The 115,343-nt window shown below is 43.6% G+C and carries 109 protein-coding genes and 2 pseudogenes (2 of these 111 cut by a window edge); 34 read left to right on the top strand and 77 right to left on the bottom strand.

Annotated features, from left to right (window positions below):
• From AC1RRX_RS09825 to AC1RRX_RS09850, 6 genes are all read left to right on the top strand, one after another.
• On the top strand, positions 1–2,509 hold the 3' end of the coding sequence (locus AC1RRX_RS09825) for a non-ribosomal peptide synthase/polyketide synthase (RefSeq protein WP_144464275.1). It extends 13,616 nt beyond the left edge of the window; only the last 2,509 of its 16,125 coding nucleotides appear in the window; its start codon lies off the left edge, out of view; the stop codon is at positions 2,507–2,509.
• Between the two features lie 83 nt (positions 2,510–2,592).
• Entirely contained in the window at positions 2,593–10,452 is a 7,860-nt protein-coding gene (bamC, locus tag AC1RRX_RS09830) for a bacillomycin D non-ribosomal peptide synthetase BamC (RefSeq protein WP_144464277.1), read from the top strand.
• A 173-nt stretch (positions 10,453–10,625) separates the two neighbouring features.
• Complete coding sequence (locus AC1RRX_RS09835) at positions 10,626–12,161, top strand: glycoside hydrolase family 43 protein (RefSeq protein WP_144464279.1); 1,536 nt, start codon at positions 10,626–10,628, stop codon at positions 12,159–12,161.
• 51 nt (positions 12,162–12,212) lie between these two features.
• Positions 12,213–13,484 (top strand): glucuronoarabinoxylan endo-1,4-beta-xylanase XynC, encoded by a 1,272-nt coding sequence (gene xynC / locus AC1RRX_RS09840; RefSeq protein ID WP_007410144.1) that lies wholly within the window; start codon positions 12,213–12,215, stop codon positions 13,482–13,484.
• A 143-nt stretch (positions 13,485–13,627) separates the two neighbouring features.
• On the top strand, positions 13,628–14,335 hold the full coding sequence (locus AC1RRX_RS09845) for a response regulator transcription factor (RefSeq protein WP_144464281.1): 708 nt from the start codon (positions 13,628–13,630) through the stop codon (positions 14,333–14,335).
• A 2-nt stretch (positions 14,336–14,337) separates the two neighbouring features.
• Complete coding sequence (locus AC1RRX_RS09850) at positions 14,338–15,738, top strand: sensor histidine kinase (RefSeq protein WP_031379071.1); 1,401 nt, start codon at positions 14,338–14,340, stop codon at positions 15,736–15,738.
• Between the two features lie 50 nt (positions 15,739–15,788).
• Here AC1RRX_RS09850 and AC1RRX_RS09855 read toward each other — a convergent pair whose 3' ends face one another.
• Complete coding sequence (locus AC1RRX_RS09855; RefSeq protein WP_007410147.1) at positions 15,789–16,100, bottom strand: magnetosome magnetite crystal formation protein family; 312 nt, start codon at positions 16,098–16,100, stop codon at positions 15,789–15,791.
• 462 nt (positions 16,101–16,562) lie between these two features.
• Between AC1RRX_RS09855 and AC1RRX_RS09860 the strand changes: the two genes are divergently transcribed.
• A complete protein-coding gene (locus AC1RRX_RS09860; RefSeq protein WP_144464283.1) occupies positions 16,563–18,062 on the top strand; it encodes a cellulase family glycosylhydrolase in 1,500 nt (499 codons plus the stop codon).
• 259 nt (positions 18,063–18,321) lie between these two features.
• Positions 18,322–19,458, top strand: a complete 1,137-nt coding sequence (locus AC1RRX_RS09865; protein WP_039063171.1) for an alpha/beta hydrolase — start codon at positions 18,322–18,324, stop codon at positions 19,456–19,458.
• Between the two features lie 830 nt (positions 19,459–20,288).
• Here the strand turns inward: AC1RRX_RS09865 and AC1RRX_RS09870 are convergent.
• The 14 genes from AC1RRX_RS09870 to AC1RRX_RS09935 form a co-directional block, all read right to left on the bottom strand.
• Positions 20,289–20,498, bottom strand: coding sequence for a bacteriocin-like WGxF protein (locus tag AC1RRX_RS09870; RefSeq protein WP_108724943.1), 210 nt, complete (start codon positions 20,496–20,498; stop codon positions 20,289–20,291).
• Positions 20,499–20,511: 13 nt separating this feature from the next.
• Positions 20,512–21,132, bottom strand: a complete 621-nt coding sequence (locus AC1RRX_RS09875) for an ATP-binding cassette domain-containing protein (protein ID WP_106080051.1) — start codon at positions 21,130–21,132, stop codon at positions 20,512–20,514.
• Entirely contained in the window at positions 21,129–23,279 is a 2,151-nt protein-coding gene (locus AC1RRX_RS09880) for a DUF1430 domain-containing protein (protein WP_144464285.1), read from the bottom strand. Before AC1RRX_RS09880 ends, AC1RRX_RS09875 begins: the two co-directional genes overlap by 4 nt.
• Positions 23,276–24,913, bottom strand: coding sequence for a YndJ family protein (locus tag AC1RRX_RS09885; protein ID WP_144464287.1), 1,638 nt, complete (start codon positions 24,911–24,913; stop codon positions 23,276–23,278). Before AC1RRX_RS09885 ends, AC1RRX_RS09880 begins: the two co-directional genes overlap by 4 nt.
• Complete coding sequence (locus tag AC1RRX_RS09890; protein WP_144464289.1) at positions 24,907–25,515, bottom strand: DUF4166 domain-containing protein; 609 nt, start codon at positions 25,513–25,515, stop codon at positions 24,907–24,909. Before AC1RRX_RS09890 ends, AC1RRX_RS09885 begins: the two co-directional genes overlap by 7 nt.
• Positions 25,512–26,327: a hypothetical protein gene (locus tag AC1RRX_RS09895; protein WP_144464291.1), complete on the bottom strand. Its 816-nt coding sequence runs from the start codon at positions 26,325–26,327 to the stop codon at positions 25,512–25,514. Before AC1RRX_RS09895 ends, AC1RRX_RS09890 begins: the two co-directional genes overlap by 4 nt.
• A 118-nt stretch (positions 26,328–26,445) precedes the next feature.
• Entirely contained in the window at positions 26,446–27,717 is a 1,272-nt protein-coding gene (locus tag AC1RRX_RS09900) for an MFS transporter (protein WP_032871580.1), read from the bottom strand.
• A gap of 71 nt (positions 27,718–27,788) precedes the next feature.
• Entirely contained in the window at positions 27,789–28,790 is a 1,002-nt protein-coding gene (locus tag AC1RRX_RS09905; RefSeq protein WP_020955884.1) for a substrate-binding domain-containing protein, read from the bottom strand.
• Positions 28,791–28,873: 83 nt separating this feature from the next.
• A complete protein-coding gene (locus tag AC1RRX_RS09910) occupies positions 28,874–29,710 on the bottom strand; it encodes an SDR family oxidoreductase (protein ID WP_017417885.1) in 837 nt (278 codons plus the stop codon).
• On the bottom strand, positions 29,707–30,783 hold the full coding sequence (uxuA, locus tag AC1RRX_RS09915) for a mannonate dehydratase (RefSeq protein ID WP_007410159.1): 1,077 nt from the start codon (positions 30,781–30,783) through the stop codon (positions 29,707–29,709). Before uxuA ends, AC1RRX_RS09910 begins: the two co-directional genes overlap by 4 nt.
• Position 30,784: 1 nt before the next feature.
• Positions 30,785–31,420, bottom strand: a complete 636-nt coding sequence (locus tag AC1RRX_RS09920; RefSeq protein ID WP_032865994.1) for a bifunctional 2-keto-4-hydroxyglutarate aldolase/2-keto-3-deoxy-6-phosphogluconate aldolase — start codon at positions 31,418–31,420, stop codon at positions 30,785–30,787.
• A gap of 13 nt (positions 31,421–31,433) precedes the next feature.
• Positions 31,434–32,453, bottom strand: a complete 1,020-nt coding sequence (locus AC1RRX_RS09925; RefSeq protein ID WP_144464293.1) for a zinc-binding alcohol dehydrogenase family protein — start codon at positions 32,451–32,453, stop codon at positions 31,434–31,436.
• A 29-nt stretch (positions 32,454–32,482) separates the two neighbouring features.
• A complete protein-coding gene (locus AC1RRX_RS09930; protein ID WP_032871576.1) occupies positions 32,483–33,439 on the bottom strand; it encodes a sugar kinase in 957 nt (318 codons plus the stop codon).
• Between the two features lie 199 nt (positions 33,440–33,638).
• On the bottom strand, positions 33,639–35,057 hold the full coding sequence (locus tag AC1RRX_RS09935; RefSeq protein WP_007410311.1) for an alanine/glycine:cation symporter family protein: 1,419 nt from the start codon (positions 35,055–35,057) through the stop codon (positions 33,639–33,641).
• A gap of 377 nt (positions 35,058–35,434) precedes the next feature.
• Here AC1RRX_RS09935 and AC1RRX_RS09940 point away from each other — a divergent pair, with 377 nt between their 5' ends.
• On the top strand, positions 35,435–35,788 hold the full coding sequence (locus AC1RRX_RS09940) for a hypothetical protein (protein WP_003153956.1): 354 nt from the start codon (positions 35,435–35,437) through the stop codon (positions 35,786–35,788).
• A gap of 24 nt (positions 35,789–35,812) precedes the next feature.
• Complete coding sequence (locus AC1RRX_RS09945; protein ID WP_013352436.1) at positions 35,813–35,938, top strand: hypothetical protein; 126 nt, start codon at positions 35,813–35,815, stop codon at positions 35,936–35,938.
• Positions 35,939–35,990: 52 nt separating this feature from the next.
• On the opposite strand, the gene parC is transcribed toward AC1RRX_RS09945, so the two are convergent.
• From parC to AC1RRX_RS09960, 3 genes are all read right to left on the bottom strand, one after another.
• A complete protein-coding gene (gene parC, locus AC1RRX_RS09950; protein ID WP_012117653.1) occupies positions 35,991–38,414 on the bottom strand; it encodes a DNA topoisomerase IV subunit A in 2,424 nt (807 codons plus the stop codon).
• A gap of 2 nt (positions 38,415–38,416) precedes the next feature.
• Entirely contained in the window at positions 38,417–40,384 is a 1,968-nt protein-coding gene (parE, locus tag AC1RRX_RS09955; protein WP_007611767.1) for a DNA topoisomerase IV subunit B, read from the bottom strand.
• A gap of 423 nt (positions 40,385–40,807) precedes the next feature.
• Positions 40,808–41,215, bottom strand: a complete 408-nt coding sequence (locus AC1RRX_RS09960; RefSeq protein ID WP_007410316.1) for a CoA-binding protein — start codon at positions 41,213–41,215, stop codon at positions 40,808–40,810.
• Between the two features lie 151 nt (positions 41,216–41,366).
• Between AC1RRX_RS09960 and plsY the strand changes: the two genes are divergently transcribed.
• Positions 41,367–41,948: a glycerol-3-phosphate 1-O-acyltransferase PlsY gene (gene plsY, locus AC1RRX_RS09965; protein WP_007410317.1), complete on the top strand. Its 582-nt coding sequence runs from the start codon at positions 41,367–41,369 to the stop codon at positions 41,946–41,948.
• 88 nt (positions 41,949–42,036) lie between these two features.
• A complete protein-coding gene (locus tag AC1RRX_RS09970; RefSeq protein ID WP_007410318.1) occupies positions 42,037–42,324 on the top strand; it encodes a HesB/YadR/YfhF family protein in 288 nt (95 codons plus the stop codon).
• Between the two features lie 33 nt (positions 42,325–42,357).
• Here the strand turns inward: AC1RRX_RS09970 and AC1RRX_RS09975 are convergent, their stop codons facing one another.
• The 7 genes from AC1RRX_RS09975 to acnA form a co-directional block, all read right to left on the bottom strand.
• Positions 42,358–42,657: a hypothetical protein gene (locus AC1RRX_RS09975; protein WP_007410319.1), complete on the bottom strand. Its 300-nt coding sequence runs from the start codon at positions 42,655–42,657 to the stop codon at positions 42,358–42,360.
• A gap of 15 nt (positions 42,658–42,672) precedes the next feature.
• Complete coding sequence (locus tag AC1RRX_RS09980) at positions 42,673–43,089, bottom strand: YbgC/FadM family acyl-CoA thioesterase (RefSeq protein WP_003153973.1); 417 nt, start codon at positions 43,087–43,089, stop codon at positions 42,673–42,675.
• An 86-nt stretch (positions 43,090–43,175) separates the two neighbouring features.
• Entirely contained in the window at positions 43,176–43,418 is a 243-nt protein-coding gene (tlp, locus tag AC1RRX_RS09985) for a small acid-soluble spore protein Tlp (protein ID WP_003153975.1), read from the bottom strand.
• Between the two features lie 24 nt (positions 43,419–43,442).
• The gene (locus AC1RRX_RS09990) at positions 43,443–43,589 is read right to left on the bottom strand and encodes an acid-soluble spore protein N (RefSeq protein ID WP_003153977.1); all 147 of its coding nucleotides are present in this window, start codon (positions 43,587–43,589) and stop codon (positions 43,443–43,445) included.
• Positions 43,590–43,652: 63 nt separating this feature from the next.
• The gene (locus tag AC1RRX_RS09995) at positions 43,653–43,778 is read right to left on the bottom strand and encodes an FbpB family small basic protein (RefSeq protein ID WP_012117651.1); all 126 of its coding nucleotides are present in this window, start codon (positions 43,776–43,778) and stop codon (positions 43,653–43,655) included.
• Between the two features lie 78 nt (positions 43,779–43,856).
• Positions 43,857–44,366 carry a TlpA family protein disulfide reductase gene (locus AC1RRX_RS10000; protein WP_060674238.1) on the bottom strand — a complete coding sequence of 170 codons (510 nt, stop codon included), beginning with the start codon at positions 44,364–44,366 and terminating at the stop codon, positions 43,857–43,859.
• Between the two features lie 61 nt (positions 44,367–44,427).
• On the bottom strand, positions 44,428–47,154 hold the full coding sequence (gene acnA / locus AC1RRX_RS10005; protein WP_017417878.1) for an aconitate hydratase AcnA: 2,727 nt from the start codon (positions 47,152–47,154) through the stop codon (positions 44,428–44,430).
• A 231-nt stretch (positions 47,155–47,385) separates the two neighbouring features.
• Here acnA and sspO point away from each other — a divergent pair, with 231 nt between their 5' ends.
• The 4 genes from sspO (at position 47,386) to AC1RRX_RS10025 (ending at position 48,836) form a co-directional block, all read left to right on the top strand.
• Positions 47,386–47,532, top strand: a complete 147-nt coding sequence (gene sspO / locus AC1RRX_RS10010; protein WP_003153982.1) for a small acid-soluble spore protein SspO — start codon at positions 47,386–47,388, stop codon at positions 47,530–47,532.
• 29 nt (positions 47,533–47,561) lie between these two features.
• Positions 47,562–47,708, top strand: coding sequence for a small acid-soluble spore protein P (locus AC1RRX_RS10015; RefSeq protein WP_003153984.1), 147 nt, complete (start codon positions 47,562–47,564; stop codon positions 47,706–47,708).
• Positions 47,709–47,801: 93 nt separating this feature from the next.
• Positions 47,802–48,173 carry an Hsp20/alpha crystallin family protein gene (locus AC1RRX_RS10020; protein WP_015239929.1) on the top strand — a complete coding sequence of 124 codons (372 nt, stop codon included), beginning with the start codon at positions 47,802–47,804 and terminating at the stop codon, positions 48,171–48,173.
• Between the two features lie 234 nt (positions 48,174–48,407).
• Positions 48,408–48,836: a DUF2621 domain-containing protein gene (locus AC1RRX_RS10025; RefSeq protein WP_007410325.1), complete on the top strand. Its 429-nt coding sequence runs from the start codon at positions 48,408–48,410 to the stop codon at positions 48,834–48,836.
• 27 nt (positions 48,837–48,863) lie between these two features.
• Here the strand turns inward: AC1RRX_RS10025 and AC1RRX_RS10030 are convergent, their stop codons facing one another.
• From AC1RRX_RS10030 to AC1RRX_RS10040, 3 genes are all read right to left on the bottom strand, one after another.
• Positions 48,864–49,355 (bottom strand): CcdC family protein, encoded by a 492-nt coding sequence (locus AC1RRX_RS10030; RefSeq protein WP_007611735.1) that lies wholly within the window; start codon positions 49,353–49,355, stop codon positions 48,864–48,866.
• Between the two features lie 79 nt (positions 49,356–49,434).
• Positions 49,435–49,797, bottom strand: coding sequence for a response regulator (locus AC1RRX_RS10035; RefSeq protein WP_033574804.1), 363 nt, complete (start codon positions 49,795–49,797; stop codon positions 49,435–49,437).
• A gap of 84 nt (positions 49,798–49,881) precedes the next feature.
• Positions 49,882–50,589, bottom strand: coding sequence for a cytochrome c biogenesis protein CcdA (locus tag AC1RRX_RS10040; protein WP_088056486.1), 708 nt, complete (start codon positions 50,587–50,589; stop codon positions 49,882–49,884).
• A gap of 201 nt (positions 50,590–50,790) precedes the next feature.
• Between AC1RRX_RS10040 and AC1RRX_RS10045 the strand changes: the two genes are divergently transcribed.
• The gene (locus AC1RRX_RS10045; protein WP_012117647.1) at positions 50,791–50,964 is read left to right on the top strand and encodes an aspartyl-phosphate phosphatase Spo0E family protein; all 174 of its coding nucleotides are present in this window, start codon (positions 50,791–50,793) and stop codon (positions 50,962–50,964) included.
• Between the two features lie 73 nt (positions 50,965–51,037).
• Here AC1RRX_RS10045 and AC1RRX_RS10050 read toward each other — a convergent pair whose 3' ends face one another.
• From AC1RRX_RS10050 to yneA, 6 genes are all read right to left on the bottom strand, one after another.
• Complete coding sequence (locus AC1RRX_RS10050; RefSeq protein ID WP_003153994.1) at positions 51,038–51,256, bottom strand: YneF family protein; 219 nt, start codon at positions 51,254–51,256, stop codon at positions 51,038–51,040.
• 85 nt (positions 51,257–51,341) lie between these two features.
• Entirely contained in the window at positions 51,342–51,788 is a 447-nt protein-coding gene (gene sirA, locus AC1RRX_RS10055) for a sporulation inhibitor of replication protein SirA (protein ID WP_003153995.1), read from the bottom strand.
• Positions 51,789–51,939: 151 nt separating this feature from the next.
• Complete coding sequence (gene tkt, locus AC1RRX_RS10060; protein ID WP_020955878.1) at positions 51,940–53,943, bottom strand: transketolase; 2,004 nt, start codon at positions 53,941–53,943, stop codon at positions 51,940–51,942.
• Between the two features lie 166 nt (positions 53,944–54,109).
• Positions 54,110–54,343, bottom strand: a complete 234-nt coding sequence (locus AC1RRX_RS10065; RefSeq protein ID WP_003153997.1) for a DUF896 domain-containing protein — start codon at positions 54,341–54,343, stop codon at positions 54,110–54,112.
• A gap of 68 nt (positions 54,344–54,411) precedes the next feature.
• Positions 54,412–55,062, bottom strand: a complete 651-nt coding sequence (locus tag AC1RRX_RS10070) for a YneB family resolvase-like protein (protein ID WP_003153998.1) — start codon at positions 55,060–55,062, stop codon at positions 54,412–54,414.
• 15 nt (positions 55,063–55,077) lie between these two features.
• Positions 55,078–55,389 carry a cell division suppressor protein YneA gene (gene yneA, locus AC1RRX_RS10075; protein ID WP_003154001.1) on the bottom strand — a complete coding sequence of 104 codons (312 nt, stop codon included), beginning with the start codon at positions 55,387–55,389 and terminating at the stop codon, positions 55,078–55,080.
• A 156-nt stretch (positions 55,390–55,545) separates the two neighbouring features.
• On the opposite strand from yneA, the gene lexA reads away from it, so the two are divergent.
• Positions 55,546–56,166, top strand: a complete 621-nt coding sequence (lexA, locus tag AC1RRX_RS10080) for a transcriptional repressor LexA (protein ID WP_003154004.1) — start codon at positions 55,546–55,548, stop codon at positions 56,164–56,166.
• Positions 56,167–56,504: 338 nt separating this feature from the next.
• Here lexA and AC1RRX_RS10085 read toward each other — a convergent pair whose 3' ends face one another.
• Positions 56,505–56,933 (bottom strand): hypothetical protein, encoded by a 429-nt coding sequence (locus AC1RRX_RS10085; protein ID WP_003154006.1) that lies wholly within the window; start codon positions 56,931–56,933, stop codon positions 56,505–56,507.
• Between the two features lie 153 nt (positions 56,934–57,086).
• Between AC1RRX_RS10085 and AC1RRX_RS10090 the strand changes: the two genes are divergently transcribed.
• On the top strand, positions 57,087–57,536 hold the full coding sequence (locus AC1RRX_RS10090) for a YndM family protein (protein WP_003154009.1): 450 nt from the start codon (positions 57,087–57,089) through the stop codon (positions 57,534–57,536).
• Positions 57,537–57,563: 27 nt separating this feature from the next.
• Here AC1RRX_RS10090 and AC1RRX_RS10095 read toward each other — a convergent pair whose 3' ends face one another.
• From AC1RRX_RS10095 to AC1RRX_RS10110, 4 genes are all read right to left on the bottom strand, one after another.
• On the bottom strand, positions 57,564–58,394 hold the full coding sequence (locus AC1RRX_RS10095; protein WP_007410333.1) for a prohibitin family protein: 831 nt from the start codon (positions 58,392–58,394) through the stop codon (positions 57,564–57,566).
• Positions 58,381–58,530 (bottom strand): DUF8570 family protein, encoded by a 150-nt coding sequence (locus AC1RRX_RS10100; protein WP_007410334.1) that lies wholly within the window; start codon positions 58,528–58,530, stop codon positions 58,381–58,383. The genes AC1RRX_RS10095 and AC1RRX_RS10100 overlap by 14 nt, the downstream gene beginning before the upstream one ends.
• A gap of 108 nt (positions 58,531–58,638) precedes the next feature.
• Complete coding sequence (locus tag AC1RRX_RS10105) at positions 58,639–59,460, bottom strand: poly-gamma-glutamate hydrolase family protein (protein WP_144464297.1); 822 nt, start codon at positions 59,458–59,460, stop codon at positions 58,639–58,641.
• 406 nt (positions 59,461–59,866) lie between these two features.
• A complete protein-coding gene (locus AC1RRX_RS10110) occupies positions 59,867–60,301 on the bottom strand; it encodes a dUTP diphosphatase (RefSeq protein ID WP_003154017.1) in 435 nt (144 codons plus the stop codon).
• A gap of 378 nt (positions 60,302–60,679) precedes the next feature.
• Between AC1RRX_RS10110 and AC1RRX_RS10115 the strand changes: the two genes are divergently transcribed.
• The 3 genes from AC1RRX_RS10115 (at position 60,680) to AC1RRX_RS10125 (ending at position 64,249) form a co-directional block, all read left to right on the top strand.
• The gene (locus AC1RRX_RS10115; RefSeq protein WP_144464299.1) at positions 60,680–63,097 is read left to right on the top strand and encodes a peptidase G2 autoproteolytic cleavage domain-containing protein; all 2,418 of its coding nucleotides are present in this window, start codon (positions 60,680–60,682) and stop codon (positions 63,095–63,097) included.
• A 168-nt stretch (positions 63,098–63,265) separates the two neighbouring features.
• Positions 63,266–63,427, top strand: a complete 162-nt coding sequence (locus AC1RRX_RS10120; protein WP_020955874.1) for a hypothetical protein — start codon at positions 63,266–63,268, stop codon at positions 63,425–63,427.
• Between the two features lie 285 nt (positions 63,428–63,712).
• Positions 63,713–64,249, top strand: a complete 537-nt coding sequence (locus AC1RRX_RS10125) for a hypothetical protein (RefSeq protein WP_007410338.1) — start codon at positions 63,713–63,715, stop codon at positions 64,247–64,249.
• Positions 64,250–64,595: 346 nt separating this feature from the next.
• On the opposite strand, the gene AC1RRX_RS10130 is transcribed toward AC1RRX_RS10125, so the two are convergent.
• Positions 64,596–65,138 (bottom strand): GNAT family N-acetyltransferase, encoded by a 543-nt coding sequence (locus AC1RRX_RS10130; RefSeq protein WP_007410340.1) that lies wholly within the window; start codon positions 65,136–65,138, stop codon positions 64,596–64,598.
• Positions 65,139–65,279: 141 nt separating this feature from the next.
• On the opposite strand from AC1RRX_RS10130, the gene AC1RRX_RS10135 reads away from it, so the two are divergent.
• Positions 65,280–65,378, top strand: coding sequence for a YjcZ family sporulation protein (locus AC1RRX_RS10135; protein WP_003154022.1), 99 nt, complete (start codon positions 65,280–65,282; stop codon positions 65,376–65,378).
• Between the two features lie 164 nt (positions 65,379–65,542).
• Here AC1RRX_RS10135 and AC1RRX_RS10140 read toward each other — a convergent pair whose 3' ends face one another.
• The 9 genes and pseudogenes from AC1RRX_RS10140 to AC1RRX_RS10180 all read right to left on the bottom strand — a co-directional run bounded on the left by AC1RRX_RS10140 (position 65,543) and on the right by AC1RRX_RS10180 (position 72,733).
• A complete protein-coding gene (locus tag AC1RRX_RS10140) occupies positions 65,543–66,163 on the bottom strand; it encodes a lytic polysaccharide monooxygenase auxiliary activity family 9 protein (protein ID WP_003154023.1) in 621 nt (206 codons plus the stop codon).
• A gap of 207 nt (positions 66,164–66,370) precedes the next feature.
• Positions 66,371–67,444 (bottom strand): LLM class flavin-dependent oxidoreductase, encoded by a 1,074-nt coding sequence (locus tag AC1RRX_RS10145; RefSeq protein ID WP_012117638.1) that lies wholly within the window; start codon positions 67,442–67,444, stop codon positions 66,371–66,373.
• Positions 67,445–67,652: 208 nt separating this feature from the next.
• Complete coding sequence (locus tag AC1RRX_RS10150) at positions 67,653–68,273, bottom strand: DUF3885 domain-containing protein (protein WP_020955870.1); 621 nt, start codon at positions 68,271–68,273, stop codon at positions 67,653–67,655.
• Between the two features lie 559 nt (positions 68,274–68,832).
• On the bottom strand, positions 68,833–69,312 hold the full coding sequence (locus tag AC1RRX_RS10155; RefSeq protein WP_007410343.1) for a DUF4944 domain-containing protein: 480 nt from the start codon (positions 69,310–69,312) through the stop codon (positions 68,833–68,835).
• Positions 69,313–69,906: 594 nt separating this feature from the next.
• Positions 69,907–70,146, bottom strand: a pseudogene (locus AC1RRX_RS10160) (hypothetical protein).
• Positions 70,147–70,419: 273 nt separating this feature from the next.
• Entirely contained in the window at positions 70,420–70,962 is a 543-nt protein-coding gene (locus AC1RRX_RS10165) for a GNAT family N-acetyltransferase (protein WP_007410345.1), read from the bottom strand.
• A 232-nt stretch (positions 70,963–71,194) separates the two neighbouring features.
• Positions 71,195–71,956, bottom strand: coding sequence for an N-acetyltransferase (locus tag AC1RRX_RS10170; protein ID WP_144464301.1), 762 nt, complete (start codon positions 71,954–71,956; stop codon positions 71,195–71,197).
• Positions 71,957–71,991: 35 nt separating this feature from the next.
• Positions 71,992–72,408, bottom strand: coding sequence for a UPF0715 family protein (locus AC1RRX_RS10175; protein WP_144464303.1), 417 nt, complete (start codon positions 72,406–72,408; stop codon positions 71,992–71,994).
• Between the two features lie 181 nt (positions 72,409–72,589).
• Complete coding sequence (locus AC1RRX_RS10180) at positions 72,590–72,733, bottom strand: hypothetical protein (RefSeq protein WP_007611678.1); 144 nt, start codon at positions 72,731–72,733, stop codon at positions 72,590–72,592.
• 295 nt (positions 72,734–73,028) lie between these two features.
• Here AC1RRX_RS10180 and adhP point away from each other — a divergent pair, with 295 nt between their 5' ends.
• Positions 73,029–74,045 carry an alcohol dehydrogenase AdhP gene (gene adhP, locus AC1RRX_RS10185; protein WP_020955863.1) on the top strand — a complete coding sequence of 339 codons (1,017 nt, stop codon included), beginning with the start codon at positions 73,029–73,031 and terminating at the stop codon, positions 74,043–74,045.
• 150 nt (positions 74,046–74,195) lie between these two features.
• Here adhP and AC1RRX_RS10190 read toward each other — a convergent pair.
• Positions 74,196–74,450: pseudogene (locus AC1RRX_RS10190) on the bottom strand (DinB family protein); the annotation flags it as partial.
• A gap of 414 nt (positions 74,451–74,864) precedes the next feature.
• Entirely contained in the window at positions 74,865–75,050 is a 186-nt protein-coding gene (locus tag AC1RRX_RS10195; RefSeq protein WP_108724953.1) for a hypothetical protein, read from the bottom strand.
• 812 nt (positions 75,051–75,862) lie between these two features.
• On the opposite strand from AC1RRX_RS10195, the gene AC1RRX_RS10200 reads away from it, so the two are divergent.
• Positions 75,863–75,961 (top strand): YjcZ family sporulation protein, encoded by a 99-nt coding sequence (locus tag AC1RRX_RS10200; protein WP_003154037.1) that lies wholly within the window; start codon positions 75,863–75,865, stop codon positions 75,959–75,961.
• Here the strand turns inward: AC1RRX_RS10200 and AC1RRX_RS10205 are convergent.
• From AC1RRX_RS10205 to xylA, 4 genes are all read right to left on the bottom strand, one after another.
• Positions 75,933–76,409, bottom strand: coding sequence for a hypothetical protein (locus AC1RRX_RS10205; RefSeq protein WP_041482441.1), 477 nt, complete (start codon positions 76,407–76,409; stop codon positions 75,933–75,935). The two genes, AC1RRX_RS10200 and AC1RRX_RS10205, sit on opposite strands and share 29 nt — an antisense overlap.
• Positions 76,410–76,743: 334 nt before the next feature.
• Positions 76,744–79,341 carry a phosphoenolpyruvate synthase gene (ppsA, locus tag AC1RRX_RS10210; RefSeq protein ID WP_144464305.1) on the bottom strand — a complete coding sequence of 866 codons (2,598 nt, stop codon included), beginning with the start codon at positions 79,339–79,341 and terminating at the stop codon, positions 76,744–76,746.
• Between the two features lie 173 nt (positions 79,342–79,514).
• Positions 79,515–81,014 carry a xylulokinase gene (gene xylB, locus AC1RRX_RS10215; RefSeq protein WP_144464307.1) on the bottom strand — a complete coding sequence of 500 codons (1,500 nt, stop codon included), beginning with the start codon at positions 81,012–81,014 and terminating at the stop codon, positions 79,515–79,517.
• 135 nt (positions 81,015–81,149) lie between these two features.
• A complete protein-coding gene (xylA, locus tag AC1RRX_RS10220) occupies positions 81,150–82,487 on the bottom strand; it encodes a xylose isomerase (RefSeq protein WP_144464309.1) in 1,338 nt (445 codons plus the stop codon).
• Between the two features lie 263 nt (positions 82,488–82,750).
• Here xylA and xylR point away from each other — a divergent pair, with 263 nt between their 5' ends.
• Positions 82,751–83,905 (top strand): transcriptional repressor XylR, encoded by a 1,155-nt coding sequence (gene xylR / locus AC1RRX_RS10225; RefSeq protein WP_025284775.1) that lies wholly within the window; start codon positions 82,751–82,753, stop codon positions 83,903–83,905.
• Positions 83,906–84,048: 143 nt separating this feature from the next.
• On the opposite strand, the gene xynB is transcribed toward xylR, so the two are convergent.
• A complete protein-coding gene (gene xynB / locus AC1RRX_RS10230) occupies positions 84,049–85,650 on the bottom strand; it encodes a xylan 1,4-beta-xylosidase (protein WP_144464311.1) in 1,602 nt (533 codons plus the stop codon).
• Positions 85,651–85,692: 42 nt separating this feature from the next.
• Complete coding sequence (locus tag AC1RRX_RS10235) at positions 85,693–87,084, bottom strand: MFS transporter (RefSeq protein WP_007410362.1); 1,392 nt, start codon at positions 87,082–87,084, stop codon at positions 85,693–85,695.
• 565 nt (positions 87,085–87,649) lie between these two features.
• On the opposite strand from AC1RRX_RS10235, the gene AC1RRX_RS10240 reads away from it, so the two are divergent.
• Positions 87,650–88,744 carry an L-dopachrome tautomerase-related protein gene (locus AC1RRX_RS10240; protein ID WP_046702328.1) on the top strand — a complete coding sequence of 365 codons (1,095 nt, stop codon included), beginning with the start codon at positions 87,650–87,652 and terminating at the stop codon, positions 88,742–88,744.
• A 214-nt stretch (positions 88,745–88,958) separates the two neighbouring features.
• On the opposite strand, the gene glnA is transcribed toward AC1RRX_RS10240, so the two are convergent.
• From glnA to spoVK, 5 genes are all read right to left on the bottom strand, one after another.
• Complete coding sequence (glnA, locus tag AC1RRX_RS10245) at positions 88,959–90,293, bottom strand: type I glutamate--ammonia ligase (RefSeq protein WP_007410365.1); 1,335 nt, start codon at positions 90,291–90,293, stop codon at positions 88,959–88,961.
• Positions 90,294–90,350: 57 nt separating this feature from the next.
• On the bottom strand, positions 90,351–90,755 hold the full coding sequence (locus tag AC1RRX_RS10250; protein ID WP_007410366.1) for a MerR family transcriptional regulator: 405 nt from the start codon (positions 90,753–90,755) through the stop codon (positions 90,351–90,353).
• Positions 90,756–90,864: 109 nt separating this feature from the next.
• Positions 90,865–92,130 (bottom strand): methionine gamma-lyase family protein, encoded by a 1,266-nt coding sequence (locus AC1RRX_RS10255; protein ID WP_047935741.1) that lies wholly within the window; start codon positions 92,128–92,130, stop codon positions 90,865–90,867.
• 16 nt (positions 92,131–92,146) lie between these two features.
• Positions 92,147–93,409, bottom strand: a complete 1,263-nt coding sequence (gene hflX, locus AC1RRX_RS10260) for a GTPase HflX (RefSeq protein WP_144464313.1) — start codon at positions 93,407–93,409, stop codon at positions 92,147–92,149.
• Positions 93,410–93,538: 129 nt separating this feature from the next.
• Positions 93,539–94,507 (bottom strand): stage V sporulation protein K, encoded by a 969-nt coding sequence (spoVK, locus tag AC1RRX_RS10265; protein ID WP_007611621.1) that lies wholly within the window; start codon positions 94,505–94,507, stop codon positions 93,539–93,541.
• Positions 94,508–94,813: 306 nt separating this feature from the next.
• Here spoVK and AC1RRX_RS10270 point away from each other — a divergent pair, with 306 nt between their 5' ends.
• The gene (locus AC1RRX_RS10270; RefSeq protein WP_053104415.1) at positions 94,814–95,572 is read left to right on the top strand and encodes an N-acetylmuramoyl-L-alanine amidase; all 759 of its coding nucleotides are present in this window, start codon (positions 94,814–94,816) and stop codon (positions 95,570–95,572) included.
• A gap of 48 nt (positions 95,573–95,620) precedes the next feature.
• Here the strand turns inward: AC1RRX_RS10270 and AC1RRX_RS10275 are convergent, their stop codons facing one another.
• The 9 genes from AC1RRX_RS10275 to AC1RRX_RS10315 form a co-directional block, all read right to left on the bottom strand.
• Entirely contained in the window at positions 95,621–96,241 is a 621-nt protein-coding gene (locus tag AC1RRX_RS10275; protein WP_012117609.1) for a hypothetical protein, read from the bottom strand.
• Positions 96,242–96,289: 48 nt separating this feature from the next.
• Positions 96,290–97,279: a class 1b ribonucleoside-diphosphate reductase subunit beta gene (gene nrdF, locus AC1RRX_RS10280; protein WP_007410372.1), complete on the bottom strand. Its 990-nt coding sequence runs from the start codon at positions 97,277–97,279 to the stop codon at positions 96,290–96,292.
• 17 nt (positions 97,280–97,296) lie between these two features.
• Positions 97,297–99,399: a class 1b ribonucleoside-diphosphate reductase subunit alpha gene (gene nrdE / locus AC1RRX_RS10285; RefSeq protein ID WP_007410373.1), complete on the bottom strand. Its 2,103-nt coding sequence runs from the start codon at positions 99,397–99,399 to the stop codon at positions 97,297–97,299.
• Positions 99,359–99,751 carry a class Ib ribonucleoside-diphosphate reductase assembly flavoprotein NrdI gene (gene nrdI / locus AC1RRX_RS10290; protein WP_003154061.1) on the bottom strand — a complete coding sequence of 131 codons (393 nt, stop codon included), beginning with the start codon at positions 99,749–99,751 and terminating at the stop codon, positions 99,359–99,361. Before nrdI ends, nrdE begins: the two co-directional genes overlap by 41 nt.
• Positions 99,752–100,010: 259 nt before the next feature.
• Positions 100,011–100,226, bottom strand: a complete 216-nt coding sequence (locus AC1RRX_RS10295; RefSeq protein WP_003154062.1) for a hypothetical protein — start codon at positions 100,224–100,226, stop codon at positions 100,011–100,013.
• 82 nt (positions 100,227–100,308) lie between these two features.
• Complete coding sequence (locus AC1RRX_RS10300; protein WP_007410374.1) at positions 100,309–100,584, bottom strand: YmzC family protein; 276 nt, start codon at positions 100,582–100,584, stop codon at positions 100,309–100,311.
• A gap of 96 nt (positions 100,585–100,680) precedes the next feature.
• Positions 100,681–100,902, bottom strand: a complete 222-nt coding sequence (hfq, locus tag AC1RRX_RS10305) for an RNA chaperone Hfq (RefSeq protein WP_003154064.1) — start codon at positions 100,900–100,902, stop codon at positions 100,681–100,683.
• A gap of 39 nt (positions 100,903–100,941) precedes the next feature.
• Positions 100,942–101,886 (bottom strand): tRNA (adenosine(37)-N6)-dimethylallyltransferase MiaA, encoded by a 945-nt coding sequence (gene miaA / locus AC1RRX_RS10310; protein WP_007410375.1) that lies wholly within the window; start codon positions 101,884–101,886, stop codon positions 100,942–100,944.
• A gap of 97 nt (positions 101,887–101,983) precedes the next feature.
• Positions 101,984–102,388 carry a YmaF family protein gene (locus tag AC1RRX_RS10315; RefSeq protein ID WP_014417831.1) on the bottom strand — a complete coding sequence of 135 codons (405 nt, stop codon included), beginning with the start codon at positions 102,386–102,388 and terminating at the stop codon, positions 101,984–101,986.
• A gap of 100 nt (positions 102,389–102,488) precedes the next feature.
• On the opposite strand from AC1RRX_RS10315, the gene ymaG reads away from it, so the two are divergent.
• From ymaG to erbB, 3 genes are all read left to right on the top strand, one after another.
• Complete coding sequence (gene ymaG, locus AC1RRX_RS10320) at positions 102,489–102,800, top strand: inner spore coat protein YmaG (protein WP_144464315.1); 312 nt, start codon at positions 102,489–102,491, stop codon at positions 102,798–102,800.
• A 137-nt stretch (positions 102,801–102,937) separates the two neighbouring features.
• The gene (gene erbA / locus AC1RRX_RS10325; protein ID WP_144464317.1) at positions 102,938–103,252 is read left to right on the top strand and encodes an SMR family multidrug efflux transporter EbrA; all 315 of its coding nucleotides are present in this window, start codon (positions 102,938–102,940) and stop codon (positions 103,250–103,252) included.
• Positions 103,253–103,269: 17 nt separating this feature from the next.
• Complete coding sequence (gene erbB / locus AC1RRX_RS10330) at positions 103,270–103,623, top strand: SMR family multidrug efflux transporter EbrB (protein ID WP_007410379.1); 354 nt, start codon at positions 103,270–103,272, stop codon at positions 103,621–103,623.
• 13 nt (positions 103,624–103,636) lie between these two features.
• Here erbB and AC1RRX_RS10335 read toward each other — a convergent pair whose 3' ends face one another.
• From AC1RRX_RS10335 to AC1RRX_RS10345, 3 genes are all read right to left on the bottom strand, one after another.
• Complete coding sequence (locus AC1RRX_RS10335) at positions 103,637–104,089, bottom strand: OsmC family protein (protein ID WP_014305039.1); 453 nt, start codon at positions 104,087–104,089, stop codon at positions 103,637–103,639.
• 59 nt (positions 104,090–104,148) lie between these two features.
• A complete protein-coding gene (locus AC1RRX_RS10340; protein WP_007410381.1) occupies positions 104,149–104,856 on the bottom strand; it encodes a poly-gamma-glutamate hydrolase family protein in 708 nt (235 codons plus the stop codon).
• Positions 104,857–105,111: 255 nt separating this feature from the next.
• Positions 105,112–105,345: a hypothetical protein gene (locus AC1RRX_RS10345; protein WP_015239897.1), complete on the bottom strand. Its 234-nt coding sequence runs from the start codon at positions 105,343–105,345 to the stop codon at positions 105,112–105,114.
• 178 nt (positions 105,346–105,523) lie between these two features.
• On the opposite strand from AC1RRX_RS10345, the gene aprX reads away from it, so the two are divergent.
• Together aprX and ymzB are read left to right on the top strand one after the other, a co-directional pair.
• The gene (aprX, locus tag AC1RRX_RS10350) at positions 105,524–106,852 is read left to right on the top strand and encodes a serine protease AprX (protein ID WP_007410382.1); all 1,329 of its coding nucleotides are present in this window, start codon (positions 105,524–105,526) and stop codon (positions 106,850–106,852) included.
• Between the two features lie 192 nt (positions 106,853–107,044).
• Positions 107,045–107,407 carry a protein YmzB gene (ymzB, locus tag AC1RRX_RS10355; protein ID WP_007410383.1) on the top strand — a complete coding sequence of 121 codons (363 nt, stop codon included), beginning with the start codon at positions 107,045–107,047 and terminating at the stop codon, positions 107,405–107,407.
• 33 nt (positions 107,408–107,440) lie between these two features.
• Here the strand turns inward: ymzB and AC1RRX_RS10360 are convergent, their stop codons facing one another.
• Both AC1RRX_RS10360 and nucB read right to left on the bottom strand, forming a co-directional pair.
• Positions 107,441–108,196 (bottom strand): YoaK family protein, encoded by a 756-nt coding sequence (locus tag AC1RRX_RS10360; RefSeq protein ID WP_003154084.1) that lies wholly within the window; start codon positions 108,194–108,196, stop codon positions 107,441–107,443.
• A gap of 59 nt (positions 108,197–108,255) precedes the next feature.
• Positions 108,256–108,690, bottom strand: a complete 435-nt coding sequence (gene nucB / locus AC1RRX_RS10365; protein WP_015417516.1) for a sporulation-specific Dnase NucB — start codon at positions 108,688–108,690, stop codon at positions 108,256–108,258.
• A 288-nt stretch (positions 108,691–108,978) separates the two neighbouring features.
• Here nucB and AC1RRX_RS10370 point away from each other — a divergent pair, with 288 nt between their 5' ends.
• The gene (locus AC1RRX_RS10370; protein ID WP_007409852.1) at positions 108,979–110,190 is read left to right on the top strand and encodes a cytochrome P450 family protein; all 1,212 of its coding nucleotides are present in this window, start codon (positions 108,979–108,981) and stop codon (positions 110,188–110,190) included.
• A gap of 137 nt (positions 110,191–110,327) precedes the next feature.
• Here AC1RRX_RS10370 and AC1RRX_RS10375 read toward each other — a convergent pair whose 3' ends face one another.
• Positions 110,328–115,343, bottom strand: the 3' portion of a protein-coding gene (locus tag AC1RRX_RS10375; RefSeq protein ID WP_144464319.1) for a beta-ketoacyl synthase N-terminal-like domain-containing protein. 2,442 nt of this gene lie beyond the right edge of the window; 5,016 of the gene's 7,458 nt are visible here — the last part of the coding sequence; its start codon lies beyond the right edge, outside the window; the stop codon is at positions 110,328–110,330.

The raw sequence follows: 115,343 nt of genomic DNA on the forward strand, positions 1-115,343 counted from the left end.
ACATGCACTGTATATCGTCCCTAAAGCATCAGTATCAGACGGTTATGCCTTGTCAAACTATTATCGCACCCACCGCATTGACGTAACAGACGGAACACCGTCACATTTGCAATTGCTTATCGCTGCAGACAGCCTTCATGGGGTAACGATCCGGCACATGCTTATTGGAGGAGAGGCGCTCCCGCAGGCGACGGTGGCGCAATTGCTTGAATTGTTTGCTTCGAACGGGTCATCAATGCCGCTCATAACCAATGTATACGGTCCGACGGAAACCTGCGTGGATGCATCGGTCTTTCACATCGTACCGGAGACATTGGCATCCGCTGACGACGGCGGTTACGTGCCGATCGGCAAACCGCTGGGCAACAACCGTGTGTATATTGTTGATTCCCATGATCGGATGCTGCCTATAGGTGTAAAGGGTGAGCTGTGCATCGCCGGAGACGGAGTAGGACGAGGGTATCTGAACTTGCCTGAATTAACGGGCGAAAAGTTTGTGGCCGATCCGTTTGTAATCGGAGAGCGGATGTATAAAACAGGCGACCTTGCCCGTTACCTGCCGGATGGAAACATTGAATATGCCGGAAGAAAGGATCACCAGGTCAAAATTCGCGGTTACCGGATCGAACTTGGCGAGGTGGAAGCCGCTCTTCTCAACATCGAGCATGTACAAGAAGCGGTGATCCTGGCCAGAGAAAATGCAGAGGGGCAAAGCGATTTGTATGCCTATTTTACAGGGGAGAAGTCACTGCCGATCAATCAGCTTAAAGAAAAACTCTCCGATCAAATACCAGGCTATATGGTTCCTTCATACTTGATGCAACTGGAGCAAATGCCGTTAACCTCCAATGGAAAAGTGAATCGCACCGCGTTACCGCTGCCTGAAGCAGGCTTGCAGACCGGAATTGACTATGTTGCTCCAAGGACAAGACCGGAAGAGCAGCTGGTTCACATCTGGAAAGAAGTATTGAAGGTAGAACAAGTCGGCGTGAAAGATAACTTTTTCGATCTAGGCGGGCATTCGTTACGGGGGATGACGCTCGTTACCAGGATCCATAAGCAATTCGACAAAAGCATTTCATTGAGAGAAGTGTTTCAATACCCGACGATTGAAGAAATGGCGAGGGTCATTGCAGGCGCGGAAACCAGCGGTCCGGATGAAATCCCTGTTGCAGAAGCCAAAGATGTTTATCCTGTATCTTCTGTGCAAAAGATGGTTTACCTGTCTACACAAATTGAAGGCGGAGAACTAAGTTACAACATGCCGGGGATTTTGACATTGGAAGGCAGGATCGACATGAATCGTTTACAATCTGCGTTCCAAAGTCTGATCCAGCGCCATGAATCGCTACAAACCGGATTTGAAATGGTCCGCGGAGAGCTGGTGCAGGTGATCAAGCCGCAGGCGGATTTCTCTATAGAAAGGTACAAAGCAGCTGATGAAGAGGTCGAGGAGCTGTTCCGCAATTTCGTGCGGCCTTTCGATCTCAGCCAGGCTCCATTGCTTCGGGCCGGACTCATCGAATTAGAACAGGACAGACATGTTTTCATGTTTGACATGCATCATATCGTTTCAGACGGCGCTTCTATGAATATTTTTGTTGAAGAACTGATTCAATTGTATGACGGCAAAGAATTAACCCCGCTTCGGATTCAATACAAAGATTACACTGTATGGCAGCAGCAGGCGGAGCAGAGGGAACGCATCAAAAGGCAGGAGAACTATTGGCTGAACGTATTTCATGAGGAACTCCCGCCATTTGAGCTGCCGAAAGATTTTGCCAGACCGCGAATTCGAAGCTTTGAAGGCAAGCGATACAATTTCGCCCTCGATGAGACTGTGATCCAGGGGATAAAACAGATGGAAGAATTGACCGGATCGACCGCTTACATGATCTTGCTGTCAGCCTATAACATACTGCTGGCCAAATACAGCGGTCAGGAAGATATCGTCGTCGGTACGCCTATTGCGGGAAGAATGCATGAAGATTTACAGCATATTATCGGGATGTTTGTGAATACGCTGGCCATCCGTACGGCCCCGGCTGGAGAAAAAACCTTTATGGACTATGTAACGGAAACAAAAGAAACGATGCTGAAAGCTTATGAAAATCAAGAATATCCTTTTGAAGAATTAGTTGAGAAACTGGGAGTGAAACGGGACTTAAGCCGTAATCCGTTATTCGATACGATGTTTGTTCTGCAAAATACGGAACAAACGGATATCGAATTGGACTCTCTCGCGGTCAGACCATATGAACAAACAAATACGGCGGCCAAATTTGATTTGCAGCTGACCTTCGTGATGAATCCGCACGAGATTCAAGGAAGCTTTGAGTACTGCACGAAGCTGTTTAAACAGAAAACCATTGCTACGCTGAGCAAAGATTATGCCATGATTCTGTCGGCGATCATAAAAGACCCATCGATTCCTTTAAAAGAAATTCAATTAAGTGAGAAAGTAAATAAAAGTGAACACTTTGCAAACGAAATCGAATTGAATTTCTAAAAACGGCCGGTACCGGCTGTCCCCGGCATGATGTTTTTACGGGGACAGCGGTCAGCCGGCTAAAACTTACTGGAGGGATATTAATGTCAGAATTTAAGCAACAGGAGTTGTTCTGGAGCAGCATGTTCGATGCGGAAGATCGTCCCAGTGCAATCCCTTCGTTTCAAATGTCGGACTCAGCAATAGAGCATGATGCGTCGAGTGCACCCAACCGTATTCACAGTTCATTGAGCCCCGATGTATCCCTGCGCATCATGAAGATGACGAATAAATCGCCAATGGCCGTTTATATGGTTCTCCTGGTTGGAATCGAGTGTCTTTTGTACAAATATACGGGGGAAGAGGGCGTTATTGTAGGTGTACCGACCTTTGAAGACGAAACCGATGAAGACCTTCGTTTAGACCAAGTCATGTTAATCAAACAAAACATAAATGCGGACAGCACGTTTAAATCCATTTTTAATGAATTCAAGCATACGCTGAACGGAGCCATCTTACATCAGCACGTTCCTTTCGATAAAATGGCCGGTCCATTAAATCTGAACTACGATTCAAATCATTTGCCAATGATCCACACGATTGTATCACTAGATCAGCTTCACCCCATTCGTTTTAGAGAAACGGCTGCTTCTGATACGTTATTTCAGTTTTCCATAGAAAATGATTCGATTCATTTAAAGTTAACTTATAATGAACAAGCTTATGATCGCCAGTATATGATGCAAGTGATCGAACATGTAAACCGGATTTTTTCGATTTTGTTATTCCAACCCGACCTTATGATCCGCCAGCTTAATATTCTGTCAGACTCAGAGACAAATCAACTCATCGCCTATAATCAAACGGCTGCAGAGTATCCAAGAGAAAAAACGATTCATCAATTTTTGGAGGAACAAGCGGAACGTACCCCTGATCAAACGGCTGTTGTCTACGAGGATAGCCGTCTGACGTACCGTGAATTGAATGAAAGGGCGAATCAACTCGCTCGGACACTGCAATCTGAGGGCGTACAGCCGGATCAGCCGGTCGGGATTATGGCCGAACGCGCCCTGGATATGATTGTAGGGATCTTCGGGATCTTGAAAGCCGGCGGGGCGTATGTACCGATTGACCCGGGCTATCCCGAGGAACGGGTTCGATACATATTGGAGGATTCGGATACGAAGTTGTTACTCGTGCAGAATCAATCGCAAGAGAGAGTACCTTTTACGGGAAAAGTGCTGGATATGAAAGATCCGCAAAACTTTTGTGAAGACGGGTCGAATGTAGAGCCGGCTGCTGGTCCGGATCATCTGGCCTATGTTATTTATACATCGGGTTCAACGGGCAAGCCGAAAGGGGTTATGGTTGAGCATCGGTCGGTCATCAATCGGCTGGTGTGGATGCAGGAAAAATACCCTCTCGATGAGCGGGATGCGATTCTGCAAAAAACTGCGATCACCTTTGATGTATCAGTGTGGGAACTGTTCTGGTGGACGATATCAGGTTCCAGATTGGTTCTGTTGCCAAACGGAGGAGAAAAGAATCCCGAGCTGATTTTAGATACAATTGCACAAAAAGGTGTCAGCACAATGCATTTTGTACCGGCGATGCTGCATGCCTTCCTGGAATCCATGGATCAGAAGCCAAGCGGGATGTTGAAACAAAAATTAGCGTCATTAAGACATGTGTTTGCAAGCGGTGAGGCTTTGAAGCCTGTACATGTCGCAGGCTTTAAACACATCATCACATCGGTGAGCCAGGCTCAAATCATCAACTTGTACGGACCGACTGAGGCAACAATTGATGTATCATACTTTGATTGCCAGACGGAAGAAACATATGCATCGATTCCGATAGGCAAACCGATTTCCAACATTCAATTGTATATATTACATGCTGATTTGGAACATATGCAGCCGATCGGTGTGGCGGGAGAACTGTGCATTGCGGGCGATGGGCTTGCAAGGGGCTACTTGAATCGTCCCGAACTGACGGCCGAGAAGTTTGTAAACCATCCGATTGCATCAGGAGAACGGATATACCGGACGGGAGACTTGGCAAGATGGCTGCCTGACGGCAATATCGAGTATTTGGGCCGGATTGATCACCAGGTGAAAATCCGCGGTTACCGCATTGAAATCGGCGAAGTCGAAGGCGCTTTTTTTCAGCTGCCGGCGATCAAAGAAGCCATCGTTATCGCCCGGGAAATCGAGGGGGAAACATCCTTGTGCGCCTATTATACCGCACAACATGCTTTAACTGCAGGCGAGCTCCGTGAAGAGCTGTCCCGCCAGCTTCCATCCTATATGATACCTGCGTATTTCGTTCAGCTGGAAGAGATGCCGCTTACTTTCAACGGGAAAATAGACCGTAAATCCCTTCCTTCTCCAAGAGAGAATCTTACAGGCATGAACTATGAAGCTCCTCGAACAGAACTGGAAAAAATACTGGCCGCGGTGTGGGAGTCGGTCTTAGGCTTAGAACGGGTCGGAATCTCAGATCATTTTTTCGAATTGGGGGGCGATTCCATTAAGTCGATTCAAGTGTCCTCAAGATTATACCAAGCCGGGTATAAGTTTGAAATCAAACACTTGTTTAAATACCCAACGATCTCTGAGCTTGTTCCATACGTAGAGCCGGTAACCCGAATCGCAGAACAAGGGGAAATTAAAGGCCGGGCGCTGCTGACACCGATTCAGCATTGGTTTTTTGACCAGAAATACCCGGAATTACACCATTACAATCAAGCGGTTATGCTTTATTGGAAAGAGGGACTGGATGAATCAAAGCTTCGGGACGTCATGAAGAAGATCACAGAGCATCACGATGCTTTGCGCATGGTCTATGTTCCGACAGAAGATGGATATGAAGCCCGAAATCGCGGGATCGATGAAGGTGATCTGTTCAGCCTTGAAGTGATCTCACTACGCGAAGAAAAAAATGTGTCCCAGACGATAGAAACCATTTCCAATGAGATTCAGCAATCCATTCATTTAGCCGAAGGACCGCTCATGAAACTGGGATTGTTCCGGTGTCAAGAGGGAGATCATTTGCTGATTGCGGTTCATCATCTGGTCATCGACGGCGTATCGTGGAGGATTTTACTTGAGGATATAGCAGCAGCTTATGAGCAGCTTCAAAACGGCGAAGCGATCCGGCTTCCGAAGAAAACGGACTCTTACCTGTTATGGGCTGAACAGTTGAATCGTTATGCAGAAAGTCAGGAATTCGAAGCGGAAAATCAATACTGGTTCAGACAGAAACATAATCCGCAACTTACATTGCCAAAGGACAATGAACAGGAGACCGGTCTGGCCAAAGACAAGGAAACGGTCATCGTTCAATGGACCGTTGAGGAAACCGAACGTTTATTAAAAAACGCTCACCGGGCTTATTCGACCGATATGAACGATTTATTACTGACCGGTCTGGGAACTGCTATTCATCGTTGGACCGGATATGAAGACATTCTCATTGATCTTGAAGGACACGGCAGAGAGTCTATCATTCCGGATCTCGATATTTCGCGTACGGTGGGATGGTTCACAAGTCTATATCCGGTTTCGCTTCAAATCAAAGCTGATCAGGATATCCCGCAGCGGATTAAAACAGTGAAAGAAAATTTGCGTCAGATCCCCCAAAAAGGAATAGGTTACGGCCTGATCAAATATTTGTCCGATCACCCGAAGGCACATGAATGGACCGGACATCCGGAAATACGTTTCAATTATTTGGGTCAATTTGATCAAGATGTCCGGAACGGCAGGATGGAGATATCCCCTTACTCAAGCGGGAAAACAGCCAGTGACAATCGTCCCATGACCTATACACTTGATATCAACGGCATGATTTCAGACGGCCGATTGTCGCTGGCCATCAGCTATTGCGGTAAACAATATCAAAGAGAAACAATGGAAGCCTGTGCCGATCTCTTAAAAAGCAGCCTGCAGCAAGTCATCGCACATTGTGATGCTCAAGATCAAATTCACCTGACGCCAAGCGATATTTCGTTAAAAGGTATAACGATCGGTGAATTAGATCAATTTGTGCAGCAAACGAGTCATCTCGGTGACATTGAAAATATATACCCATTAACCCCGATGCAGAAAGGAATGTTGTTCCACAGCTTGATCGATTCGGCTTCCGAAGCTTACTTTGAACAAGCCGCTTTTGATCTGAAAGGTTTCTTGGATATCGATGCATTCAGGATGAGTTTGGCGCATCTGGCCGAAAAATATGACATTCTTCGGACTCTTTTTTATACAGAATGGAAAGATCAGCCTTTGCAGATTGTATTCCGGCAAAAGCCGATTGAAACGGCCGTTGAAGATATTCGCAGCATGAACAGTCATCAGCGCAGCGAGTTTATTGCCGATTTTGCAAGAAGAGATAAGGCGCGGGGATTCAATCTCACCCGGGATGCTTTAATGCGCGTATCGATCCTGCGGACAGAAGAAGACCAAGCGCGATTGATATGGAGCTTTCATCATATTTTAATGGATGGCTGGTGTTTGCCTCTTGTTACGAAAGAAGTGTTTGAAACCTATTATGCGATACTCGAGCAAAGGCAGCCGAAGCGGGGAGCCGTCACTCCATACAGCCGATATATCGAATGGCTGGATCAACAAGATCACAAGCAGGCGTCAGCCTATTGGCGTAACTATTTAGAAGGTTATGAAGGGCAGACTGTTTTGTTACAAGAACAAACTTCCGACCGGGCGAAAGGATACGAAAAAGGTGAGCATGAGTTTCGTTTAGGAAAGCGGCTCACAGACGAAATCAAACGGGCCGCAAGCCGCCAGCAAGTCACCGTCAATACATGGATACAAACCGCATGGGGCTTATTGCTGCAAAGATACAACGGGAGTCAGGATGTCGTCTTCGGCACTGTCGTATCCGGCAGACCGGCAGAAATTCCGGGAATTGAAACCATGGTCGGTTTATTTATCAATACCATTCCCGTACGTATTCATACGCAGCCTGAAATGACAGCTGCACAAGTATTGAAAATGAACCAGGAGCGGGCACTGGCTTCTCAAAAATATGATACATTTCCGTTGTATGACATTCAGGCTCAAACTGAGCAAAAGCAGCAGTTGATCAATCATATTATGGTATTTGAAAATTACCCGGTTGAAAAACAAATAGAACATATGAAGCAGGATGACAACGCATTAGACATTCTCGATTTTCATATGGAAGAACATACTCATTACGATTTTACTTTTATAGTGATGCCGGATGGAGAAATTGACATTCGTTTTGTATACAATCGCGATGTTTATGACCAAGCAAGTGTCGAACGGATGCAGACGCATTTCATACAAATCATGAAGCAAATGGCGGACGATCAGGAAATTCGCGTTCAAGACCTCGATATCGTAACAGCGGATGAGCGATCGCTCCTGATAGACAAGTTCAACGATACGGCGGCTGAGTATCCAAAGGAAAAGACGATTCATCAATTGTTTGAAGAACAAGCGGAGCGAACGCCGGAGCAAGCGGCGATTGTTTTTGAAGATAAGAAGCTGACGTATCGGGTAGTAAATGAACGCGCCAATCAGCTGGCCCGAACCTTGGTTGCCAAAGGACTTCAGGCCGAGGAGCTTGTCGGCATTATGGCGGAACGTTCACCGGAGATGGTGATAGGCATCCTTGCTATTTTGAAAGCCGGGGGCGTTTACGTACCGATCGATCCGGATTATCCGAAAGAACGCATCCATTATATGCTTGAGGATTCTAACGTCTCTATCTTATTATTGCAGCATCATCTTCTGGAAGGTACCGATTATCAAAGTCATACTGTCTTCCTTGACGATCCATCATCATACGGCGCCGAAACATCTAATCTCAATCTGAACGTGATGCCAAATCAATTAGCCTACGTTATTTATACATCAGGAACAACGGGGAATCCGAAAGGCACGCTCATTGAACATAAAAACGTGGTTCGTCTGTTATTTAACAACAAAAATGTTTTTGATTTTAACGCATCGGACACATGGACTTTGTTTCATTCCTTCTGCTTTGATTTTTCAGTATGGGAAATGTACGGAGCGCTGCTGTATGGGGGCAAATTAGTGATTGTTCCGAAACAAATAGCAAAAAACCCGGAAAGGTATTTGCAATTGTTAAAATCGGAAGCTGTGACCATTTTAAATCAAACGCCAAGTTATTTCTACCAACTGATGCAGGAGGAGAGAGCAGATCCCGAATCCAATTTAAACATCCGAAAAATCATATTTGGCGGAGAGGCGTTAAATCCATCCTTCTTGAAAGACTGGAAGCTTAAATATCCTTTAACCCAATTAATCAATATGTACGGCATCACCGAAACCACCGTTCATGTCACATATAAAGAAATCACGGAACGGGAAATCGACGAGGGCAGAAGCAACATCGGACAACCTATTCCTACTCTGCAAGCGTATATTTTGGACGAATATCAGCGTATTCAGGTAATGGGCATACCGGGCGAACTCTATGTGGCAGGAGAGGGACTGGCCAGAGGATATTTGAACCGCCCGGAATTAACGGCTGAGAAATTTGTTGAACACCCGTTTGCCGCAGGCGAAAAAATGTACAAAACGGGAGATGTCGCCCGGTGGCTGCCTGACGGCAATATCGAGTATTTGGGAAGAATTGATCATCAGGTGAAAATACGGGGCTACCGGATTGAAATTGGCGAGGTCGAAGCGGCTTTATTGCAATCGGAATCTGTCAAAGAAGCGGTCGTCATCGCAATTGAAGAAGAGGGCTCAAAGCAGCTGTGCGCCTACTTGTCAGGAGACGATTCATTAAATACGGCGCAGCTGAAGCATCATTTACTGAACAAACTGCCCGCTTATATGATACCGGCTTACTTTGTACAAATGGAGAAGATGCCGATAACCGCAAATGGAAAAATCGATCGAAAAGCTTTGCCGGCCCCTGAGGGAAATAGGCTCACCGGAACCGAATACGAAGCGCCTAGAACGTTAATTGAAAAGCAGCTGGCCGAGATTTGGAAGAACATTTTAGCTCTCAGTGACCCGGGAATTAAAGATAACTTCTTTGATGTTGGCGGCCATTCGCTCAAAGTATTGCAAGTTATTCATCAAATCAACGACCGTATGGGAATCAAAATGCATTATCAAGCCGTATACGATTTTCCTACCATCGAAACAATGGCACGCGCCATTCAAGCGGCAGTTTTCGAGTCCAAGACGGATAACGTATTCGTCAAGATGAATCAGAGCGGTTCAATCCCTGTGTTCTGTTTCCCGCCTTTAATCGGATACGGGCTGGTCTATAATGAAATGGCGAAAAGACTTGACGGCCGCTGCACCGTCTATGCCGCTGATTTCCTAGAAGAGCCGTCTTACGAGCAAGAGATCGTTGACCGGTATGCAGAAAGCATGATAGGCATTCAGGAACAAGGGCCCTTTGTTTTACTTGGTTACTCCTCGGGGTCGAATTTGGCTTTTGAGGTTACCAAAGCCTTAGAGAAGCGCGGACGCATCGTATCGGACATTATGATGCTTGATTCTAAAAGAGCCGTTTCGGTGAATTATTTTTCGGAAGAGGAAACCGAAGAGATCATTCATCGGAATCTGGATATCATTCCGGATTATTATAGAGAATTATTAACCATTCCTTCGATTAAGGATAAAATCAGAAGCTATCTCACATATCACAATAAACTGATCAATTCCGGCGCGGTGAACGCCAACATTCATCATTTTCTATGCGGCGAGTTGACCGATAGAGGATGGAAGCAATCAACCGCACAGCATTACCTTGAGTACAAATTAAAAGGAGACCATGTGACGATCTTTGACCCTCACAATATCGAAGAAAATACGGATACAATTCGATCTATTATTAAAAGGATTGAAGAGCGGCATCATCACGGACTTGTTCTTGAAGAACAACTGTCAATGGGATCGTTTGCTGGCGACACGAAGTTTGACAAAATGTAAGTGATTCAGGGCAAAATGCCGCTGACTGCAACCGGCGGCATTTTTCATAAAAGAGGGTCAGATATTTGCAACGTTTTCACTCTAAAAATCATTCATTTTACGCATTCTTCATGACCTGTTGTTATCATATTTTTTAAAAACCTAATATGCGGAAACAGGAGGATGTTAAGCAGATGAAAAAGTGCAGCGTATGTTTATTGATTCTTGCTTTATTATTGAGCTGTTTACCTGGGGAATATGCGAATGCGGTAATCACTCCAATTGCAAAACATGTTGGGAATTCAAATCCGCTTATAGACCATCATTTGGGCGCAGATCCGTTTGCGCTGACCTATAATGGAAGAGTCTACATCTATATGTCAAGCGATGACTATGAATATAATAGCGACGGCACGATTAAGGATAATTCATTTGCCAATTTGAATAAAATATCCGTCATATCTTCAGCGGATATGGTGAACTGGACAGATCACGGAACGATTCCCGCAGCGGGTGCCAATGGGGCGAATGGCGGCCGGGGGATTGCCAAATGGGCAGGAGCATCATGGGCCCCGTCAGCCGCGGTGAAAAAGATCAATGGTAAGGATAAATTTTTCCTTTATTTCGCAAACGGCGGCGGAGGTATCGGGGTTCTCACCGCAGACAGCCCGACCGGCCCATGGACAGATCCGATCGGAAAAGCGCTGGTAACGCCAAATACGCCAGGAATGTCCGGTGTTGTATGGCTTTTTGATCCTGCAGTATTCGTAGATGATGACGGTACCGGTTACCTATATGCCGGCGGAGGCGTTCCGGGCGGTTCAAATCCAACGCAGGGGCAATGGGCCAATCCTAAAACAGCAAGAGTCATGAAATTAGGTCCTGATATGACCAGTGTTGCCGGAAGTGCGTCTACGATTGATGCGCCTTTTATGTTTGAAGATTCGGGAATGCATAAGTATAACGGAAAATATTACTATTCCTATTGTATCAATTTTGGGGGCGCGCACCCGGCCGATAAACCTCCAGGTGAGATCGGCTATATGACCAGCTCAAGTCCTATGGATTCTTTTTCGTATAGAGGGCACTTTCTGAAAAATCCAGGAGCATTTTTCGGAGGCGGCGGGAACAATCATCATGCTGTTTTCAATTTTAAAAACGAGTGGTATGTGGTGTATCATACTCAAACTGTCAGCTCCGCTCTTTACGGGGCCGGCAAAGGTTACCGTTCTCCCCATATTAATAAGCTTGTGCATAATCCAGATGGCTCCCTGCAAGAGGTAGCGGCAAATTTTGCAGGTGTCAAACAGCTATCGAATTTGAATCCATATCACCGGGTAGAAGCGGAAACGTTTGCCTGGAACGGACGGATTTTGACAGAGGCATCCTCAGCACCCGGCGGCCCGGTCAATAATCAACATGTCACAAACATTCATAACGGAGACTGGATTGCTGTTGGAAATGCAGATTTCGGGTCAGGCGGTGCCAGGACGTTTAAAGCAAATGTAGCGTCCGCTCTTGGCGGGAAAATAGAAGTGCGGCTAGATACTGCAAACGGTAAGCTTGTCGGAACCTTGAATGTCCCTTCCACAGGCGGAACGCAATCTTGGAGAGAAATAGAAACTGCGGTAAGCGGCGCATCCGGTGTTCACAACGTATTCTTTGTATTTACCGGAACTGGTACAGGAAACTTGTTTAATTTCGATTACTGGCAGTTTACACAAAGATAAGCAAAGGTACGTTTTCTAAGTCCATAAAAGACATATGAAAGAGAGGAAAAAATGATGTCGAGCGTAAAAAAATCAATTTGTGTATTATTGGTATGTTTCACAATGATGTCCGTCATGCTCTTAGGACCGGGAGTTACTGAAGTTTCAGCAGCAAGTGATGCAACAGTTAATATATCTGCAGATAGACAAGTGATTCGCGGTTTTGGAGGAATGAACCACCCAGCTTGGATTGGAGATTTGACTGCGGCTCAACGGGAGACCGCTTTTGGCAATGGACAGAATCAGTTAGGTTTTTCGGTCTTAAGAATTCATGTAGATGAAAATAGAAATAATTGGTACAAGGAAGTGGAGACTGCAAAGAGTGCGATCAAACATGGAGCAATCGTTTTTGCTTCCCCTTGGAATCCGCCAAACGATATGGTTGAGACTTTCAATCATAATGGTGACACAACAGCTAAGCGGCTGAGATACGATAAGTACGCCGCATACGCGCAGCATCTTAACGATTTCGTTAATTTCATGAAGAGTAATGGTGTGAATCTGTATGCGATTTCTATGCAAAACGAGCCTGATTACGCTCACGAATGGACATGGTGGACGCCCCAAGAAATCCTGCGTTTCATGAGAGAGAATGCCGGTTCCATTAATGCCCGCGTGATTGCGCCGGAATCATTTCAATACCTGAAAAATATATCGGACCCCATTTTGAACGATCCGCAGGCGCTTAGGAATATGGATATCCTCGGAACCCACCTGTACGGCACTCAGGTCAGTCAGTTTCCTTATCCTCTTTTCAAACAAAAAGGAGGAGGGAAAGAGCTATGGATGACGGAAGTATACTATCCGAATAGTGACAACAATTCAGCGGATCGCTGGCCTGAGGCTTTAGGTGTTTCAGAGCATATTCATCATTCAATGGTAGAGGGAGATTTTCAAGCTTATGTGTGGTGGTACATCCGCAGATCATACGGCCCTATGAAAGAAGATGGGATGATCAGCAAACGCGGATACAATATGGCTCATTTCTCAAAATTTGTGCGCCCAGGCTATGTAAGGATTGATGCAACGAAAAATCCTGAACCGAATGTTTACGTGTCAGCCTATAAAGGAGACAATAAAGTCGTGATTGTTGCCATTAATAAAAATAACACAGGGGTCAACCAAAACTTCGTGTTGCAGAATGGAACTGCTTCGCAAGTATCCAGATGGATCACGAGCAGCAGCAGCAATCTTCAACCTGGAACGGATCTCAAAGTAACGGACAATCATTTTTGGGCCCATCTTCCGGCTCAAAGCGTGACAACATTTGTTGTAAAGCGTTAAAGGCATAAGCATCGCAATAAGCCAATTTTCTTACTCAAAAAAGAAAATTGGCTTATTTTCTGTGGGAGAGAAGTGTTGATTTTTTTAACGATACACAGACATTGGGTATAATAATGACAATGACTTCAAGGAGTGATCAATATATGTCACGGCTTCACAGCAAAGTATTAATCATAGACGACGAAAAAGAAATTTTGGAACTGATCAAAACCGTATTAATAAGAGAAGGCATTGATCGCGTAGTGACAGCTTCGACTGCCCGTGACGGATTGGCTCAATTTCATCAAGAAAATCCCGATCTGGTGATATTGGATATCATGCTGCCAGACGGTGAAGGCTATGATATCTGCAAGCAAATAAGAGACATTTCACACGTTCCTATTATCTTTTTGTCTGCAAAGGGGGAGGAAACGGATAAAATTGTAGGACTTGCCATCGGCGGGGACGACTACATTACAAAACCCTTCAGCCCTAAGGAAGTTGCATACCGGGTCAAAGCGCAGCTGAGAAGATCATCTTACTTACAGCCTTCTCAAACCGGAACCGTAATAAAAAAAGGGCCATTTGAATTAAACCAACAACAAGCCGAGCTCACCAAAAATGGAGCGGCTATTGAGTTAACACCTAAAGAACTTATGCTTATGACCTATTTTCTGCAGCATCCCAATCGGGTGATCAGTAAAGAAACACTCTATCAAGCTGTATGGGGAGAAGATTTCTTCGGTTCTGACAACACGGTGATGGTTCATATACGCAGGCTCCGTGAGAAATTAGAAAACACCCCATCAAAACCAGACTTTCTCGTCACTGTGAAAGGGTTAGGCTACAAATTTGTTGTAAAGGATGCGTAAGGATGAATTGGCGATTAACAGGCAGATACATGGTATCTGTCATCATAGTGACCATCATTACAGTCTTCATTAATTTATTTATTTTTATGTTTTGGCTCGTTTTCCAGGCGAACAGCCAACATGACGAAGAAAGTACACCGGAAACTTTCACAAGATCATTCCGACAATATGTCACGTTATCGAACAATGGTATCACGGTAAACAAAGAGGGCCAAAAAGCTTTAAAAGAGCAGAATGCATGGATTCAAATATTAGATGAAAACGGACAGGATGTTTATCATGATAGAGAACCTAAAGGACTGAAGAAAAAATATACGCCTATTGAAATTGTAAATTTACATAAATATAAGGATGAACAATTATTATCAACCATTTACGCCGGCGGAAAAAAAGTAAACGGCAAGGAGTACAGTTACTTTATAGGGTTTAAAAATCCCTCTCTCGGAAAATTTGTCCTCTCATATGATACCAAGGAATTTGTGACGAAGTTCAATGCAGGGACCATCATATTATTATCAATAGATGCATTGATCGCGTTAGTCATTGGCTATCTATTCAGCCGGCAGCTCACAAAACCGCTCGGCCGTGTCATTCAAGGAATCCAGCGGTTAGCTAATGGAGATTATACGATCAACATGAAACCCAAAGGCATTTATAAAGATGTCTTCTATAATGTCAATCATTTATCGGAACAACTATCTTCAAGCAAAAAAGAAAAAGATAAATTAGAGCAAATGCGTGAAGAGTGGATCAGTCATATTTCTCATGACATTAAAACACCATTAGCATCTATTCAAGGCTATGCAGAAATCATCAAAGATCCAAATTACCATCTCACAGCCGAACAGGTCAGAGAGTACGCCCAGATCATTGAGAGTAAATCCCTCTATATGAAAGATGTGATGGAAGATTTAAATTTAACGACAAGGCTGAAAAACAACGATGTGATGTTACATACAGAACGGGTAAACCTTGTATCGCTGCTGCGGGAAACGTTAATTGATATGTTAAACGATTCTAGATATGCGGATAAGTCCATTGAACTCCAAACGAACGTGGAAAAGCTGATGCTGAACCTTGATGCGATATTGATTAGGAGAGCGGTCACGAATCTCATTTTAAATGCCCTCGTTCACAATGATCCTGATGTGAAGATCGTTGTACAGCTTGAACAAAAAGAACGGACTCATGTGACAATTAAGGACAACGGCAAAGGGATAGAAGAAGAGGAGCTGGAAAAAGTGTTTGATCGCTATTACAGGGGCACAAATACAGGAACGACGCATGCAGGCTCTGGTCTTGGAATGGCCATAGCAAAGGATATTATCCAAAAGCACGGAGGGGACATCACCATTCACAGCACCGCGGGAGAAGGGACAACGATAGATATACAATTATCATAATGGCTATACAAAAAAACGGTTCTGTTGATTAATAACAGAACCGTTTTTTCCTATTGTTCCGAAAACACTTTGATTCCTTTGACAATGTTCCAAATGAAAAAATAGATCGCCACAAGGAATGTAACAGCATACGTCGCAAGCAGGAAAGGCCCGGCGTGCCTGATGTCATTCATACCAAGTAAACCTGAAGCGATGATGCCAATCCCAAAAATCAAATAAGGAATCAGATGCGTCCACAAAGATTTTTTCGCATGATATTTCACATCGTCCTGGCCTAAGAAATAGACGATAATCGGAAACAGAAACGGCGCAAAAAATATACTGAAGTAACATAATGAAGACAACATTTTATTTTCTCTCAAACCTTTTCACCTCTATGATTTATTGAAGGGGGAATTCTTCTGGCTGAATCCCTCACTGAAGTACAATCTTATTGTACAACTCCAACCTTAACCCGTATTAATCCGAACCTTACATCAACCTTAAATTAACAAGGACGGGCAAGGACTCGTCTTCTTACAGCAATCATAAGATTCAATGCCATATTGAGACTCATCACATTCAGCGTGTCTACGTTGGAAATACATTTAATTTTTCGATTCGATTGAAAAATGACGTGTAAAGTCCCGATTCAGTTCAGTTTTCTTTGTTCTATATGTGTCAGGTGTATCTTATTCAATAGAGATAGAGCAAATTGACAGGCTTTTAAACCTCCCAAAAACAAGAAAATAGATTGATAGACAATCATGAGAAAGATTTTTACAATGAGTTCGTGCTCATAAGAAGTGAGAGCCAAAATGATGTGAAGGAGGAAAAGATCAGATATGAAACGGTCAATCTCTATTTTTATGTCGTGTTTATTGATTGCGGTATTGACAATGAGCGGCATGCTGGCTTCGCCGGCATCTGCAGCAGGGACAAAAACGCCAGTAGCCAAGAATGGTCAGCTTAGCATAAAAGGGACACAGCTCGTAAACCGAGACGGCAAAGCGGTACAGCTGAAAGGGATCAGTTCACACGGATTGCAATGGTATGGTGATTTCGTCAATAAAGACAGCTTAAAATGGCTGAGAGACGATTGGGGCATAACCGTTTTCCGCGCGGCGATGTATACGGCAGATGGCGGTTATATTGACAACCCGTCCGTGAAAAATAAAGTAAAAGAAGCGGTTGAAGCGGCAAAAGAACTTGGGATATATGTCATCATTGACTGGCATATTTTAAATGACGGCAACCCAAACCAAAATAAAGAGAAGGCAAAAGAATTTTTCAAGGAGATGTCAAGTCTTTACGGAAACACGCCAAACGTCATTTATGAAATTGCAAACGAACCAAACGGTGACGTGAACTGGAAGCGTGATATTAAACCGTATGCGGAAGCAGTGATTTCCGTTATCCGCAAAAATGATCCAGACAACATCATCATTGTCGGCACCGGTACATGGAGCCAAGATGTGAATGATGCAGCCGATGATCAGCTAAAAGATGCAAACGTCATGTACGCGCTTCATTTTTATGCCGGCACACATGGCCAATCTTTACGGGATAAAGCAAACTATGCACTCAGTAAAGGAGCGCCTATTTTCGTGACGGAATGGGGAACAAGCGACGCGTCTGGAAATGGCGGTGTATTCCTTGACCAGTCGCGGGAATGGCTGAATTATCTCGACAGTAAGAACATCAGCTGGGTGAACTGGAATCTTTCTGATAAGCAGGAATCATCTTCGGCTTTAAAGCCGGGAGCATCTAAAACAGGCGGCTGGCCGCTTACAGATTTAACTGCTTCAGGAACATTCGTAAGAGAAAACATTCGCGGCACTAAAGATTCGACGAAGGACGTCCCTGAAACGCCAGCACAAGATAACCCCACACAGGAAAAAGGCGTTTCTGTACAATACAAAGCAGGGGATGGGCGTGTGAACAGCAATCAAATCCGCCCGCAGCTTCACATAAAAAATAACGGCAATGCGACGGTTGATTTAAAAGATGTCACTGCCCGTTACTGGTATAACGTGAAAAACAAAGGCCAAAACTTTGACTGTGACTACGCGCAGATGGGATGCGGCAATCTGACCCACAAGTTTGTGACGCTGCATAAACCTAAGCAAGGTGCAGATACCTATCTGGAACTGGGGTTTAAAACAGGAACGCTGTCACCGGGAGCAAGCACAGGGAATATTCAGCTTCGTCTTCACAATGATGACTGGAGCAATTATGCACAAAGCGGCGATTATTCATTTTTCCAATCAAATACGTTTAAAACAACGAAAAAAATCACATTATATCATCAAGGAAAACTGATTTGGGGAACAGAACCCAATTAGTTAAGCTTTAGGCGGACATCAGCAACGATGTCCGCTTTTATCATCTTAAACAGCAATACAAGGAGGTTTACGTGGCGGATGAAACTCTGAAACAGTATATGGGCCTGTACAAATGTTGTTAGCAATCTCAAGAAAGCCAAGGAGTAGATATGATTCACTGAACATATGATGTAATTGTTTCACAGTTTTGAAAAGCGTTTATAGCGCAATGTGTGTATTTCACATCCGCCACTTTTATTACGTAAGGGGGAACAAGAGAATGAAAAAGTATGACGCATTTCCAGAGCCAATTGGCGGCTATACTGTCGGCCGAACCCAGATGGATTTTGAGTACACGGCATCAGATCATACAAAAAGAGAACTGACGGCGTTTGTGTACTATCCGTCCGACAGCAGCGAAGGGAAGACTACATCAGCGTACATGTTTCCTGAAGTCTGCGAAATGCTTGATGAGCAGCCGCTTCTCACTGCGTTGAAGGATGCTTACTCTATAGATATCAAGACCCAATGTTACGACGACCTTGCTCTCTCCGGGAAGGAAAAACGCTATCCGGTGTTATTCTATGTTTGCGGCGGGGGCGGTTCTCCAGAATGGGGTACAGTGATCTGTACAGACTTGGCAAGCATGGGATATGTTGTAGTAAGCATCGGCCATCAGAATAGCACGATGTATAAGCGTAAAGATGGGCGCCTGTTTAATGTATCAAAGGATTTTTCGGATGTCATTATGGCGTTTTCTGAAGATCCGGAGATGCTGGCTTTGGCTGGTAAGATGGAGATACGGCCCGACGATGAAACTGCCATTGAGATGTGCCAAAACGTGCTTACACTGCCGATACTTGACAAGTTAACAGAGTATAGTGAATTACAGGCAGAAGATGTAAGGTATGTAGCCGATTATCTTGTCAAATTGGATTCTGGAGAGCTGAATTCCATCTTTAAGGGCAGATTGTTGCTTGATATCGGCATGGGCATAGTCGGACATTCTTATGGAGGGCCTACGACGGCGATTGTTTGCCGGGACGACGAACGGTTCATCTGCGGGATTGGCTTGGATAGCGGAGCGTTCGGCCTTCAGGGCAGCGACCTTAAGAAACCCTTTTTGCTGCTGTTTTCTGAACCGAACTATAACATGAATGCGATCATTGGCGCTAACAATAGCATGGATACCTATTATTTCTCTGTTGATCGTGCTGCGCATTTAGATTACTGCGACATCGTGTTTACCAGTGTGAATGAGGAACTTAGAGGCGAACGGGATGCCATGGAGATGCGAAATCTTGTTACAGACTATACGAAGAACTTTTTTGATCATTACATACTGCAGAAGGCTGCAAGTGTGGAAAGTCTGGCATACGATGGCGTGGACTTGATCAAGAAGACCAGCAACAAGTGACATAACCGATTAAAATACTCAAACTGAAAAACCTTTATGACCAATTTAATTTATTAAGGACGTAGAGGTTTTTTAATATTACCTTACAAAAAGGGGATGTTCTTAGAATATGGATCCACTTTTATATTCTCTTCACAATTTCTAGTTTACATAATATATATTCTAGGAAGTAAAATCTTCAATGAAAATTCTGTCTCGTTATCTTAAGTATACTTAGTTGGTGAGACAGAATTAAAAAAATCAGATGTATTACGATTTATATAATTAACCTTGAACATAACACCATCTTTAATAATCACCTAGCACTTTACTTCGTCTACATCAGTTTTGCCATTGGATAATCTTGTGTACACATAAACCCAATTTTCACCGTCTCTTTTGAAGTAATCAAAATCGTAAGCATTCGGATATTTATCTCTTACCCAAATTAATCCTGGCAGAGTCTCCGCCATTGCTGGTGATCCAGATACTAGCAAGGACCCACCAGTGCTGTAGCTCCTGCTATCTTCTTGAATTTACTTTTTAACATTTTTATTGCCCCCTTTTGATTTGTTGCCTGCTGCTTACTCACTTAGCAGGCAATCTGATTTTATCACCTTGCAAGAGGGAAATTTGTCATATTTTGTAGATGAGAGTATTACTTTCGGAAAAAATACAAAATTATGTCAATTATTTTCCATTCTTGAATTCTGAAACTTTTCGGAGGGCTTCTGATAGCGATCCTCTTTGCAAATGTGCTTACATAAAAAAAACCGGCGTGTTGGCCGGTCCTTTCTTCTAGACAACATGTACCCTTCTTGATTACTCGTGAGGAAGCATTAAAGCCTTTATTAAGCCTCGTAATTTCTGCTGTTTGAACCTAAATTCCTAAAGAGTAAAGAAGAAAGCAGAGCTAACACAAAATAAACAACAACGAATCCACCCCAAAAGAAGATAGCCTGATCAAATGGGAAGCCAAACACTCTAAAAATTATTCTGTGTACCACTCCGGCAATAATGACCAGGATGCTTGCTGATAACGCAAAAGTAATGTGTTTCAATTTAAACCTCTCCTTATGAAAGATTAATAACTCTGTCAGACCCATTGGCGATTTCTTGATCGTGAGTAACACAAATAATTGTTTTCCCCATATCTTTTAACTGATGGAATAAAGACAGGATAATGTTTTTGTTATATTCGTCTAAGTTTCCTGTCGGTTCATCAGCCAGGATAATATCACAAGGCTTCAAAATAATTCTTGCAATGGCCACACGTTGTTGCTCTCCGCCACTCAGTTGATAAACCTTTTTCTTTAAAAAGCTTTTATCCAGACCAACCATTTCTAAAGCTTCTGTCAACTTTTCTTTCTTAAAGTCTTTTGCATAAGCCGTCGAAAGCAGTAAGTTTGTTAATACTGTTTCGTTGTCCATAAGCACGTAATTTTGAAAGATATACCCTAAGTTCTCTCTCCGCAGTTTCATCACGTCGTTAGATTTAGGATTTCGAAAACCTAAAATTTCAATATCTCCTGAGTGTGGAGTATCAAGAAGGCCTATTATATTTAGAAGGGTTGTCTTCCCTGAACCGCTCTTACCAACAATTGAAACAAATTCATTTTCTTTTATCTGAAGAGAGAAATTCGACAGAACAGGTTTTTCATTAAACGTCTTTGATATGTTGTTGAGTGTAATCATATTCTATCTCCTTTTAAGATCTTATGCATGTTTTTCTTGTTTAAATAGACACTCAGGAAATAAAGAATAAGCAGCTCGATTACAATAAACAGCCCAACAAAAATTGTTAATTCAAAGATTCTATAATATATACTGATACCTAAACCAATAAGGCAATTGGATAGAAGAGAAAAGATAATTAAATTTTTATTTCTGGCCCAATATGAATATCCAAAAAGCTCTTTAAGGTACAGCCGATATGCATTCGCGCTGTAATACGACCAAATATAAGCAACAAGAAAGGCGATGGAGAGGATAACTGTTATTGTTAGTCCAATTAAATTCTGCAAGAATTGATTCTGAATTCTTGCTATACCGTCGCTTAGTTCTTGATAAACCGAAATTGATGAATCAATTAGATCTCTCGTATTGGTCTTCTCCAAATAAGGAACTATGCGGTCATACGCCATGCCTTTTAAAGAATCTGAAAAGAATAAACTTGAGGTTGAGTAAGCACCTATAACAGATGGATCAACGTTGTCCGTGAAAATTGCAGCTATTGGATCAACAATGTTATTTTTATTGCCGGCATCCCCAAACTCACTATTAAAGGTGAAATACTCCTGCCTATTTTTAGTATAAATGATGTTGATTTTCAATTCATCTTTTTTAAGGGTGTTTAAAGGTTGATTCATCTCCTTGTTATACATATTATCTAATTCAACTTTGTCAAAGAAAAACTGATCCCTGTATGTAGCTATTATTTTTTCTTTATATTTTTCATACTTTTGTGGAACAAGCAGGTTCAATGTATTTGAATCAACCCTTAATTGCTTTTGGCTTATGGCCTCCCCATTAGCGCCGATAATGGGATTCACATTTAAATAATTAGGGCTGATTGTAATACTTCGTCCAGAAGGAGAGTAAATTTCATTTTTCTTTGTCGTATTTAAGGTGTAAAAATAAACAGGTTTTTTTCCATCTTTCCTTAGTACAGCATAGTTATGTGCATCAATGACGAACGCATTTTTATGCTTCTCTAATTGATGATACAACGCGCGAACTCTAACATTTTTCTCCCTGTCTAATTTTAAATCACTATAGTCTATCCCGGTATTTGCAAAGCTTGTCTTATAAGTGTTTTGTGTCTTTTTCCAGTACGATTGATTATCAAGCTGCTGTTTGAGATCGAATACGTTAGAAAGTGAAAACGCAACAATATTGAAGAGCAATATCGTGACAACAATTTTAAAGCCTACAGATAACCATTGGAATTTTTTAATCGGTGTGCTGCCTTTGATCGAGCCACTAATGTCGCTGTTGTTATACAAGACGAGGGTAACCATGATGGTGTATACCATCATGATAAGCGCACCAATCACCGCGTTTCTAATATAAATTCTAAGATATGCAGCCAACCAGTCATTTAAATTGAAAGAAAAAGCTAGTAAAGCTACAATAATTGCACCGCAAAATATGATTATAATTAGAGGCTTCAAAAACATTGCTGGGTAAGAAAGCAGTGTTTTAACTTTGGAATACCCCCATAACTTTTGCAGCAGAAGCCGTTTGCGATTTTTAATTACAAAATAAAGGACACCAATAAACAAAATCAGCATAGAAAGCAACACTAGCATAAGCAAAGTTTTGTTAAACATAAAAGCAGTATTCTCAGTGATGTTTTCAAAACTTACTTCACCATAGTCAGCAAAAAGGTTTTGTGCTTTCTCCAATACCTTGTCATCGTTAGATGAAATATAAAATTTGCTTCCTATGCCTATATTCTTTATTTGGTTAAAATCAAAATATCTGATTTTCCATGTCGAGAGTGGAAAAGAAATGCTGCCGATCATCTTCTGATTTGAATGATCTCTTAGAAAATTTGACACAAGCTTATTGCCGTTATATATTGATGGTTCATTTTTAGGGTTTGTAGAATAGATGTTTAAGCTCTTCTCATCTAAGAAATTGTATTGAGAAATGTTCACTTTGTTTTCTTTGGAGAAGGCGACCAATCTCTTTACAAAGTCCTCACTTTTAAATTCTGAAGTATAATTGATTATCAATGCTTCTTTATTTGAGAATAAATCGTTTTCTTTATTTTGTATCCCAAAAAGCCTTGTTTCCAAAAAGGGTTTGATACACGGAAGCGTAGGTATACCCTTCATCTTTTTTCTTCCATTCGGTTACCTGCGGAAGCATGAGTGATCCGATAATGCACAGTTAAAAATTTCAGTCCGAACAGCCACATATGATGAACGGCCTTCAGGCTGGTTTCGCTCTGGGCTGAAATAAGAAATGTCTCTGCCAGCGGAAGATGACACGTCCCCCATTTCGTCTGCAGATAAATCCCTTCATCACCCGCTCCGCTTTTTCGCCGTCTGCTTGTCAAAACAAGATTCTGCTTACGCGCATAAGGCTTTAAAATGCCCGTCATTTGGCCGTACGGCAGCGGAAGAGAGATATTCATGTATCCTTCCCCTTTTGCCCTGTACGCTGAATACAGCGCAGTAAAAACGGTTTCCTGCTTTTCATTTGTTCTGATCCACGCACGGACATTTTTTCTGCCGTCTTTGTCAGAGTCAACTCCTATAATATCACTGTGCATGATATACCAATCCGGATTCATGGACAGGTGAATTTGCCCCGCTCTTCTGCTGAACGGCTCGTACACGCGCGCGAACGGACGAAACCATCCGCTCCACGTCACTTTTGCCATGATGTCATAATCAATTGTTTTTTCATAAAAGGAAATAACGGCCGGCGCCAGTTTTTTAGTTGAAAAGTCTTCAGAATGCAGTTCTCTCATCTGATCCAGAAGGCCGGTATAATGGATGTCATTTGCTGCATGAATATCAGTCAAAAAGTCTTTGCCTATCGTTCTCTTCCCGTAAATACGGCTGAACGTTCTTTCGCTGCCCTCATCAAACGGTCTCGGATTTTCCAACCTCCACCCCGCCAAAGCCGGCAGGATAACGCCGAATGCATTGACGGCCCCGTGAATCCAAATCATCTGGCTGATCGTGAGCGTTGCCTCCTCGCGGTAGACACCGTACGAATATATCAAAGAAAAAGCAATTGTGATCATTAACACAGCCGAAGAACTCCTGATCAAGATCCTGCCTGTTTTCGTAACAAACGGCGCCGTAAAGACGAGATATGCATTTACATACAGACCCGCCAGATACAGAGCGACAGCAATCACATCAAGTGTCTTTGAAAATGTAATCCCCAAGGCAATAAGGATCGGCGAAATCAAAATAATGACCGTGCTCCATCTGTAAAGAACCCGTTTCTCCCGTATGATCCTGCCGAGCAATCCGTTAAAGACCGGAATGAGAAAAGCGGAATAGTGAAAGTGCACCGCCGTCAGCAGAACGATAAGCGGGCCGAAATTCATGACGGGAATCTCAAGGACATATGCGAAGAACCAGAATCCGCCCCCGGCCAAATAAATGAAACCCGCCATAACAGACATCTCTTCTGTTCTGTGAATATTTGTTTTCATCAGCCGCCGGACAGCATACAGTGCCAGCCCAACCGTATAAATGAGCCACACAACGGCAAAAAAACTGAAGTCTGTGACAAGCGCAAGCACCGCACATAAAGCGGCAACAGGATAACTCCGTAATAACACATTCTCTAAGGTCTTTGACGGCCGAAAAGCAAAATCGAATACAGCGGGAACGAAAAAAAGTACGGAAAATAAAACAAACATCTCAGCAGCTGATATATACGGAGCTTCAGCCGCCGCAAATCCCAAAAAGCAAATCACGCTTACCATGAGATGACGCTTCAGCATGTTTCTCCCTCTGTTTCCCGGAAAGTCCCCCGGTAAGAGAAAAGCGTGCCGAGTATCCGGTTTTTCACATGAACCTTTATGCTGAAGCAATTCATTTCCTCATCATAAGCCTCATAAACGGTTGAACTGCCGCACAGCCATGCCGGAAGCGGGATTTTCTTTCCGACTATCAGGAGCCACTGCCTTCCGGATGTAATAACAAGCCCTCCGTCTGAAGACGCTTCTAAATGCAGTTCAGACAGTAGGATGCGGGGTTTGCCGAAGTAATCAAGAATTCTGTTTTCCCGCTCATCATACTCCATGACCGCATCAAAAAAACGCGGTTTGCTTTTAAAGAAAAAGGTACGATTCCATTCCACGCCATTTTGCCTGTTTTTGTTTTCGATAGTGAAAGGGATATCGTTTCCCCTCTCTGAGAAAAAACATCTGAAAAAAACACCTGTCTTTAAAAGCATTCTGACAAGAAAAGAACCTCCCTTTATTTCTGACATAACGCCTTCTCCGCAAAACGTGCGTGATCCGTCAAATCTGTACCGTTTCTGCAGCATCGGGTGCAGTGATTGATAATGAGTAATCGCATTTTCATACATTGAATCCGTCATTTCACTTCTCTCTTTCGTTTTGTATGCCAGGCGCTCGGCAGCTTGAGCTTAAGAATCATTGCGGCTATCGTAAGCACTCCTAATGAGATCACGAATCCGCCGCTCGAATATAGCAGTGCCGTTACACAAAAGAAGACTGACTGCCCGGTGTGAATCAGCCACTTTCTCCGCATGGGAAGCAGCCATAATACCCCTAACCCTGTCTCCAGCGCTCCCCTCACGATCTCTGCATCGGCACAGCCATCATGAAAGCCTTGAAAAAACCAATACAGACTGAATACGAGACACATAAAGACATAGACAAACCCGAAACGGACTGATATCTTCGGATGTCTGTTTTGTTCTATCCAAAGCCGCAACGCATCAAAGCTCCATGCGGTAGCCCAGCTTAGCAGAGGACGAAATAAAAACCGGTCTATCCAACTTCCCGGCAGACCGCGGGCCGTTTCATATTGATATTGAGTCAAAAATGCGGTTTGTCCGTTATCCCGCTCTATATACTTCCAGTAGCCCCTGCCTTCTTTTATAAGTGACAGCGGATGATCAGAGGCAAAAGCGAGCGAAGACACTCTTTCTGACGAGCGAGACCTTATGTCACCTATTGATTCGCCCGTGCCGGATACCTTCAGCCCAAAACCGATTCGTGTTTCATATAGAAATCTCTGCGGTTCATCTGGCAGCCTATGAAGATATGTAATGTCAGAAAAACGCAGATCCCATTCTTTATGAAGATGCGGGTTTTGCGTATATTCCCAAAGCGTTTCTATATCAGATGCAATATTGATTTCGACATATATCGGCTTCTGTTTCATGCCCCCTCCTCTTCCCTTCTTTTGTAAACAATTCCTATATTATCATAGGAACAGATCAAGCGGCAGAACGAAAAGGCCATCCCGTTATCGGCAGGACAGCCTCAGTGGCTTTGATGACTTATGAATAAGGTATCGTGTCTTTTTTATCTTCAGAAGCGGTTTGAATGATAATCGGGCGCACGAAACGGATTACCGCAGCCGAGGCCAAAACGGCTAATCCGCCTGCAAGCAAAAACGCCCCGGAGAATGATCCGCTTTTGTCCGCGATAAAGCCGGTTAAAGCAGGCCCGATAATACCGGCCGTGTTTGCAAGAAAATGCATAAAGCCGCCGACTGATCCGACATTCCTTTGATCAACCACATCATGAATCACCGCCCAATAGATAGAGCCCGTTATATATAAAAAGAAGACTGATAAAGCAACGAGAATAACGGCACTTACGGTAGTGGTAACAAGTCCGGCAAATCCGATCAGTACAGCGGAAGCGAACAAACAAGTGACAAGAATGACTTTCCGTGAGAACAAAACCCCTTTTCCGGCAGTTTTTTTGAATACATAATCAGAAATCATTCCGCCTGCCGCCAAACCGATAAATCCAAGAATCCAGGGAATAACAGTCACCACACTCATAAATTCAACACTTAAACCGCGTTCTTTCACCAGATAGCTCGGAAACCATGTTAAGAAGAAAAATAAGATGTAATTGTAGGCGAAAAAGGCAAAAGCTGTGAAGAGAACCGTTTTTTGTTTCAAATAAAAGGTCATCGGGATATGCTGCTCATGCGGTTGAATCTCCGCTTTCATTGCCGGGGCGTCTTCCGTCGGCGCCGGCCGTTCTTTGACAAATTTAAACCAGATGACCGCCCAGACTAAACCGATGATCATGATCAGGACAAAGGAAACTTTCCAGCTGAACGCCACAGCAATCATCCCGACAATCGGGCCGGAGATCGCTCCGCCGAGCGGCGTTCCGCTGTTTGTCAGGCCGATGACCGTGGCGCGCTGAGACGGAGGAAACCAATTGTTGACCATTTTGCTTATGGCAGCCGACAGCGGCCCCTCTCCCATACCGAATAAAACACGGATAATCAAAAGACTTACAAATCCGAAAGCAAGCGCAACCGCTCCGCTGAAAAGAGACCAAACGATCATCGCCGTACACAATGTCAATTTAGCCCCGTACCGGTCAGATGCAACACCGCCGAGAAAGTTAAACACAGCGTATCCGACAGAAAAACTGCTGAAAATCAACCCCATTTGGGTTGCCGACAATGTGAGATCCTGCTGTATGAACGGCGCTGCAATAGACAGCGCTGAGCGGTCTAAATAGTTAATCACCCCGGCTGAAAATAAAAGAAGAATAATAGGGAATCTATCTTTTGAGAACATAAAATCCCCCTCTCATTTCATAATATTCAGTTTAAATTGCCGGAGTAAACCGATTTATGCAATGAAACCGGTTATCCGGATTGCCTTGCGAGCAGCGCCGGTTTATAGCGGTGAATCCGTTTTTCACCGCCATCTTTTTCTTGTATCTGACGAAGAAGAAGGCTTCCCGCTTTTCGCGCCATTTCTGCCGCAGGCTGGACGATCGTCGTAATTGGAGGAGTAAAAAAACCCGCAAAAGGAACTTCATCAATTCCGATGACGGCTGCCTTATCCGGAATTGTCATATCATGCTCCTTCATATACTTCAGCACCTCAACAAGAACGATATCGTTTGCCGCCAATATCGCTTTCGGAGGCTCCTCAAGTGAGAACAGCTCTGACAAAACATTGGAAATATCAGCTGCATCGGCTGTTTTGATATATTCGTCCCGCACCATCATACCGTGGCGGTCAAGCGCCTTCTTATACCCTTCAATCCTTTCTACCCTCGGACTGATTTCCCGAATAATAGACGTCGTAATAATCGCGATTCTCTTAATGCCGCTTTCGATAAACCGGTCAACGGCAAGACCGGCTGCATGATGGTTATCAAGCATCACTGTCGGAATTCCGAGTTCTTCAATGGTTCTGTCCATAAACACGACCGGAAACGTATCGCGTTTCATCTTTTCATATAAAGAGAGATTTTCGCCCGTCGGAAAAATAATAATTCCGTCCACCTGCTTAGCCCGCAGCATTTCAATATATTTCTTTTCTTTTTCCGGTTCATCATCCGCATTGCAGACAATAATATGAAATCCTTGTTCATGAAAATAGTCTTCCACCGCCCTGATGACCTGAGTGGAAAAAGTGTGAAGAATATTAGCCACCACCACACCTACTGTAAATGTTGATTTCTGTTTTAAGCTGCGGGCGACGAAATTCGGCTGATAGTTCAGCTCTTGAATGGCCGCTTCTATTTTTTGTTTCGTTTTCTCGCTCATATAGTCATAGCGCTGATTTAAAAATTGAGATACGGTGCTTTTAGATACGTTTGCATATTTCGCCACATCAGAAATTGTAATGGTTTTCATAGACTCATCCCCGTCTGTCTTCATTTTTCACTAGTATAAGTCAGAAGTAAATGGTTTACAATCTGACAGGGACATGGATTCTGTCACACTCCGGAATAAGCCATAAAACCTCCGTCGACGGGAACGGTGACCCCGGTGACAAAGCCTGAGCATGAATCATCCGAAAGCCACAGGAGCGTTCCCAGAAGGTCTTCCGGTTTCCCGAAACGTTTCATCGGTGTATGTGCCATAATCTTATTGGATCGGTCTGTCAGACTTCCATCTTCCTGTAATAACAACTCACGATTTTGCGCTGTCAAAAAGAAACCCGGAGCGATGGCATTCACCCGCAGCCCTTTTTTTGCGAAATGAACAGCCATCCACATCGTAAAATTCTGAATCGCCGCCTTGGCCGCGCTGTAGGCGGGCACCTTTGTCATCGGTGTATACGCACTCATAGAAGAAATATTAATAATCGCGGGACATTCCGCCTTCAAAAGGTCTTTTCCAAACACTTGCGATGCCAGAAATGCACCGGTAAAGTTGGTTGAAAATACGCTGGAAAACCCCGTTTCGTCCATATCAAAAAATGATGTGCCCTGCTCATCCTCTTCATACGTCTCGCTGGCAGTGATCGCATCAGGGTGGTTTCCCCCGGCTCCGTTAATTAAAAGATTGACAGAACCGAACCGGCTGATAATCTCGTCTTTTGCCTTTTCGAGCGAATCACGGGCTGAAACATCAGCCGGTACAGAAACCGCGGTTCCTCCAGCGTCAGCAATCTCGCCCGCCGCACGCTCTGCTTTATCAGCATTCCGGCTGACGATCGCAATTTTCATCCCCTGCCGTGAAAGCTCCTTTGCCATTGCTGAACAGAGAACACCGCTCCCGCCTGTTATGACAGCGGTTCTTCCTGATAAACGTTCATGAATCGGTCTCATCCCTTCACCTCTTTCTCATGAGACGAGAACGCATCCCACAGTCCGTTCAAGTACATAATTCCTAAGGCACGATCATATAAACCATAACCCGGCCGGCATTGTTCGCCCCAGATATGACGGCCGTGATCAGGCCGTACATATCCTTTATAGCCTTGGCCGTGCAATTCTTTTACCACACCGGTAATATCAATGGACCCATCACTGGTAAGATGCGAAGTTTCCGTAAAATCACCGTTATCGCAGATTTTCACATTTCGTATATGGGCAAACGGCGCAGCTCCCGCATAGTGTTTGGCGATCTTCACCATATCATTGGCGGGATTCGCTCCCATCGAACCCGTGCACAACGTAATACAATTGGCGGGTGAATCTGAAATCTCTCGCAGCTTTTCATAACTTTTCTCACCGGTAATAATACGGGGCAGGCCAAAAATTGACCAGGGCGGATCATCCGGATGAATGGCCATTTGAATGCCGTGTTCCTCCGCTACAGGAAGGATTTCATGTAAAAAGAACTCAAGATTGGCCCAAAGCTGTTTTTCATCAACCGTTTGATAGGCCTCAAACAGTTCCTTGATCCGGGCCATTTTCTCCGGCTCCCACCCGGGAAGCGTCAAATCAGAAGATTCTTCAACCGTGCGGATGAGTTCCTCCGGAGGGAGACTTTCCACTTTCGCTTTTTCAAAAAACAAAGCGGTTGACCCATCCTCCAGCGCGCGGAACATATCGGTACGCGTCCAGTCAAATATCGGCATGAAATTGTAACAGATGACTTTCACGCCGAATTCGGACAGATTGCGAATGGTCTGTTTATAGTGCTCAATATATTGTCCGCGTTCTTCATGACCGAGTTTAATGGCTTCATGAACATTCACGCTTTCCACGACCTCTGCATGAAACCCATAGGATTGAATGTTTCTGACTTCCGCTTCAATGTCCTCCTTTTCCCATACTTCGCCCGCGGGCTTCTGGTGAAGAGCCCAGACGATGCCTTTGACCCCGGGAATTTGTCTGACATGTTCAAGAGTCACCGTATCATTACCTTGGCCGTACCAGCGAAACGTGATATTCATGTTATACCCCCGTATATTCGTTTTTTCGGCAGACGTATTCTTTGCTGAGGGATACGGCAGCTTCATAGCCGCCCTTTTGATATGCTTTTGTCAAGTCGCCTCCCACACCGACCGCGACCGCTCCGGCAGAGAGCCAGTCATTCATGCTGTTTAATGAGATACCCCCGGTCGGCATAATGCGGACATTCGGCAGAGGACCGTTGACCGACTTGATAAATGAAGGGTCAAACGAATTAGCGGGGAACAGCTTTACCACATCACATCCGGCTTCAAGGGCCAAAGCCATATCAGACACACTCATGCATCCCGGAAGATACGGTACGCTGTACTGGTTGCATAGAGATGCTATCTCTTTTACAAAATGAGAGCTGACGATAAATGAGGCGCCTGATAAAATGGCGTGTCTCGCCGTTTCTGTATCCATTACAGAACCGGCTCCAAGAAGAATATCTTGATGCCGGAGTTCCTTAAAGACATCTTCCACTTCAGGAGTTGTGTATGTAAGCTCAATGGCACTGATACCTCCTGAAATGGCCGCTTTTGAAACTTCAAGCGCCTCTTGGCTGTTTTGTCCCCTTATGACAGCCACCACTTGTGCATGCAGAAGTTTTTCGTAAATGGCGTACTTAGGCAGCATTCTCGCTCCTCCTTTAATCAAACGTAATGATTGCTTTTCCCACCTTGTCCGGGTGCTGTTCGATCAACTGAAATGCTTGATGGACGTCATCTGCTGAAAATGTATGTGTAATAAGACCGCCGTGCGTTAACAGGCCTTTATTCAGTAAGTCTGTAATGTACGGAAACTGATTCGTCTGCAATCTTGAACCGGTTATCGTGACTTCCTTTTTTGTGATCGGAAGCTGAGAAATGCCGGCAGTCCTCTCATCAAAACCAAGCACAACCACATGACCGGCCGGAGACACCGCGTCAATGGACGTTTCAAACGTTGAGGGGAGACAGACGGCATCAATGACGACATTGGCGCCTTCATTTTCTGTCCATTCGTTCACCCGCAAAACGGGATCTTCTTTTTGCGCGTTGACGGTAACGTCCGCACCGTTTTTTTCAGCGAATGCCAAGCGTTCATCATTTAAGTCGGTTATCATGACGGAAGCGCCTTTGAACTTTGCCATTTTTAATATGCAGATTCCGATCGGTCCCGCCCCCTGAATCAAAACGGTATCTTCCTTCTCGACACGGCCTCTCCAAACGGCCTGGGCGCCGATCGTATATGGTTCTGCCATGACCGCTTCCTCCCAGGGCAGATCGGGGGAAACGGCATGCAGCTGCTTTTCCGGAACCACGATATATTCCCGCATCCCGCCATCTTCATGAACGCCGAACACCGAAAGCGCTTTGCAGACGTTCGGACGTCCTTTCCGGCAGGCATAGCATGTTCCGCAATAAGATATCGGTTCAATCACTACCCGGTCACCCGGCTTGAAACGCCGGACATGAGAACCGGTATTTGCGACTTCCCCTGTAACTTCATGTCCGATTACTCTCGGCAGGGACGCTAACGGATTTGTCCCATGATAAATATGCAAATCTGATCCGCAAATTCCGACCCGCTTCACCTTGACAAGAACATCATCCGCGTGGACAACAGACGGTTTCTCACATTCCGTCACCACCAGATCAAATGCTTTCCGTACTAGAACCGCTTTCATTTTCTCACCCGCTTTTTAAGTTGTGCTTGCTACCGTTCAATCACAGTCTCTTTGTTTACAAATGACAGAACCTCTTCTAGATAGGGAAGCCCTTCATTGTCACCGGAAACTGTGGTGACGAGCGCACCGACCGCATTGGCAAACTCCAGACGTTTTTCCGGTTCAAAACCATGCAGATAACTGTACAGGTAGCCGGCATTAAAGCCGTCACCCGCTCCTACCGTGTCAACAGGCGCAACCGGGAAAGCCTCTTTGTGAATCCACTTATGATCATGATACAGCGCAGAACCTGCTTCACCGTCTTTTATGACAAGCTGACTGATTGAATAGGTCTCTGCAAACCGGGCTAATGCTTCATTTTCCCCTATACCTGTCAGCTGTTTCATTTCGTCCCGGCCCGCCAGAAGAATATCAGTATGCGGAAAGATTTGATGAAATGCCGCACGCGCCTCCTCGATCGTCCACAGCTTCAGCCTGATATTCGGATCAAAAGATACGGGAATCCCTCTTGCTTTGGCGATGGAAAGCACCCTTTCAGCAATTTCAAGATTTTTCTTATCAAGCGCGAGGAACACACCGGTAAGATGAACAATGTGAATGCCGGCAAACATATTCTCTGTTATATCTTCCGGTGCAAGAGTCAGAATTGGTGAATTGAAACGATAATAAAACGTCTTGCCTGAACCGTCATTTCTGATCTCTTTGACATTTAAAGATGTAGGAAAGCCTTCAACATAGGAGACGTCAGTCACATCAATTCCTTCTCCTTTGGCAAACTGATAAATCACTCTGCCGAACTCATCCTTCCCCAGTCTGCTGACCCACTTTGAGTGCAGATTCAATCTGGCGCATGCAATCGCAAAATTCAGTTCAGCTCCTCCTGCTTTTCGTTCAAAATGGGTAACAAAACGCAAAGGTCCTGTGCTTGCGGGATTTAAGGTGATCATCGCATCACCGATCGTAAAAATGCCATAATCAGAAGCCACATCAATACTCCTTTCTTTTAAGACTAAATCGGTTTGGTAAACCGGTTTAGTCAAACTTTATATGAAAACCCTTACACACGCAAGAGAAAAATACAATAAATTCAAAAAACTGTTTTCGGTAAAAATAACCCGGTTTTTCACATGAAAAAACCCTCACAACAAAATGTAAGGGGTTTTTGAAAATTGTATGCATGTTTCCTTAGTTAGCAGTCTTACGTTCGGGGCTTGTACCTTCTTCTTCCGCCCATGTTTCAATATGCTTGAGCTCCGGGGTATTCTCCGCTTTGAATACAGGATCAAGACCTTTTTTGCGCTGAGCGGCATAATCCTTATAGATCTTGTAGGCTACATTACTCAGCAGTAAGATTGCCACTAAGTTAATGAGAGCCAACAGTCCCATAAACAAGTTTGCCATGTCCCAGACGATCTGGAAGTCAGCCAAACATCCGTATACCACCATCACTACAACGAATACGCGGTAAATATTAAGCCATGTTTTGCTTGTTTTAATAAATTCAATATTCGTTTCACCATAGTAATAGTTGCCGACAACTGAACTGAATGCGAATAAAAACATCGCAATCGCAATAAATGTCGGGGCCCAGCCGCCGAGGTGGTGCTGCAGCGCGGCTTGTGTCACTTGGATGCCGTCGCCTTTAGGCGTAAAGCTGTACAATAAAATGATAAAGGCAGTCGATGTACAAACGATAAATGTATCAAAAAACACGCCGAGCGTCTGAATTAATCCCTGCTTAGCCGGATGCGACACATGTGCAGCCGCTGCGGCATTCGGCGCGCTTCCCATACCCGCTTCGTTTGAAAACAGGCCGCGCTGCGCTCCGATAATAATGATGCTTCCTAAGCTTCCGCCGACGATCTGTTCAAGACCGAACGCATTTTTCACAATCGTAACAAACAGCTCAGGTACCGCTGTAATATTTACAATCACGACATACAGCGCGATCAGAATATACATACCCGCCATGACCGGAACGATTAATTGCGAAACGGAAACAACACGTTTCAGACCGCCGAATATAATGAAAGCCGTTAATACAGCTAAAATGATTGCGATAACTGTTTTATTCACATGGAATGCTTCGTCAAACGCGACAGAAATCGTATTTGACTGCACGGCGTTAAAGATAAGTCCGAAAGAAACGGTAATCAATACGGCGAATAAAATACCGAGCCAGCGGGCGCCCAGTCCCTTTGCCATGTAATATGCCGGACCGCCGCGGAATTCGTCACCGGAACGCACTTTATACAGCTGCGCCAAGGTGCTTTCCACAAAGCTGGAAGCCATACCGACAATCGCTACGATCCACATCCAAAATACTGCGCCGGGACCGCCTGTTGCAATCGCCAGGGCGACGCCGGTCAAGTTTCCGGTTCCTACACGAGAAGCGGCTGAGATAAAGAATGCCTGCATTGAAGACACTCCTTTATTTCCTTGCGGCTTCTCCCCGACGATTCTGAACATTTCAATAAAGTATTGGAATTGAATAAAGCGAAAACGGAACGTAAAGTACAATCCGATCCCGACTAAAATATAAACAAGATACTTCCAAATAAAATCATTTGGAACATTTATGATTTCACTGATGAAAGCCTCCATGTTTAACCTCCCTTTTACATATCTTTTACTGTCATTTTTGCTGCATATGTTAGATCTTTTAACACAACGAGTATTATTATATCACAACAACAGTGGTTGAGAAGTTTTTTTAAGAAAATGTTTCGGTTTCTTCATCATGTCTTTTGCTGTCATGCCCCGTTTTTTATCTTACAGCCCGAAAAAATGTTGTCACGTCATAAGGAATGCGTGCATATCATAACAAATAGGTCTTTAAGAAAAAAGAGATGAAAAGATGGATGGAATGGTATATACTTAACCAGGATAATAATTTTTTAAATTTAATAAATATGTTTACTTTACATTTAAATTAGGGTATTATAATAAAAATATTCAGACTTATGAAGGGGGGAGAACATTTGAAAAAAATCTTGTTTTTAAAAGCTTCTATTTTATTTTTAGCGATTGCAAGCTTTCATTTGCTCTCCATTCCCCATGCGTTTGATACTGCTCATCATTTTAAAGCGGTAGCCGACCAGCAGGAAATGCACGAAATGAAGGCCGGCCAAAATGCTGATGATGAGAAAAAATCGCTGACGGGCTCATATATCTTGACGGCGCTTTTTGCCGCTTCTGTCTCACTGATCGTGATATCAGACAGGAGACGCCCCGCTTCCCGGAGAAGACAGCGAAAGAAAAGCTTTTTAATCGCTAAATTTTATCAGTCCTCGTATTTCGATGAGCTTCATGTTCAACATCGCCTATCTATGTAACATAAAATGAGGAGGTTGTTAAACATGTTGTTTATCTTACGAATGGTGATTTTAGGGTTGTTTTCATTCACTGCATTGAATTTATTTGTATGGCAGGGAATCGAAGTCGTTCACGCTATCACTGACTTATTCGGCAGCCATGAAAGCTAAATAGTAAAACCTCCGCTCAATGAGCGGAGGTTTTTTTATTTTATTTTTACTCTTAAACATCAGACGCGGGGATACGCCATACATCTGTTACCGGCCCTGTCTCATCTTCATCGGTAAAGAAGGAGCCGTTGCTGTATCGGTCATTCGCCCGCAAGGACTTCACGGCGATTTCAATTCTCTCGCCTTTTTCTGTTTCCGCAGCGATCATGTCGGCTAAAGCGCACGCGAATACGCCGACTGCGCGATGCGGGTTCTTTTTAAGCTCACGCAGCATGATGACACCGCGCTTCGCCCTGGATGTTTTTTCGAATTCAGATAGGTTCATCCGCTTGATTGCTCCCCGCTGTGTGACAAGGACAAGCGAATCTGTCTCATGCAGGATTTGTCCTGATACGACGGTATCACCGTCTTTTACATTTATGCCCTTTACGCCGGCCGCACGGGCACCGACTACATTTACTTCATCTTCACCGAACCATAAACCGTACCCGAGGCGGGTGGCGATAAACAGCTGGCTGCCGCCGTCTGTGACATGAACATCAATCAGCTCGTCGTCCCCTTTAAGGTTTAGGGCAACAAGCGCTTTCGAGTAACGCTGCGCTTTGTAATGCGTCATTTCAGTTCTCTTCACCATGCCGTTTTTCGTCATAAACAATAAATATGAAGATGGATCAAATTCTTTTACCGGTATAGCTTTCACGATGGTTTCATCACGGTCAATCGTGATGATGTTCGTTACGTGCTGCCCCATGTCTTTCCACCTGATATCGGGAAGCTGGTGAACCGGACAATAAACATAGCTTCCCTTATTGGTAAAGAGCAGGAGAACATCCGTTGTATTCATTTCAAATTGGTGAATCAGCCTGTCAGTATCCTTCATACCGAAATCCTGGCCGTTAGAAGCGGCAAATGACCGCTGACTTGTTCGTTTTACATAGCCGTCTTTTGTGACTGTCACATATACGTCCTCAGAGGCTACCATGACTTCAAGATTGATTTTAATTTCCTCAATCTTTTCTTCAATGACAGACCGTCTGCTGTCAGCATAGGTCTTTTTCAATTTTTTCAGGCTGCTTGTAATGACTTTTAACAGCTTTTTATCATGACTTAAAATGGCTTCGAGCTCCTGAATTTTCTTGCTGAGCTCTTCCGCTTCCTCTTTTAGCGCCGTAATATCCGTGTTTGTCAGACGATACAGCTGCAAGGATACGATCGCTTCGGCCTGCGGCTCCGTAAATGTGAATTTAGACATTACGTTTTGTTTCGCATCTTTCTTGTCGCTGCTTGCCCGGATGACGGCTATGACCTCATCTAACACAGACAGTGCCTTCATCAGTCCTTCAACGATGTGGTGCCGCTCTTTTGCTTTTTGCAATTCAAAGACGGAGCGGTTTGTCACCACTTCCTTCTGGTGGGAAATATACGCATCCAGGATGGCCGTAAGACTCATCAGCATCGGCCGGCGGTTATGTATGGCGACCATATTAAAGTTATAAGTTGTCTGCAGATCAGTGTTTTTATATAAGAAATTCAAAATGCCTTTTGCATCGGCTTCTTTCTTTAACTCAACGACCACCCGAAGCCCCGTGCGGTCAGTTTCATCCCGGACTTCAGAAATGCCTTCGACTTTTTTGTCTATGCGGTATTCATCCATTTTCTTTACGAGATTGGCTTTGTTTACTTCAAACGGAATTTCTGTAATGACGATCTGCTCCCGTCCGCCTCTTACGGATTCCACTTCAGCCTTGCCGCGGATAATAATTTTGCCTTTCCCGGTTTCATAAGCCTTCCGAATGCCGTCGACTCCTTGAATAATGCCTCCTGTCGGAAAGTCAGGCCCTTTAATCACCTGCATCAAGTCATCGACGGTGCAATCCGGAGATTCAATCCGTTTAATGACGGCATCAATGACCTCACCCAGATGATGAGGGGGAATATCAGTCGCATAGCCCGCTGAAATCCCGGTTGATCCGTTGACAAGCAAGTTAGGGAACATGGCGGGCAAAACAACCGGTTCTTTACTAGTGTCATCAAAGTTCGGAACGAATTCAACCGTATTTTTATCAATGTCACGCAAAAGCTCTGATGCGATAGAAGATAATCTCGCTTCCGTATAACGCATGGCAGCCGGCGGATCACCGTCAATGCTTCCATTGTTGCCGTGCATCTCAATCAGGACATTCCGCACTTTCCAATCCTGGCTCATCCGCACCATCGCTTCATAAACGGAGCTGTCACCGTGCGGATGATAATTACCGATAACGTTTCCGACCGTTTTCGCCGCTTTACGGAAATTTTTATCGAAAGTATTTCCGTCTGCGTGCATGGCGTATAAAATTCTCCGCTGCACCGGCTTTAAACCGTCACGAGCATCGGGCAGCGCCCTGTCTTGAATAATGTATTTACTGTAGCGTCCGAAACGGTCGCCGATTACTTCTTCTAACGGTAAATCATGAAATAATTCTGGCTGTGCCACTATTAAACCTCCTCAGCGACCGACAAGTTTTCATTTTCTAAAATATTGCTTTCCTCATCTAATCCGAAGGCAACATTTTTTTCAATCCATTTTCTTCTCGGTTCTACTTTGTCTCCCATTAATGTCGTTACACGGCGCTCTACCCGTGCCGCATCGTCGATCTTGACTCTGACGAGCGTTCGCGATTCGGGATTCATCGTCGTTTCCCAGAGCTGGTCTGCGTTCATTTCTCCCAGACCTTTATAGCGCTGGATGGTATACCCTTTGCCGACTTTCTTTAAAACGCCGTCCATTTCTTCGTCGGACCAAGCATATTCAATAATCTCTTTCTTACCGCTTCCTTTGCTCACTTTGTAAAGAGGCGGAAGGGCGATGAAGACTTTTCCGTGCTCGATTAAAGGTTTCATATAGCGGTAGAAAAACGTTAACAGCAAGACTTGAATGTGCGCGCCGTCGGTATCCGCGTCCGTCATGATGATGATCTTGTCATAATTGATGTCGTCTATCTCAAAATCTGCGCCGACACCGCCTCCGATCGCATGAATAATCGTATTGATTTCTTCATTTTTGAAGATGTCTGCAAGCTTTGCTTTCTCTGTGTTGATGACCTTTCCGCGAAGGGGCAGCACGGCTTGGAATTTCCGGTCTCTTCCCTGTTTTGCAGAACCTCCCGCAGAGTCTCCCTCCACAAGATACAATTCATTCTTCGCCGGATTTCTGGAACCGGCCGGTGTGAGTTTTCCGCTCAGCGTCGCTTCTGATTTTTTGCGTTTTTTGCCGCTTCTCGCTTCTTCTCTCGCTTTACGGGCCGCTTCACGGGCCTGGCTTGCTTTAATCGCTTTTTTGACAAGCAGGGTTGCTGTATCGCGGTTTTCTTCCAGGAAATAAGCAAGATTCTCGGAAATGACGGCATCCGCGGCGGATCTCGCCTCACTTGTTCCAAGCTTCCCTTTCGTCTGGCCTTCAAATTGCAGCAGTTCCTCCGGGATACGCACGGAAATGATTGCGGACAAACCTTCCCTGATATCGGCGCCTTCAAGGTTCTTGTCTTTCTCTTTTAAAAGGGCTACCTTTCGCGCATACTCGTTAAACGCTCTTGTCATTGCCGTTTTGGCTCCTGATTCGTGGGTGCCGCCGTCCTTTGTTCTGACGTTATTAACGAATGACAGCATATTTTCTGAATACCCGTCATTAAACTGAAACGCGAAATCGACTTCAATGTCATGATGCTCGCCTTCAAAGGAAACCACTTCGCATAAAGCGTCTTTTTCCTCGTTTAGATAAGCGACAAACGCTTCAATTCCGTTCTCATAATAAAATACTTCTTTTACGCCGTTCCGTTCATCAATTAATTCTATTTTCAAGCCTTTTAACAAGAAAGCCGATTCGCGCAGACGTTCTGACAGCGTGTCAAAATTATAAACCGTTGCGCTGAACATTGACGGATCAGGTTTAAAATGGGTAAGCGTTCCCGTTTTTTTGGTCGTTCCGATTTTTTCAAGTGAAGTCACGGGCTTGCCGCCGTTTTCAAACCGCTGTTTATAAACATATCCGTCACGCTCAATAGTAACTGTCAGCCACTCCGATAATGCGTTTACGACAGATGCGCCGACACCATGCAGACCGCCGCTTGTTTTATAGCCGCCCTGTCCGAATTTCCCCCCGGCATGCAGCACGGTGAAAATAACTTCCGGCGTCGGCTTTCCGAGCTTATGCATCCCGGTCGGCATTCCGCGTCCTCTGTCTTGTACGGAGATGCTGTTGTCCTTATGTATCGTTACGATAATATGATCTCCGTAGCCGGCAAGAACTTCATCGACGGAATTGTCGACGATCTCATATACCAGATGGTGCAGGCCGCGTGCGTCCGTCGAACCAATGTACATTCCCGGTCGTTTTCTGACGGCTTCCAGGCCTTCAAGCACCTGTATGGCATCTTCGTTGTAATCAAATTGCTGTTTTCTAGCCAAACGTACAAACCCCTTTCAAAAAACCTGCTCTTAATCATTCTCTTTTTTAAATGTTTTCATGTCTTTGTTTTTCAGTATGCGCAAGCTTCGGTCCAATTCTCCTCGGACTCACAATTATAACCAATATGCTTGATTTCGCAACATATTTAAGCGAATGGCTCGTTTTTTAGGCCGCAAGACATACATTCGAACGGCTTTTCATCTTTTTGGTGCCCTTTTCAGCGGATAAGAACATGAGTTCGCTTTCTATTATATAGCTATATGCCGGCCATCGCAAACAGACTGTAAACCCCTGTATAAAGGGGTTTCTAAAAAAGCTGTTCATGCTTTATTGTATCTGTTTCATCATCATACGCAAAGAGTATTCTTTCAATAAAAAAGCAAAAACCCCTGATTTGCCAAGGATTTTTGCCTTTTTTGTTCCTATTTTATAACAGCGCGGGCGACTTTTATACATAAATCCATAACAGCCGTCCGTCCTTTGTCTGTAATCATGCGATACGCTTCTTCATTTGCAAGGCCCTGCTGCGCCCAAAAAACGGGAGCGTCCGTCTGTAAAAATTCTTCAGCGACGCCGGGAAGCTGCTCAGAGCGTCTGAACACATTCACGATATCAATCGGTCCCTCCACGTCTTTTAATGAAGCGACGGCTTTAACGCCAAGCGCTTCATCAATCGTTGGATTGACGGGAATAATTTCATACCCTTCATCCTGCATCGCTTTGGAAACCATGTAAGAAGTCCGGTCGGGACGGTCTGACAGCCCGACGACTGCGATCCGTTTGCTCCGGTCCAGAATTTCTTTAATCTCTGATTTTGAAGGATTTTGCATCTTTACCATCTCCTTTTGATATATTGTACATGACCGCTTCACCGGAATCAAAAAAAGCGCTTTGTCAGCTTAATTCTCAAAAAACTTGTCATCAGACGGTAACAACTCGTGTTAAAATAGAGTGAAGGGACATTGAAAAGGAGAAATGTAGATGTTGATTGCTTTATTGATTATTTTGGCCTATGTAATAGGCAGCATCCCGTCAGGTTTAATCGTAGGCAAACTTGCGAAAGGGATCGATATTAGAGAACACGGAAGCGGCAATTTGGGCGCTACAAATGCTTTTCGCACGCTTGGCGTTAAAGCGGGATCTGTTGTCATCGCAGCCGATATTTTAAAAGGCACCTTGGCCGCGGCGCTCCCATATTTACTGCACGTCCCCATTCATCCTCTTCTCGCAGGGGTGGCAGCAGTAATCGGCCATGTATTCCCCGTGTTCGCAAAGTTTAAGGGAGGCAAAGCCGTAGCCACATCAGGGGGCGTCCTGCTGTTTTATGCTCCGCTGTTATTCGTTACGATGGTTGCAGTATTTTTCGTATTTTTATTCCTTACGAAATTTGTTTCTCTGTCTTCAATGTTAACAGGGATTTATACGATTATTTACTGTCTGTTTGTAAAAGACCCTTATTTATTAGTCGTAGTGACGCTCTTGACCGCGTTTGTTATCTACAGACACAGGGCAAACATCAAACGGATTATAAACAAAACAGAACCGAAGATCAAATGGTTTTGATGAAACTTCAATTTTGACATCAAAATGCCATATGCGTTTATAATAGAGATAATTTCTTTATATGAGAAACAAAAAGGGAGTGTTCCGGATGAACATGAAAGTAACGAAAGGCGCGCTGGATTGGTACAAAGAAGAGCTCGATCTGGAAACAGGCGACCATGTCCGTTTCTTTGTCCGTTACGGGGGATGCAGCAACGTTCAGAAAGGCTTTTCTCTCGGCATTTTAAAAGACCGGCCGATGAACATCGGCACCAGCACGGAAGTTGAAGGCATTACCTTTTTTATTGAAGAAAGCGACTTATGGTACTTTGATAATCACGATTTGTCAGTCACATATTCAGATCAGGCAGAAGAGCCGGTATTTGATTACGTGTAAGAAAAAAAGAACGCAGCGGATGCGTTCTTTTTTTTACAGCCTGAACCTTTTGAGATGATCAGTCAGATGTTCTTTTTCTAATATGCTTCTTTGCGTATCACCGAGCAGGTCAAAGTGGGGAAATTCATTTTTATGGTGAATCCACTCCGGCTTCAGCCCGTACTCCGCTCCCCATCTGATCAGTTTATTGAGATCGCTTGAACCGGCCTTCGTCACGGTCTTAGCCTCCGGAAAGCGGTCGTCCAGCCAGTAATGCGTTAAAAAAGCGATTTTCCCTTCCGATACATCCCGCTTCCATCTTTCCAGTTCCTTACGCGTAATTCCAAATGCCATAACTGCAGCCGCTCCTTATTTTTTTGCCTTTTCGTAAGCGGCATGCCAATCAGGAAAAGCCTTGCGAAACTGAATCGGTTTGAAGCTCTCTTTATCAACGCATATATGAGAGGATGTCGCTTTGATGGCAAGTTCTTGATCCGGATTATAGATGTGGTAGCCGTAAACGGTTTTAAATCCGTTATATTCTTCAATCCAAGTATGTACGACAGCCGTTTCTCCGTAGCGGAGCGGCTTTTTATAAGAAATGCTGATATCCAATACAGGGGACAGCACTCCTCTGTCTTCCATATCCTTGTAAAGGAATCCGAGTTCCTTAATCAGCGCCGTTCTGCCGACCTCCATCCAGACTAAGTAATTGGCATGATAGACGATGCCCATTTGATCTGTTTCCGCATAACGCACTTCTATTTCTTTTTTTGACACATGCAACGTTCTCTGCTCCCTTATTATCAGATTAGCCCCATTTTATCACAACGAGCCGGAAAGAGAAAAAAACCAGGTTTCCCTGGTTTTTATTATGATTGATAGCCGTTTTCTCTTGCAGCCGATTCATCCTGGATTTCACTGCGGAACGATTCAATGCTTTCATTGCGTCTGGCATTCTTCTCTTGAATGCGCTGTTTTTCCTCATCTGTCGCAAATTCCATTGATTCTTTGGCTTCTTCTATATTTTCAATTGTATTCTGGACCATATCCTGCAGCTTTTCAACGTTATCGGAACGGTCATCCGGATTTGGTTTTTGATCATTGTTTGTCATAATGTCTGCTCTCCTTTGTTGATGTTATTCGCCTTTCGTCTGCATGACAATCGGATGTCCGTTTGACTTGTCATGAAACTTTTCCCCTTTGTTGCGTTTATATTTAACGGGTTTTGTCCCTAAGTGGCTCGGAGCGTATTGCGGCTGGCCGTCTTTCTTGTTTATGCCCATGTTCATCCCTCCTTAAGAGTATATTTTGCAAAAGGAGGTGCAAACATGACTGCAAATTAAAGGTTATTTTTGTTTGAACCGCTGCTCCAGCTTTTCTTCAAGCTGATTCAAATATTCCGTATTGGTCATCAGCTCACGTTTATTTTCCATAACCAATTCATGAAAAGAACGTTTTCGCATTTTTTTCAATCTTCTCACCTCCGTGTTTTCATTCATTTTTTCCAATTTTTCAAAACCTAAGCCCTTCACAATAAAAAAACTGAACCTCTATTTGAGATCCAGTTTTTCTTTCATTTCTTTTTTTGTCATCGTGCCTACGCGAATGTGCTGAATGGTTCCTTTTTCGTCTAATATGTATGTTGTCGGATAAGAAAGCACGTTGAAATCTCCGTTAATTCCGCTTTTGTCAATCAGAATAGGAAATGTCAGCTGATAATGATCAGCAAATGATTTCACAGCCTTTATATTTTTTTCAGAGGATGTAAAATTAACGGCTGCTACCGCAATATCAGGATATTCTTTCTGCAGCTCCTGCATATCGGGCATTTCCATTCGGCACGGCTTGCACCACGTCGCCCAGAAATTGAGGAGCACTTTTTTTCCTTTATAATCAGAAAGGGAGATACTTTTTCCTGACAATGTATCAAGTGTAAAGTCAGGGGCTTTCATCCCTTCTTCTGTCCCTTCTTTCGGACTTTTTTGTACAGAATAAATGTTCCAGCCCGCATACACTAACAACCCGATAAGTAACATTCCGCCCAGCCATTTCGCAAGCATCTCAAGGCCTCCCGCATAAAAAGAGAGAAAGCAGACTGCTTTCTCTCCTTTGTTCATTCTGCTACTGTTTCATTTTATCGCGAAGCACCATTTGTAAAATGCCGCCGTGGCGATAGTAATCAATTTCCACTTCACTGTCAAAACGGACAACAACTTCAAATGTTTTTACCGTACCGTCTTCACTGATTGCTCTGACAGTCAGCAAGTCGCGCGGACGTACAGATTCATCAACATCCACCTCGATGACTTCCTTACCGGTTAAGCCGAGTGTATCCGCGTTTTCACCCTGTTTAAACTGGAGCGGCAGCACACCCATGAAGACGAGGTTGCTTCTGTGAATTCTTTCAAAGCTTTCGGCAATGACTGTTCTGATGCCGAGCAGGTTTGTTCCTTTTGCAGCCCAGTCACGTGAAGAGCCCATTCCGTAATCTTTTCCGGCCAGGACGACAAGACCCGTTTTATCTTCTTTATACCGCATGCAGGCATCATAAATAGATGTCACTTTCCCGGTAGGCCAATGTGTTGTGTATCCGCCTTCTGTACCCGGTGCGATTTGGTTTTTAATGCGGATATTGGCGAATGTTCCTCTCATCATGACTTCATGGTTTCCGCGGCGTGAGCCGTAAGAGTTAAAGTCACGAGGAGAAACGCCTTTTTCCTGCAGGTATTTGCCCGCCGGTGTGTCTTTTCCGATCGCTCCGGCCGGAGAAATGTGGTCAGTCGTCACGGAATCGCCGAATTTGCCGACAACGCGAAGTCCTCTTAAAGGCTCAACTTTTCCCGGCTCTACAGACATTTCCTCAAAGAACGGCGGGTTTTGAATGTAAGTGGAATCCTGATCCCACTTGTACAGCGCTTCATCCGTCGTTTCGATTTCGTTCCAGCGCTGGTTGTCGTCAAATACCGTTTCATACTCTTTGCGGAATAATTCCGGCGTAACAGTCTGTTTGACGAGAGAATTGATTTCATCCATGGACGGCCAGATGTCATCGAAATAAACATTTTGTCCGTCATTTCCGACACCGATCGGATCCGTTTTCAGGTTGATATTCACAGTGCCTGCTAACGCGTATGCGACAACAAGCGGAGGTGACGCAAGGTAGTTTCCTTTGACAAGCGGATGGATCCGGCCTTCAAAGTTTCTGTTACCCGACAAGACAGAAGTGATCAAGAGATCATTTTTAGCAACCGCTTCTTCAATCTCTGGAGAAAGCGGGCCGGAGTTCCCGATACATGTCGTACAGCCATACCCTACGAGGTTAAAGCCGAGCTCCTTCATGTAAGGAAGCAGGCCCGAGTTGACTAAGTATCCAGTAACAACCTTAGACCCCGGTGCAAGTGATGTTTTAACATAATTCGGCACTTTCAAGCCTAATTCTACCGCTTTTTTGGCTACCAATCCGGCACCGATTAATACATAAGGGTTTGATGTATTCGTACAGCTTGTAATAGCGGCGATTGCAATCGCCCCTGTTTTCATAACCGCATCTTCACCGCTGTTAAGTTTAAATGAAATTTCTTTGTTCTCTTCAGCAGCATCCGCTCCGAATCCTTGGTTGCCGGCCGGGCTGACAAGATGTTTTTTAAACGTTTCCTGCATAACGGAAAGCGGGATTAAATCCTGCGGACGTTTCGGTCCTGAAAGGTTCGCTTCGATTTTTGACAGATCAATTTCCACAACGTCTGTAAAAATCGGCTCTTCCGCGTCAGGCGTATAGAATAAACCGTTGTTGCGGCAGTATGCTTCCACAATATCGATCTGCTCTTCTTCACGGCCGGTCAGACGCAGGTAAGAAAGTGCTTCCTCGTCAACCGGGAAGAATCCGCAAGTCGCTCCGTATTCCGGCGCCATATTGGCAATAGTCGCACGATCCGCAAGCGGAAGCTCAGCAACACCAGGACCGAAGAATTCAACAAATTTATTGACTACGCCTTTTTCGCGCAGCACTTGAGTGACTTTCAGCGCCAAGTCAGTCGCCGTCGTTCCGTTAGGCAATTTTCCGACAAGTTTCGCGCCGATGACCTCAGGAACAGGGAAATATGAAGGCTGGCCGAGCATTCCCGCTTCCGCCTCAATACCGCCGACACCCCAGCCGAGGACGCCGATTCCGTTAATCATTGTTGTATGGGAATCTGTTCCCACCAATGTATCAGGATATGTCACAAGTTCTCCGTCTTCCTCTTTCGTATGAACGACACTTGCCAAAAACTCAAGGTTTACCTGGTGAACGATACCTGTTGCAGGCGGAACGGCCTGATAATTGTTAAACGCTTTCTTTGCCCAGCTTAAAAATTTATAACGTTCTGCATTTCTTTCGAATTCTAAGTCCATATTAATGGCTAACGCGTCTTCCGTACCGGCTTTGTCGACTTGTACGGAGTGGTCAATGACCAGGTCAACCGGAATTTCAGGATTGATTTTATCAGGGTCTCCGCCGACAGAGGCCATGGCTTTTCTTAAAGATGCCAGGTCAACTACGGCCGGAACGCCTGTAAAGTCCTGTAGAATAACCCGTGACGGTTTAAACGGCACATCGATATCTTTTAATTCAGCAGTACCCCATCTTGCTAAATTTTCAACATGTTCTTTTGTAATGACGCGTCCGTCTACCTGACGCAAAACGGATTCCAAAAGAACCTTAATAGAATAAGGAAGTTTTGAAACATTGCCGACCCCTGCGTCTTCCAATGCTTTTAATGAATAGTAGTTGTATGTTTTCCCATTTGAAGAAAATGTTTTTCTTGCTTGGAAAACGTCTTGTGTTGCGACTTTTTGCTGATTTGTCATTCTCCAAAATCCCCCTTCAATGATCAAGATCGTTCTTTAGATGAATGTTCACATTCCATCACAATTTTCTCACAATTTCATCTTAGTATAAAATCATACATAAGTAAATATCAATGTTTTTATTAAATACAATAAGATCGTCTTATCAGCATGATTTTCGGTAAATTTTGTCCGATTTTCCGCCTCATACAACGGGCTGTAAAGAGCCATATTAATGTTGAGGTGATGATCATGGTAAAACGGAAAGCCAATCATGTCATTAACGGCATGAATGATGCGAAAAGCCAAGGCAAAGGCGCGGGTTATATAGAAAATGACCAGCTCGTCCTGACGGAAGAAGAACGGCAGAACAATAAAAAAAGAAAAACAAACCAATAGCCGGAACACCTTAAAAAGGAGGCTTTAACATGACAAATAAAAATACGAGTAAAGATATGCATAAAAATGCTCCGAAGGGCCATAACCCCGGCCAGCCGGAACCGCTGAGCGGAAGCAAAAAAGTGAAAAACCGCAACCATACAAGACAAAAACATAATACAAGCCACGATATGTAAAACAGACCCCGTGTCTGTTTTTTTGTGCCATTCACCCATTCAAAGCTTCTGCATACGTTATAGCAAGGCTTTTTAATATGGAGGGATGCTTCCATGAATCACTCAAAAAACGCTGAAGAATTTGATGATACGGAAGAATGGCTGCGGCAGTTTTACGAGGACCCGTATGCTTGGTATGACGAGACGCTGCCGATCGATCTATATGAAACAAGCCGTCAATATATCATTGAAGCCGACCTGACGATGCTGAAGCAGGTGCAAGCGATAACCGTCACTCTTTCGGGGAATGAATTTATGCTCTCTGTTAAAACGCTTGAACGGACGTTAAACAAACAAATGGTGCTTCCTTTTTATCTGAATGACAAACATATTTTCACTGATTTCACCAACCATATTCTGACCGTCTCCATGAACAAGGAGCCAAATGAGACTCCTGCCTCATTTTCCTTTCAATTTCCTCTATAACATAAAAAAAGCCGCTTTCATCCCTCAATGGAAGCGGCTTTTTTGTCCGGTCATATCAGTCATATACCCTCAAAGTGAATCTCCCATGGCCAAATAGCAGAATCACTATACGATAGAATATGTTCTAGCAACCGGAATGACTGGACATCTATCATTTTTTCTATTCTTTTTTTCATGTGTTCTTCTATTCTGTCTTCGTTTACAATATGGTTAAAGTAAGGAGGAGATAGAACAATGCTGGAAGGCTGGTTTATGTGGTTTATTTTATTTTGGGTCATCGTGATGATCGGATTGCTGTCTATCGGCGGGTTTTTTATGTTTCGAAAATTTTTAAAACGCTTACCGAAAGAAGACGGCCGGTCAGAACTGGATTGGCAGGACTATTATATTGAAAAAAGCAGGCACTTATGGAATGAGGGTGACAAGGCGTTTTTGGATGAATTGGTCGCCCCCGTGCCGGAGCTCTTTCGGGATGTAGCCAAAGCGAAAATCGCCGGAAAAATCGGTGAACTTTCCTTAGCGGAGGAAGCTGAACAAATAAACCGTGATTTAATCATCAGGGGTTACATACTGGCCACTCCTAAGCGTGATCATCAATTTTTAAAAAAGCATCTCCGTGAAAAACAGATTGATCTTACTCCTTATCAAGCCCTGCTCAAATAAAAAACCTTTCCGGCGCACGGAAAGGTTTTAATTCATCTGAATATCAGCGGTCTTCAGTTCATTCGAAAGTTTGCGGTAAGACAAAAACATCGCGATGCGCCACGGGACAATCATTCCGAAAGCCAGAATCCAAAACATTCCGCTTAAAGCTCCGTAATCAATCGTCGTGCTCAAAATGGATTTCATAGCGATTCTGATAACCAAGAGACCAATCAGGATAAACACAAACGCTTTTGACCGTTTTAAATAGATTTCATTATTTTTAATCTCAAATTTAGATGTTTTAATCAGAAAAATAGAGAAGATCACGCCCAGCGTAATGGCCTCCAAAAATTCTTCGCCCGTCACTCTGAAAATCGGAAAAAGGAACATAAGCGCTCCCGTACTCATGAAAATCGGCGGGAGAATTATTTTTTTAGGTGAAGCGGGCTTGTCGGAGGATTTAATCCTGACGATCATCACGGAAATTGCCATGGCCGCTGCAATAACGGATGAAATTATAATCATCATCTTTATCATTCCTTTGCTTGCACGGAGTTTGATACTATATACTATACTCCAAAAACATAAAAAAAACCAATTTGAAAAGAGAACACGTTTACGTTCCCGTTACCCGGCCTACGGCCTCCAGCACTTTAGATGCTTCAAACGGTTTAACGATAAAGTCTTTAGCGCCTAATTCAATCGCTTCCAGAACGATCCGCTGCTGCCGCATGGCGGTGCACATGATGATCCGGGCTTTCGGGTCAAAAGCTAAAATATCCTGCAGGGCCTGTATACCGTTTTTGACCGGCATGGTAATATCCATTGTCACCAGGTCGGGACGGATTTTTTGATATACTGACAGGGCTTCCTCACCGTCAGCCGCTTCCCCGGCAACTGTGTAATTCGCCGATTCCAGAATCTCTCTGATTTTCACCCTCATGAACTTGGCGTCATCTACAACTAAAACTCGTGTCATATTCCCCTCCACATATTTAACATTAACTAGTCTTATTGTACCAAAAACAAAAGGGTATATAATAGTTCAAAAGTTATTAATCCGTTACAGACCGGTAAATCCTCCGAAAAGATTTGACAGAACGATCAGAATGTAGCTCATCCAGTTAAAAAACAGCATAACTCCGATCAGAATCATAAGAATGCCGCCGATTTTCATGATAAGCAGCTGATGCTTGCGAATCCAATTCATTCTGGTAATAAAAAATGAAAGAACAAGAAAAGGAATCGCAAATCCGAGAACATATAAAAACATATACGGCACTGCTGAAGAAGGATTTGTATTGGCCAGCGAAAACACGGCTCCTAAAATAGGCCCGCTGCACGGCGACCAGCCGGCTGCAAACGCAAGACCGATCAGAACCGAACCGATAAACCCCTCCGGACGGCGCTTAAAGTGAATGCGCCGCTCTTTCATCATGAATTTCGGCTGAAACACACCGGCAGTAATCAGCCCGAAAAGGATCAGCATGATAGCGCCAAACTGGCGGATCGCTTCATGATATTGGGTAAAAAAACTGCCGATAAACGAAGTTCCATATCCCAATGCGATAAAAATCACGGAGAAACCAAGCAAAAAACAAAGTGTATGCACGAGGCCGCGCTTTTGCAGCATCACCTTTTCTGTTTTCACCTCGTCCATACTGACACCAGTTATGTAAGATAAAAAGGCGGGGTACAACGGCAGACAGCATGGAGAAATGAAAGACAAAAATCCGGCCCCAAACGTCAGAAAGTAATTAAAACTCACGATGACACACTCCCTTCGAGTTATGACAAAATCATTTCATTTTTTTAACATTTTCCCGAGAAGGATTACTTTTTATAGAAAAAGCTTATATAATTTAATTTGACATCGAGATATTATACTCCTTCTTATTTGAAAAACAGTATAAATGTGGATATAATAATAGCGACTCAGGTGAAAGATTTATGTATGAAAGGATATATCCCTGTGATTAGAGAGCATCTATTAAATGAAATTGAAAAAAAACGGGCAGAGCTGCTTAAAATCGTCATGACAAACGGAATGACATCAAACATTACGATAGAACTCAGCCAGGAGCTTGACCACCTTCTCATACAATATCAAAAAGAACTGCACACCGGCAGTTGGGGTGAAACATGACGCCAAAATAAAAAACCCTCTCCGGGTTTTTTATTTTTATAACCATGTATATCTATATCATAATCTGTACGTGTTATTTCGCTTGATTATTCATGGCTTTCATCATTTGATTAATTTTCTTTTGAGAAGGTTTCATTCCCATTTGCATCATCATCATGCGTAACATTTGTTCATTAATAGGCGGATTCTTTTTCAAATAGCTCATCATATATTTACGAGCAATAAAAAACCCGAGTGCAACACCTATGAGCAATGCGACAACGCCCACTAGGATGCCAACCCATAAAGTCATTTTATTTCCTCCTTCATGTTGTCTAGTTTAAAGTGTACTAAACCAAAGGCTATTATACAACATTTACATCTCTTTTTCCTCGTTTTTAGACAAAATTTCTTTCTCTGACCGGATTTAACCACCCGTAGCGCCGTGTCTTGAAATCCATTGCAAGAAAACAGGGGCTGATTTTACGCAGAATCTCAAAGAAAATCGTTTCCGCCTCATAATCTCCCGAAGCCGCAATCTCAATTAAACTGTCTTTCATCATGAAGGTGGCGCGGCCCTTTTCTCCGGGCAGTGTAAGCCGGTAAATGGAATCCAAACGGCTGTAACTCATTCGGTTTAAATGCAGCTGGAGACGCTGATGCATATGTATCACCGGAATCGGTTCCGTTATATATTGAACTTGCTTTTCTGTCATTTGATATTCCTGGGGTGTCAGGTCTGTCCAATGATAGTCTCGAAACAACTCAAACATAGCCGTTTCCCGCCCGAAGTAGTGGTTCGCAAACTCATCCTTTATCAGGTGCGTATAGTAATGACGTTCCATTTCCTCATCCCCTTTTACAGCGCTTCGTTATTGTTTTCTATTATACAAAAGGAGAAAAGAAAGAATTGTCTATTACTGTTACGCCGCCCCTTCTATTTTTGTCGCATAAACAGGAAAAAGAGGATGATTTGACTCATCCTCTTTTGTCTCGTTATTTGTTTAAAAGTTTTTTCACGCGGTCAACCACGTTTTCTGCAGTAAACCCGTATTCTTTCATAATTGTTTCTCCCGGAGCTGAAGCACCGAAACGGTCAATTGTGAGCACGTCTCCTTCAAGACCGGTAAATTTACCCCATCCGAAGCTTGAACCCATTTCGATCGCAAGACGTTTCGTCACATTCGGAGGAAGCACGCTGTTTTTGTACTCTGCCGATTGTTTTTCAAAGCGGTCCCAGCTCGGCATGCTGACTACAGATACGTGAATGTTTTCTTCAGCCAGTTTCGCTTGAGCTTCGATCGCAAGTCCGACTTCAGAACCTGTCGCTAAAAGAAGAGCGGCAGGTGATTCCGTTTGGGCTTTGGAAACGATATAAGCCCCTTTTTCCACGCCCGCATACGCTTCTTCAGCCTGCTGATCAATCGTCGGCAGGTTTTGGCGTGTCAATACAAGAGCTGTCGGATGATCTTGGCTTTGAACGGCAACCTTCCATGCAGCTGCGGTTTCATTTCCGTCAGCAGGTCTGATTACAGATAGGTTAGGAAGTGCGCGTAAAGAAGCAAGCTGCTCAATCGGTTCGTGAGTCGGCCCGTCCTCTCCTACGGCAATACTGTCATGCGTGAATACATAAGTGACAGGGAGTCCCATCAATGACGCCAGACGAATGGCAGGTCTTAAATAATCAGAGAATACAAAGAATGTGCCGCCGAATACGCGGAGGCCGCCGTGAAGCGCCATTCCGTTTAATGCAGCGCCCATCGCAAATTCACGGACACCGAACCAGAAGTTTTTCCCGGCGTAGTCTTTGGCCGTGAAGTCTCCACCATTTTTGATTGTCGTTTTATTTGAACCCGCAAGGTCAGCAGATCCCCCGACAAAGAAAGGAATTTTCTTAGCGATCCCGTTCAGCACCTCACCTGAAGATGCGCGGGAAGCAAGGCTGCTGCCTTTTTCATAAACGGGAACTTCCTGATCCCAGTCTTTAGGAAGCTCGCCTTTCATTCCGAGTGACAGCTGTTCAGCAAGCTCAGGATATTTTTCTTTATAAGCCGCGAACAGTTCATTCCATTCCTGTTCTTTTTTCGAGCCGGCTTCTTTTACAGCTTGATTGAAATGCCCGTATACTTCTTCCGGAACATAAAAATCTTCTTCAAACGTCCAAGCATACGCTTCTTTTGTCAGCTTGCTCTCTTCTTGTCCTAACGGAGCGCCGTGAACGCCGGATGTGCCCGCGCGGTTTGGAGAACCGAAACCGATCGTGGTTTTCACTTCGATCAATGTCGGTTTTTTATCATTCTGGCGCGCTTTTTCAATTGCAGCCGTCAATTCAGCGATGTTGTTTCCGTCCTCAACATAAAGAACTTCCCAGTTCATTGCTTCAAAACGCTGCTTTACATTTTCAGAGAAAGAACGGTCTAAATCGCCGTCTAAGGAAATGTCATTAGAATCGTATAATACGATCAGGCGGCCTAATTCAAGATGGCCTGCAAGAGAAGCGGCTTCGGAAGAAATGCCTTCCATTAAATCGCCGTCTCCGCAAATACTGTATGTATAATGATCAACTACGTTGAATGAATCACGGTTATATGTCTCAGCCAGATGGCGTTCTGCAATTGCCATTCCCACTGCCATTGCAATACCCTGTCCAAGCGGCCCGGTCGTAGCGTCTACTCCGGCTGTATGCCCGAACTCCGGATGTCCCGGTGTTTTGCTTCCCCATTGACGGAACTGTTTCAAGTCTTCAATGCTGAGGTCATATCCGCTTAAATGCAGCATGCTGTATAAAAGCATTGAACCGTGGCCTGCTGATAAAACAAAGCGGTCGCGGTTAAACCAGCCCGGATTCTGCGGGTTTACATTCATAAATTTCGTCCACAGCGTATATGCCATCGGAGCGGCTCCCATCGGCATGCCCGGATGTCCGGAATTCGCTTTTTCAATTGCGTCTATAGATAGTGTACGAATGGTGGCAACTGATTTCTTTTCAATTGTATCCATTATAATCCCCTTCCTTATTGTTGTACCTTTTCATCATAAAGCGATGCTGACTTTTTCTCAACTCTTTCAGCTTAAATTTGAGATAAACTTGTTGAAAATTGTCGTAAAGCACATCCTGATATTAGTATATACGAAAAAAGAATACGTATTGCCGTATTCTTTCTGTTTAATGAAGATTATTTTTCTGTTGTTCTCTTTTTAATTTTTCAGGGGTGACATCGTTGCCTTCCGGATCAATCACTTTTACGCTCTTTAACGTATTTTTCATTGAGGAGCGGAATCCTTTCAAATACTCCTGGCGAAGCTTTTGCTGTTCAGCTTTTTCCTCATCCGTTATCGTGTTTGATTTAGCTTTTTGAGCCAATTCGTTAATTCTTGCGATTTTTTCTTTAGAAATCATAATAAGCTCCTTTGGTGCGTGTTGATTATATACTACTAAAACGCAGTCTTTTTTACAACTGATGCGCGTCAGCTGCCTTCTGTGTCTGCGGTATATTCCTGAAACCGCCGGTGAACCGTGGCTTTGGACACATCGTAGCCGAATCCCCTTAAGGTCGCTGCGATTTCTGCAAAGGTAAGCTTGTTGGCTCTCAGCCTGATAATTTCCGAAACCGGAACCTCTTTTTTTTCTTTTCCGCTGTTTTCATGTCTGTTTTTCAGATTCCGTTCAGGTTTGTAGCCGTTTTTCACGGCTCTTTTCATTCCCCGCCGGATTTTCATATTGTGAATTTTCCTTTGATATTCCTCAACAATACTGACGATTTCGAGTACCATCGAATCAGCTTCGGAAAGCTCCAGTTCACCTTTATGAGCCGTCGTATATATTTTTACGTTCTCCCTGTAAATGCAATGCAAAAGCGCAATCTTGGCGTTTCCTCTTCCCAATCTCGTTTCGTCCTGCACCAATATCGCGTCAATATGTGATTTTTTAATTTCATCAAGCATTTCAAATACTCCGTCGCGGTCCATTTCGTAACCGCTGGCTTTCTCAGAAATGACTTTCACGACTTCCATGCCGTTTGCAGCAGCTATCTCACTGAGCTCCTCTTCCTGTCTTTTTAATGATGTTTGCTGCTGTTCTTTGTTTGTGCTTACGCGGGCATAAATGAGCGCCTTCATTTCTCTCTTTCCTCTCTAATTGACAATGGCCAGCTGATATACGGCCGGATGCTTTTTCTTAACCGGAAGAATAAGTTCGTCTCCGGGCTTTATATCAGCAGTTTGGAGATGATTATTCTCCGTCACCCACTCAATGAAATCTTCTTTATTAATGTGTTTCTTTTCTGCTACATGATCCGCAAGTGACCAGAGTGTATCGCCGTCCTGAACCTTTATTTTAACATATTGGCTGAGGGACTGATCATTTCCCGCACATGAGACAAGTAAAATAGCGGCACTTAAAATCGCAGTAAACAGCCCGACAAATATAATAGATTCTTTCGCCATGTAAACAACCTCCGATAAGAATGTTTGTTCGCTTTTTATACCTTTCAGTATATACGAACAAACGTTTCTGTCAATCGTTTTTTTCGAACCTATGTTTGTACTGTCAGGAAAATCATGCTATAATCTACTTAAAATCGACGTTTTGAGGTGCGAAATATGACGAAGCTATCAAAAAGGCAGCTTGATATCCTGCGTTTTATTAAAGAAGAGGTAAAAACGAAAGGATATCCGCCTTCTGTAAGAGAGATAGGAGAAGCAGTAGGACTGGCTTCCAGTTCAACCGTGCACGGCCATTTGGCGCGGCTGGAGACAAAAGGCCTGATCAGACGGGACCCTACTAAACCGAGGGCGATTGAGGTATTGGATGAAGAAGAAGTCCACATTCCGAAAAGCCAGGTCGTAAACGTTCCGGTCATCGGGAAAGTGACGGCGGGTATTCCGATTACGGCTGTTGAAAATATCGACGAGTATTTTCCGCTTCCTGACCGGATGGTTCCTCCGGGCGAACATGTCTTTATGTTAGAAATCATGGGAGAAAGTATGATCGACGCCGGCATTTTTGACAAAGATTACGTCATTGTCAAACAGCAGAACACGGCCAATAACGGAGAAATCGTCGTAGCTATGACCGAAGATGATGAAGCGACGGTCAAGCGCTTCTATAAAGAAGACAATTATGTGCGGCTGCAGCCGGAAAATCCGACGATGGAGCCGATTATCCTGCAAAACGTAAGCATTTTGGGGAAAGTTATCGGCGTATTCAGAGCCGTACATTAATTCTATTAAACTTCATTTATCGTAAAAAACCCCTTACAGAGGGGTTTTTTTGCATAAAAAAAGCAGATTCGCCCTGGCTTAAGAAACGAATCTGCTAAGGAGGAAAAACTTACATTCTTATTATCCGACATCACACTTTTGAAGTCAACTAATAATGTTTCCCTCGAGAAACTTTTCATTCATTTTTCAACTTTGTATATTTGTGCGTGATGAATTTACTTTTGTTTATGTTTTCTTTGGGCGGGTGCATTAAAATTTATATATGAATATTTAGTACATAGTACAATAATTTATATTTAAATATAAAAAAACCCGCTGCCTTTAGCGAGTATCTATTTTCAATCAAAATGATAATATTCTACACCGTAAAACCCTTTAATATAGACGGGGCCACAGACGTTTGAAGAACTTTCAACCAGAATTCTGTATTTGTGATACGGATCAATTGATTTTTTATCCTGGGCACTGAGGTTTAACCAGCTGCCGCTGTAGTTTTTAGAACTTAATGTATAAAAATTCCCGTTCAGCGCCATCCGCTGGAGTTTCATGCTTAAACCGCACGAAGAGTTGTTCATTATGGTGAACTTATATCCTAAAAAGTAATCGTCGGCAGCTACAGCCCCCGGATTTTCAATATGAAACTCTTTTGCATTTCCCTCCAAAGTGAAGCTTGTTTTTGATCCGAATTCAGTGGTAGCCGCTTTAGCTGAGTGTATTCCGCTAAAACATAATAAAAAAACAGCAATACATATCCAGTATTTTTTCATTTGCATCCCCCTTTTTACATATTTTAACTTGTGAATCCTGTGATGTCTATTCACATTTTATTAAAACGTATGCTTTATAACCACTATATACCAGTTTAAAAATTTGCGGATTGCTTACAATGAAGACTAAACGAAATAACGAAGGTGGTTCAAATGAAACACGTAATTGCTTTCGCTTCTAAAACGGCGCTCACACTTGCTTTACTGTACATTGTTCTGGATCTTATGTACCAAGTAACCTTTTTAAACGTTCTGTTTATTACAGTGATCTTAAGTTTAATCACTTATTTTGCGGGTGATTGCATGATTCTGCCGAGAACAAGCAATTTCACAGCCGTTGCAGCTGATTTCGGGATTTCATTCATTATATTATGGATATTCCTTATGAACATTGGCGGATTTAATGTCTCGCCTGCCGCGGCATCGGTTATCTCTGCACTTTGCATTTCTGTTTTTGAGGCATTTTTTCACCGGTATTTGCAGCAATATGTACTTCCCGAAGATTATCAGGACACAACAGAGACGGATAGCACGCTATGGAGCTATCAAACCGAGGCGTCTGAAGAATTAGTGCCGGAAAAAGACCCTCAGGAAAAAACATAAAAAGGAGGCAATCGCCTCCTTCTCTTTTTATTTTTGCTTCTGATCGTCCAGCGGCAGCTGCAGCAGTGAGTCTGTGCCTGTCGCTTTCGGCGTTTTTCCGTCCCATTTTTCAATCCATTTATATTTGATCATTTCATCGGACATTGATTTCTTTATGATTTCGTTATAATCAGCGATCCCTTCCGCTTCAATTTTTTTCTTTTTCGCTTCGGCTTCGGCTATTTTAATTTCAGTTTGTGTCCGTTCAAGTTCCTGTGAAGACTTCACCCTTGCATCGATAGCTTCCTGTGTGGCTTTATCCGGCTTCGGTACGCCAAGCGTCAGATCATCAATTAAAAATCCAAGACTCTTCATATCATCAGCAAATCTCTTTTGAACATCGGCAGCGGCTTCTGCAGATTTTTGCCCGTATGTGTCAATAACCGAGTATTTGCTGATTGATTTTCGCGCCGCATCCCACAGCCTTGTTTTTAAATATGTATTTTCAATCGTTTCAACGTCTACCGCTCCGAATTTGTTAAACAGATCGACTACTTTATCAGGCTGCACGACATAGTTGTAAGCGATATCCATTTCTATATTTTTACCGTCTGAGGTTGCCACTTTTATATTTTCATTATTCACTGTCTGCATACGCACCGGATATTCCGTTACTTTATTAAATAATCCGACTAAGTGCCAGCCTTGGTCCAATGTGTCGGATTTTACCCCGCCATTCGGTGAGTATACAACCCCGACATAACCGTTCGGTATTTTTTCAATGAATAGTGACGCTGTAACGCCCGCAATTAAAAGGGCTGCACCTATAATCACACCGCCGATAATTTTTTTTGTGTTTCCGCGCTTATTTTCGCTCATGCTGATCTTCTTCCTCCCATGACTTTTTGAATTTTTTGGCTCCGCTTCCCACTTGTTTAAAGATTGGACTAAGCATCAGCCATAAACCGAATCCGATGATGACAAGAAGAATGATAGACCCGATCATCACTTTCATTTGCCCACCTCTTTTCTTTCATCCTGTCAATTATGTATACGATCTTAAGAACTTAAAGTTTCATAAATTTCAAAAGAAAAAGCCCCGCCGACAAAATAGGCGTGCTTATTAATATTTGTCACTGATAAAATCAGAAATCGTTTTTGTGAATTGGTAAAAGGTCCCGTTTTGTGTGGATGCTCTGCTTTTCAGCGCAAAAGTGTCAAATAGTGATTTTCTGAAGCCGGTGCTCATTTCGATTTGAATACTCAATCCGGATGAAGATTGATTGGCAAGGTTGTTCGGACTGACGCCTGCATATTTATCATTTATGCCAAGAAGAACGGCAGGATACCCGTGCCGTTTCAGCACATCGGTCAAAAGTTCGGCCCGTTCTCTGTCTGTACCGCCGATTTTTATCTTTTTATCGTCACTGCCGTAACCGTGCAATGAAATGACATGAGAGTGCTCTTTCACCATTTGCACGGCCTTAGGTTCATCGAAATGCGAACTTGTCAAATGCAGAGCCGCATTACCGGCTGATTTTAACCCTTCAAATAAATATAAACTCCGGTTTTCGGCAATTTCTCTGGCTAACTCACTGGTCCCCGGCTCTATGCCTCCGCCGTGTATAGCTAATATGAGGACAGAAGGGTCATGCTCTCGCGTTGAAATGGAAAAATCGGAAGGATCTTCATTCAGCTTTAATTCCTCGAAACTGCCGTAAATATCTGAAGCGGCATCAGCCCGAAAGAACGGCAGAAGCAAAAACGGTAAAATTAAAACGAAAATTCCTTTTTTGGTTATTGATGGCATTTGTATGTTTATGTTACAATACAAATGCTTCAGCCTTTGAAGCGAACGGCAGAACAGGGTGACTTTGGACGGTTTCTTCTGCTCTGCCTCTTTGCCAGCTGCTTTACGGTCTATTCTTCTAACCCTTTTTGCCATAACATCATCCTTTCTTTTGTTTACACTTTTGTCACAATATTATATACGTTGGACAAAACCTCCGTTCATCTTGAAGAATAAAAACATCAAAACAACTTCTATCCTTTAACCTAAAAAAGTCTTTCTGTTCAAAGAGACGGAAGGCTTAAATGATAAAAATGAAACCCTTCTCCAGTTTTGGAGGAGAGTGAGGACTGCAGGGAAATCATTTTATCAATATGCTGAGCTGGGCTGGCGTCCGGCTCAAATATTTGCTCCGGCATAGACGGTTACGGAGCGGCCGGTTATTTCGATGTCAAATTCGAACGTGACGTATGATTTCCCAATTCAAGAATCCCCGAAACAAATTGAATGTAACTGCTGTTTCCATAAAAAAAAGACTGCTGTTAAGCAGTCTTTTTTCGTTTTATTTCGTACCTGTTGATCCCAGTCCGCCGCGGTCATTGTTCCCGAGCTTGTCTACTTCGATCAGCTCCACTTCAGGCATTTTCTTCATGATTCTGAATTGGCAGATCCGCTCCCCCTTGGAAATGTCGGTATCCCGAAGCGCGAATGCAGGAAAAAACCAGAAGTCATTGTCGCCTTTATAAGATTCATCAATGACTCCCATTGAATTTGTCTGAATGATACCGAAATGCTTATATGTACTTGAACGCGGAACGACATGGGCCTCATATCCTTCCGGCAGTTCCATCGCAACTCCAAGCGGGATAAGTTTGAATTCACCTTTTTTGATTGTTATATCTTCAGCTGCCCGCAAATCAATCCAATCGCCCTGTTCAATTTTACTGATTCTCGTTTGCGTATCATCTGAATATTTAATTTTGATTTGTAAAGTCATTTTCGCTGCTCCTTTTGCTTCCCTATTTTAGTCGTATTGATGACCAATCCGTGCCCCATTATACCATTTAACTGATAAAAATGTTGATTTTGGTGTATATGCAGCCGAAGAGGAAGCACTGCGAAGCCAATGAGAATAAACCTAAAATGAGGGCCCCTCCTATCAGTTTTTCCTCCATTTTCACATGACAGCTTCAATTACAATAATACAAAGCTTTATATCCGTTCTTTCAACAGAGCTTTTTTAAAATTTCACCTTGGTTTCAAAAGGAATTTCGTTCTGAATAAAGAATTTGAAGAATAAGCGCTTAAAGGGCGCACGACTCTTTTCTGTCCCCTGCCTCAGGCGCTTATATCAAAAGAAAGAGGTGTCTTTAGAATGGTTCAATTTAAAAACTTTCCTGATCCGTCTTTAAACGCCCCATTGCAGTCTCGCCCTGCACAGCCCTCTGAATTGGAGCATCTCAAAGCAAGGATGCAGAATTTTATTAAGCATTCCGCAACGGATGATAATCTTGAGATCGCAGATGCCCGGGTGACGGCGGAAGGAATGGTCACCTCACTTTTAAAAGAACGGCTTGATACCGAATACGAAATGCTTATGAATAAAATCACCCGGGAAGTGAATGTGGAGGACTACGGAGCGGTCCCTGACGGCCGGGACAATACGGAAGCTTTTCGGAGAGCGATCGGGAACGGCCGGGTCAAAGTAAATATTCCCGCAGGAGAATTTTTGGTTCAAGGGATAAAACTCCCCTCATGGACTACCATTTCCGGTGAGGGACAAGGGATTACCGTGCTTAAGCTTCATGAGGACACTCCCGCATTCGAATGGGTCATTACTAACGATGATTACGAAAATGGAAACCGTAATATTTTTGTGGAAAACATGACTTTAGACTGGAATCCTGATCGTCAATGCGGGGTCAGGAACCCCGGAGGACAGTTTTCCAGCTGTTTAACGTTTGCTAATGTGCAATACGGCTGGATTAAGAATGTTGAAACGGTTAACGCGGGTCTCCATGGTATTGATATTACATCTCCGACTTACGATCATTTGCCTGAAACAGAATGGACGAAAGACGGCTGCCGATATATATGGATTGATAACTGTGTGGCATACGGCGCCGGAGACGACGGCATTACCACCCATTACAGCGAGTATATTTTCATTTCCAACTGCCATTCCGGAAACCCCCGCGGCACAGAGCATGCTGAGGGCAGCGCAAACTCGAACGGCATTGAAATTGACGACGGCTCTAAACATGTATGGCTTTTAAATAACTATACGAGCGGAAATATCCGCGGGATTGAGGTAAAGGCGCACAGCCTGTGGCCGGCTTCTCAAAATGTTCATATTATCGGTCATGTTTCGTATCGTGATGTACGTTCATTTGATATTCGTCATATCGGCCATCATCAGGCCTCAGACCCCGAAAGCACGACGGCTTATGATGTTACTTTAACCGATTGCACCGCGATTGAACCGGTATTCAATGCTCTCTATGACGGTGTGACCCCGAGGGCGCTGGTCATCTCTGCCTATAAAAACGTTAATGTAAACGGATTCACAGCTATTGGTGATCCCTCATACGACTATGGCGGGAATCCAGTCGTGGCTCTTCAATACCGCAGTCAAAATATCACGATCAACGGCATTAAAATACGCGGCTTTACACAAGCAGGTGTTGACATCAATATATCCGGCGGATCAAATAAAACCGATTATGTTAAAATTTTAAATTTTGATATATACAAGTCATCTCCTAAAGGCATCTCAATCGGCGGAGGCCAATATAACGTAAATATTATGAACGGTACGATGATCGGAGACGGCGGTTCCGTCGGAATTACGTCCCCTAACAGTCAGGCCGTCATTCTCGGGGTGCAAGCGGAAGGTTACAGCGCGGCCGCATCTATAAAAGGACAGACTTATGAGCAGATCCCCGTCAATTTAAAGGGAGGCGCACAGCTCGCGACCAGCTCCGGTTTTGCATTCAACCCGACAAGCGCCGTTATTGCGGGAACAGGCGATATTACGGCCAGAGGTGACAGAAATGCGATCATCAGCTCTTCCGGAGGTTCAAGTTCTGAAGGTTCAAGGGCATTTATCGCCGCTTCTAACAATGTCCATATTACGGGCAGCAAAGTCTCCAGAACAATTCTGTCATCAGAAAGCATTACATTGGAAGAACCATACACGGTTGCCGGAGGGCATCAGTCCATCAAATGGAAATTGGATTCAGCGGGCGGCCACGGTACGTTCGCCGGAGCTGTCACCTCTTCCCTGTCAGGGTACGGAGAATATTTTGAAAGTGTAACCGGCCAGACAATTCCCGCCGGGACGATCGTCACAGTGAAAGGCGAAAAAATTGAATCGGCTCACGTCGGAGATTACATGCTCGGCGTCATTTCAGAAACAGCCGCTTTTATCTCAGGAGCCGCAAGCTTCGGATGGCAAAGCCGCTTTTTGACAAACGAGTTCGGCGGTTTCATATACGAAAATGTGACTGACGAGGAAACAGGAGAAACGGTACGCGTGCCGAAACAAAACCCAGACTGCAGTCCGGCTCTTGAAGCTGACTATGAAGCACGCGCGGCCAGAGACGAATGGCACATTGTCGGACTCAACGGCCGGCATTACGTACGGGTCGACAGTACGGTCAGCCCGGGAGATTATATCACGGCTCATAACGGAATCGGGACTAAAGCCGCGGAAGGCTGGAAGGTATTGAAACTGACGGCCTTATACAGTTCTGAAAAAGGGTACGGCATTGCAATTGCGGTTATCAAATAGGGTCTCAATATCAGGATCATCTCCTCTCTTTTCTATCGGGCGGGTATGATCCTGTTTTTTATACCGAATGAGATGCCTCTTTTTCAGCATACCGTTTCATTTGTCCAAGCCATCCATGCTTTCTGTCATAGAATACTACCGTCAGATGAAAAAAGGAGGAATATGAGTATGGATATGGGTATGGATATGGACATGGATATGAACGGACATTATGATCACCACCCAAAGCAGCCTAAACAAAAAAAGAAGAAACAAGATAAAAAGCATCTTGATTATGATTACATCGTTGTTTATAAAAGAAAATGCAAAAAATGTAAAAAATGCTGCTAACTTGACATATCAACACTTTTTACACCCGGTAAACTCCGGGTGTTTTTCTTATTATGGCGTTTCTCCGGGCTATTTTCACCCAAAATCCGGTCATCCTATCACAATACATAAAAAGACTCTATTATTTTCTTCCCTTTTCGCCTAATTAAAAGTATTTCATTTACAGAAAACAACACAAATAGAATGACATGACTTTTGAGAAAATCTACTCTTTGCTTGGTCAATTTTTCTGCGATACCATGAATTTGCAACAATTTTTAAAAATTTCCTCAGGAGGTCATAGCCATGAAAATCGCCAGAACGATAGTCGGATCATGCTTAGCTTTATCTCTAACAATTCCTTTCACAGCCAGTGCCTCAGCAGCCAGTCAGTCTGAACACGCAAACGCGCCTCACGTTTCACCCGTTGCAAATCCGTTAGAAAGTAAATTATCTCAAACAGCAGACCAAAACGTAAAAGCAGCAGGTGTTGATGCCGGGCTGAACGTAAACGTAGATGTTCTCGGAATCTCAGATCGCATTGCTGAAGCGGTTAAGTCAGATCAAAACCGAACCGGCTGGGTAAAAAATGTCATGGAAACAACATTTTACGCATCAGGACAGAAGTACAACGTCATGGTGTTCAATTTAAATCAAGAATATGAAGACCGGTTTAACGGCGTTCAATTTTACGGATCAGCCGTTTATGACGGTATTACTTACGGAATCTGGGTCTTCGAAGACGGGTCCTTCGATAACAAAGGAGACGGGGGCTGGATCAATTGGGCATTCAGAGGGTGGTTCGATCGTGATAATCAGCATATTGAATTCCACAGACCTTAATACGGAGAAAACTTGCGGCAGCGCCCGCAAGTTTTTTTAACTGAACTGCACATTTTTCACCGTTATAACGACTATACTTGAAGTGCGGGCTCCGATCGCAGCCCCGGTAAAGTCTTTCAAAGTGAGGGTATACTATGTCAAAGTCTTTAAAAATAGTGTTGTGGACTATATTGGTGTTCATCATCTTGTTAGTGATTATCGGAATCGTTTCTTACAATCAAACTCCGTCTGCAGAAAGCACAGCAAAAAAATGCTTTATGGCTTCGAATCAATTTTAAAGTTCTGCAATAAGTCTTCACCGGCTTTTTAAACCACAGAACACCTGACAAAACGACGAATTTTCAATTTATTCGTTAACGATCTCATTCAGTATAGAATATACACGTGTATCATGGGGCAGTCCGTTTTGATACATATATCTTCTCAAAATTCCTTCAGATTGAAACCCCGCCTTTATCAGTAATTGATGAGACGCTGCATTCTCAATGAAAACAACAGCGCCTATACGGTGCAGCCCAAGCTTTTCAAACCCAAAAGAAAGAACATTCTCCAACGCTTCAAAAGCATAGCCATTCCTCCAATAATTCGGATGAATCTCATAACCGACCTCCGCCCGCTTATGCTTGGGCACCCAAGAGTTAAAACCAATAGTTCCGATGATTATTCCCTTCGCATCTTTTCTCTCGATTCCCCATCGCATTCCCTTTTTATCATGATATTGATCTTTAAACCAGCCAATCATTTTTTCAGCCTGTTCCATTGAATCAAAAGGTTCCAAACCATAATAGCGTGTTACATTTGCATTTGAAAAACAAGCAAATATTTGCTTTGCATCTTTCTTTTCAACTTCTCTAAGAATAAGTCTGTCCGTTTCTATTACAGGAAGCATTTACGATCCCCCTTTAAAAGAAATGTGAGAAGAAAATATATGCAGACTAAAGAAACTTTTTTCAAAAAGTAAACTAGCATCCCTATCAAACTTTTCATTTCGGCATAATATGTATTAATCCTCTTTAGGAGGTGAGATTATATGGGATTCTCAGGTGGTTATGGTAGCTCCTTTGCGTTAATCGTGGTGCTATTCATTTTATTAATCATCGTTGGGGCTTCTTTCCTCGGCGGTTATTAAGAATCCTCTTACCTCCGCATCCATGTCAGCAGCACCTCCATGATCGTACGGCGCCATAAATGAAATGTTTATGGCGCTCTGCTGTTTTTCCCCTTTTCATTCACACATTAAAACTAAAAAGATCGGCCGATGTATCAACATGCAGCCGATCAATAATTCATAGATTATTGTGTAAGATTTACATCGATGACGTTATAGAAGGCATTGGAAGTATCCGCAACGTCCCATACCCCTAAAATGACATGATACCCGCTTCGATCAGTCGGCACAAAAATCTTATGAGTCAGATTCGTATCTGCCTTGGAACCGTCGTGGTTTACCGTTCCGATTAATTCGAATTCATCTCTTGACAAAGGTTTATTCGGATTCCAGTTTTTCTTGGTGATATAATAGTGCCACTTTGATGTCGCATGAGGGGCCGTGTAGTACCAAGTAAAGGTGTTAAAACCGCCGCGGATGTTTTGTTTTACCCAATAATCTGCAGTCTGCTTGTCTAAACCGAAGTCAATTTGTCCAGATCCCCCATTTGCAGACGCAATTCTTCCATCAGGCGGACCTGCGGCCGGAAATCCTTTCGGCCCTTCTACAGACTGAGGATTATCAATGACGGAGCCATATTTCTGCGCAGCGGCCGTCCAGCCCAATGTTTGTTTCTCTAATGCTCCCATGTACGCTCTGCTGACGGGCTCTTTTATATACCCGTGCGCAGATGCATCACTTGAATAAAAAGCGCCTCCAATACCAAGAGTAACAGTTAAAACCGCAGCTTTGACTAAACCCTTCATTACTGCATCATCCTCCCTCTTTTATTAATAAAAACCTTTCGGTATATACACTTCACGATGGAGGATGAAATGACCTTCCTTTTCTTGATAGGAAAAAGCAATGAGGTTGGCGCTTTTCCCTTTGTTTTTTATAATCATAAAGAAAAAGCCGGGCCGATTCTGTTATCGAATCCGCGATTGACCGGCCCGCCCCTTTTGCGCAGAACTTCATTCGCTGGATTTGCCGGTTTCCTTTCGGATAACCGGTGCTACTTCCGCTGCTAATCGTTCGATGTTTTCCGCGGCTTTTTTAAACGGCATACCTCCTATATCGATTTGCGCGAGAAATCGCTGATGTCCGAATAACTCGTATTGATGCATGATTTTTTCAATGATCTGCTGTGAGCTTCCCACAAATAAAGCTGTTTCTTTTCCGGACGCCCGCTCAAAATCTTCCTTCGTTAAAGGCTCATCGATCCCGTGATATGAATGAACGTGAGACCAGTAATTTGAATGATACGGATAAAATTCTTGTATTGCCTGTTCATTCGTTTTTGAAATGAACATATGTCCGGTTACGGCAACCTTCACATTTTCCGGAGGATGACCGGCTTTAGAAGCCGCTTCCCGGTATTTGTCAACAAGCGGCTTAGATGACATCGGATCACCGCTCAGTACAGCTAATGCCAACCCCGCACCTGCACGCCCGGCCCGTTCTGCGCTTTCCGGAGTCCCCGAAACACCTAACCATAGCGGAATGCTTCCGCGAAAAGGCCGCGGAGAAATCTCTGCCTCGCGCAGCGGCGGCCGGTAACGTCCTTTCCAGGTAACCGATTCTTCCCCGGAATTTAATTTTAAAAAAAGGTCAATGTGTTCTTCAAACAGTTCTTTATAATGGCCTACGTCATAACCGAAAAGAGGAAACGAGTCTAAAAATGCGCCCCGTCCCGCAATGATTTCCGCCCGGCCGTCTGAAATCAGATCAAGCGTTGCAAAATCCTCAAATAAACGGACGGGATCTGCGGTGGATAATACAGTCGTGGCACTGGTCAGCTTAATATTTTCAGTGATCTGTGAAATCGCTGATAAGATGGCCGGCGGCGAAGATACCGCATAATCAAGACGATGATGCTCGCCTACACCGAATACATCAAGCCCTGCGTCGTCAGCCAGTTTCGCCAGCTTCATCAATTCATCTATCCGCTGCTTTGCGCTGACTGTTTTCCCTGTCAGAGGATCGGGATATAATTCTGCAAATGAATAAATTCCAATTTCCATACAATCACGGTGTTCAGCCCTCACATTTCTCTCCTCCTGCACTGAGTAAAAAAGCTTTTATGTTATTCTATTCAGCCGTTTTACAAATAGGAATTCGTTCAAAATAAATACAGAAGGTGGTATGAGAGAAAAAAAGTTTCTGGCGTCCTTCAATTCTGCCCAATATACTCATGCAGCCGGACTAGGCAAGAACAAAGCCGGCACAAGCGGATTCGAATTCATGTGTTCATTTTCAGTCCAATTCAATCCAATCGTGATATTGATCATAAAGCTTTCGTATTCTTCCGGCATCAAGAGCAATGACTTCACACCCTCTGTCATCATACAGAAAGAAAATAATATCTTTTGTCATATTCACAAAGAAAACATCGGGATACCCAACGGAACAGCCCCCGAACCTTGGCTTCAGCGGAAAATCTTCGTGGACGGCTGCCTTAAGTAATTGGGGGATACGCAGATCTTTCCGTTTACATAATAAAGAAAACTGCTGCATTTCATATTCTTCTTCGACCGGGCATGGACAGGTCTTCACTTGAATCCGATATAAGTCATCCTTACACTTCAGAAACGGCTGATAAACCTTTAATTTTCTCGCATGATTACCTTGAGATTTGTGCTTATACACGTTGGCAACAAGAAACAAGTCATCGCTATGTTCAAACAGCTCATTGAAAAGTGCGGCGGTTTGATGATGAACAAGCTGAAAATACTCAAGATTCAAAGCACCGCTTTCATTAAATTGATACATATTGCCGCCGAGAGAAAAATGAATTCCCACGTCCCATTGATGATAAATGCCGGGCACTAATTTTAAAGTCGGAAACCTTTCCTTCAGATAATCATTTATTTTCATTCAAACATCTCACTTTCCTTTTCCCGCTCCAGAAGCAGAAGAAGCCGAAAACATTCCGCTTATTTCTTTTTCACCCTTGTAATATTATTCCGATTGGAATACAATGAAATAGAACACTGTGAACCCCATTGATCAGGGTGGATGCTGGTCACATTCATCCTGATCCTTTCTTTTACATAAGATCGCCCCAACTTTGAACCCCTCCGTTTCCAACCTTATTCATTGATGTTACATATATTTCAATGGGTTTATTTTCTTATCATAAGCATCAAGAGGTGTCAGCTTTGAACAACATCAGAAGATTAAGAGCATATTTTCAGTCTCACCGTAAAATAGGTCTGGCTGCAGACTTGCTTACGGCTGTATTGCTTATCTCATTATCCATTCTTTTTTACGGATGCCGGCAGGGAGCTGTTAATGGTTTCTTTATGTATGTCTTAGTAAGTAATTTTATCGGCTCCAATCCCTCTTTTATCGACTTCAGCACATCGAGGAAAAAACAGACAAAAATAAAGGCTCTGCGTCAAAAAGAGGGTTATACCGCCCTCTTTTTATTCTTTCAGTCATACCAATGCGTTCTTTTCAGATTGAATTTTTCTGAATAGGACTCATGATCGGTTTTCCATGCTGCTTCGACAGTGATTTCATGACCGATTACTTCATGTTCCGGCATATATTCAAACGTCTGAATATGGTCTTCTCCCGTTCCGCCGCCTTCTAATTTCTCTCCGGTGTATTCTGAAAGATGATAGTCTTTATCTTCACCATATTTCCGGCCGTCAACAAATAATGTTAATCTCTTAATCACCGTGTTCTTTTCATTCACTTTATTACCTCTGTAATACAAATTCAAGAAATAGTTAGGGCCGATAGAGGTCTTGCCTGATTTTTCGATTGACGCTTCCCACGTCTTGCTTTGGCTATAGCCGATATATTTAACTTTTTCTCCTGAAATTAAAGAAAACAGTGCAAATCCGGCTGCTATTATGAGAACAGTGATAATAACCAGCAATGTTTTAATGACTTTACGTTTTTTCATGACATCCCGCCTTTATCATTTAGAACGTATGAATATTAGAATTGTTACATTTAATTTGAAAGAATAATAAAAAGGGATTCTAATCCCAGGAATAAAAAAAATACTAAGAAGATCATATTCCCCTTAGCTTCACATCCCAGACTGCCATGCAATAATGATAAAAGTCGTCCAAAAAGTTGTGACGAAAATAAGCATAACGGTTACAATCATTAAAATGAGACAACTTATTGTTAGAATTGAGTCTTTGTTTTTGTAAGAATCAGAGTACCCATTGATCCTGCAGCAAATAGATACGACAAAACCGCACCGACCCAATACCACAGCATAGAGTCATTGCTCCAGTAAGCCATTGACTGCATATAAATACTGAATATAAATCCTGACAATGCTAATAGAAACGAAACTAAATTTGATTTCACGTATAGAGTTCCTTTCTTCATAAGTTTTATTTTTAGGCACGGTCATACATCTGATAACACCTTTTATGCGTTATGCTTCGCTGCTTTGTCTGCATATTTTAATTCTTATTTCGTTTTTAAATATGTTTACGAAAACAGAAATCATATAAAGTTCACCTGAAACGCCGATTTAAAATTAAATAGATGTTTTATAAGCGTTAATTGCTTGATTTCTCAAAAGCATATTATCTTTCGCAACCATTCCAAGATTGTATGCTTGTTTGATGATATCCAGCACTTGATTATCAGTTTCAGTTACAACTCGTCCACCAGTTATTCTGGATTTCCAATAATCAAACTGGTGATTTCATTCTGAACAGCTTTTAACATTTTGATTATCAACCACTTTTCCATTCTCGAGCGCATCATTGCTGATTCGATTACTTCCCGCTCCTTCTGTCGTTAAACTGCAAAATGTCCATCACATTCATCCTCTCTCCAATTTTACAACGTTGCTATAACGAATTTTATGTTTTTCCCAACCTTCAAGCTTAATCTTTTTGATCGTTACTAATCTAAGTACTTTTTTCAATTCCATAATCCATTGGTATGATCGGTAACCTAATGAAGTATTTAACTTAAATACAAAAAAACCTGCTTTCAGCAAGGTTTTTTCGACAAAGGGGAGATTATTTCCCCACAAATTCTATTAACTATGTTTTTGTTTTAACCATTCTTTCTTTAGCAATGCGTATTGGTAAGTGTTTTCATATTTAGGTGTTCCATCCTCGTGTGCAGTAAATGAAATAAATTCAAGAAAATAACCTTCTTTACGCATTCCTAATCTTTCACATAATTTTTGTGACCTGCAGTTATCATCTTCAACATATGCATAAAGCCTTCTTGCTTCTTTTTGCATAAAGAGATACTCAAAGAAAGCCTTCGCACTTTCACTTGCGTATCCCTTCCCTTCAAAACGGGCATTGAAATTCCAACAAACAGAATAGGTATCTGGCTCTTCTTTTAAATAAAATAGTTCTCCGACCAGATCTTTACTGTCTTTTAAACAAACTGCAATATAAGAGTCATCTCGGCTTCTTTTTTGAACGTTTACGGCAGCTTCTTCTAACGTAGACATTCTGTCATCAAGAAAGCAATTCACTCTCGGATGTGCCGAATATTCCAACAAACCTTGCGCATCTCTCTCCGTAAAATTTCTTAAAATTAAGCGATGGGTTTCAATTTTTTGCATTTGCAGTCTCCTGTTTCATTGTTATCGATCTTTGAAAAGAACTTCTTCAACAGATCTTCTTCGTTTGTTGAAGAACTTATCTCAATCTATTTTTACTATAATGATGGACGTTATCATCTTTGTCAAAAACAATAATCATTCATTTGCCGCCCGCGATGTAAAGTACTGAACAATTTTCGTGAAAAACCCTCAGTATCGAATATAGAAACGAGGAATAGTAATTAAAACAAAGTTAAGCCATTAAAAGCTTATTGAGTATTTTTTCAAACTTATTCACGCTCATCATCTCATGAGTGAGAAATGTCCCATTATAAAACACGCTGAAAGTCGTCCAAACTGCCGGGGATTTTTGCGCCATATCTTTTGACTTTATTCGCCGGGCCTGAAAATGAAGTCCTTTCTTTTCAGTCAGTTCCTTTAAATCCTTTAACAATCCGACTGCAAATGGGCATTGAGCTGTATAAAATACTGTGATTCCCTCATCATTAACGGAATTACTTTTCACCTGTTTTTTAAATACAGGAGGATATGCATGTTTATTCCACGTCAGTGACATCAACTGAAAATAGGGTTCTGCTTCATCTTGCACAGCAAATCCCATATGTTCAAAGAAATGCTTATCACTTAAATAAGGGAGTTTTTTCTTCCCCACTATATGAACTATCCCATCCATACCGCGGGATTTTGCATCTGACACACATTTTTCTAACAAGTGTTTCGCATGTCCGTTATTCTTATATTTACCTGAGACCCAAAGACAATTAATAAACATAAAATGAGGTGCGCTTACCGGAACCCACGCTTCTTCTGCAGGTAAATATTCAATAAAAACTTTTGCCCGTTCGTTTAGGCGATAGAACACCAAGCCATCAATCATCCGATCCTTGAGCCAGCTCTTCTTTTCATTTACCGCATCCTCATATTGTTTCGTACCTAATGCACAGCAAATATGATTGTCATCAATATTGCCTCTAGTCAACTCAATGTATTTCATTTTTCCTCACCCGCTTTCTTTTGGAAACACCAGCTTTACTTGCAGTGAACATTGTAATTTCTCAGAAATATAGAGTCCCAGAACCAATATATGAACGCAGCAACAATGCTCATTATGTAATAAATGAAACTTCTGAAAACTGTGAAATCAATTGACGGATTATCTATGTGCCAGAACAAGAACACAGCTAAAAAAGCGACTGCTGTATAAATGAAAAGATGAACCAAGCTAAACTTTTTAGGCTTCTTTCTTAGCCATAGTTGCACAGGAACAGCAAACAAAAAGTAAGTAATAAATGCGTAAAAAGCAATGATAACCACAGTAACCAATGCAAATGGCACAAAACCCGAGTATACAAACATATATAGCCCGAAGATCAAACCATACGACAAACTTGAAAAAGCCAATGTGTAAGTATAGCTTTGACTTTTGCTCCAAGTCGCCGCTCCCATATAGTTCACCTGCTTTTTATAAAAATACATTTCTCATTTTTTTCCTATTGTTTAAAATCAGTATATATCCATCACTTTAAAAGATCTATGTTTTTTTGGCAGATCATCAATTCACTATCTTAATATCCAAATTTTAATTGCCATTAAAAAAGGTCAAGGAAATACCTTGACTGTGTATCGCTCACCAATCTGCATCCGGCTCATCATGTTCGAATCCGTAAAAGCCTTTAATCCACACATCTCCGCAGCCGGCTCCTTTTGTGATCAATAAGTAATGATTTCTGTTTGCATCACCATTCACCTTATCAGCCGCGCTCAAGTTCAAATGATTATCCGTGAAATTCTTTTTACTAAGGGTAAAATCATATCCTGCCAGTGTAATTCTCTGCAGTGCAAGTCAAATATCGACAGAAAGATTACGACCACAAATTCAAAGCATTCTGTGCATTTGGAGACTACCCCCCCATTTAAACACCATTCGGATGACAAATGCATAGCTCCCTCAACTTTTGTAGAGACACTTGTCCGCAAAAAATGTAAGGGTTTTCAAAAGGAGAGCAGTGTGCTAAATTGTAAGATAAGTAAAAATTTTCTGCCAATATTCGAAAGGGGTGCATGATTTGAAAGCAGTAGTAGCAACAAAAGACAAAAGTATAGCGATCGTACAAAAAGAATTACGTCCTTTACGACATGGTGAAGCCAAAGTTAAAATGGAATACTGTGGTGTATGTCATACTGACTTGCATGTTAAAAATGCTGATTTCGGGGATGTTACTGGCGTCACTCTAGGTCATGAGGGAATAGGCATTGTAACTGAGATCGGTGAAGGTGTAACAAGTTTGAAAAAGGGCGACCGCGTCTCTATTGCCTGGATGTTTGAAAGCTGCGGCTGCTGTGAATATTGCCTAACTGGCCGTGAAACCTTGTGCCGCGATGTAAAAAATGCCGGCTATACAGTTGACGGCGCAATGGCTGAAGAAGCAATCGTAGCGGTTGATTATGCAATAAAGGTGCCGGAAAATTTAGATCCTGCAGCAGCAAGCAGCATTACTTGTGCAGGTGTAACAACTTATAAAGCCGTTAAAGTCAGTGAAATTAAGCCAGGTCAATGGATCGGTGTATTTGGAGTCGGCGGTTTAGGCAACTTGGCTGTTCAATATGCAAAAAATGTCTTTAACGCTAAAGTGATTGCGTTCGACATTAGCGACGAAAAATTGAATTTTGCTAAGAGCTTAGGCGCTGACGCGGTTGTAAACAGTTTAAACGAAGACCCCGTCGCTAAAGCAAAAGAAGTGACTAACGATTTAGGGCTTGATGCTGTGGTCATCACGGCTGTCTCTAAAACCCCTTTCAATCAAGCGATTGATGTTGTAAAAGCAGGAGCTCGCGTAGTCGCTGTCGGTTTACCGGTGGACAAAATGGATTTAGATATTCCCCGTCTCGTGTTAGATGGAATTCAGGTTGTAGGTTCATTAGTAGGTACCAGAGAAGACCTGAAGGAAGCTTTTCAATTTGCTGCAGACGGTAAAGTTGTACCTAAAGTGACAAAACGCCCGATTGAAGATGTGAATGATATTTTTGAAGAAATGGAGCAAGGTAAAGTGACCGGCCGCATGGTTATCGATTTTACTTCCTAATCATTAAGGCTGCCGGGAATGATACGGCAGCCTTTGATCTCGATTCTTGCTCGGCGCCCCACCCAGACTGAATGAGACTTTGTCATTTAGTTCAGAAAAGAAACTTTGCAGACCATTCGTCGGTTATTCATTTTGCAAGTACTGCCTGAACTAACCCTGATACCAATATAATGCCAGGTCATTCATTGCCGAAGCGTAGCCCTGCTGTCTTAACATAGTTGTTATGCTGCCCTGATGATAAGTTCCGTGATTGGCAACATGGAATAAAATTTCTGAGTAAGCAGTTTCTCTGTAACCTAACCAAGGGTTATTTAAGTTCATTTTTTGTTCTACATCTGTTTGGCTATTCATCCATTCTTCAAACTGTGAAGCCAGTTCTTCATAAGACGCCGCAAATTCATCTGATATTCAATAAAACGGCTGTTGAACCTTTGCTTATGTATACAGCTTCATCTTCACAGGCCCAATTTAATCTGCATAATAGTTCACTGAATCTCTCAACAATTTTAGATAAACATCTTCTTTTTATAGAGATGTTCGTTCAATCGACATCCTTGTGATATATATGGTAAAATTTATAGAAACAAAGGAGTGTTGTTACATATGAGTCTTATCATTTTAGCATCCATGCTTTTATGGGGTGCAGTGATCCACGAGCTAAACAAACCTTCAAAAAAGCAAAGTAAACGAAAAATGATCCCTTTGGTATCCCTCAGTTCTTTATCTACTTTAATCATCACAATTTCGCTTTTTTCTAATTTAATTGGTTGATATTTGTTATGAGGAAACCCGCCAGAGGTTCCTCATAACACTAAAAACCTACTCACTGCACTTTTTACAGCAGACCTTATCAGAGTGTTTGCTTAACACTTTATCCATTCTCCCCACAGGCATCTTCTTCTCACTCGGAAGTGTAAGATAAGCTGTTATCTGATCCCCTGATTTTAATGTTTTTCCGCAGATAGAGCATTTTAACTCAGTATTAAAGAAATTTTTTAATCCCATTCAGAAGCCTCCTTACTTACCTTTATAAAGTAATACGTTAATGCTTTATAAAAGTTTCAGGTTAAAGAAATATTCCTTGCCCGGGAATATACTTCGTTTCAGTTGATCCTCAGCCGTCCCGGTCATCGTTATACCTCACTCAATCAGGCAACTTCTTCCTTATATCCTCTACGACATTAAATGCGGGGAAAACGTTCATTCAAGAATTCAGCGTTAACCAAAAAGGAGAATACATCCTGAAATATGATAGCGGCACCGGTGATAGTGTCAATGGTTTCTTTAGATCTGTTGAGATCTAAATTCCGTTAGGAAAGTCGGCAGTTTTGCCGACTTTCTTTTCCAAGCATTCTGCAGGAATAAAGGTGAAGTGTCGAATAAACATATGACCTTTTTGAAACGGAAACTTTATCGGCATCACAAACCCGCAAGCAGCCTCCTTGTATCGTACCTTCCGTCCCTTTGTGATTTGTTTTGATTTGTCGTATACTGCGCTTGCCCGGGAAATGATGAATATTTTCGTTAACTATAATTTCCCTGTACCTCTTCGTATGTGGCTCTGCATGATGAAGTAACTTCATGGCTCACCACTTTCATACACAGTTTTATTGCATGTTTAGCCATATCCCTCCTCTTTAAACAGCAAACCGTCCCATCCATTTCTCTCTTTCAGTTAACCTCCCATTATTTTATTGTTTTAGAAGCTCTTCATTTTAGACATAACATTCATTTTTTCTTATTTAGACTTAAATCTATGTCGAATTTTATCGTCCGGCATATTATGTACTATCCTAACAACAGGAGGTGGCAATAATATGGGGAACTACGGTGGAAATTATGGCGGAAGCTCTTTCGTATTGATCGTTGTGCTGTTCATTTTGTTAATCATTGTAGGTGCTGCATTCCTTTTCTAGCACATTGACGATTTATATTCGTCTCCCAAACATTGCATCCCTTAGTTCGGACAGACGCCATAAGAAGTTTTATGGCGTTTTTACTTTTTAAAAAAACCAATCTGAGATAAACATTTTTTATTTTTACTCTGGTAAGCGGGAGAGTTTCCTCCCCTGCCTGCGCCAATATTGCCGCTATGAAGAATGAGGCGAACAATCCAAAAGGTGTTGTGATCCATTCTTTAAAAACGATTCCGAAAATCAACAATTCGCAAGCAGTTCCATATAAAATAGCTAAACCTGTGATTGCCCATTGGCTTATATTCTTATCGCCTAAACAACCTGATACATCTCCAGTCCAACCGCTCATCATGTTTGATGATGGGCCCGTTGTATCTTCTGCAGACTTTTCTCTTTCAAAGACACCAGACTTATCTTCATCTTTAACGCCATTAACCCAAAATGTCATTTTGTTTTGAATAAAGACTTGTTCATGAACATAGCTCCTAAATAGTTGTTACTAAGGCGTTTTTAATTCATCAGGATTACAGATGTTGTGGACTTAAAAAGGATATTACTCACCTTTATAAAATTGTCATTTGTTAGATTTAGTCACTGAATCTTTTTTGTTTGGTATCTTAGCGGCCTTCCACACTCATTTAAAAAGAGTCCGCCCACAAAATGCGGTGTTCACACATTAAGTCATTTTCACATAAAAAAAACCGGATTCCTCCTCTAAGAGGTTCCGGCTTTTCTTAGTAAAATGCGGGAAATATCTGGTGACGTGCTGCACACCCCCGCTATTATAATATTTCAATAGAGCCTTCTGTTCCATGAACGCGTATTCGCTGCCCATCTTTTATCAATTGGGTTGCATTTTCAACTCCGACAACTGCAGGTAAGCCGTATTCACGCGCGATAACCGCTCCGTGGGTCATCAGTCCGCCAACTTCAGTGACCAGGCCTTTTATGGATACAAACAATGGTGTCCAGCTGGGATCAGTATAGGAGGTAACTAATATATCCCCATCTTCCAAATCGGCATCTTCCATGTTTAAAATAACCCGTGCCCGCCCCTCTATGACTCCCGAGGATACGGGCAGCCCTGCAATCGCTCCGGCCGGGAGATTTTCTCGTTTGTACTCGCCTGTAACGATTTCACCGTCAGACGTGATAACACGCGGCGGAGCTAGTTTTTCATATACTTGGTACTCGCCTTTTCGTGTGCTGATGATTTGGTAATCCAATTTATGTGTGCGTACGACTTCCTGAAGTTCTTCAAAAGTGAGATAGTATATGTCTTCTTTTTCATGAATAACGCCCGCTTCTGCGAGTTGTTCGGCTTCTTTCAGTAAAGCCTGCTTATAAACGAAGTAGCGGCTGATCATGCCGTATTTTGGATATTCCCTGAACCCGCTGAAGTTCCGGATGATGCGGATCATTCGTTTAGTTTCTTTGGCTTTTTGTTCACCATCCGGTAATTGCTTCAATCGGTCTAATAACTCTTGTTCTTTCTTCAACGCCTCCTGCCGCCCTTGCTCAAATTTCCGCTGGCTGGCATTTGGCTCAAAGTTTTTGAGATTATTAAGAATCATAGGGACAAGTGCAGTTGGTTTTTCGCTCCATCGAGTTCTTGTCATATCAATTTCTCCGGCACATCGCATTCCGTACTTGTTGAGATAAGCATAGATAGCGTCACGGGTTTCCCGCCCGCCTTCAAACGTCACCAGCCCATCCAAAAAGTGATCATCTTTTACATTCTCTAAATAGGCAATGACTTCTGGATAAGGGCGGATCACATCGGCGACGTCCAATAGCGCAAGCCCCATTTCTGAAGTAATATTATGGGGTACAGATTGAGAAAGCGTATCTGCTGCGTTTTTTTCACCTAACCACTCGTTCATTTTTTCGTTAATCCATAATGAAGCATCCATTGCAGTTCGAATCAACACTGAACTTTTTGGGTTAAATAGAATCTTCTTTAATTCCTGGATATCTTCCAAAATAAAACGAAATAAATCATATCCTGATTTCGTCTGGATGTTTTGTTTTAACTCTTCTATCGATGCCTGACTGCTCTTAATCAAATCAGAAACAATTGCCGGATCGTTTTCAGCTTGATCCGGCATATCTGCATTGCCTTTGCCGGGAATCGGCGCCGTTTTATCCGGTATCGGCTTAATGAAATCATCTCGCTCTATTATGGTCATAAGTGCGTCTTTTAAGAGCGGATCGTGCTGCCCCATGCCTTTTAAGAAAACTTCTCTGACATTAGGAGATGCCAGTTGATGTGTGACATCAACGAATAGCCTTCCGCCGGCTTTACGCATGGGTGCAGCAGTCGTCAACAGAAAAAAAGACAATCCAAGGGGTTTTATGGGATCCGTCATCATTTGCTGATGACCAACAGAGATATAGACGTGATTTTCTTGATCGTTCGCTTCAGGAACGGGGTATAACGTTGTGATCGGACGGCTTTGAACAATATAAAAAGTATCGCGGTCCAAACACCATTCGATATCTTGCGGCTGGCCGAAATGAGCTTCGATCTGTCTCCCGATACGTGCCAGCTGTAAAATTTGTTCATCAGTCAGTGTTTGAATCTTTTGCTGATCAAGAGCGATCTCCTGTGTTTCTGTTCCGCCTTCTTTTCGTCCATAGATAGCCAATTTTTTAGTTTCTATTCTCTTATCGATGATTTGCCCGTCCTGTACTTTATAACAATCGGCAGTGACTAAGCCGGAGACCAGTGCTTCACCAAGTCCAAAACCGGCATCGATGGACAGCAGCTTTCGGTTTCCGGTCATCGGATCAGCGGTAAATAAAATTCCCGAAGCCTGAGGGAACACCATCCTTTGGATGATAACGGATAAATAAACTTGGCTGTGATCAAATCCATTTTGCATACGGTAAATGACCGCGCGATCCGTAAATAGAGACGCCCAACATTTACTGATATGCTGCAAGATCGCATCGACGCCGGTAATATTTAAATAGGTGTCTTGTTGACCGGCAAAAGAGGCATGCGGCAAATCCTCAGCTGTCGCACTGGAACGTACGGCATAGGCATGTTCTTCGCCGAACCGGGAGAGATGATAAGCAACTGCTTTGACTACATCTGAAGGAATTTCTGCTTCCATAATGGTTTGCCGGATTTTTTTGCTGACTTCACCAATTTGATCCCGATTCTCCACTTTCAGCATGGTCAGTTGATCCAACAGCGCTTGTAACGTTTCGTTTTGTTCAATGGCTTTTTGATATCCTGCGGTTGTGACACAAAATCCTTCCGGTACTTGTATTCCTTGAATTTTTGATAATTCCCCTAAATGTAACCCTTTTCCTCCAACGAGCAAAGGCTGTGTTTTTTCAATTTCGTGAATGCCGAGAACCAAAGAACTCATTCTATATCTCCCCTTCAAAAAAATTTGACAAGAGCTTTTCAGCATGATATAATCATAATATAGGATGGATATCTATGACTTTCACACAAAAAGCGCGCGTGTTCTGATTATATCACCGTGTCTGTTTTTGTGCAATATAAAAAGAACCTGGCCAATTTGGCGAGGTTCTTTCTTCATTTTTGTCGAAAGCTCTTTAAAGCTGTATTGAGATCTTTTGTGTGAACGTAAATGTTCTTATACAACTCGAATAGTGTTTTATATTTTTGAACATTTTGTTCTTTTGGATAAAATGCAGCTGCTTCATGAATGAACTGCTCTGCACATTCTTCAAGAGAGTCAAACCATCCGCTTCCGAAGGCAGCTAACATCGCAGCCCCCATGGCGGGACCTTGTTCATTCTCTAACTTAACAACCCTCGTATTGAAAATATCAGCCTGCATTTGAAGCCACGTTTCATTTTTAGCTCCCCCGCCAATAGAGACAACCGTATCAACTGATTTTCCCGCTTCGCGGAATAGCTCAATTGATTCATATAAAGAGAATGTGATGCCTTCCATTATCGCCCTCAAAAAGTGCTCTCTTTTATGGGCTCCGTCCATTCCGATCAAGCTTCCCCGAATAGATGAATCAGCATGCGGCGTTCTTTCACCGACTAAGTAAGGAGTGTACAGCAGTCCATTTGCTCCTATCGGAACAGATTCCACCCCCCGTAATAATTGTTCAAACGATTCGTTCGGCGCAAACGTTCTTTTGAACCAGTCTAAGCTGTATCCAGCAGCGAGCGTGACTCCCATCGTATAAAAAGAATCCTTCTTTCCATGATTAAAAAAGTGCACTTTCCCTTTAAAGTCCCTTTCTTTGTCTTCTTCACAGGAAAGTATGACTCCTGACGTCCCGATACTGCATAATGTTTTTCCGGAAGAAAGAATACCGGCTCCGACAGCACCGCATGCATTGTCTGCTCCCCCGGCGTACACTTTTGTTTTTTCCAACAGCCCAGTCTCCGCCGCAACGCTCGGAAGCAGCGATCCTACACAGTCATGGGATTCAACAAGCGGAGGACAAACTTCCGCTGAAATACCAAATTGATTGCAAATCTCATCGCTCCACTCTTTGCGGGTCATATGTAAAAGTAACGTTCCCGCCGCGTCGGAGTATTCGGTATGAATGGCGCCAGTCATGCGGAATCTCACATAGTCTTTCGGAAGCAAAAAAACAGCGGTTTTGTTAAAAAGTTCAGGCTCATGTTCCTTCACCCATAACATTTTAGGTAATGTAAACCCTTCAAGGACACGGTTTTTTGTGATATCAAGCAGATGATCGCCAAATGTCTCGGTCATCCTGCTACATTGAGGCGTCGTTCTGGTATCATTCCAAAGAATCGCATGACGCAGCACCCGCCGATCTTGATCAAGCAGTACTAACCCATGCATTTGTCCTGAATAGCTAATCCCGTCAATATCCCCGGCTTGAACGTTGGATATCGAAATCAATTCAGCCAATGCTTCAATTGTTTGCTGCACCCAGTCTTCAGGATTTTGCTCACTATATCCCGCCTTCTCTTGGATGAGCGGGTAACTTTTGGACGTTTCTGCACAAACCTTGCCGTTTTGATTGACTAAAATGGTTTTAACGGCACTCGTACCAAGATCTATTCCAATGACATACTTCATTTTTTCACTCCTTCCTCTCTAAATAGATCTCCATTGAAATGACCCGCCATAACAGTAACTTCATGACGGGCCATTCCGGGAACTCGGCTGCCTGCATCTTTTTATAGCGGGATCTGGAGCTTCTTTTTTCATTTGTTATACCTCTAAAATGTATTGGTTTAATATCGCTTTTAACCGCTCCTGTCTCCCTGATTCGTTTTTAATTGGCTGATTGTTCAGCGCATATTGCTCAAGCGTCTTAAAATCAGCTCTTCCTTCTGCAATTTCAAGCCCAATCCCTTCAGTAAAGCTGCGGTAACGGTGTTGAATCACATCTTCAAACACACGATCTTCGATTAATTTGTGGGCGGCTTTCAACCCTCTTGCAAATGTATCCATCCCTGCAACATGGGCATATAGTAAATCATCAGGCTCAAAAGAAGATCTCCTCACCTTTGCGTCAAAGTTTAATCCGCCGCTTCCAAGACCGCCATTTTGCAGAATTTCGTACATTGCTAATGTCGCAGAATATAAATCTGTCGGAAATTCATCTGTGTCCCAGCCTAAAAGCGGATCACCCTGATTCGCGTCAACAGAGCCAAGAAGGCCATGCACTCTCGCCATGCGTAATTCATGTTCGAATGTATGCCCGGCTAATGTGGCATGATTGGCTTCGAGATTTAATTTAAAATGATTGTCTAAGCCATATTGCTTTAAAAAGGCAATGGTTGTTGCTGCGTCCGTATCATATTGATGGGTGGTCGGCTCTTTTGGTTTTGGTTCAATCAAAAACTGCCCTGTATACCCGATTTCCTTCGCATAATCCACTGCCATATGCATAAATCTGGCCATATTATCAAGCTCAAATTTCAAATCGGTATTTAACAAAGTTTCGTACCCTTCACGTCCGCCCCAAAATACATAGTTCTCGGCGCCAAGCTCCTTTGCTGTTTCTAATCCTTTTTTTACTTGGGCTGCGGCATACGCAAATACATCTGCATTACAAGAAGTCGCCGCACCATGGACGAAACGGGGATTCGTAAACATGTTTGCAGTATTCCATAATAGCTTAACGCCGCTGGTTCTCATGTAGTCTTTTATCATGTCCACGATTATATCCAGATTTTGATTTGTCTCTTTTAACGTACTTCCTTCCGGTGCGATATCCCGGTCATGAAAAGCAAAAAATGGCGCATCCAGTTTTTCAAACAGCTCAAACGCTGCATCTACCCTCGCTCTCGCCAGATCCATGCCTTTATAGTGATCCCACGGTCTTTGCATCGTAGCTGCGCCAAAAATGTCTGTGCCGTCAGCGGTAAATGTATGCCAATAGGCAATAGAAAATCGCAAATGCTCTTTCATCGTTTTTCCGCCAATTACTTCTTGAGAATTATAGTATTTAAATGCTAAAGGATTCGTGGATTCTTTCCCTTCGTAAATCAATTTGTTTGCGCTTTCAAAATAGTTGACCGAACCGGAATGAGAGTGAGCCATGTGTGATTTCCCCCTTAAAAATAAATTCTAAACATGATCATTCAAATACAGATGCTTTTATGTCATGTTGCACATTAGTTTGTTGGCCAAACAAACTAACTTATTTTCATCTTATATAACCTCATCAGTATTTTCAATATTTTTTTTAGTTTTTTACGAACACATTAGATATAATAAAGGTTGGATTCGCTATGTACTGCGTTTCGCACGATAACACAGAACGTTCAACTTAATTTAAAGATTATACAAATGGAGTGGATGAAGTGGATATCGCTGATCAAGCCTTTGTCAAAAAAGTTAACCAAAAGTTATTGCTAAACGAAATACTTAAAAATTCACCTATTTCAAGAGCAAAATTATCTGAAATGACCGGATTAAATAAATCAACTGTTTCGTCACAGGTAAACACATTAATGAAAGAAAACCTCGTATTTGAAATCGGTCAGGGACAATCAAGCGGCGGCAGAAGACCTGTTATGCTTGTTTTTAATAAAAAAGCAGGATACTCCGTAGGAATAGATGTTGGCGTGGATTATGTTAATGGCATTTTAACAGATCTTGAAGGGACGATCGTCCTTGATCAACACCACCATTTGGAATGCAATTCTCCAGAAATCACTAAAGATATTTTAATTGAGATGATTCATCACTTTATTGCAAATATGCCGCAATCTCCATACGGCCTTATTGGTATAGGGATATGCGCGCCCGGGCTGATTGACAAAAATCAAAAAATCGTTTTCGCTCCGAACGCCAACTGGAGAGATATTGACTTAAAATCTTTCATCCAAAAGAAGTTCAATGTGCCCGTTTTTATTGAAAATGAGGCAAATGCCGGCGCATATGGAGAAAAAGTATTTGGTGCTGCAAAAAATCACGATAACATTATTTATGCAAGTATCGGTACAGGAATAGGGATCGGCGTTATGATCAACAATCATTTATATAGAGGGGTTGGCGGATTCTCTGGAGAAATGGGACATATGACAATAGACTTTAAGGGTCCTAAATGCAGCTGCGGAAACCGAGGCTGCTGGGAATTGTATGCTTCAGAGAAGGCTTTATTAACATCTCTTCAGACGAAAGAGAAAAAAGTGTCCAGCCAAGATATCATAGACCTCGCCCATCTGAATGATGTTGGAACTTTACAGGCATTACAGAATTTTGGTTTCTATTTAGGAATAGGCCTGACCAATATTTTAAATACATTTAATCCGCAAGCCATCATTTTAAGAAACAGCATCATTGAATCGCATCCTATGGTTTTACATTCAATTAAAAGCGAAGTGTCATCGAGGGTTTATTCCCAACTAGACAATAGCTATGAATTATTACCATCTATCTTAGGAAAAAATGCCCCTGCTCTAGGAATGTCCTCTATTGTTATTGATCATTTTCTCGACATGGTTCATAACTGAAATGTACATACTTCTATGTTTTACGCTCATCTTTAAAGATGGGTTTTTTTATTCTAGGAGTATTTCTGAATCAATACTGACAAAGGCACCTTCTAATATGAAAAAGGAGTTCTAAAATAGAAATCTCCTTTTTCATGTGCTAATTATTTTTCTTTATAACGGAAATATCTGAAGTCGGCCGGAATATGATGACCGCTCGTATCTTGGCATTGCATCCCTACAAAAGCTCCTGTAAAGAATCCCCCGCCGCGGATGTAATCATCTGATAATTTTTTCGATTCTAATGCAATGTCGATTTTGTGCCAATCTTCTTTGTTAAATGAATACAAATAATAATATTTTTCGTTTTCAATATTCACTTTTAAATAGACATACTTGACTTCACGAGGAATCACAATTTTATTTTTTAACGGTTGTGAAAAAGAAAAGTTATCACATATCGTTAATTCAAGAATACGGCCAAGTTCTTCATCATACGTGACTTGAAGAGCCGTCCAATTCTCTGTATTGTAATAGTTCACCAAACCAGCGGCTTGCTGAAAATTTTCCGGATAAAACGCAACAGCCGTTTCCGCTTCAAAATGGAGGCTTTGCCAGCGTCTGGCTACAAATGCCTGAGTAAATGTCGAAGTTAAGGATTCATGGCCGTATAATCGTAAATGATTTGGCGCTTGAGTTAATGAACCTAATTTCTCCGTAAACGGGATTCTTAACGTTTGAAAATTAATATTTAATATTGCATCCTCAAATTCATCAACTTCCGGATAGGTTTCTTCAAACATTGTTTCAGGTATAGAAGGCGCTTCCACTTCCAAGCTCCCTTCTTTTCCGCCTTCTACATAAGGCCAGCCATCTTTCCAATAGAGCTTTTGAATAGCTGTTTCTCTGCCCAGAGGACAATATCCTCTCTGCTGAAAAATTGAATCATCGTCCGGGTGAATGGGACGTCCCGTTAAATGAGCTAAATACCACTCGCCTGTATGTGTTTGTACAATGGATGCATGTCCGCATTTTTGCAGCGGATTTTCCGGCGCATGCCATGACGTTAAGATAGGATTATCAGGATGTACTTCATATGGACCCTCAATATTTGCAGAACGGGCAATTGTAGCAGCATGTTCGAACCGTGTTCCTCCTTCTGCGGTTAATAAATAATAATAGTTCCCGATACGGTAAAGGTGCGGCGCTTCTGTCAGCTTTCTTTCAGTTCCTTTAAAAATCACTTTCGGTTTACCGATTAGTTTTTGCTCCTTATCAGAATATTCCTGCATGACAATGCCTCCAAAGGAGTGCCGATCAATACGCTGATCCCATAACATATTTAATAAATATTTTTTCCCATCCGTATCATGGAACAAAGAAGCATCAAAACCCGAGCTGTTTAATGTGATCGGCTCCCCCCAATCACCATCAATCGTGTCACAAGTCACTAAATAATTGTGGCAATCTTTCCAGGCGCCATCTACTACCTTAACATCCGTATAGATCAGCCAAAACTTTCCGTCGCTGTAACTTAAACATGGCGCCCAGACCCCGCCTGAATTAGGATTTCCTTTCATGTCTAATTGCGAAACTCTCTGTAATGGATGTGCAACTAAGCGCCAATTGACTAAATCTTTTGAGTGGTGTATCTGGACTCCCGGAAACCACTCAAATGTAGATACAGCGATATAATAATCCTCTCCAACCCTGCAAATACTCGGATCGGGGTTGAATCCTTTAAGTACTGGATTGATGATCTTCATTTTGAACTCCTCCTCAGCTATTTTCTGTTGACTCATCATGTTTTAAGCTTTGAAATCGTCAATATGATCCAAATAAACTTTGTCTCTATTCTCTAATTCTCGAACCATGCTTTTATATTTTTTCTCATCTAAGTTATAGAAATTAATATCAATCATGGCCAGAACCAGTAAGAACACGGGAATAATGGTTGTTGTAATTAAAATTCCCGTCAATGCCTCCGGCGTTTGCACCTGATTTGCCACATATCCAAACTGATCTAGAACCAAACCCGGTACAACCCCTCCCAAGGCCATGCCGAATTTAAAGAAAAATCCGATAATAGCGTATATAAGACCGCCCATTCTTTTCCCGGTCTTATACTCTCCATATTCTATTGTTTCAGGAATAAGCGCCCACATATATCCCCCGGCAGTGAGACTTCCTGCAGCAGCCAGCAATCGAAAGGAAAGTATCAGGAATACATTACTTGACGGAACGAAAAGTAAAGCTAAGAGGCCGATCATATTCAGTAATAATGCATAGTTTAGTAATTTCTTCTTCCCTAATAATTGATGAAGCTTTGGAATAAACGGTAAAATGACCAAAGCAGGCAAACTTCCCAACAAACCGTACCACTTCACTAAATCCGCTCTTTCTAAATTATACGTTACGTAATAGATGCCAACCGAATTACTGATTGAATTCACTCCAAAAATAATAATAAAGAAAATACTTAATACAACTAGAGGCCGATTAACACGAAATTGCTCAAATATATCCGAAAATTTAATTTTTTCTTCCGATTTTTGAAGCGTGACACGCTCTTTTGTGCTTTTAAAACAAAAGATTAAAAGGCACCCGCCTATAACTCCCATAATACCCATGGTTAGCTGCCAGCCAAGAGATTCGCTGCCGGAATTATCGCTTAAATAAGCAGCCAGTAAGGGAACAAAAAATGCAACGACAAGTCCTCCAAGATTTGCAAATAACATACGGACAGACGTTATACTAACAACTTCTTGATTATTTCTGGTCATTGCAGATGTTAACGCGCCATATGGCACGTTTATCATGGTGTATGTAAGCGATAAGCCGACATAGGTGATATAGGCATATATTAATTTCCCCATATCCGAAAAATCCGGGGTTGTAAAACAGAGTATTGCCAATATGACAAAGGGAAAAGCTCCGAATAAAAGATACGGTCTGAAGCGGCCAAACCTGCTATTTGTTCTGTCAACTATTGTTCCAATAAAAGGATCAGCGAGAGCGTCGATGATTCTAACCACTAAAAACATCGTACCGGCTGTTGCTGCCGATAAACCAAAAACATCTGTATAGAAGAACAAAAGATACGTAGACACTGTTGCATAAATTAAATTACATGCAAAATCTCCAGACGCATATCCAACTTTTTCAACCATGCTGATCTTCTTTACATTTTCACTGAGCATGATTTCCTCCCCTTTTCGATCCTTTACATAAGGAACATGATGAAATGGTATAACATTTCTTTAAAATTATCAGCCAGTGAGCGGCATATAAAAGCGCTTTCAAAAAAATGATAGCGGTTTACTTTCACAGAGCATTTTCAACATCCAAATGGTGATCAGATAGCAGTGAACAGGATAAAAGCTTGGCTTTCGCTTTTTATATACCTCCAATTAAATCGAGCCTCTTATCCCCCTCCCATTTAAGACCTTTACATGATGGACAATTAAAGTGGTTTTATTAGTTTGTTGATCGAACAAACTAACTTGATTTCATATTATAAAATCTTTTCTGCTTTTTCAACTCTTTTTTCAGAGAATTTAAAACCGACCAAAGGACATACCATGTTGTAATTGCCGACTGCTTCGACAGACGTTAAGTAAACCCCCCTGTGTCACCTGACTGACTTATTAAATGATAAGAACTTCCATCATCTTTTGTTTAGAAAAACTTATTAAGAAACATGCACTAGAAAAAATGCGAATCATATATAAGTGATATCCCGTTTAATTGGTTGAGGAGGATATTATGAAACCTATGCTGCCTTTTGAAAAATATTTTGGGGATTTAGAACTGGTTTATGCATTTTATGGAGCTATGCCTACCGGTGTTACTGTTTCAGAAACTGGTCGTATTTTCATTTGTTTTCCGAAATGGGGAGACAATGTTAAATTTACGGTGGCGGAAATAATTGGGGATAAATTGCAGCCTTATCCTGATTTACAAACCAATTTGGTTAACCCTGAGAATATCAAAATGACTTTCATCAGTGTCCAAAGTGTAGTTACTGATGGAAGAGGAACGCTTTGGGTACTAGATACGGCGGCACCCAATTTTTCTGAACCAATTAAAGGCGGGGCAAAATTAGTCGCTGTTGATTTAAAAACCAATACAATCAGAAGAGTTTATACCTTTACAGAAGATGTTGTCCTTCCAACAACTTACCTGAATGATGTCCGATTTGATTTTCGTGTTGGAACTGCAGGTTATGCCTATATAACGGATTCTTCTTCCAAAGGACCAGGAGCTATTATCGTCGTGGATTTAGAAACCGGAAACGCATTTAGACGGTTAAATGGAGCAAATCCAACTTCACCGGATTCCTATTTTATACCGAAAGTAGAAGGCAAAATTTTGATGAATCGTAACAGGGATGGTTCAACTTCCCCATTTAGGCTGGCATCCGACGGTATTGCGATTTCTCCTGACGGAAAGGTATTATTTTTTTGTCCACTGACCAGCCGTCATCTGTTCTCGATCTCAACAGAAGCCCTGAGAGATAGAAATATACCGGACATGGATTTACTTTATCATGTGGCGTATTGGGGAGAAAAAGGCGCGTCTGATGGAATGATTACAGATGCGAAAGGAGCCATTTATGCCGGAGATTATGAGAACAATAGTATTCGAAAGATGCTGCCGAATGGCACAATGGAAACCATCGCACATGATCCGAGAATTTTATGGCCGGATACTTTTTCGATTGGTCCGGATGAATACTTATATGTCATCGTGAACCAATTACATCGGCAGGCTAGATTTCATTATGGAAAAGACTTACGACAGAAACCTTATAGTTTACTTCGTATCAAAATTGATGAATTTCCTGCTCCTGCTTTTTGAAAATAAAAATGGCCGGTTCAATTTTAGAACATAATTAGCTTCATTTAGCCTTCATCCTAAACCGAATAAGGGATTACAATAAATACGTGTCCTCAATTATAACTTCAATTTTTTTTGGTCATATTCTGGTCAAGGACCAAAAATGTTGTTCTTTTAATCTTATGACCAAAACCAAAAAATCCCCTGGCACCAATAGTGCCAAGGGATTGAGAGATTAATACTGAGACATGTATTGTTCGCGCTCCCACGGATGAACCTGTGTGCGGAACATATCCCATTCGATTTCTTTTGCTTCGATGAAGTGTTCGAACAGGTGCTCACCGAGTGCCGCAACCATGACTTCGTTTGATTTGAATTCGTCGAGAGCTTCCGCCAGCGTCGCCGGAAGATCTACGATGCCGTTTTCCATGCGCTCTTCTTTGCTCATGACGTAGATGTTGCGGTCAATCGGAGCCGGTGCTTCAAGTTTGTTTTTGATTCCGTCAAGGCCTGCTGCAAGCAATACGCTTAACGCCAGGTACGGGTTTGCCGCCGGGTCTACGCTGCGGACTTCAACACGCGTGCTGATGCCGCGGGAAGCCGGGATACGGATCAGCGGGCTTCTGTTTTGCGCGCTCCATGCCACGTAGCAAGGTGCTTCATAGCCCGGAACAAGGCGTTTGTAAGAGTTCACTGTCGGGTTTGTGACAGCCGTAAAGCTTGTCGCGTGTTTTACGATACCGGCAATGAAATGTTTTGCTGTTTCACTCAGCTGAAGATCAGCGTCTTTATCAAAGAACGCGTTAACGCTATCTTTAAAGAGTGATAGGTTGCAGTGCATACCGGAACCGTTTACGCCGAACAGCGGTTTTGGCATGAATGTCGCATGCAGACCGTGTTTGCGGGCGATCGTTTTGACAACCAGTTTGAAAGTTTGGATGTCGTCACAAGAACGGATGGCACCAGCATATTTAAAATCGATTTCGTGCTGACCCGGAGCAACTTCATGGTGAGATGCTTCGATTTCAAAGCCCATTTCTTCAAGCTCAAGCACGATATCGCGGCGGCAGTTTTCTCCCAAGTCAGTCGGAGCCAGGTCGAAGTATCCGCCTTTATCGTTCAATTCAAGCGTCGGTTCGCCTTTTTCATCTAATTTAAACAGGAAGAATTCAGGCTCAGGTCCAAGATTGAAATCGCTGAAACCGAGTTCTTTCATTTCTTTCAGAATCCGTTTGAGGTTGTTACGCGGGTCACCTTCGAACGGCGTGCCGTCCGGATTGTAAATGTCACAGATGAAGCGTGCTACTTTACCTTTTTCAGCCGTCCATGGGAAGATTACAAATGTGTTCAGATCAGGATATAAGTACATATCAGACTCTTCGATACGGACGAAACCTTCGATGGAAGAACCGTCGAACATGCATTTATTATCAAGTGCTTTTTCAAGCTGGCTCACAGGAATTTCCACGTTTTTAATCGTTCCGAGAATGTCTGTGAATTGAAGGCGGATATACTTTACGTTTTCCTCATTTACTAATTTTACGATGTCTTCTCTTGTGTACTTTGCCATTTCGTAAAACTCCTCCTCTAAAAGGTAAATGTATATAGCAAAACAGTTGCTAACGGATTAATGAAAGAATCGGGACATGTCACCTTGGCGGAAAGTATTTCCCCGCTGGAAACGGCCTGCCTGCATCAGTTCGTTTTTCAGAAGCTTTCTGAGTTCGTCATCAGACAGATTGTGCTTCATCGGTTTGGCGGTTTTTTCGGATTTTTCTTCCGGTTCGGCAGATGCCTTATCCAGAATTTGTTTGATCCCCGCCATATTGACGCCTTGTTCAATCAGATTTTTGATTTCTAACAGTTTATCTACATCATGGAATGAAAATAATCGTCTATTTCCTTCGCTTCTCGCTGGAAATATCAATCCATTTTCCTCATAATATCGAATTTGCCGGGCAGAAAGTTCTGTTAACTGCATGACAATCCCAATTGGAAATAAAGGCATTGAGCGGCGAATGTTATCACTCATCTCAATTTCCTCCTTTTCTTATCTTAGTCTCATTATAGGTGATGTTATATTTTGTGTCAACACAATGTAAGGAATCTTAACATCAAATTCTTTGAAAATTGCAAACGGCCTAAATCAGCTCTTTTTCCATTAAAGCATTTACGGCGCTGCAAATCGCATTTTTCACGTGCGCGTAGGTTAATCCTCCTTGGACATACGCGACATAAGGCGGTCTGATAGGTCCATCTGCTGATAATTCAATGCTTGCTCCCTGTACGAATGTGCCCGCTGCCATAATGACATCGTCTTCATATCCCGGCATATAGCTCGGATAAGGCGTCACATGCGCATTAATCGGTGAAGCATATTGTATCGCCTGGCAAAAAGCGATCATCTTATCAGGGTCCTGAAACTCAACTGATTGAATCAGATCCGTTCTCGGCGCATTCCATGCAGGGTTTGACGTAAAGCCGAGCTTTTCAAGAAAACGGGCGGTAAATACCGCTCCCTTCAAGCTTTGCGCCACTACATGCGGAGCGAGAAAGAAACCTTGATACATTTCCTGCAGTGAATAAAGCGAAGCGCCGGCTTCACTTCCGATTCCCGGGGAGGTCATCCGGTAAGAGCAGGCCTCAATCCACTTGGCTTTCCCTACAAGATAGCCGCCCGTTTTAGCAAGGCCGCCGCCCGGGTTTTTGATCAGGGAGCCGGCCATAAGATCCGCTCCGACGTGGCAGGGTTCCCGCTCTTCTGCAAATTCTCCGTAGCAATTGTCCACAAAAACAATGACATCTTCTTTGATTTCCTTTACGAAACGAATCATCTCTTTAATTTCATTTATTCTGAAAGACGGACGATTCGCATATCCTTTTGAACGCTGGATGCCGATCACTTTTGTATTCGGCCGGATTGCAGCCCGGACCGCTTCAAAGTCCACTCTGCCTTCTGATGTTAAATCGACTGCATTGTACCCGATTTGAAATTCCTTAAGCGAGCCTGAATACTCCCCGCCTCTTACTCCGACGATTTCCTCGAGTGTATCGTAAGGCTTGCCTGTTATATAAAGCAATTCGTCCCCGGGTCTCAGCACACCGAAGAGCGCGATTGAAATCGCATGCGTTCCGGAAATGATTTGCGGCCGCACGAGTCCCGCCTCTCCTCCGAACACATCAGCATAGATCTTCTCCAGTGTATCTCGTCCGATATCATCATAACCGTATCCGGTTGAAGGCGTAAAATGCGTATCGCTTACTTTATGTTTTCTGTAGCTTTGCAGGACTCTCCATTCATTCCGTTCACTGATTTCTTCTATTCTTTTATGAACGGCGGAGATTTCCGCTTCTGTTTCTTCGGCGGTTTTTTGTAAAAGAGCGCCATGGGTCAGTGTGTCAAACATGTTGTGTATACCTTCCTTACATGAATTTCTTCAGTTCTCCGAGTATGCTTTGTTCTTCCTGTACATAACCTGAGACTTCGTAGCGTTCATTTTCTTCATTAAAATAAAGGCTGTCGATCATGGTCTCTGTTTTGATGCGTGACATCAATTTGCCTTCGGCGGCAGGCACATGAACTTCATACGGCGTCATCAGCTCCCGGCGCAAATAAGCTTCGATTTCCGCTTTTAGTTTTGCTTCATCCCCGGCGATTCTGGCGCTGATCATGATGTGGCCTTCTCCCGCTGTCGGGATGAAGTCAGGAAGTGTATCATCACGTTTGTTATAAGCGGTCAGCACCGGAATATCATCTGCCTCAAGCTCTTTTAACAGACCGAGGACAGTCTGTTCATGTCCGGCATAATCTTCATTGGATGAATCAATGACATGAATGATCAAGTCTGCTTCCTTCACTTCCTCAAGCGTTGAGCGGAAAGCCGCAATCAGCGTCGTCGGCAGGTCCTGAATGAAGCCGACCGTATCAGACAAAAGGACGCTGTAGCCGCTTGGGAGCGCCATCTTTCTCGTCATCGGATCAAGTGTTGCAAACAGCAGATCTTCTTCATAGCTGTCTGAGCTTGTTAATTGATTGAACCATGTTGATTTTCCGGCATTGGTATAACCGACGAGTGCAGCCTGAAGCACGCCGTTCTTTTTACGTCTCTCCCGATAACGGCTTCTGTGGCGGATAACCGTTGACAGCTGCACGTTAATTTCGTGTATGCGGTTTCTAATGTGGCGCCGGTCTGTTTCAAGCTTTGTCTCACCGGGCCCTCTCGTCCCGATTCCGCCGCCTTGTCTTGAGAGATTGATTCCTTGTCCGCTCAGACGGGGCAGCGCGTATTGAAGCTGGGCCAATTCGATCTGAAGCTTTCCTTCTCTCGTCTTCGCCCTTTTTGCGAAAATATCCAAAATAAGCTGCGTGCGGTCGATGATCTTCGCTTCAATTGCAGTGGCGAGTGATTTAAGCTGGCTCGGTGACAGTTCATCATTAAAAATGATCAGATCCGCTTCAAGCTCTTCACACAGCGCCTTCAGCTCGTCTACTTTCCCCTTGCCTATATATGTAGCGGCATCCGCTCTGTTCCGTTTTTGCGTAATCCGGGTCAGCACCGTTCCGTCAGCCGTTTTTGTCAATGAAGCAAGCTCTTCCATGGAATGTTCAAAGTGCTCATCTGTCATGTGCGGAAGCTGGCAGCCGACCAAAATGACCGTTTCTCTTTTTCCTTCCTGTTCGTTCAAATGGATGTTCCTTTCTGTGTCGTATTGGGCAGTAGTACTATCATACCAAACCCGCAGGGCGTATACCACACATCCGGCGGGTTTTAAAGAGAGAAATAAAAAAGAGACCCCTCAAACCGGCTGAGAGGTCTATTCGTGAGCTGCCGCCTCATCTTGTATAAGTAAATCCTGGCTCTTGATCGTCATTAAATCGTTTTTTAAGTATTGGTCTCCCATTAAAAGTCTCATGGCCTGAGCGCGGATTGATTTTTCAATCACGTTTCTGACAAAGCGCCCGTTGCTGAATTTTATGGGGCTTGTCGTGCTTTTCACTGTCATTAAGTAATCTTTTAACTTCCACTCGGCTTCCTGGCTTAATTGATACTCCCGCTCTGCTATCATGCGCTTTGCGATGTCCATCAGCTGAGTGACAGAGTAATCCGGAAAATCGATGCTGATAGGGAAACGCGATTGCAGGCCGGGATTTAATGACAGGAAATGTGTCATTTCTCTTGAGTACCCTGCCAGAATCAGAATAAATTCATGCTGTTTGTCTTCCATATGCTTGACAAGCGTATCAATCGCCTCTTTACCGAAATCCTTTTCTCCGCCCCTTGCAAGTGAGTATGCTTCATCAATGAATAAAATGCCCCCGAGCGATTTTTTAATCAGATCTCTCGTTTTTTGCGCCGTGTGTCCGATGTATTCACCGACCAGATCAGCACGTTCCGCTTCGATCAGATGTCCTTTGGAAAGCACGTTCATTTCGAAGAAAAGCTTGCCGATCAGTCTCGCGACGGTGGTTTTCCCGGTGCCTGGGTTCCCTTTGAACATCATATGAAGAGCTTGTTTTCCGACTTTAAGCCCTTGTTCGGCCCGTTTTTGGTTGACGAATATCCACGCGTAAATTTCTTTAATGTTGCGTTTCATTTCTTCCATACCCACTAATGTGTTCATTTCTTTTTCAATTTCTTTCAGAATGCTGTGCTTGGCTTCATTTTTTTGCAGGGCGGCCTGATATTCCGCCTCAGCTTCTGCATTTGTCAGCACTTGCTTTTGGCCATTAAGAATGATGTTAATTTGTCCGTTATTTTTATAGGTTACAGCGCGCTCCAACATGCTCACCTCTCTGTTCTCTCTTTATCTTACTCATGATGAAGCGGTTCGGTGACATCCGCCTATCATCATGAGGCCCCTTTTCCTCTTTATCTGTCATTTTTTCCGTTCTCTTCGGGAATGATGTTGAATCCTGCGCTTTCCCGAGAAATATTTTTCATTTCTTATTGTATTCAGAAGAAACGGGAGGACAAACCATTTATTTTTATTTTCCGGGAAATGTTGGGTGTATTTCTCATTTTTTTCATGAATGACAGCCGTACAAGCACCTTTTGATTATCATCATATGCTGTAATGAGGTGATGGAGAATGGTTAAAATTTTTATAGACCCCGGTCATGGCGGAACTGATTCAGGTGCAACCGGAAACGGACTTCAGGAAAAAGCGGTCACGCTGGAGATCGCGCTGGCTTTGCGCACGATTCTGACGAATGAGTATGAAGGAGTTTCTGTCACGATGAGCAGGACAAGCGATAAGACGGTCAGCCTGACGGAAAGAACGGATGCCGCCAACAGCTGGGGCGCAGATTATTTTTTATCCATTCATATTAACTCAGGAGGCGGAACCGGATTCGAAAGCTATATTTACCCCGGTGTCGGAGCGCCGACCTCGACTTACCAATCAGCCGTCCACACGCAAGTGATTCAAGCATCGGGTTTTAATGACCGAGGAAAAAAAACAGCCAACTTCCATGTGCTGCGGGAGACAAGTATGCCGGCGATTTTGACGGAGAATGGTTTTGTTGATACGTCAGCTGATGCAAACAAACTGAAAACAGCCAGTTTTATTGAAAGCCTTGCAAGAGGACATGCCAAGGGCTTGGAGCAAGCTTTCGGTCTAAAAAAAAAGGCTGACTTATATAAAGTGCAAATCGGTGCATTCAAAGTGAAAGCAAATGCTGATGCGCTTGCCGCCGATGCGGAGTCTAAAGGTTTTGACGCGATTGTGCTTCCAAAAGGCGGCTTATTTAAAGTGCAGATCGGCGCATTCTCTTCCAGAGATTACGCTGAAGCGTTGGCCGCGCGGGCCGAAAAAGCCGGATTTGATGCCTTCATTATACAAGACTAAATGAAAAACCCCCGCTCTCCCTTTTTTGGGACGAACGGGGGTTTTTTGTTATTGAAGTATATCGGCGACAAACTGAGACCAAGCTTCAAGACGCTGATACACATTTTCCTCTTTCAGTTCGCTCAGTTTCATCCAGCGGCCGGCGATTTGATCTTTTTCTTTCACTTCGACTTGTGCCGCAGACGCTAACTGGAGCGCAGAAAGGATGCCGATATGCACCTTCCCTACATCGTTTTCATCATCATTGATCAGGCCGAGTGTGACAATGTTTTGTTTGTCCTCCTCGCGAATGTACAGTTCTTCCGCCAGCTCCCGGTCGGTATTCTGTTTCAGCACTTCCGAAAATGAAGCCGCCCCTTCCATAGGGTTCATGTGTCCGCCGAAGCCGAGAGAAAGCTTATTATGGAGGCGCGATTCCCCTCCGCCGGCGAGCCGTTCATACACAAACACCTCATCATCGCGGCGGATGACGACATACGGAATCGGCTGTTTAAATCGCGGGTCCTCTTCCGCGTCGCCTCTTCTGATTTCAAAAAAATGCGCCTCAATTTGAGCCATAATGTTTACGATACGTTCATCCTCGCTGTTGACTCCCTGAAATGTCAGCATTTCGTTTTGAAAGACGTCACTCCGCGGTGCAGCCAAGATGATTTCATCCATTTTATTCATGCCCGTTCCTCCTGTCTTACCTCTCCATTCAAGCCAAAAGAGCAGATATTATATCTGCTCTTCATCTTGGCCAAAATAAAAATCTTCGTCCTTAATCGGTTCTACCGTCGCCTTTTTGTAACCGTTCCCTTTCATGGAGAAGAAATCATGTGATTTTGTTTTGGTGTTTAATCCGTTTAATACGATCGGATTAATATCCTCTTCTTCAAAGTAAGGATCGAACCCTAAGTTCATCAAAGCTTTATTGGCGTTATAGCGGATGAATTTCTTTACATCGTGTGAGAGTCCGACTTGATCGTACAAGTCCTCTGTATATTCAAGCTCATTGTGATAAAGCTCTTCTAAAAGCTCAACCGCAAATTCGCGAAGTTCCGCTTTTTTCGCTTCTGTTTGTTTATTGTATATTTCTTGGGCAAGCAGTCCGACATATACACCGTGGATCGCTTCATCACGAAGGATCAGGTTGATAATTTCACCGCTATGCATCAGTTTTCCTTGTCCGTAGAAATATAACGGATAATAGAAACCGCTGTAGAATAGGAAGCTTTCTAAATACACAGATGCAACCATGGCTTTGAACAGTGAAATCTCGTCATCTTTTTTAATCGCTTTGTAGAGTCCGACGATGATTTGCGCTTTTTTCTGCAAAAATTTGTTTTGTTTGACCCATTCGAATACTTCATTAATTGTTTCAGTCGGTGCCAGTGTCATGAAAATATTAGAGTACGATTTTGCGTGAACGGCGTTCTCCATCATCGCCATAAAATTCAGCACGGCTTTCCGCTGGTGGCCGTCTACGTGTTCAGCCACGATCGGCATTCCTGTATTCCCCTGCTCTGTATCAAGAAGAGTCAATCCGGCCAGTACCTTCATATACGTGTCTTGCTCGTTTTTCCCGAGGTACTTCCATGTGAGGATATCGCCGTTTAAAGCAATCTCTTCCGGAAGCCAGAACTGTTTCACATTTTGGTTATAGAACATTTGGGTAAAGTCGTCTTCATGCTTTGACCAGTTTGCTGCGTCATAAATTTTCGTCACTATAAACTCTCCTTTAATCAAACAACACAAGAAAGGCAGCTATCTTGCCCGGTATCTTTCGTTCTTGCATAGTAAATGGTTTTGATGCCTCTATGGTGGGCATACAGATCAATACGGTTCAGATCACGAGTTGTCATCGTATCTTTCAAAAACAGGGTAAAGCTGATTCCCTGATCGATATGCTGCTGGATTGTCGCGATCATATCCACCACTTTGAACATGTCCATATCATAAGCTTCTTTGTAGAAGAACCAGTTATTAGACGCTAATCCCGGCATCGGGTAATACGTTTTTGAATTTCCGTATGTTCTTTCTTCGATCCGTTCCATGATCGGCATAACGGACGCCGTGCTGGATTGGACGTAGGAAATGGAGCCTGTCGGCGCGATGCACAGTCTGTAGCTGTGATACATACCGTGTTCAGCGACAAACGCCTTCAGCTCTTTCCAGTCTTCGATTGTCGGAATGTGCATGCCCTCAAAGAGCGCAGCGATTTTTTCGTATGCCGGTGAGAACTCTTTTTCGATGTATTTATTGAAATATTCTCCCGTTGCATAAGTGGAGCCTTCATAATGCTCAAACGTTTCGCCTTTTTCTTTCGCAAGCTCAGCTGAACGCTGGATGGAATAAAAGTTCACCATCATAAAGAACGTATTCGCGAAATCTCTTGCTTCCGGGCTTTCATAAGCGATGCCGTTTTGGGCAAGGTAGCCGTGGAGGTTCATGGCGCCTAAACCGATCGACTTCATCGCTTTGTTCGCGCGTCTGACTGCCGGCGCGTTGCGGATATCCGTCGTCTCAGATACATGAGTCAGGGAATCCGTCGCGAGTTTCACCGTGCGCTCAATCGATTTATGTTTCATGACATTCAAAATATTTAATGAACCAAGGTTGCAGGAAATGTCCAAGCCGATTTCGTCTTCTTCATCATAATCTGTGTAAGCCGAAACTTGTGACGCTTGAAGCACCTCAGAGCAAAGGTTCGAGAATTTCACTTTTGATACGTGGTTATTCGCGTGCTCTTTGTTTACGTTGTCCTGGAACATAATGTACGGATAACCTGACTCAGAACGGAGAACGGCAAGCTTTTCAAGCAATTTGCGCGCATTCACTTTTTCTTTTTTGACACGCGGGTTGTCGACAAGCTCCTCATACATCGCCGTCATGTCCATTTCGTCCATATGCTGGCCGTATTCTTTATAAATCGTATGCGGATAGAATACATAAGCCGCTTTGTCCTCACGTGCAAGCTCAACGAACTTATCCGGAATGACGACACCGATAGAAAGCGTCTTGACGCGCACATCTTCATCCGCAGAAATCTTTTTCGTATCAAGAAAATCATTGATATCGCGGTGGAAAATGTTTAAATACGCCGCGCCCGAGCCTTGTCTCTGTCCCATTTGGTCAGCGTAACGGAACGCATTATCAAGAAGCTTCATGACGCCTACAACGCCTTTTGTGGCGTTTTCAACATCTTTAATCGCTTCACCTTTCGCGCGAAGCTTGGACAGATTAAGAGAAACCCCGCCGCCCAATTTAGACAGCTGCATGGAAATATCGATCGCCCGTGAAATATCGTTTAAGGAATCATTGACTTCGAGCAAGAAGCAGCTCACCAGTTCTCCGCGGCGTTTTCTGCCGGCATTCAAAAATGTCGGTGTACTCGGCTGATATTCCTGGTTGATCATCAGGTTTACATATTCTTTTGCTTTCTCAGTGTCGCCGTTTGCGAAGAACAGCGCGACGATTGAGATTCGGTCCTCATAACGCTCGAGGATTCTTTTCTTGTCATTCGTTTTCAAAGCATAGTCATTATAAAATTTAAACGCACTCATGAAGGAAGGAAAACGAAACTTCTTAGCGTAAGCTGTCTTAAACACTTCTTTAATGTCTTCAAAAGAGTAAAGGCTTAAGAATTCCTCTTCGTAGTATTGGTTTTCAATCAAATAATCCAGCTTCTCTTTCAAATCGTGAAAGTAAACTGTGTTTTGATTGATATAGTCAACAAAATAGCTATGTACAGCCTCTTTATCTTTATCAAACTGGAATTTTCCATCTTGTTGGATCATGATTTCGTTATTTAACTGGATCCATTTTGGCACTTGATTTTGTGACAACTCTTTCTACCTCCTGAGTAAACAATTCAACGTCTTTAGATGTGCCGCTGAGTTCAAATTTGTGCAAGATCGGCACCTGATATTGTCTTGAAATGGTATCGGCGCTTTTTGCAAAGTTATCGCCCCATACTTTGTTGCCGCTCGCAGCGACTCCTAATAAGAGATGGGCGTATTTTTCGAGAAATGATTGTGTTGATGCCGGTACCTGACCGAAGTTTGTCGTGTAGGTGACCAAAACAAACGGAGTGTCCACGTGGTCCGTTTCGTCCACCTTGCGGATCAGCTGAAAGTCTGTTTTATTCACAAAACGCTGAACATTCCCTGTCTTTGAATCAAATATGATTTGAACCATCCTTATCACGACCTATCAAAAATAATGAATCTCTTAACACTATATATAGTATACTAACCTCTCAGAAAAACACAACATATTGAGATCGATTTATAAAAAATTCATATTTTTGAAAGAGCGGACTTTGGCTCTGGCCCGATTAACGCCCAAAAAAGAGAGCAGAACGAGAATCATCTCTCATCCTACTCAAGGTGTCATGTGTAAGCCGATGTCTATCATAACATGAAAAAAAACTGCTTAGTAGTCTAGACTTTTATTCTTATTTTTTGTAAGAATCACATTTTTTTTCGCTTTCAACGGTTTCTTCAATCTCCACATCAGCACCGATTTCTTTCAGTACGGCTTTCAGAGCGCTTGTGATGGAAGCCTCTCTGATCAGTTCTTTGCCGTCAACGATGATGCTGGTTCCATATTCATAGCAGGAATCATCTTCACAAGTTTCTTCCCAATGGTTGATTATCACCTTGTGTTTCAATCGTCTCACCCTCTGCATGATCAATGTCAGTACCTAGTGTAGCTTGTGCGGCCCGCTTTGTAAATTCGAACGCTTGTGAAATTTATTCAAGCTCATCCAGCGCCGTTTCTTTTTTCAGTTCGATTTTATTCGTTTTTTCATCATAGCGGTATATTTTTAAGTAACCGTCCTCGACGATGCCGAAACGATTATGTTCCAGCTGCACCATGCCTTCTGTCTGCGGTTCGGCATCCGATGAGCCGCCGTCATCATCCGTCACCACCGTCTCATGATTGCTGCAAGCTCCAAACAGCAAAAAAACAGCGATCCAAACGAGCGTAATCCTGATTCTTCTCAGTTCATTTTCACTTTCGAACACGATTTTCCGAACCCCCTTTTATGTTTCCGATATACAGCCTGCAATATACAGATGCGCATAGAAAAAGACCATTGTTCATGGTCTTTTTCAAAAAGTCTATTCAAGCTCAAGCTGGACGTTTTTTTGCGGGGCGAACGTGGAGATGGCATGTTTATAAATAAGCTGCTGCTTCCCCTCCGTTTCGAGCAAAACGGTAAAGTTGTCAAAGCCTTTTACCTGGCCGCGAAGCTGGAAGCCGTTGAGTAAAAACACCGTGACGAACGTATTGTCTTTTCGGATTTGATTCAAAAACTGATCTTGAATATTAATCGGTTTCATGTTTCGTCCTCCTTGGTTCTCAATACAATACTGTTTCGATTAAATTTCCAGTTTTCCTGCTATGCACTCGAAAATTTCCTTTTTTTTCTGCTCAATATCAACAGGCGGCGTCATATCTGTCCATGAAACGGGCATTTTATTGCGAAACCAGGTCAGCTGGCGTTTCGCATATCGCCTTGAATTTTGTTTTAATTGTTCCACAGCCTGAGGGAGCGGCACTTTTCCATCAAGATATTCATACAGCTCTTTATAGCCGATCGCCTGAATCGATTGGCTGTCCCGGATATTCATATCATACAGCCGCTTTACTTCGTCAAGAAGGCCGGTTTCCAGCATCAGGTCAACGCGCTCGTTAATCCGGCCGTACAGCACTTCTCTGTCCATTGTAAGACCGATAAGAACCGCATTGTAAAGCAGCTCCCGTTTTTGGGTTTTAAGATGCTCTGACATTGTTTTTCCCGATACATGCAGAATTTCGAGCGCGCGGATGACTCTTCGCGTGTTGTTTTGATGAATGGCTGCCGCCGCTTCCGGGTCGGCTGCCGCAAGCTTGGCATGAAGCGCTTCCGCCCCTTCTTCAGCCGCCAGTTTCTCCATGCGCTCCCGGAATACAGGGTCGCCGGAGTTTTCCGTGAACGTATAGTCATACAGCACGGACTGAATGTACAGACCCGTTCCCCCGACAATCATCGGCAGCTTTCCTCTATCGGCAATCTCGGTGATTTTTCCCCTTACCATTTTCTGATAATCCGCCGTTGAAAAAGTGTCGGACGGCTCCAAAATATCAATCAGGTGATGCGGCACGCCTTCTGTCTCTTCTTCGGTGACTTTGGCCGTTCCGATGTCCATCCCTTTATATACCTGCATGGAATCTCCGCTGATGATTTCCGCATTCAGCATTTTCGCGAGTCCGATGCTTAGTTTTGTTTTTCCGACTGCCGTCGGTCCGACGAGTATGACGACAGGCTGTTTTTTATTTTTCAATATGTATCACTCTCTTTTATAAATCTCCCCCTAATTATAGCATTCATTTCTTCAGGCACCTATCCATTTTGCCCTTTTTCCTGAGCGCTAAACGTCGCTACCACCCGATCGGCTCGTTTCCGACAACCTCTCTCGTTTTTCCTTTGAGTGTATGGCGGTGCGTTTTCCGTCCTTCCTCCCGCGGATCGTAAACGACGCCGCCGTGCTGGATCTGAATCGGCTCATTGTAGGCGGCAAAGGTGGTCTCTGAAAGCTCATGGTAATGTGTTCCGTCAACCCTCGGGATGGCAGGGCCGGAAATGCCGTAATACCTATGAAAATGGCCGTTTTCAAACGAGGTGATGCCCGTATAGAAATGTGTATGCTCATCTGTATTGCTGCCGTTTTCCGGCTGCGAAAAGCCTTCAATCAAATGGTAATGCCCCTGCACTACATCCGTAACCGCCCGGTATGCGTGTGTGTGCGGAGGTTTTTTTGACCAATCGGACTGATACAGGCCCACAAAAGCTCACTCCTTTATTTTTTGATAAACGCCCAATCAAAAATTGGTGGGCTGAATACTCTGTTATCATCTCAAATTTATTCTTGGAGGTACCTTAATTATGAATGAAGAATACGCATACGCAGTAGATAGTGATATGAGACAGTTCGGGCGGCCTGGATTTGGGTTCGGACGTCCCGGATTTGGGTTTGGACGGCCGGGCTTCGGCTTCGGGCGTCCCGGATTCGGATTTGGATTCGGACGGCCGGGTTTCGGATTTGGCCGGCCTTGGTTTGGTTATGGATTCGGACGGCCGTTTGTTTTTTACGGCGGACCGTTTTTCGGAGGGCTTGTCGGGGGGCTTGTCGGGAGCGCTTTATTCAATCCGTACTTGTACGGGGGTTACGGCTACGGCTATCCGTATTACTATTGACGAATCAAAAAGGTTCCTCCTCGGGGGCCTTTTTGTATAGGCCTAATGTCTTGACTTGGCGGACAAAGTTCGGATATTATTTTATTTTACTGCCTTAAACAAAAGGCATAACGATTATGATGAGAGGGGGATTTGATATGATTCTGGGTTATATCTTCCTCACAATTGCTATTTTATCAGAGTCAATCGGCGCGGCCATGCTGAAGGTCTCCCGCGGATTTACGCGGTTTTTGCCGAGCGCGCTTGTAGTGGCAGGCTATTCATTGGCCTTTTATATGCTTTCACTGACACTGAAACTCATTCCGCTTAGCTTATCCTATGCAACATGGAGCGGAGCAGGAACGGTGCTCGCATCCATTATCGGAGCGAAATGGTTTCATGAAAAACTGGACAAGCAGGCCGTCATCGGACTCTTTTTCTTATTGGCCGGTGTCATTTTGATGAATTGGTAGAAAGGAGAGGCATGCTGATGAAAGGATTACTTTGCTTGGCATTAGCCATTGTATCAGAAGTGTTCGGGAGCACGATGCTGAAGCTGTCGGACGGTTTTACGCACCTGTGGCCCGCTCTCGGCGTCATTGCCGGAATCGGAGCCTCTTTTATGTTTTTGAGCTTCTCTTTGAAAAGCCTTGATTTATCCGCCGCATACGCGACATGGTCAGGTGTCGGCACCGCTTTAACGGCAATTGTCGGCTTTTTTGTTTTTAAGGAGGCCATGACAGTCAAAATGATGATCGGGCTTGTTTTGGTCATCACGGGCGTCATCCTGCTGAACCGTTCCAAGTCTCAAAAAGCTAAAAAAAATCAAACGGCCCGGAGCTGACCGTTTGAACTCGTCAAGCGCGGGCAGCTTTTACTTCAACCTCAAGCTCCATCTCCACGTTTCCTTGGACCGCTCGTGAAATCATACATGAGGACTCCGCTTTTTGCGCTAACTTCCTGGCGAGCGTAAAGTCCGTTTCGGCTGCATCCGGCTTTAATAATATAAACGGGCGGTGAATGATTTTCTGGTACGTGAACACACCGTTCGTGACGTCTACAATTCCTTCAGATTCCATATGTAGATCTTCTTTATCCAGGCCGCTTCTTTCCATCATCGCCGCAAGCGTTATAATATAACAGGTCGCGGCCGCTCCAAGCAGCATTTCATCAGGATTTGTGCCTTCTCCGGGTCCGTCCATTTCCTTAGGAATGGACACAGCCGTTTCCAGCCGGCCGCTTTTAATATCGCCGACGTCATTGCGATTTCCGGGCCAATTTGCTTTTAAATAAAAGTGATGTTTTGCCAAGGGACAAACCTCCTTTTTTTCAGTTTACTCATCTTTCACTCGTTTGTCTTTTTTTAAGCTTACGAATACTCTTGATTGATCACTCTTTTTATCGTACGGACAAACCGGTAAAATTCCTCCGTTTTTGTGAATTCCCTTTCGCGGTAATCAAAATTATCAAAAAACGCTTCCCGCTGTTCTCTGCTGATCTCAAGCTGTATGCTCAGCCCGGTTTGCGCCTGGTTATTGATATTTTCGGTGTCAACCCCGGCCAGACCGGTTTTTGAGGTTGCCAATTCTGCAGAAAATCCGTTTCGTTCGAGAGCTCTCACCAATTTTTTCGCCCGCTTCCGGTCGCTTCCTCCGACAAGAGTATTTTTCTCGTCGCCTTTATAACCGTGAACTGCGATAACATAATGGTGCTGCTTAATGCTTTCGACTGCTGAAGGCTCATCGAACCTGGTGCTCGTAATATGAAGAGTCTGGTTATCATGCGTTTTTAATCCCTCAAACAGATAGGTTGAATAATCATCTCTGAAAGAGCGGACGATCTCGCTCACCCCGCCCTCAATTCTCCCTCCGTGCGGCGACATGATCAATACGGGGCTCCCCTTTCGCTTATTGTACGATATATGATAATCATCGGGGTCTTCATGTTCAGCCAAATCTTTAAAATCTGTGTATGTATCAGAAGAATTCGAGGGATCAGGGTCTGACGCATAATGAGCACATCTTATTAGTAAGACCATTGCTACGATAATGATGACATTAAGTAAAATTCTTTTCATCAGCTCTCCTTCTTTGCTCCTTTCTGAAAAATGACATGTTCATTATATGGATTTTTGTCAATAGGTCTTATCTTAACATTCTATTAACATTATCATCAGTGAAAAACTTCCCGGTTTCGAAAAATCAATGGATTGTCACGGTTCAAGCGCTCAAATGCCGGGCATCAGTGAAAAAAGGTTGAGAGAGGGCAAAAAAAAAGGGAGGAACGCCCGAATTTTCAGGGGCGGGAGATTCACGGCCGGAAACGGACGGCATCAAGAATACGCTTTTAAAAATGAATATCCGCCTCCCGAAGCAAATGCACAGGACAGAATGGAGCCCGTCAAAAAAGTTCTCATCTGCCTTTTTGTACAGCAAAATGCCGTTACAGCCCGCTCATCCCCTTTTTTTATCATAATGGTTCGTTTTGAAATGGAACCGTCTTTTTTCATATATATAATATCAATCGGAAGCTGTTTTTCCAAGGAATGTCTCAATATTATGTTCATGTATATACCTCCTTCCGCCGGCTTCATTATAAACGAACAAACGTTCCGTTTCAACTCGAGTTCTTCTCCTGAAAAAGCCGCAAGTAACCAGCGCTCCTGAAGGACAAACGAACTGACCGAACATAAGGCCTGTTCATATGGTATAGAGAGAATCGCCAGAATGGGAGGAAAAGTATATATGTTTGGTTACTCAATGGTACAAATGGTGCGGTCAAATGCTCATAAGCTGGACTGGCCGCTCAGAGAAAACGTATTACAGTTATATAAACCTTTCAAATGGACACCTTGCTTTTTGCACAAGTTTTTCGAAAAAAAGGTGAAAAACAGAAAGAAAATGTCAGTCATCATTGAATTTGAAGAGGGCTGCCATGAATCCGGTTTTCACAGCACAGGACAGGTCTTATCAAAAGAAAAACGCTGCACCATAAAAAAGCAGTTTCAAACAATCAATTGCTGCAGCGCCGAAGTCACTCCGTCCGCCCTTCACATGCTTCTTTCGCAATGCCGGGATATCCGTAAAATCTATTTAAACCGTGAAGTAAAAGCGCTCCTTGATACGGCAGCTGAATCGTCTCATGCAAAAGAAGTGACCCGTAACGGCACCGTATTAACAGGAAAAGGCGTAACCGTCGCCGTTATTGATACCGGAATCTATCAGCATCCCGATTTAGAAGGCAGAGTTATCGGATTTGCGGACTTTGTCAACCAAAAGACAGAACCGTATGATGACAACGGACACGGCACCCATTGCGCCGGTGATATCGCAAGCAGCGGCGCTTCATCTTCCGGTAAATATCAGGGGCCGGCGCCGGAAGCCGATCTGATCGGAGTCAAGGTATTAAACAAATCAGGATCAGGAACCTTGGCTGATATCATTGAAGGTGTGGAATGGTGCATACAATATAATAAAGAACACACAAAGAATCCGATCAGAATCATCAGCATGTCACTGGGCGGAGATGCGCTCAGATATGATAAAGAAACGGACGACCCGCTCGTCAAGGCCGTTGAAGAGGCATGGAATGAAGGAATCGTCGTCTGCGTCGCCGCGGGCAACTCCGGTCCGGAAGCTCAAACGATTTCAAGCCCCGGTGTCAGCGAGAAGGTCATCACGGTAGGCGCCTATGATGACAATGATACGGCCGGCAATGAGGACGATACGGTCGCTTCTTTCTCAAGCCGCGGCCCGACGGTGTACGGAAAAGAGAAGCCTGACATTCTTGCGCCCGGGGTCGATATCGTATCTCTCCGTTCTCCGCGTTCATACCTTGACAAATTACAGAAATCAAACCGTGTAGGCTCCTTGTATTTCAGTCTGTCGGGCACGTCCATGGCCACTCCGATCTGTGCGGGCATTGCCGCCTTAATCCTTCAGCAGAACCCGCAGCTTTCGCCTGACGAAGTGAAAACACTGATCAAACAAAGTCCGGATCAATGGACAAATGAAGATCCGAACATTTACGGAGCGGGCGCAGTAAACGCTGAAAACGCCGTGCCGAAAGAGTAACCTTTTTATCATGAGAACGGGGTCGTCTAAACCTGCAGATGACCCCGTTTTTTAGGTGAACAGATGAAACATTTATAATGAAGGAACTCGGAATGCTTCAGAACCGGCTGTCAGAAAAAAAGATCAATGCAAGGCAGTGTATTTCTAAAAAAATAGGGAATAAGTATGGTGTAGATAAAAGGAGGAATCACAATGGCACTTACAAACACCGAATTGTCTGAATGGCTGCAAAAACAGATCGGACAAACGCTTGATATCAGGAAAGGAGAGCTGACAGACAGCCGAAACGAGATTTCTGATATGGATCAGATCATGCTTCACCTTGATGATGTTCTCGTCCGCCGGACAAACCATCCCGATGACTATGTAGCGGACGAAGAACTCGTCTTAAAAGGGCATGGCACAACCTATACGGAGGAAGGAAATGTCCCGCTTCCCCAAGATGCGTATGAAATCCCTCTGCTCGGCGACATTACCATCCAAAAGGAGCAAGACGGATTAAAGGTACATACAGATCGGGCCGTTTATACAATCGGTACCCGGAAAGAGCAATAAAAAGAAAAAACGCCCTGAATCAGCGGCGTTTTTTTATTGGTTTTTTTCTTCTGAATATCCGTGGAACATCGTGAATGCGCAAAGCATAATGCCTAAAATAATGATAATCGGGAGCCAGATCACGGCAAACTTATAATCCGGTTCGGCAAAAGCGCCGATGACCGCTCCAAAGCAATACAGCACCAAGGCAAGCGCGCGCAATACAGCATCTCTCGTAAACTGCTTCCGCTTGTCCGCTTTGTAAAACCTTGCGGTGAGATCTTCAAAAAAATTAGCGAGCGTTCCCGTTAATACGGTCGTGGAAATCCCCGCTACACCAAGTTTTCTCGCGGCTGTCGTCTGCATTCCCATTGCGAAGCTGAGCAGCATAATCAGCACATAAACAGAAATGGCATCTGCAAAAAAGCAGGAGAACAAAGCAAACAGCAGCAAAACAGCTCCTTCAATAGCTAAAGCGGCAGTTACCGCAGGGGGCCAGAATGATTTCTTTTTATTGCCCACAAGCAGGGCCGCGGCAATAACGCCGGCAATAAATCCGATTAACGAGGTTAACGATTTGAGTACGGCAAGGTGCCACGAGTTGCCGATCGCCAGGCCGAACAGAACGATGTTCCCCGTCATATTGGCGGTAAAGATATGTCCCAGGCTTAAATAACCGATCACATCCACAATTCCCGCTGTTAAACAAAGAAGTAAAAGTGCAATATTTCGGTATGTAGTCACTGTCAATGTGATCCAATCCTTTCTCATGCTGATTCCAACATATAAGTTTACTCTTTGCCATTTCATATGTCCAGCCGGCGTGCCGCTTTTTCAGAGCATAAAAAAACTCCGGCGAACCGGAGAAGCTACTGAACGATAAATAATACTCTCGTGCCGTCGGAATATCCGCTCATTTGATTTCCAACCCATGAACCGGCCCCGCGGTTATCCGACGGGGTTACATATCTGACATCAGCCCCCGCCCCGCCTTCTGTGCAGACTGCCATGGGCCATTCATCACGGTCAAACCCGGGCTTTGTCGGAATTCCTTTCAATGATTCTTTCCTTCTATTCTCCGCTCCGCCCCGATCAATTGTACAAATCTCAGAATGACCTGCCGAAATGGCGTCTTTTATATGATTTCCCGTCTCCGGATATTTTGACAGCGGGAAATACAGCACCTGATCGTATCGGGATGCGGCACGAGCAGCACTGTCCGAATGGATGCCGGCGCCCGTAAGGCCGAACTGAAGAGAGATCACCAAAAGCAGACTTGCCGCCCATTTCATAAACGCATTCATTCACATCCTCCTTAAGAAGTTGATATGAAGCGTAAATATGTATATTAGCCGGATTTAACACACATGATGAAATGGCAAAAAAAGTTTGCTGTTTTGTTGATAATCAACGAAAATGGCGGCTTTACGATTTGTCTATTGAACCGGCTTCTGTTTCCTTATATATTTTAGACATACTTATGAGCCGTTGTGATCAGTGTCTTCGGCAGATAAAAGGAGGAATGCCGTCCGGTCGGCAGGCACCGGCTGTTTGTTATGTCTTTTCAAAAACATGAAGGCGGGGAAATCCAGATGGAAAAAACAATGTTTCACCCACACTCACCCGAGTTTCACGAAAACCCTTTTGCGGTTTTAAGCAGATTCAGAGAGCAGGACCCCATACATAAATTCGAACTGCAGCGTTTCGGAGGCACCTTTCCGGCTTGGCTCATCACGCGTTATGATGATTGTATGGCGTTTTTGAAAGACGGCAGAATTACGAGAGATGTAAAACGAGTCATGCCGAAGGAGCTGATCGCGAAGCTGAATGTCAGTGAAGATATCGATTTTGTCTCAGAGCATATGCTGGCAAAAGACCCTCCGGATCATTCACGACTTCGATCTTTGGTGCATCAGGGGTTCACTCCCCGGATGATTGAGCAGCTTCGCACCGGGATAGAGCAGATCACAGAAGAGCTGCTGGATGAAATGGAAACAAAAGCAGACCCTGATATCATGAGAGATTTCGCCGCACCGCTTCCGTTTATCGTCATTTCCGAACTGCTCGGGATTCCGAAAGAGGACCGCGCCAAATTTCAAGTGTGGACAAACGCAATGGTCGACACGTCAGAAAGCGGACAAGATGCGACCAACCAGGCTCTCAAAGAATTTAAACAATATATGAAAACACTGATCGAAGAAAAAAGAAAACATCCGGGTGAAGACCTGACAAGCAAGCTTATTTACGCTGAAGAGGACGGCCAAAAGCTGAGTGAATCAGAGCTGTATTCCATGCTGTTTTTGTTAGTCGTTGCCGGGCTTGAAACAACGGTTAACCTTCTCGGCTCCGGCACCCTGGCGCTTCTTCTGCACAAAGACCAGATGGAGAAGATAAAGCGGCAGCCGGAAAATATCCAGACGGCGGTCGAAGAGCTTTTGCGTTATACCTCTCCCGTCATCATGATGGCAAATCGATGGGCGATTGAAGATTTCACCTATAAAGATGTTTCCATTAAAAAAGGCGATATGATATTTATCGGCATCGGTTCAGCCAATCGGGACCCGGAATATTTCGATGATCCTGATACATTAAATATAGCGAGAACACCGAACCGTCATATCTCTTTTGGATTCGGCATTCATTTTTGTCTCGGGGCTCCGCTCGCCCGGATGGAAGCATCCATTGCCTTTACCGCGCTTTTAAAACGGTTTCCGAATATAGAGCTGAAAGGCGCGCCCGAGGATGTAACATGGAGAAAAAATGTGTTTTTGAGAGGGCTTGAAACATTTCCTGTCAGATTTTAACATCGTCCCCCCTGTTTATCGGGGGTTTTTTTAATGTCTTATAAACAGAAATCAATATGACAATGAAAATTTTGTACATAGTAAATTTAGTTCTATATGGATAAAAAAAGCGGCCGGATTGCTCCGGCCGTTCTCTATTACCGTTTTACCAACTCATTTGTTTCGTCCAGCTTTTTTCTGAAAGATTTAAGGAAATTTGCGCTTATCGTTCCTTTGTTTGCGTACAGTTTTTCGCAGAATGCCTTAATGGCGTTTTGCGGCTTCGGTTCCGACAGCATCGTGACATGATTGGAAGAGTGGACGTCCAGCAGGTGAAACTGTTTCATCTGGCGTTCCCATTCTTTCCAATACGCATCATAGTCTAACGGAATTTGTTCTTCCTCTGCCGTCAGATAACGTTCAAGATCTCCGAGGAACAAACCGCTTTTATTACGGAAGTAGTAGCATTGCAGCGCTTCCGGATGAGGCAGCGGCTTCATGTCATACTCTTCCATTCCGTAAGCGAGCTGCGTCTTCATCATTTGCTCCAGCTGCATCCGGATTGCTTCTTCGGATTTTGGCAGACCGCGCTTTTTGGCAAGGCCGATCAATTCTTTCAATACTTCTTCTTCCTCAGCCTGGACGGTAATGTCTTCTCTGCTGATTAATGCCTCTTCAAGGTTTTCAGGCTTAAGATATGCTGTAAGCATCGTATTGATCGTTTGCAGCATGACTGACTTAACAGATGGTTTTCTTTCTTTCCATTTTTCACTGTACGGGGTGTCGATCATGACGGCGCTTTTTACCGTATGACCTTCCTCCTGCAAGAGGCGCGCGGTTTCATATGCAAGCATTCCGCCCAAGGAATATCCGCCGAGATCATAAGGGCCTTTCGGCTGTACCGCTTGGATGATTCTCTTATAAGAAGCGGCCGTCTCTTCGATTCCTTGCAGCGGCTCTTTCCCTGTCAAACCTCTTGCCTGGATGCCGTAAAAAGGTCGCTGACTCTTTTTGGCGAATGGCTGGTATGCTTCCACGCCTCCCGTTCCGCCGTGAAACCAAAAAACAGGACGGCCTTTTTCTCTATCATTCAGCTTGACGAGTTCTGGAAAATTCCGGCCCGTCTCCTGCGGTTGGTTCATTTTTAACAGCATGCCGATCTCCTGAAGAGTGCTGCATTTCTGAAGAGCCTCCAGACTGATGCGGCTGTCTCCGTCCTCAAGTTTTTTCAGCAGCTGAATAGAGGAGATTGAATCGAAGCCGTATTCAGTCAGCGGCTTATTTTGATCAATTTCCGCTGCCTTCATCCCCAAAATGTCTGCCACAATGTCAGCCGCGCTCCCGCAGCGGATCTGAGGATTCTGTGAAACCGGTGCAAGGCTGATGTCTTCTGGCTTACCGCCGTTCCAATACTTATGGTTTTCAAAAGGATATGTCGGAAGCGGCACTCTTTGAACAGATTTGCCTTGGTGGAGTCTGTCCCACGGTATATCCGCACCTTTCACCCAGCAAAATGCAAGTTTTTCGAGATTGTTTTCAGCCAACAGCGTCTCCGTGACGACTGTACCGAGAGTCCCTTCCAGTAAAACGCCGATATCTCCTGATCCAGTCTGCTGAATGCCTGTAAAGAAGCTTTTCATTCCATTGCTTTCTTCGGAAAATGCTCTGTACTCTTTCAGTTTTTCCAGCAATTCATCTTGATTGCGGGCAACGAGGGCCAGGCGGCAGTTCATCGCCTCACGGCCGGTCTGAAGCGTATAAGCAATATCCCGCAATGACGGAGTATCTCCAGTTTGTACAAAATCAGCCAGCTGACTTGCGACCGCCTTAAGACGCCCTTCGCTCTTAGCAGAAAGCACGATAAGCTGCGGTTCATGCACAGATTCTTTGTCTTTATGGCTCGGGCTGTACTGTTCCAAGACGACATGCGCATTCATGCCGCCGAAGCCATAGCTGTTAATTGCGGCCCGGCGCGGGATCGGTCTGCCCGTATGGTCGGTGAGCTGTGTCCATTCCTGATTGTCTTCGGTGAAACGGAAGCGGCTTTTCTGAATGGCCATTTGCTCATTTGCAGCTGTAAATCCGGGAATGCCCGGGATGGTATGATGCTTCATGGCCATCGCCACTTTTATAAGGGCGGCCAGTCCGGAAGCGAGTTCGCCGTGCCCGATGCAAGGTTTCACGGTGCTGATATAACAAGGCGCGATTTCCTCTTGATTTGCAGACTCGCCGTAACCCGCTTTGATTGCATTAAACTCCAGCGCATCTGCCATTTCGGAGGCAATGCCGTGCGCTTCAATATAAGTGACGGTTTGCGGATCAACATCGGTGTCTTCGTACGCTTTTTTCATCGCGGCCTTCATTCCCGCCGGATTCGGCGCGTGAAGCGACATGCCTTTACCGCCGTGAGACACTCCTGTTCCTTTAATGACCATGTGAATATGATCGCCGTCTTCAATTGCCGCCTCAAGCGGTTTGATGATGATAACGCCCGCCCCTTCGCTTCTGACAAAGCCATCGGCATCTTTTTGGAACGATTTCGCCCGGCCGTTTTTACTTAAATATCCCATTGAGTCAAAACCGATAAAGCCCTTCGGCGATTGCAGAATATTGGCTGCACCCACGACAGCCTGCTCACATTCTTTATGACGGATTGATTGAACCGCCCTGTGCAATGCCACCAGGGTTGACGTGCAGGCAGCCTCGTAATATTCACTCGGTCCTTGTAAATTCAAGGCATATGATATTCTGTTCGGAATGATGGACGGGATGGCTGTTCCATTGTTCGGATCGCTGTTGCCCGCGGCAACGAAAACGCCTGTCGGTCTGCTTGATAACGCCTTATTTGTCAGGCCCGCATCCTCCATTGCTTTCCATGTATGCATCAAAAGCAGAAACTGCTCCGGCCCCATTTGTGATGCCTCTTTAGGGGAAATTCCGAAAAAGAGCGGGTCAAATTCGCCGACACCGTCAATAAAACCGCCCCATCTGAGACTCGTGTCATTCTCATCACCGGCGTAACGGCGCCAGTCCCAGCGGTCCGCCGGAATTTCGGTAATACAGTGATCCCCGTTTACGATGTGCTCCCAAAAAGACTGGATATTCGGGGATTGCGGAAACTGAGCTGACATACCGATAATCGCGATTCCTTGCTTGACATCGGCGTTATCACAAGGCGGATGCTGTTTCCTCGGTAAAGTGCGCTCTTCTGTTTCCGTGACCCTGGCCTCTTCTGAATGCTTATGATCGGCAAGCAATTGAGAAAACTTGCTCTCATATGCTGACGCGAAGTGGCGGGTCAGCTCCTCCGCGGTCGGATACTCGAAAAACAATGTTGGATTCACATCGATGTCCGCCTCTTGGCCGATCTCTTTTGTCAGCCCGATCAGGCTTGCTGAATCAAGTCCCAATTCCATGATATTCGCGTCAGAACGAAGAGATGGCCCGGGTTCATCCATCATCTTGGCGAGCTTGCCAAGGACGTAGCTGCGGATATCATCTGTCAGACTGCCGGCAGAAATCGGTGCTCCCGCATTCTTAACAGCCGTTCGGGCCGGCTGATTCATCTGTTCGGTTTTCGGACGGAACCGTTTCAGGGCATAGCCTTCAAAACGCATCACCACTTCCGATCGGCTGCTGATGACATCTGCGTTAATCAGAATCATTTCCCCCGTTTGTTTGGTCAGCTTGATGTGCAGCCAGCAATCGATAAGATCTTCAGGGCTGCTGAAGGTGACGGAATTAATGCCGAACGGCAGATAGCTTTCCGCCTCCGTTTGATCCAATAAAGAAAGTGAGGCCAAGTAAGCACTGTTGGCGATGAACGGATTTACGGCATAATGATGCGCTTGTTGTGAGTCGCTATTGTTCAGGTTCACTTTCGCTAAAACGGCATCAGAGCCTTTGTACAGGCGGGTAATCGTTTTAAATTCTTCTCCCCACACGACGGGTCCCGTTCCGTCTCCGTATAACTCATCTATCCGGCCCACTTCCCGGTAAGAGCGCTGAATGGCCGCCAGATCCGCGTGCTGCTTTTGAAACGGATAGGGGCTGCACTCGGCATACGCCGCTATGCTCCAATCAGGAGACGTGCGGCTGCGGTGCATTATGCTCAGTTCAAATCCATTCCCATTTTGTTTCGATTCTGTTTTCAGCTCGATGCGATCGCCTTTTTTTACGGTAATGGGGCTGACGTAATTCAGTTTTTTAATTTGTCCTCCTTCCGCTTCAGGAAAAAGATCACAAAAATGATCGACTGCCAGACTGTTATATGTAGCGCCGACGAGTACCGGTTCTCCGCTGAATTGATGCCCTTTCACGTATGGATCGTCATCACTGTATACCGCCTGAACGCCGCCAGCGTTTTCTGATTCACCGAATTGAAAAGAAGTCCCGTGGTCAAAAGCGTAGGCCGGCAGATGAACAGCGTGCTCTTGCTGCAACTGATCAAACGCGATATTCTCTCCTTTTTCCCATTGCCGCGCACGTTGGCCAATATCAGAATCGGAGAAATTGAGATTCCGCTGATCCATACGGTAAGCGGCCAGCTTTTCCAACAGTTCCTGAATGGAGGAAGCCGTAAATGCCGCCCGATACTCCGAATGATGTGTTCTTTTTTGCAGCGCGGATGCGATGGCGGCCGGTTGAAGAGATGGCGTCTTTTCTAAAAAGGCCGCCAGTCTGTCAAGATAGGCTTCAAAACTCCATTTTGTTTTCGCTGACACAGGGAAAATATATTCCTCATCGCCGTGACGGGTCTGATCGGAATTCGGGCTGATATATTCTTCTACGATGAGATTTGCATATGCCCCGCCTGCCCCGAAGGAATTAATCATGCTTCTCCGCGGTATGATGTCCCCCGTTTCGGCATCCCTCATACGCTCCCAATACTCGTTTTTTTCCTGCAGGTAAAAAGCCGTTTGTTCAAGGTTGATATTCGGATTTTGCGGTTTTGCGTTAATCGTCGGGACTAATGTTTCCCGCTCCATTTGCAGCAGCACTTTCGCGAGCTGAGACATGCCGGAAGCCGCCTCTAAATGGCCAAGATTTGACTTGACGGATCCAAGCGCGCAAAAACGTTTTTTATCAGTATATTGCGCGAACGCATTTGTCAGGGCAATGACCTCAATCGGATCTCCCAATACAGAGCCGTTTGCCGCTGATTCAACATAACT

Source organism: Bacillus sp. GW821-FHT11D08 (genome assembly GCF_058808515.1).

Excerpts from the sequence above, each read along its gene's own strand:
- bamC (WP_144464277.1), top strand. The coding sequence starts at position 2,593 with ATGTCAGAATTTAAGCAACAGGAGTTGTTCTGGAGCAGCATGTTCGAT.
- AC1RRX_RS09835 (WP_144464279.1), top strand. The coding sequence starts at position 10,626 with ATGAAAAAGTGCAGCGTATGTTTATTGATTCTTGCTTTATTATTGAGC.
- xynC (WP_007410144.1), top strand. The coding sequence starts at position 12,213 with ATGATGTCGAGCGTAAAAAAATCAATTTGTGTATTATTGGTATGTTTC.
- AC1RRX_RS09845 (WP_144464281.1), top strand. The coding sequence starts at position 13,628 with ATGTCACGGCTTCACAGCAAAGTATTAATCATAGACGACGAAAAAGAA.
- AC1RRX_RS09850 (WP_031379071.1), top strand. The coding sequence starts at position 14,338 with ATGAATTGGCGATTAACAGGCAGATACATGGTATCTGTCATCATAGTG.
- AC1RRX_RS09860 (WP_144464283.1), top strand. The coding sequence starts at position 16,563 with ATGAAACGGTCAATCTCTATTTTTATGTCGTGTTTATTGATTGCGGTA.
- AC1RRX_RS09865 (WP_039063171.1), top strand. The coding sequence starts at position 18,322 with ATGAAAAAGTATGACGCATTTCCAGAGCCAATTGGCGGCTATACTGTC.
- AC1RRX_RS09875 (WP_106080051.1), bottom strand. The coding sequence starts at position 21,132 with ATGATTACACTCAACAACATATCAAAGACGTTTAATGAAAAACCTGTT.
- AC1RRX_RS09880 (WP_144464285.1), bottom strand. The coding sequence starts at position 23,279 with ATGAAGGGTATACCTACGCTTCCGTGTATCAAACCCTTTTTGGAAACA.
- AC1RRX_RS09885 (WP_144464287.1), bottom strand. The coding sequence starts at position 24,913 with ATGCTGAAGCGTCATCTCATGGTAAGCGTGATTTGCTTTTTGGGATTT.
- AC1RRX_RS09890 (WP_144464289.1), bottom strand. The coding sequence starts at position 25,515 with ATGACGGATTCAATGTATGAAAATGCGATTACTCATTATCAATCACTG.
- AC1RRX_RS09895 (WP_144464291.1), bottom strand. The coding sequence starts at position 26,327 with ATGAAACAGAAGCCGATATATGTCGAAATCAATATTGCATCTGATATA.
- AC1RRX_RS09900 (WP_032871580.1), bottom strand. The coding sequence starts at position 27,717 with ATGTTCTCAAAAGATAGATTCCCTATTATTCTTCTTTTATTTTCAGCC.
- AC1RRX_RS09905 (WP_020955884.1), bottom strand. The coding sequence starts at position 28,790 with ATGAAAACCATTACAATTTCTGATGTGGCGAAATATGCAAACGTATCT.
- AC1RRX_RS09910 (WP_017417885.1), bottom strand. The coding sequence starts at position 29,710 with ATGAGACCGATTCATGAACGTTTATCAGGAAGAACCGCTGTCATAACA.
- uxuA (WP_007410159.1), bottom strand. The coding sequence starts at position 30,783 with ATGAATATCACGTTTCGCTGGTACGGCCAAGGTAATGATACGGTGACT.
- AC1RRX_RS09920 (WP_032865994.1), bottom strand. The coding sequence starts at position 31,420 with ATGCTGCCTAAGTACGCCATTTACGAAAAACTTCTGCATGCACAAGTG.
- AC1RRX_RS09925 (WP_144464293.1), bottom strand. The coding sequence starts at position 32,453 with ATGAAAGCGGTTCTAGTACGGAAAGCATTTGATCTGGTGGTGACGGAA.
- AC1RRX_RS09935 (WP_007410311.1), bottom strand. The coding sequence starts at position 35,057 with ATGGAGGCTTTCATCAGTGAAATCATAAATGTTCCAAATGATTTTATT.
- AC1RRX_RS09945 (WP_013352436.1), top strand. The coding sequence starts at position 35,813 with ATGTTGTTTATCTTACGAATGGTGATTTTAGGGTTGTTTTCATTCACT.
- AC1RRX_RS09960 (WP_007410316.1), bottom strand. The coding sequence starts at position 41,215 with ATGCAAAATCCTTCAAAATCAGAGATTAAAGAAATTCTGGACCGGAGC.
- plsY (WP_007410317.1), top strand. The coding sequence starts at position 41,367 with ATGTTGATTGCTTTATTGATTATTTTGGCCTATGTAATAGGCAGCATC.
- AC1RRX_RS09970 (WP_007410318.1), top strand. The coding sequence starts at position 42,037 with ATGAACATGAAAGTAACGAAAGGCGCGCTGGATTGGTACAAAGAAGAG.
- AC1RRX_RS09975 (WP_007410319.1), bottom strand. The coding sequence starts at position 42,657 with ATGGCATTTGGAATTACGCGTAAGGAACTGGAAAGATGGAAGCGGGAT.
- tlp (WP_003153975.1), bottom strand. The coding sequence starts at position 43,418 with ATGACAAACAATGATCAAAAACCAAATCCGGATGACCGTTCCGATAAC.
- AC1RRX_RS09990 (WP_003153977.1), bottom strand. The coding sequence starts at position 43,589 with ATGGGCATAAACAAGAAAGACGGCCAGCCGCAATACGCTCCGAGCCAC.
- AC1RRX_RS10000 (WP_060674238.1), bottom strand. The coding sequence starts at position 44,366 with ATGCTTGCGAAATGGCTGGGCGGAATGTTACTTATCGGGTTGTTAGTG.
- acnA (WP_017417878.1), bottom strand. The coding sequence starts at position 47,154 with ATGACAAATCAGCAAAAAGTCGCAACACAAGACGTTTTCCAAGCAAGA.
- sspO (WP_003153982.1), top strand. The coding sequence starts at position 47,386 with ATGGTAAAACGGAAAGCCAATCATGTCATTAACGGCATGAATGATGCG.
- AC1RRX_RS10015 (WP_003153984.1), top strand. The coding sequence starts at position 47,562 with ATGACAAATAAAAATACGAGTAAAGATATGCATAAAAATGCTCCGAAG.
- AC1RRX_RS10020 (WP_015239929.1), top strand. The coding sequence starts at position 47,802 with ATGAATCACTCAAAAAACGCTGAAGAATTTGATGATACGGAAGAATGG.
- AC1RRX_RS10025 (WP_007410325.1), top strand. The coding sequence starts at position 48,408 with ATGCTGGAAGGCTGGTTTATGTGGTTTATTTTATTTTGGGTCATCGTG.
- AC1RRX_RS10030 (WP_007611735.1), bottom strand. The coding sequence starts at position 49,355 with ATGATAAAGATGATGATTATAATTTCATCCGTTATTGCAGCGGCCATG.
- AC1RRX_RS10035 (WP_033574804.1), bottom strand. The coding sequence starts at position 49,797 with ATGACACGAGTTTTAGTTGTAGATGACGCCAAGTTCATGAGGGTGAAA.
- AC1RRX_RS10050 (WP_003153994.1), bottom strand. The coding sequence starts at position 51,256 with ATGACTTTATGGGTTGGCATCCTAGTGGGCGTTGTCGCATTGCTCATA.
- sirA (WP_003153995.1), bottom strand. The coding sequence starts at position 51,788 with ATGGAACGTCATTACTATACGCACCTGATAAAGGATGAGTTTGCGAAC.
- tkt (WP_020955878.1), bottom strand. The coding sequence starts at position 53,943 with ATGGATACAATTGAAAAGAAATCAGTTGCCACCATTCGTACACTATCT.
- AC1RRX_RS10065 (WP_003153997.1), bottom strand. The coding sequence starts at position 54,343 with ATGATTTCTAAAGAAAAAATCGCAAGAATTAACGAATTGGCTCAAAAA.
- AC1RRX_RS10070 (WP_003153998.1), bottom strand. The coding sequence starts at position 55,062 with ATGAAGGCGCTCATTTATGCCCGCGTAAGCACAAACAAAGAACAGCAG.
- yneA (WP_003154001.1), bottom strand. The coding sequence starts at position 55,389 with ATGGCGAAAGAATCTATTATATTTGTCGGGCTGTTTACTGCGATTTTA.
- lexA (WP_003154004.1), top strand. The coding sequence starts at position 55,546 with ATGACGAAGCTATCAAAAAGGCAGCTTGATATCCTGCGTTTTATTAAA.
- AC1RRX_RS10085 (WP_003154006.1), bottom strand. The coding sequence starts at position 56,933 with ATGAAAAAATACTGGATATGTATTGCTGTTTTTTTATTATGTTTTAGC.
- AC1RRX_RS10090 (WP_003154009.1), top strand. The coding sequence starts at position 57,087 with ATGAAACACGTAATTGCTTTCGCTTCTAAAACGGCGCTCACACTTGCT.
- AC1RRX_RS10095 (WP_007410333.1), bottom strand. The coding sequence starts at position 58,394 with ATGAGCGAAAATAAGCGCGGAAACACAAAAAAAATTATCGGCGGTGTG.
- AC1RRX_RS10100 (WP_007410334.1), bottom strand. The coding sequence starts at position 58,530 with ATGAAAGTGATGATCGGGTCTATCATTCTTCTTGTCATCATCGGATTC.
- AC1RRX_RS10105 (WP_144464297.1), bottom strand. The coding sequence starts at position 59,460 with ATGGCAAAAAGGGTTAGAAGAATAGACCGTAAAGCAGCTGGCAAAGAG.
- AC1RRX_RS10110 (WP_003154017.1), bottom strand. The coding sequence starts at position 60,301 with ATGACTTTACAAATCAAAATTAAATATTCAGATGATACGCAAACGAGA.
- AC1RRX_RS10115 (WP_144464299.1), top strand. The coding sequence starts at position 60,680 with ATGGTTCAATTTAAAAACTTTCCTGATCCGTCTTTAAACGCCCCATTG.
- AC1RRX_RS10120 (WP_020955874.1), top strand. The coding sequence starts at position 63,266 with ATGGATATGGGTATGGATATGGACATGGATATGAACGGACATTATGAT.
- AC1RRX_RS10125 (WP_007410338.1), top strand. The coding sequence starts at position 63,713 with ATGAAAATCGCCAGAACGATAGTCGGATCATGCTTAGCTTTATCTCTA.
- AC1RRX_RS10130 (WP_007410340.1), bottom strand. The coding sequence starts at position 65,138 with ATGCTTCCTGTAATAGAAACGGACAGACTTATTCTTAGAGAAGTTGAA.
- AC1RRX_RS10135 (WP_003154022.1), top strand. The coding sequence starts at position 65,280 with ATGGGATTCTCAGGTGGTTATGGTAGCTCCTTTGCGTTAATCGTGGTG.
- AC1RRX_RS10140 (WP_003154023.1), bottom strand. The coding sequence starts at position 66,163 with ATGAAGGGTTTAGTCAAAGCTGCGGTTTTAACTGTTACTCTTGGTATT.
- AC1RRX_RS10150 (WP_020955870.1), bottom strand. The coding sequence starts at position 68,273 with ATGAAAATAAATGATTATCTGAAGGAAAGGTTTCCGACTTTAAAATTA.
- AC1RRX_RS10155 (WP_007410343.1), bottom strand. The coding sequence starts at position 69,312 with ATGAAAAAACGTAAAGTCATTAAAACATTGCTGGTTATTATCACTGTT.
- AC1RRX_RS10165 (WP_007410345.1), bottom strand. The coding sequence starts at position 70,962 with ATGCAAAAAATTGAAACCCATCGCTTAATTTTAAGAAATTTTACGGAG.
- AC1RRX_RS10170 (WP_144464301.1), bottom strand. The coding sequence starts at position 71,956 with ATGAAATACATTGAGTTGACTAGAGGCAATATTGATGACAATCATATT.
- AC1RRX_RS10175 (WP_144464303.1), bottom strand. The coding sequence starts at position 72,408 with ATGGGAGCGGCGACTTGGAGCAAAAGTCAAAGCTATACTTACACATTG.
- AC1RRX_RS10195 (WP_108724953.1), bottom strand. The coding sequence starts at position 75,050 with ATGGGATTAAAAAATTTCTTTAATACTGAGTTAAAATGCTCTATCTGC.
- AC1RRX_RS10200 (WP_003154037.1), top strand. The coding sequence starts at position 75,863 with ATGGGGAACTACGGTGGAAATTATGGCGGAAGCTCTTTCGTATTGATC.
- AC1RRX_RS10205 (WP_041482441.1), bottom strand. The coding sequence starts at position 76,409 with ATGACATTTTGGGTTAATGGCGTTAAAGATGAAGATAAGTCTGGTGTC.
- ppsA (WP_144464305.1), bottom strand. The coding sequence starts at position 79,341 with ATGAGTTCTTTGGTTCTCGGCATTCACGAAATTGAAAAAACACAGCCT.
- xylB (WP_144464307.1), bottom strand. The coding sequence starts at position 81,014 with ATGAAGTATGTCATTGGAATAGATCTTGGTACGAGTGCCGTTAAAACC.
- xylA (WP_144464309.1), bottom strand. The coding sequence starts at position 82,487 with ATGGCTCACTCTCATTCCGGTTCGGTCAACTATTTTGAAAGCGCAAAC.
- xynB (WP_144464311.1), bottom strand. The coding sequence starts at position 85,650 with ATGAAGATCATCAATCCAGTACTTAAAGGATTCAACCCCGATCCGAGT.
- AC1RRX_RS10235 (WP_007410362.1), bottom strand. The coding sequence starts at position 87,084 with ATGCTCAGTGAAAATGTAAAGAAGATCAGCATGGTTGAAAAAGTTGGA.
- AC1RRX_RS10240 (WP_046702328.1), top strand. The coding sequence starts at position 87,650 with ATGAAACCTATGCTGCCTTTTGAAAAATATTTTGGGGATTTAGAACTG.
- glnA (WP_007410365.1), bottom strand. The coding sequence starts at position 90,293 with ATGGCAAAGTACACAAGAGAAGACATCGTAAAATTAGTAAATGAGGAA.
- AC1RRX_RS10250 (WP_007410366.1), bottom strand. The coding sequence starts at position 90,755 with ATGAGTGATAACATTCGCCGCTCAATGCCTTTATTTCCAATTGGGATT.
- AC1RRX_RS10255 (WP_047935741.1), bottom strand. The coding sequence starts at position 92,130 with ATGTTTGACACACTGACCCATGGCGCTCTTTTACAAAAAACCGCCGAA.
- spoVK (WP_007611621.1), bottom strand. The coding sequence starts at position 94,507 with ATGTTGGAGCGCGCTGTAACCTATAAAAATAACGGACAAATTAACATC.
- AC1RRX_RS10270 (WP_053104415.1), top strand. The coding sequence starts at position 94,814 with ATGGTTAAAATTTTTATAGACCCCGGTCATGGCGGAACTGATTCAGGT.
- AC1RRX_RS10275 (WP_012117609.1), bottom strand. The coding sequence starts at position 96,241 with ATGAATAAAATGGATGAAATCATCTTGGCTGCACCGCGGAGTGACGTC.
- nrdI (WP_003154061.1), bottom strand. The coding sequence starts at position 99,751 with ATGGTTCAAATCATATTTGATTCAAAGACAGGGAATGTTCAGCGTTTT.
- hfq (WP_003154064.1), bottom strand. The coding sequence starts at position 100,902 with ATGAAACCGATTAATATTCAAGATCAGTTTTTGAATCAAATCCGAAAA.
- ymaG (WP_144464315.1), top strand. The coding sequence starts at position 102,489 with ATGAATGAAGAATACGCATACGCAGTAGATAGTGATATGAGACAGTTC.
- erbA (WP_144464317.1), top strand. The coding sequence starts at position 102,938 with ATGATTCTGGGTTATATCTTCCTCACAATTGCTATTTTATCAGAGTCA.
- erbB (WP_007410379.1), top strand. The coding sequence starts at position 103,270 with ATGAAAGGATTACTTTGCTTGGCATTAGCCATTGTATCAGAAGTGTTC.
- AC1RRX_RS10340 (WP_007410381.1), bottom strand. The coding sequence starts at position 104,856 with ATGAAAAGAATTTTACTTAATGTCATCATTATCGTAGCAATGGTCTTA.
- AC1RRX_RS10345 (WP_015239897.1), bottom strand. The coding sequence starts at position 105,345 with ATGAACATAATATTGAGACATTCCTTGGAAAAACAGCTTCCGATTGAT.
- aprX (WP_007410382.1), top strand. The coding sequence starts at position 105,524 with ATGTTTGGTTACTCAATGGTACAAATGGTGCGGTCAAATGCTCATAAG.
- ymzB (WP_007410383.1), top strand. The coding sequence starts at position 107,045 with ATGGCACTTACAAACACCGAATTGTCTGAATGGCTGCAAAAACAGATC.
- AC1RRX_RS10360 (WP_003154084.1), bottom strand. The coding sequence starts at position 108,196 with ATGAAATGGCAAAGAGTAAACTTATATGTTGGAATCAGCATGAGAAAG.
- nucB (WP_015417516.1), bottom strand. The coding sequence starts at position 108,690 with ATGAATGCGTTTATGAAATGGGCGGCAAGTCTGCTTTTGGTGATCTCT.
- AC1RRX_RS10370 (WP_007409852.1), top strand. The coding sequence starts at position 108,979 with ATGGAAAAAACAATGTTTCACCCACACTCACCCGAGTTTCACGAAAAC.